Raw genomic sequence first — 115,343 nt, 5'->3', positions numbered from 1 at the left:
GCCATCCCCCTGGGCATCCTCATGGGGTATTACGGCCCGACTTTCCACTTCTTCAATGGCTTCCTGAATCTCTTCCGGCCCATCCCACCCCTGGCATGGGTGCCGCTGGTCATGGCGTGGTTCGGCATCTCCAGTCTGGCAACGCTTTCCGGCGTAGAGATTGGTCAGGCATACGTCTATCTGGATAACGTCAAGTTCGCCATGTTGTTCATCATTTTCATTGGCGCATTCTACCCGATCCTGACCTCCACCATTCAGGGCGTGCGCAGCGTCAACCCAACACTTATCGATTCGGCCCGCGTGCTTGGAGCCGGAGAAGGCCAGATATTTCGTAAGGTGCTGCTTCCCGCCGCCATGCCCTCCATCATTACAGGCATGCGAATCGGGCTGGGAATCGCCTGGATGTGCCTGGTATCCGCAGAGATGCTGCCAGGTTCGCTTTCGGGCATCGGATACATGATCACCCACGCTTTCACTCTCGCCTCCACCGACATCGTCATCGCAGGCATGATTTCCATCGGGCTGGTCGGCGCGTGCATGGATACGGTATTCCGGCACATCGAACACACTCATTTTTCCTGGCGGAGATAACCATGTACTCGGACAATACCAGCACGGCGGCCAACACCCGAATCATTGATATCCAGAACCTGTCCAAGGAATATACGACCCAGCGCGGAGAACCGTTGCTCGCTGTATCCGATGTGACACTTCGGATTGCCGAAAATTCCTTCACCTGCATTGTCGGCCCTTCGGGCTGCGGGAAGTCCACCATTCTGCGGGTCGCCGCCGGGTTGGAATCCGCCACGAGCGGAAGCGTTCACTATCGCTCCAACGCCGTATCAAAGCCGTGCGGCAAGATAGGACTCGTCTTTCAGGAATATTCACTATTCCCCTGGCTCACAGTAATAGACAATGTCGCCATGGGACCGGCCTTTGCCAAAGCGCCGCGCAAGGAACGCGAAGAACGTGCCCGAAACTATTTGCGCATGGTGGACATGATTGATTTCTGCGACGCCTACCCCCATGAATTATCGGGCGGTATGCGCCAGCGTGTGGCCATAGCCCGTGCCCTGTGCAATGATCCTGACGTATTGCTCATGGATGAACCCTTCGGCGCACTGGATGCCCACACCCGCATCCTGCTTCAACGCGAACTGCTCAAGGTTTGGGAGTTGACGCGCAAAACGATCGTTCTGGTGACCCATAGCGTCGATGAAGCTGTCTACCTTGCCGACCAGATCGTGATCATGACCAATCGTCCAGGCCGTATTCGTTCGGTGCTCGACGTGAACATGGAACGACCACGCAGTCGGGCGATGCCGGAATTCGGGAAATTGACAGACCACATCCTGAAAGAGTTGGAATAGACCACACCACATTCTACATATTGATTTTGAACGTGTTTCGGTAGATGATACTTTCAACGCCCTATTTCTTGATAGGGGGCCATTTCACGTTTTACATTTTTCAGCAGTTGTCATCATGCCATTCATACTTTCCTCTCTTTTCATCCAGCAGCCACATAATGAATAATATATCTCCCGATACACTCATCACGTTCGCCATTTTCGGTGTGAGCGCTATCCTCTTCGTCAGCAACAGATTACGTAGCGACCTGATCGGCGTACTGGTCATCCTTGCATTGAGTCTTAGCGGAGTACTCACTCCAGATGAGGCGCTTGCCGGTTTCTCCAACCCTGTCCTCATCATCCTCGTCTGCATGTTCGTCGTGGGTGAGGCCGTATCCAATACAGGCATAGCGCAACGACTGGCGAAAAAAGTGGCGGATGTCGGACATGGGAGCGAAGCCCTGCTCATCACCCTGCTCATGGTCGCTGCCGGATTTCTTGGTGCGTTCATGAACTCCACGGCCACTGTCGCCATTTTCATTCCGCTGGCGGTATCGGTCTGCAATGAGGCGGATTTGAACAGGAAGCGGCTGTTGATCCCCATTTCCATCGCTGCATTGGTCAGCGGCATGATGACGCTGGTCGCATCCACACAGAACCTGATCTCCAATCAATTGGTTATTTCATACAATCTCGAACCGATCGACTTTTTCGAGTTCACGCCCTTTGGTCTCTGCATCTTGTCCGCGGCCATTTTGTACACGCTCTTCTTCGGCCGACGCCTTTTGGGACCGCAGGAATGTTCGGAAACGCCTAACCGGGGCATGCGGACCAGTGATCTCATCAAAAAATACGACCTCCATGACAAAATGCGGCGGTACCAGATTCAGCCTGGATCGTCCTTGATCGGCTTGAACGTGTTTCAGGCCAGGCTCCGTGAAAATTTTGATCTCGATCTACTGGCCGTGGAGAAGACCCGATTGCGTGGCCGCCAGTTCATAAAGCCGTGCGTGGAAACCCCATTTCAGGAGGGGGATATTCTCCTGCTCGTGGGCGAAGTGGAAGACCTCAAAACCGCTGCTGAGAAGAAGAAACTCCAGGCATGCAGCCGCTTACACGGTGAAGTACGGCAGGCGATGCTACAGGAGATTGGTGCGGCCGAAATTCTGATCGGTCCCGACTCCAGCCTCATAGGACAGACCCTCAAGCAGATTCAGTTCCGGCGGCGGTACGATGTCACGGTCATCAGCGTGCGCCGTGGCGGAAAGACCGACCGCGACCTCAAGACCGATCACCGGCTCCGCTTTGGTGACACCCTGCTTGTCTGCGGAGCGTGGACGGACATCCTGAATCTCATGGACGAGAGGGTGAACTTTGTCTTGCTGAACATGCCGCGTGAAAGCTGTGAAGTGTTACCCGCACGGCACAAGGCGCCGCTTGTGGTGGCGATTCTGACGACCATGATCCTGTGCATGGCCTTTGAAGTGCTGCCCACCGTGCTTATCGCCATGCTGGTCGGCTTGTCGCTTATGCTGACCGGGTGCGTGAATCTCAAAAAGATTTACCGGAAGATCAGTTGGCAATCGATCATACTGATTGGTGGCATGCTTCCCATGGCCACCGCGCTGGACAAATCGGGCGCCTCGGATGCCATATCCGCCAACTGGACCGCTCTTGTTCATGCATGGCCGCCCATAGCCATACTCTTTGCCCTGTTCTTCCTTACCGCTGCCGTGGGCCTGTTTTTGCCTGCCAGCGCAACAGCGGTCCTGATCATCCCCATTGCCATCGAAGCGGCACTGGATATCGGCATGCCGCCCCATGCACTGATCATGACGACCACCATTGCCTGCGCGTGCCCGTTCATTTCTCCCTACTCCGCTCCGGCCAACCTGCTGGCAATGGAGACCGGAGGATACGAACTCAAGGACTTCATCCGAATCGGCACGCCGCTTCTATTCATGGCCGCGACCATAACGGTGTTCCTGGTCCAGTATCTCTACCTGTAAGAGGCGAATCGGTTCGGCAGCTTTTCGGCATCAGCAAGACATACGGGGGAAGGCTGTCTCGTTGATAATAATTCCCGAAGTTTGACATATACTTTTACTGTCATGTTATAGTGACCGTAACATAATCGTCACCAAACAAGGAGAATACATATGTCAGCCGCCGCAGCACACGGTCGGATTCGCTTCAGAAACGAGGCTCTCAAGGTCGCCGAATTTGGGTATGGTGTCCGGGACGCCCTCCTGGAAGTCAAAGGAGTGGTTCAGGTTCAGGTCAACAAACGAATCGGCAGCATTCTGATCCTGTTCGACAAGACCAAGGTTTCGGGTGAAAAGATTCTGTCAAAGATTGCTGATTCGCTTGGTGTGGACATGAAAAAGGTCAAAGCAAATATCAGCTCAATGCAGAAGTCGCTCACCGGAAAGAAGGGACGCACCTACGTCAAGCGAGGTCTCATGGCTTCCATCGCAGCGGCTCTGGGAATCGTGTATTTCTCGGAAAAATGGCACGTCGCGGCCGGGGTTGTTTTCGTTCATTTCCTGGCGCTGCATCTCTACCAGAACAAGCGAACTCTCTTGAAATAATTTCAAAGGCCCCGGACATCAGTTCGGGGCCTTTTCATGATAAATAGCAGGGAGAAAGCCTGTCCCACTCTTCACCAGCAGGAACTGGCTGCTTTTATTTTGGCAGCATCACAACCCCTGCCTCCTCCAGAAGAACCACCGCTGTACCGGCATGGTTATCCGGAACAACCAATTCATCCGGGCGCAGGCCCATCAGCCACTGACCTACGAGCAATCCTTTGCGTTTTTCCGCGTCCTTGTGCGGATTCTCATGATAGGTCCGCTCTTCCACTTCACCCGACTTCCCATGGATGACTTCGAGCATGAACCATGGTGCGGAAGCAAGCCCTTCCGCCGCCGCTCCCCCCGGTTCGACAACCGGAGTCAGCCTTCGCCGCTCATCATCATGGCCGAAGTGGGTTCTGACATGGACCATGACAATCCGTGGGAAAGCCACCTTCACTGATTTTTCCAAACGATCCCCAATCCTGTCCGCTGTTTTATGGTCATCTGTTCGCAACAACACATCGAGATTGACGATGAATCGGCCACCGGCCTGCCGACCGATGCACTCAATGACACGAGCGACCTGCGGTTGTTGCTCAACCAACTCCATCACTTCACGGACCAGCTTTTTGGGCATGGCCGCATCAAGCAGGTCACGCACGGCATCCTTGAGGAGCTGGAATCCGGCCCAGAAAACGAAAAGTGAAACCGCACCCGCAGCCCAACGATCCAGAGCATATCCCAAATAGGCACCGATCAGCCCGACTATGACCACGCAGGTCGACGCGCCATCCACAAGATAGTCGCGGGCATCGGCCATGAGAGCGGGCGAGCCAAGTCGCCTCCCTTCACGCATTTGATAGAGGCCGAACGCCGTGGCCACGACAAGCGAACCGACGGCAACAGGCAGTGCCAGAGAGGCATCCGGGATGGATGATCCGCCAAGCAGGGCATCACGGCCAATCTCGTACGCCACGACAATGACAGCTATGGAAATGACCAGCGTGGCAATGTTTTCTGCCTTATACAAACCAAAGGGGAATGAAGGATGCTTTTTACCGGCAATCCACAATCCGGCAAGGGCCACGCCGGATGCAAACACATCGGTCGCCGAGTGGATGGCGTCACCAATCAATGCTGCACTGCCGGAAATCACACCGGCGATCCCTTTGACCACTGCAAGCGTCAGGTTGAGCAACACTGAAAAGGCGGCGCGCTTTCGGGCCACCAGAAGATCATTGTCCACTTCATTTTGCGGATCACTCACACTGCTCCTCCGATCATCAGGATTTCACTTGTCCAGTGGGACTTTCGTTTTCATGGTCATCGTCTTGATTAGTACCGACTTTATCCAACTCTGCTTGTGGCGTCTTGCTTGGCAGCAGCATGTCGGCCACACTCTCGGAAAAGGAATCCAGCAAATTCGACGACTGCCCATCGCCACGATTGCCTCCGCCCCCTCTTCCACCGCGGCCACCACCTTTTCCGCCACCGCCCATGCCACCTGAGCCGCCTCCTCCCCCCAACACCTGGGAGAGCATTCCCGGCAGCATGTTACCGCCTCCCCCACCGGCCCCAAGGCCGATCACGGACATGGTTGCCAGCCCGACTCCACCGCCCCCCTGCCCTCCGGCAAAGGTTGATGCAGCAGCCACGCCGCCAAACATGAGGCTTTGTTTAACAACACCTGCTACAGCCTCCTTTTGTGAGACCTCGCCATTCTTGTAGCTGTTCCACATTTTAAAACCGGCGATTCCAGCACCGACCAATGCGCCGACTCCTGCGGCTACCAGTGGATTTTTAGGTAACATCTTTTTCATTGTCTCTTCCTTATTACGGGATGATTTTTCATATATTCCAGACTGATCACCAGCTCATGCCACTTGGCAAAAGCGGAAAGCACAATCCATTTTCTTCACGTAGTCTGATCCTTTTTTCCTACTCCAACGGTCTACAAACCAAAAAAAAGGGCGCACCCTGTGGTGCGCCCTGATGAATCATCTGAAATAACAATTTCTATTGCTCCGGTAACATGGGCCGCATTGAATACGCACATGTCATGACGGTTCCTGAGTTATGTAGGAAGGCGAGCATGGCCGGGGTAATAATGCCGAAAATGCCCAGTCCGATGAACAAGGTATTGCTGCCGACGATGAAGCGGTAGTTCCGCTTGATTCGGCGCATGACCATTTTGGATAGCGACATGGCATCGATGAGGCTGTCGAGGCGCTCACTGGTCAGCATCACATCACAGGCTTCCTGGGCTATGTCCGCACCGTGTTTCATGGAAACTCCCACGTGTGCATGACTCAGTGCCGCCGAATCATTGATGCCGTCACCGACCATGGCCACGACGTATCCCTCTTCACGAAGGCGATCCACCAACTCGGTCTTTTCGTGCGGCAGAACCTGTGCGTAGTACTCGTCGATATCAAGCTCGGCAGCCACATTTCGTGCTGTGGCCTCACCATCACCGGTGAGCATGATGATGCGCTTCATGCCGATGTTTTCCAAACGCCGGATGAACCGATAGGCGGATTCACGCAAGGGATCTTCCAGAGCGATGACACCGGCCAGTTTGTTGCCCACAGCCATATAAAGCGTGGACAGACCGTTCTCCGTGCACCGCTTGATCTGGTCTTCAGCTCCGGCAAGCTCAACACCTTCATCTTCATGAATGAAGTGTCGGCTCCCAAGAATCATCCTGTTCCCTTCGAGAGTTGTCGAGATACCGTGGGCCAGGATATAGTCGACCTCGGCATGCCGTTCATCGTGTTCAAGCCCTTCCTCGTCCGCCTTGCGAACAATGGCATCGGCAACCGGATGGGGGAAATGTTCTTCCATACAGGCTGCATTTCGAAGGATGAACTCGCGAGTATAGCCATTGACGGGGCAAATATCGACGACCTCGGGTGTGGCGCGGGTCAGCGTACCGGTTTTGTCCAGAACGATGGCATCAACCTGCGAAAGCTGTTCGATATATTTGCCACCCTTGATGAGCGCACCACAGTGGGCGGACTCCAGCATGGCTGAGCGAACGGCCAACGGCGTGGATAGTTTAATGGCGCAGGAATAGTCTGCCATCAGGACAGCGGCCGCCTGCATCCAGTTTCGAGTGATGGCAAAGATGATCCCGGACAGAATGAAGGAGAACGGGACGATCTTGTCGGCCAGTTTCACCGCCTGACCGTGAATGTCCGCTTTCATGGACTCCGAGTCAGCGATAACCTGCGCGATCTTGGCGAAACGGGTTTGATCACCCACGCCTTCTGACAGGATGACGATCTTGCCTTCCTCCACAACGGTACCGGCGTAGACTTCCTTTCCGACGCTGCACTTCACTGACAACGGCTCACCCGTCATGGAAGCCTGATTGACCATGGCGGTGCCATCGGCAACCACCCCATCCACGGGGATTCGGGAGCCGGAGCGGACAACGACCAGATCACCGACGACCAAATCTTCCAGCGCTATCTGGACTTCCTCTCCCTTGCGAAGCACCCACGCAGGCTTGCCGTCACCGGCAAAGAGCGACGCCAAATCCTTGCGGGACTTTTCACGGGTCCAGTCTTCCAGGGTTTCGCTGATATCAAGTAGCAGATGGATCGTTCCGGCCGTGCCGTAATCGCGCATGGCCAGAGCAGAACCGACCGCAGCAGCATCAAGCACGGCGACATTGAGCTTTCGCTGGAACAGTGAGCGCACGCCCTCGAAAATCAGCGGGGCCACGCTGAAAGCGGTCCAGTAGGGGCGCAAAGCCATGGGCATCAAAAGACGGGTCGTATAAAAATTGAATACCTTCTTGGCTACAATCCAGAACGGATTTTCCAACTCATCCTGCTCGTATGCTCCATTGCTAAGAGCGGGCAGACCACAGGCGTTTTCATCACCAAGGGCAGCACTACGACATTCAGGCAAATCCGACACCAATGATGTCTTCAATGCCTTTGCCATGACCCCGATTGCTTTGTCAGTGAGTTGGCGATCCTTCTCGAAGAGGACAAGGCCTCGCCCGGAACGCTCCGAATAGTAAAATTCTGCTTCCTCAAAATCGTCACCGAATTCAGCCAGCAAACTATCCTTGCAATACAGGGCAGCCTGTTCTGAATCGGCTTCAAATCGGATTCTACCGGGTATGCTTCGAACAATGCTCATGCACCAACCATGTCCCCATGCATGTTTGAATTATAACGCCCACGAAAGAGCGTCCCATAACTATTTGGAGTCAGCCTTTTTCGATGGAGCCTTAGCCTTGGTCGTCGGCTTTTTGGCTGCCGGCTTTTTGGCAGCGGTCTTTTTCTTGGCAGCCTGAGTCCCAGCTTTTTTAGGAGCAGTTTTTTTAGCTGCCGTTTTCTTTGCCGGAGCCTTCTTGGCTGTGATCTTCTTCTTGGCGGCAGTCTTTTGGGGAGCAGCTTTTTTAGGAGCCGGTTTGGTCTCTTCTGCTGTAGCGGTGGCCGTAGCGGCGGCAGCAGCGGCAGCGGCCTTCTCCTCATGGGCATACTTGGCTTCCGCCAAATAATCTTCCACGTCTTCCTTGATGGTCTCAACCGTACAGAGGAGTTTTTCCGTCAGTCCGTGTCCACCCTGCACCAGATTCTGCAGGAGGTTCTCACCTTTTCCTTCCTTGACCAGCGCCATTCCAGCGGCACCGAGCGCGGCTCCGGCAATAAGATATGCGATTCTGTTTACAGCCATAACGCCCCCTATGCGTCCTTGGGCGGAGTCATCTGCTCAGCCATCTCGTTCACGGTCTTCTCAAAAAAGTCCTGTCCCAGATCTGCCGCTTTTCCCATGAATTCCTTGAACTCTTCCGGGTGCTTTATGGCCATGTAGCCAGCGGCACCCACAGCAGCTCCGGCAGCAATCAACAACAATTTCTCAGTCAACTCGTTCATTTTCCACAACTCCTTAATGATAGCAGGAAATTATCCCACTACCACAATGTGAAACAATATTACAACTTTGAGAATGATTTTCTTAAACGCGAACGCGCTGGCGAGAAGAAGAACGAAGGGGCGCACCTAGGGCTGCCACAAGCAGTCCATGACAAACAGCTCTGCCAAGACCAAGGCCCAGATAGTTGCACGCCAAAACCCCTGCCAAGGAGAGAACCACCCCTCCAGCCTGAACAACATTGCGCTTCCGAGACCGGGAAGAAGTCTTGCCTTGCTGATCGTGGAGCTGTTCCTTACGGGATTTGGAAGAAGAACGCCGCGCTATGGACTTTGAAGAACTCATTGCTATTCCTTGGTCTGACTTGTTCGTATTCGCAGGGCCAATTCGTTCAAAAATCAACGATAACAGCGAGCTAAAAGCCTTTCATCGTTGACGCCGAACTGAACATATTGAAAACGATTCTCAAAGTCAATCCAAAAATATACGCTTTTTTTCCCGCATCTGCTCTCAAATGAAAGCACACATCAAGCAGGGTTATGCGAATATTGTATCGTGAATGGTTTCGACGATTTCCGCAGCCCGGTGGTCGTCTTCGGTAGTGATGAGTTCTTCCAGCAAATCCGGTGACACCAAATCGGCATCATATTCAAGGAGCAACGTACGCGAAAAGATATTGACCTTGGCCTCTTTCACCGCGTCCGGCATATCTGGCGGCGACTGTGCAAGCTTCAATGCTTCCGGATCTTTCATAATGCCTGCAGAAAACTTGATCCTGATCCTTCCCGGCAGGCTGTGCTTGATGGACAGATATTTTCTAAGTGTTGCGATCGTCGTGAAATCCATAGGCTGTCTCCTCTCCTGTTTTCTACACGAGGGCGCACGGCCCCGCAATTCATTACGTGAAAGCGGCACCCCGGTCAGGGTGCCGCAGCGTCAGACCGCCAGTCCATTGGCGGCTTGTAAGCAAACAGTTCGCCCAATGCGAACAGTTACATCTTCGTCATGATCGACTCTGTCCAGGCCGAAACTTCCTCGGGTTCAGGATCACCGTCGATTTTCAGGGATTCGCCGAGCAAGACGGCCCCCAGTTCTCCGGCCTTCTCTTCAATGACATCCACGGCACCGCAGAAGTATTCGTAGGAGGAATCGCCGCAACCGAATACAGCGACCTTCTTCCCTTTGAGCGCCGCCTGTTCAAGATTTTCAAATAACGGAATAAAATCGTCCTGCAATTCGATTTCATCTTCGCCCCAGGTGGAACAACCGAGAAGCACCGTATCGAACTGATCCGCCAAGCCGTCGACAGAAATATCGGCAGCATCTTGAATTTCCACGCTATGTCCGTTCTTTTCCAAAATCTTGGCGATGTCGTCGCTCACGCTTTCGGTATTGCCGGTAGTGGAACCGTAAACGATCAAAGTCTTGCTCATAAAGACCTCACTGTGTTGAAGTTTCATGCAGGCAGCACACGCCGCTCTCCCACCGTTAGCGATGGGACTGCATACAGTGTCGATCTGTCTGATATCTGATATTCATCGTCGATCCTTTGTTCTGTTTGCAAGGGGGCGGCAAGCTCTCCGGCCTGATGTGGGCTATAAACCGAAGAGCCTGCCTGTACAAAAATACCTGCTAATGATGGTTGGGTAATGCCTGCCTGCGCTCATTGGGAACAAGCACCACGAGGGTGGCCGTTTCCTTGAGTTGAAAATACTCATTCTTCATTTCGTCTGTGGCGTCCGTCTTAATGAAGTATCGGATGAACCACTTGCCGGGATGATCCAGAGAAACCGTGATGGTATCACCGGATACATCCATGCCGGGCTGATAGAGGTCTTCGGACTCCGTAGAGTAGCCGCCGTAGGTCGCATTCCAATGTCCATCCCCATCGTATCGCTTGCCGTCCTTGAACACCTTGAGGGTCAGGGTATCCCCAGGCTTCAACGTGGTCGGATCCTGCATGGGCACCAATTCCAATGCCAACCCAACGCGGCCTGCGAACATGCCGTCAGGCTCCCCGCAGCGGACATATGATTTGGCATACTGTTTGGAATACAGGGATTTGACGATTTCTGAAGCCTCGTCCTTCACAGCGCTCATGGGTTTGATGGAGCTGCGATCTCGCCCTTTCTTGTCCACCCACTTGGTGTAATGGCCGGGATTGGTTTCGGCGGTCAGCACATATACTCCCGGCGTATAGTATTCCACCATCTGCGATTGAAGACACGTTTCCTTGCGAGGGGAAAACTCTGTCACCGCCCCTGCTGGATCATGGACTTTGATAGACGCCAGTTTTTTGGAACGGACACCGTCATCCACCGGAAAATGATGACCGTAGGCAAAAAAGAGCGGCGTTTTTTTGCCTTCCTTCACCACATGTCTACCGGACTGGATGAACAGGGAGTGAGCCATGGCTTCACCAGCCAAGACCACGCACATGGCAAAGCAAAGAACACTGAGTGAGATGGGGGATAGCGATGTATTTCGAATGAATACTCCTATTTGTCGCATGAGCAGTTCTCCCCTTCATTGTCGCAGCATGGGGAAACATTCTTTTTCGATGGTGCGCCGCAATCGCCTCCGCAGCCGCATCCGTCCTTGGCCTGCAACTGCTTCCTGACTTTGTTGAACACGAAAAATGCCGCAACAATAATGATGAGTATGGCTATGATTGTATCCAAGGATATTCCTCCCACTAATTATGCAACGCATTGATCAGACGAGAGAGATTCCCTTCGTACCAACCGATCAATGCATCCACTGGGTTTTCTTCTTCTGCTCGCTTGAAGGCCTGCAGGACCACGGGAACGGCTCCGCCACGTTCAATGACGTGCCTGCCCTTCGCGTCCGGCTCCCATGGGCAGACAACAGCTTTGACCCCTGCCCCCTTTATCTGCGCAATCATGCGCTCCATATCACTGTCCGACCACGCTGATTCGGAGCGAAGGAAATACTCCATCACCTCCAGTCCGAACTCGTTAATCAGATAGGTGTATCCGGTGGTGAACGCGGCAAGCTCCACTGCGGCCAGATCGAGAGAAGCGGCTTCATACTTGCTTCGCAGTCGGAACAGCACGCTCTGCACTTCCTGAAGATTGGCCTTGATACGCGTGGCGTCCCCTGGCGTTAGACGGCACAGGTCATCGGAAGCGATGGACGCCATGCGGGTCAGGTTGGCCGGACTGCGCCATACATAGGGAGAGTACTTGCCCGCCACTTCGAGCAGCGGAACGCCCGCACCATACTCATCCAGCGGCTTGGACACATCGATGTTCACGATACGGATGTTGCCACGCCGCGCCCATTTATAGAGTGGATCAGCAGGCCATGCCGCCCCCACAGTCAGGACGGCGTCGGCTTCTCTCGCCTTCTCGAAAAACGACGCCTGGTGCTTTTTCAGATACGCGTCCTGCCCACGCATGGAGTAGCCATCAGGAATGACATTGATCACCCGGATGGACGTTCCCCGGGTCAGGGCCTCGGCCAAGGCAGTCGTTACTTCAAGGGATGTCAGAACGGTTATCGACTTGTCCTTTGCAATTGCATTGGACGCAAAAACAAGCAGCAGAATGATGGAGAGTGAAACGGAACGCATCATACGGCAGCCCCTTTGAAGGAACCGGAAAAAGCGCGGAGTCCGGCGGTTATGGCAAACAAAAAAGACGCGGCAAGAATAATGGCCCCACCGGATGGCACCGGGATCTCAAACTGCATGGGCACAATGATGCCGAGAAAGCAGGAAACGGAGGCGAAGATCACGCTGTAAAAAAAGAACCCCTTCATCGAACGACTGATATTCCGGGCCGCGGCAGCCGGAATGATAAGCAACGCCTCAACAAGGACCGCGCCGACAATCTTGAGACAGGCCACCGTGATAACCGTGATCATGAGTACGAACACGTAATCGTACAGCCGGGCATTGACGCCGCGCACCTGCGCCAGACTCGGGTTGAAGCTGGCCAGCAGCATGTGGTTGTACGTCGGTATCCCCACTGCGATGCACAGAGCGCCAATAAGGAGCAGCACGTTCATGTCAGTGTCATTCACGGTCAGGATGGAGCCGAACAGGATGTTATCGAGCACATGCATGTTGACCTTGGCGGTGACATAGAGCAGCACGCACGCGCCCACAGCCAGAGAGATGGACAGAAACACGCCGATAACCGTGTCCTGCTTCATGCGGGTGCGGTTGCGGGTATAATTCATGGTCAGGGCGAACAGGATACAAAACCCGAACAACGAGGCATACGGCGCGGTCACCGGCTCGCCCAGCATCACACCGAGCGCCACGCCGGTCAGGGCTGCCTGCCCCACGGCCTGCGAAAAAAAGGCCAGCCGTTTGGAAACGACCATGGTCCCGATGCCGCCAAGCAGTGGTCCGGCCACCAGCGCGCACAAAAGCGCATTGACCACAAAGGCGTACTGGAAAAACTCCGGCAGATACCCTGCTTTTGCCATCTCGATAACCGGCAACCGAATGAGATCGTAGAGGTATTCCATGAATCAGGCCGCCTTTGCCGTTGTCGAAAAAATGTTGAAGATGCGTTCCGGTGTCAGTTCGGTGGCTGGGTCGCCGGAAAAGAGAAGCTCTCGATTGAGGCAGGTGACGCCATGGGCCATGTCACGAACCACACCAAGATCATGATGAATGATGACAACAGTGGTCCCGGCTGCGGATAGCTCTTCGATGATTCCATGCATGATGGCTGCCCCGGCCTTGTCCAGACCCGTGGCAGGCTCATCGAGTATCAGCAGCTTCGGTTCGGGCAGCAGGGCCTGAGCAAGCAACACCCGCTGGCGCTCACCGCCGGACAGCGAGCCGAAAGGCCGGTCCTTGCGTCCGAGCATGCCGACACGGTCCAATGTCTCATATGCCTTTTTGTCTTTGCCTTTCCTGAATCCGAGGAATGCGGGACGACGACTCTGGCCGATCATGGCCATGAAATCGACAACGGTCATGGGCAGTGTGTCGTCAAAGTCCAACGCCTGCGGCACGTACCCCACAGAAGTTTCATTGCCCCAGCAGATACGAATGGTTCCGGTGTGCGGCATCTGCCCAAGCAGGCAGCGGATGAGTGATGTTTTGCCGCCGCCGTTGGGACCGATGACATAATGGATGGTTCCCGCCTCCACGGCAAAGGAGATATCGTGAAGAATGGAGTTCCCGCCAAGCGCCAGGGCAACGGAATCGAAATGAATGGATGGCCCCTGATTGAAGCGTAAAGACATCGCCATGCTAGCCTCCCTGCTCCATGGTTCTGGCATCAATGAGTGCTTCAGTCAGTGCTTCGAGGTTGGCGCGGAGCCCCTTTTCAAATCCATCTTCAGAATAGGTGCCATGCGTCAGATGGGAGAGATGACGGATGCGAATACCTGTTTCCGCCTGGATCGTATCCACGTATTTGTCGGGGAATGCCATCTCGAGACCTCTGCACGGCAAATCCCACACTTTTACTCTTTAACTATTTGATTTATTATGCTATTATTTCTCCATCCAAAGGAGGAAGGCATGGCTATTCGGCAGAAAGGACCTCGGTTGGGTGATTACTTCCTGGGGCACCGCAGAACCAAGACCACATTTCTGGATGAGATCAACGAACTCATCGACTGGCAGCCCATCAACGCCTTTCTGTGCAAGAAGATCAGGCGCAAGGCCAACGCCGTGGGCAATCCCGCCTATCCGCCTCTGGCGATGTTCAAGATTCTGCTCTTGCAGCGTTGGTACAACCTGAGTGATCCGGGCGTGGAGCAGGCGCTGCTCGACCGGCTCTCCTTTGTCAGATTTACCGGTTTTTCCATCGAGGACGACGTGCCGGACGAGACCACCATATGCCGTTTCCGTAACGGTTTGATCCGCCTGAAGGTGCTGGACTCCTTGCTCGACATGCTTAACCGCCAGCTTGAAGGACAAGGGCTTCTTGTCCGTGAGGGAGCCGTGGTGGACGCCTCGGTAGTCGAGTCGCAGCGGCGGCCGCGCAAGGTTATCGACGTGATGCCTGAGGACCGTTCCGAGGACGCCGAAGAACAGGATGGGCCGGTGGACTGCCGGGTCAGCTATTCGGATGACGAGGAGGCGGCCTGGCTCCGCAAGAGAAATCGGGCCTATTACGGCTACAAGCTCCATGCCGCGACGGACAGTCGAGACGGGTTTCTGCTCTGTGGTCACATCACTCCCGCGAACCATTCGGACACGGGCGAATTCGAGCGGCTCGTGAATGGCGTCGGCCTTGATCCCGGCGCACGGGTTTATGCGGACAAGGGCTATTGCAGCGGGAAGAACCGGGACATTCTGTTTGATCGCGATTTGGAGGACGGAACCATGGACAAGACGCCTCGTGGCGGCAGGCTGACAGACTTCGAAAAGACCCGCAACCGTGACATCAGCAGCATTCGGCAAATAGTCGAGCGGGCCTTCGGCACACTCAAACGTGGCTACGCATTCTTTCGGTCCCGATACGTGGGTCGTGAGAAGGTGGAGGGAGAGTTCCACATCCTCGCCATGGCGTTCAATTTGAAAAAAGCTGTTCGACTGGCGCGAGCCTGAAGGGAGAGGTGCGTCCAAAATCCGGCATTTCGGCCAGAAATGGCAGGAAAAGGCCGGGAATGAGCCCAAGCTGGGGTGCGGTCAGAACATCAAATTGGGTGCGGAGCGCAAGGCACGGACGCGAAAAGGGGATGCGCAGAGGTCTCATCTCGGTAAAAATCACATCAACACCCAGTCCCTTGATCTGATCGATGGTCCTGGCGAGTTGACTGGCCGTCGGCTTGAGCCCGTGCCCCGGCTCAATGACCGCTGTCACCTGAAGGCCGAAATCCTGGAAGAGATAATCGTAGCCACCGTGAATGGTTGCACAGCGAAAATCCATGCTCGGCAGCTCGGCAATCCGGGCCATGTATTGCGCTTTCAACCTGCGCAGCTTGTTTGAATAGGCCCGAGCATTGCTCCGAAATATTTTCGCCTGTTCCGGGAACAGTATGCCCAGCTCATTGGCAATGGTGTACACCTGTCGGACCGAAGCCGTAACGGACACAAACGTATGTGGATTGACAACCCTCTTGCCGTCCAGATGCCCGGATACCGGTATGAGCGAGACATCCTTGTTCGCAAAAACGAGCGGTAGTTTTCCTGTCATATTGGCCGCTTCCACAGTATCGAAGGCAAACTCATCATGCCCGATTCCGTTGACCACCAGTGCATCAAGCGTCATGCATTTCTTGATGTCTTCCGGCTGCGGCCGGTAGTTGTGCGGGTTGAACCCTTCGCCGATCAGCGGCACGACCTCGGCTGTTTCACCGACAATAGCCGAGACAAAGCTGTAGTACGGGTGCAAGGTGACACCGATACGCGGCCTCTCCGAGCTGTGGGCCGACCCCACCATGAGACAAACGCCCAACAGGGCCAGGAGTAATCGTTTCATCATTGCATGAACTCCTCTTTGGTTTGTCGGGTTTCATCACTACCCTTCCGCGCCACGACTTCACGCCACCCCGTATTGATAAGGGCCTGATCCGTGACCGCAGAGGGGACCTCTGCAACCGGTGACTGATGTAGCCAGACCTCATATGGCGCATGGGCGGAAGCATTGGCGTTCCCTTCCTTCTTCACGTGATCATGGAGCATGACCAACATGAATGAGCCGGAGACAGACGGAGTCGCAGGATGCCCTACATAAAGGGCTATGTGCTTGTCATGAGTAGAAATAATGGTGCGGCTCCAGCCCATGGCCCCGTTGATCTCCCAGGCGGCGTCCTGCATGAAAGGCGGGATAAAATCCGCGGCCAGTTGATCTACCGATGGCCAGTCCCCCTCGTCCTCATGGAACATTTCGATTTCCGGAGCCGCCGTATACAGGCCGTTGAAAACAGCCAATTCCTCGGCACCGAGGTCCTCGAAAGCATCAATCTGCCAGCCGGGTACCTCTTTGGCTGTGGCAGCGGTATTGCGGAGCATGATGACCGCCCCGCAGATAAGGATCGTCAAAAGGGCTGCAAGCAGAACCAGCCGGGACTCCGTGCCGGAGCCGGACGGCTGGACAACAACCTCGCACCGCATGCGTCCATGTTTGCTCCCCATGATCACGCGGCTCCCTCCCGTTTGTGCAACGACTGGAGGTAATCCCAGATGATATCGTGTACGCCGAAAAAGGCATTCACCACCTGCGGGTCAAACTGTGTGCCGGTGCAATCAACGATTTCATCCATGGCTTCCTTATACGTCATGGCCTTTCGATACGGGCGCTCCTGAAGCATGGCCGACAGGCTGTCTGCCACGGCGATAATACGTGCACCAAGGGGAATTTCCTTTCCCTTCAGCCCGTGCGGATACCCTTTTCCGTCATAGCGCTCATGGTGATGCAGAATCATTTTTACGATGCCGTTTTTACCCGAAAACGGGGTGACAGGTCCCATTATCTGGGCACCTATTTCCGGGTGCCGCTTGATGATGGCGAACTCGGATTTGGTCAGCGGTCCCCTTTTCTTGAGGATCGCGTCCTGAATCCCCACCTTGCCGATGTCGTGAAGATGCCCTGCCACATGAAGGATATCGGCCTGCTTGGCGGAAAGTCCCATCTGCTGACCGATGGTCTGTGCCATGACAGCGACCTCTTCGGAATGGCTATGCGTACAATGATCTTTGGCATCAATGATATAGCTGAGGGATTCCGCGAACTGATGCACGGTCATCTGAACCGCATCGAGAACCTGAAATTCGCAAATGTCCTCGATCTCGATGCCCCGTGCTTCAGGAAGAGTCGTCATGTTACCGCCTTGGAGAAATATGTTCGATGCGGCGGGTCGGGCTACTGACCCGCCGCATCCTTTGTAGAGGTGCTCTTTATTGTTGCAAGGAAAGAGCTTGAATTACTTCATTTCTTCGGCTTTGACCCAGATGACTGCATCCTGGCCGAGTTCCTTACCCTTGTACTCGGTATCAGGACCGACGCCGAGAGCGGCAAAGCCCCACCAGCCAGCCTTGGGGATACCGAAGGTGATGTACCCGTTGGCATCGGAGAAGATGGTCTGAGTGACCAGCGCGCCATTGGGGTAATCCACGGAGGACTCGGCAGGCATGGAGTTGGTCTTCAGGTTGGGCATGTGGCTCATGTATTCGACTTCAACTTCGGCATTGGCAACAGGCTTGCCTTCGGAGAGAACCTGTGCCTTGAACACGTTGCCGGCCCACAGACCATAGGGCTTGATCATGGGGACGATTTCGCACGGCAGGCCAACAGGCTCGTTCCACAGGGTGGGCATTTCACCGACGTTGACGATCAGCTTGGTGATCTGCTGCATGTACACGTCTTCTTCTTTCTCGAAGTAGTAACCGGGCTTCATGACGAAGACATAGTCTCCCATGGAGCGGACGACTTTCTTGGGGACCACGGCAGAGAATGCAGTGGCTTCGGAATGGGGGTTCTTCCAGGTGATCTCCTTGAGGTGCGGTTTCAGGTCGGTCTTGACGATCTTGTCGCCCTTGGCCTTCAGAACGTAGAACTCCTCAACACCGCCCATATCCATCATGTGCCCCGCTTCTGCCGGGTGGGTAAAGGCGATGCGCATGTCCAGATCCTTGCCCTTTTCCATGATCATTTCCGGTGTGTAGAAGACCATGAAGTGGGCAAAGGCGGAACCGGACACAGCCAGGACGCACAAGGCGGTCAGAAGGGGAATAAAACGTTTTCTCATCAGATACTCCTCGTTAATTGAATTTGAATGTTATTCTCAATACGATGTTCAAATAAAAGCGCAGAAAATAAATGCCTCCTGCGCTGGATTTCCTTACTCGACGATGTCAGAACCGTTGACTTCAACAGCATGCCCTTCACCGGCATCGAAGATGACCATGTAAGCGCCTGCAGGCTTGTCAAAGGTCAACTCACTGTCCTCGTTCATCTTGGTGTCCAGAATGGTTTTTCCATTGCCATCCTTGACATACAGCTTGACCCCGGCAGCGGATGAGCCGTCAGAGAAGCCGCCTTCGCAGGTAACGGTGTTGTCGCCATTGTCAAAGCAGCTCATGAGCGGGCTGTGGGCAAATGCCTGTCCGGCGAAGGCCACCATTGCGGCCAGAGTCAGTACGATAGTCAGTTTTTTCATTGTTCACTCCTCCTTAAGAGCAATTTTCTTTACAAGGTGTTGTCGTTGCAATCACGTCGGTTTCCTTCTCGTCCGGGGTCGGAATCAAGCCCATTACGAGGGTGGCGACCACGCACAGACCGTAGAAGGCCCACATTGTCTGGAAGCCCGTCAACCCGAGGACTGTTCCACCGGTGAAGACAAGGCTCGCCACAAAAAGGCCAAGCAGAGTCTGGTAGCCGATGGAGAACAACATCCACTTGGTGGAATTGGACTGGTGACGGACCATGATGGAAGTCGGGACGCACGGCGGATACAGCGCCATGAACAGCATGAGAGCCAAGGCATGAAGCGCGGTGAATCCGGTCTCCCCGGCCTTCATGGACTCCTGCACACTCTGGTCGCCGTCAATGCCATAGATGGAACCGAGGGTGGCCGCAGAGTTTTCCTTTGCCGCAAACGCGGACAGAAGCGCGATATTGATTCGCCAGTTGAATCCGGCCCACTGGGTCACGGGTTCGAGCGCCTTACCCATGGTTCCGAGGAAGCTGTTTTCAAACCGCTCGGAGCGGGATTCGCGGCGCACCTTCTTTCTGACCTTGATGACATTCCTGAGAGACCGATTCAGCTTTTTCCCGTCCTTGCCCACACGTTTGACCACGGCGTAATACACCGGGTTGTCGGCCTGGAACTGATCGTTGATGGCAGCCGCCTTGTCGCTGTCGGTCACGCCCTGCTTGGCGCGCTTGAGGGACTCATCAAAAAGGATGATGGGCAGCACATCGGATTGCAGGATTTGTCCATTGAACTCGGTCTTGTAGACATCCTTCATGAAGCGCTGCACGGCCGTACTTCTCATGTCGTCATAGTACGCTTGCCTATCCTCGGGCAGACCCGGGTAGTTGATGAGCACGAAGACGACCACGGCCACGGCCGCTACCACGGTGACGATCTTTTTCAGGAAGAGCCATATACGCTCACCGGCCCGACGCATGGTGCCTGCCAAAGCAGGGATATGGTACGGCGGCATTTCCATGATGAACGGCGCACTCGGCTGTTTTTTAAGCACTGTCAGGGACAGCAGTTTGGCAACAGGAAGAGCCATGAACAGCGTCACAGTGGCGATAAAGAACATGGCGAGTCCACCCACATCGGCAAAATACGCACCGATGAGAATCAGGTAGAGCGGCACCTTTGCCAGGCAGTTCATCATGGGCACGATCATGATCGTCGCAAGCCTCGCCCGCTCGTCCGGGATGGCCTTGGTAGCCATGACCCCGGGGATGGCGCAGCCTCCCACATAGACACCGCCAAGAATCATCGGCAGCGTTGACTGACCGTGCAAACCGAAACGACGGAACAGGCGATCCAGTATGAACGCCATGCGCGGCATGTATCCGCTGTCTTCCAGTATGGCGATGAGGCTGAACAGCAGAAAGAAAATGGGCAGATAATTCAGGATGGCCGTGGTGGATTTGACAACCCACATGCCAAGTGATCGTAAAAGCGGATCATCAACGAACCCGGCCGCAGGCAAATATTCCGCTGCAAAATTCTCAAGAGCACCCCATGCAGGCCATACCTGCAAGGCAAGCCAGTTACCGAACACGATGGCTACCTGATACAGGACCATCAGAATGGCTATGAGAATAACAGGGCCGAGATACCGATTGCAGACATATTTATCAGCACGATCAGAAAGAGAACGCCGCTTGTCAGCCGGGAAAGTCACGGTCTCACGGGTGATCTTCGCGCACATCCCATGGCGGGTGAAGGCGATGTGTCGTTCAATGCTGTTTCCTGCCTCTTCCTGAAAACGGGTTCGGCAAGACTCCTTGAGCTGCAATACCTGCTGCGCATCGGGATGCGTGCGCTCCAGCAGGGTGATCGCCTCAACATCATTTTCCAGCAGTTTGATGGCCAGCCATCGAACCGGATACTGGATGCTGAGAACCGGATCTTCCCGAAGCTCCTTTTCCAACTCGGCAATATGCGGCTCCATCAATCCGTAATCAATGGAGAACATTGACTCTGTGCGCGAGTCGGCCAACTGTTTGACCGCGACTCTGAGAGCTTCCTTACCCTCCCCTTTCTTGGCCTTGGTGGGGACAACAGGGATGCCCAAAATCTCCTGCAACCTAGCGATATCAATTTTCTGACCACGCCGCTCCACCACATCCATCATGTTCAGATTGAGTACGGTGGGCACTTCCATCTCCAGCAATTGAAGCGTGAGATAGAGATTGCGCTTGAGATTGGATCCGTCGGCAACATTGATAACCACTGCGGGGTTGTCTCCCAGCAAAAAATCACGGGCGACACGCTCTTCCAGGGAATACGAGGTCAGGCTGTAAGTGCCGGGCAAATCGACCAGTTCCACGCAAGTGTCATCCACGGTGTACGAACCGGTTTTCTTCTCAACCGTTACACCGGGATAGTTCGCCACATGCTGGCGGGCGCCCGTCAGCAGATTGAAGACGGTGGACTTGCCGCAGTTGGGTTGTCCTGCCAGGGCAACCAGCAGATTCCGAGTACCCATTACGCCTCCACCACTATCCGTTTGGCTTCCGAGTGGCGGATCGATACATGGTATCCGTCAAGATGCACTTCGACCGGATCAACGAGCGGTGCGTTTCGTACAATTTCTAGGGGCTGTACCAGATAACTCCTTTGGGTTATCGGTATGGCAATGCGAAAAAGTCGTTTGAGCAAGGACAAGCAGCTTCGTTTAATCGAACATTTTGTGGCTGGCACGACAGCTCGTTGCGCTGCCGATCTGGTTGGTGTGAACGTCAAAACAGCCGCCTATTACTTTCACCGGCTCCGGGAAATCATAGCGGTAGAAGAGTCCTGTGAAGGGATGGATTTTGGCGAATTTGAGGTCGATGAGAGCTACTTCGGTGGCAAGCGAAAGGGCAAAAGAGGACGTGGGGCGGCTGGTAAGGTTCCTGTTTTTGGAATCCTTAAAAGGGGCGGGAAGGTCTATACACAGGTGATTCCTGATGCGAAAGGTAAAACCTTGCTTCCCATTATTCAGGAAAGAATCCAGCCAGACAGTGTGGTTTACTCGGACTGCTGGTATGGCTACAATGTCCTTGATGTGTCAGCGTTCAAACACTTCCGAATCAACCACTCGAAGCTGTTTGCAGATAGCCACAACCACATCAATGGAATCGAGAATTTTTGGAACCAGGCCAAACGCCATATGAGGAAATTCAACGGCATTCCAACCAAGCATTTTTCTCTGTTTTTAAAGGAATGCGAGTGGCGTTTTAATAACAGCAATCCGCGAAGCCAGTTTAAACAACTGAAACAGTGGGTTAGAAGACATATGGGCTAGTTATCTGGTACAGCCCCTTCATCTAATGTCATACATTCCCTCTCAAATAGTCTGCCGCGAGCTAGGCCACGATCACTTTTTCGGCCACACCGCGTTCAACCATGACGCGGCTTTCTCCGATGGAAACAAGCATGGGGCCATTGGTATTGCTCACCACATCAACCTCGACACCGGGGATGATACCGAGCGACTCCAGTCGTGTTCTCGCCTTATGTCCTGCGTCGACTGCGATGATGAATGCATTATTACCCGCCATGACGGTTTTCAGTGTCTTTTGCGTTTGCATTTCGTTCCCCTCATTATGCAACCTGTGGTTGCAATTGATAATGAATTTCGATATCACTAATATGCCTTGAGCGCATGATGGTCAACAAAAACAATATGTTGACCATCAATCTCAACACGAAGCCAGAATGCAGGCACAAAGACCCTCTAATTGAGATTGAAAGTCATTACCGCGGATTTAACACGAATCAGGATGAAAAATGAAAGAAGCACTGACCGCTTTCAAAGAGTATCTGTCTCACAACGGCCTCAAGTTGACGAAGCAAAGACTACTTATATTTAAAGTATTTATAAGCAACAGAGGCGAGGTTTGCCCTGAAGATCTTCTCAACAACGTGCAACAGGTGGATGACTCGGTCAGCCGATCGACGGTGTATAGGACGGTCAAACACCTGCACAATGCGGGGATCGCACGTTGTATCCATAAAAATGACGGGATCACCCACTATGAACCCATGGGAGATCACTCCAGTCAGATGATTTGTGAACGATGTGGGAAAACCATACCGATCCGAAATCCATATTTTGAGTGTTTGCAACAGGAGACAGCTCGGCAACAGGGCTTCACCCTCTTTCGTTATCAAAGTGTATTGTACGGACTGTGTAGCAATTGCAGCGGGTTGTGCAGCGATTGCAATGGAACAACGCACCCGGGCCATCCGGGAGTCAACACTGATCCAAGGAGTGTAAAATGACGTTCAAACGAGGCATCAACAGCAAGTACAAATCAAAGGATTTCCTGCAACGCGGCCTTCGATCCATGTTTCCCAACTACAAGGAGGCGTCCAACGAGGACCAGGCACCTCCTGTGGACACGGAAAAGAAACAAAAACAGCGGTAAACCACACATGAGAACGCCCCGCCAATATGACATTGGCGGGGCGTTCTCATTAACAAGCAGGACAAGCATCCTATCCAGAGCAATCAGGACAAATGCCGTACAGGTACATCCGGTGTCGAGTCAGTTTGAAATCATGCTGCTTCGCGACTTCTTCCTGACGCGCCTCAATGGTTTCATCAAATATTTCGATCTTCCTGTTGCAGTGCACGCAGATAAGGTGATCGTGGTGATCGTGCCCATAGGCATGCTCATACAATGCACCGCCATCTCCGGTCTCGATGGTGTCGGCCAGACCGGAATCCAGCAGGAGCTTCAGCGTCCGGTAAATGGTTGCCTGCCCCACGTCCGGCACCTTGCTTCGCACCAGGTCATGCAGATGTTCGGCTGAAAAATGCCCTTCGGTTTCCAGAAAGGTTTCGACAATGATCTTCCGCTGGGGAGTCATGCTCAACCCGTTTTCCTTGATATACGATATGAAATAGTTTTCTGCAGACTGAGTCATGTGACTACTCAAATCCTTCTCTTTACAATTCTTAAAATCCAACGGCTGACAACAGTCTTGCCTTTGCAACACCACTCACGATGTGTTCACGTGTCTGTCTGGTCAGTTCCAGGGTTTCGACAAACTCCAGCGGTGCATAGTCGTACGCCATTCTCAATGCCGCCTCGAAATCGTGACGCAGGCGCTCGAACGCGGCCTGAACATCGACGAACTCATTGTCAGCGCCGCGCCAGGCAAGGGTGAGGGAATCCGACACCTTGCGCTGCTTGTGGGACGGCGTCATCAGTCGATACCACTCCAACGCTGCCCCGCCTCGCTCATCTTCACCGGGATAGCAGTAGGAGCGCCACGCAGACGGTGGCCGGGCAATGGCTGAATCAAGGACAATTTGCGGCACGGCGATGTCAACCTCAAACTGTTCCAGCTCGATTTCATATTTCAAAACCGGCCTGTGGTTGCCGCGTTTCTTGAGTATTTCCCAATGTATTTTCATGGTCTCTCCTTATCGAATCTCTATGACGTCACCAAACGGAACCACTTTGCCACCCTGCCCCACCTGCGCCCAGAGCACCGGATAGTCCGGCTCGCGATCGGGAAAGCTCAGGCATTCAAGGTCGGTCAGGTACACGAGGCATGCCGGATCAAGACCTTCCCTCTCCACCCATGCAAAGGCCGGTCGGAAGTCGGTTCCCCCACCACCTTCAGGCCGGATTTCCAGCGGGAGATCGCACCGCCCGAAGGTGTCCGAATGCTTCACCTCACTGTCGCAGTACACCACATGAATGGTGGTATCGAAGCTCTCCAGTATACCGGAAACCTCTGCGGCAAACTGGTTCATTTCCGCCTCTGTCACGCTGCCGGAGGTGTCTATGGCCAGAACCACCTCCGGCAACTTCTGGTGTGACAAGGACGGAAGAACAACGTCCAAATGCAGAAATCGTTTGCTGGGCGGTGTCCAGCTGTAGTCATCACGGGCGCGGTCGCTGATGTAGCGGGAAAGCAGTTCCTGCCAATCCAGTTTGGGATGGAGCACGTCGTTGATGAGGCGCTCCAGCGCCCCCGGCAGTTCGCCGACTTCGCGTGCACTTTGCGCGGCCTGTGCCAGGGCCAGCTCCCATTCTTCGTCGGACGGACTTTCATCCGCTCCACCGCCGCGCTCACTGTCCGGCGCATCCCTGACTTCACCGCTTCCACCAGGATCGCCGTTTCCGTCTGCGCTCCCATCCTCACCGGCATCGCCGCCCTGACTGCCATCGGCCTCGCCGTCGCCTCCGGCATCACCGCCATTGGAATCCGTTCCCTCGCCGAGGCCGTCGCCATCTTTTCCCTTGCCATCCATATCCTGCATATCAACGGCACCATCTTCCGCTCCTTCCCCTTCACTCAAGGATGGTTTTTCCTCTTCCGGGTGGAAGGAGCGAAGTTCCGAATAGATGTCATCCACTGACATGCCGTGATAGGAGGGATCGTCGAGGTACTTGGGCGGCAAAGTAATCCCTGCGTCGATCAGAATCCCATTGATGGCGTAGTCACACGCCTGATTCCACATGGATGGGTCGCGACCATTGCGGCGTGTGTGATGCTGGCAGGCCGGATGCATGACCGTATGCGCCACCAGCCCTTTGAGCTGGGCGTCGCTCAGTCCGGTCACAAAACCGGGATTGAAGGCAAAGGTCTTGCCATCGGTCCAGGCCGTGTCGCAGGTGGGGTCCGCCTTCGGCTCCATGCGCAGGCAGAGGGAGCCGAAGAAGGGATGCTCAAGCAGCAGGCCGGTGCGGGCCTTGATCAATTTTGCGTGTGCCGTATCCATGATCACCTACAGAAGGACCTCGGCATTGGCGGTTGTCCAATGCGAAAAGGCCGGAGTTTCCACAACGCCGCGATGATGTTTTACGGCATCTCGAACCAACAGCACGCCGAACTCAGAGGGGAGTCTGGATGCATACGTGACAATGTTCTCCGCTGTTTTTTCTCCGGCTCTTTTCGCGATCGCCTCGCACAGGGCATACAAGGTCGCGGGTTCTTCAGGGATGACCGCAGTGTCTGGCTGGTTGATGACAGCATCCGGATCGGGCAATTGCCTGAACATCCGAGAAAAACCCGCGAATTCCGTTGCCGCACCCGGTCCGACCGTTCCTTTCAGCAGACTGAACTCCACATCCGGGTCCGGGGTTGAGGCGATGATTTTGGCGGCAAATTCCCAGGACCGTGGCGATGGGAACGCCTTGTCATTCTTTTTGGGATCAAAGGCATGGAGCAGCTTGGGACGAAAACGGATGAACGCGAGCACTTCTTCATCTATACCAGCGCGTTCAGCCCATTCAAGCCATGTATCCGCGTCAACGGTAAAATCAAGGTGGACGAATCGGTTAGCCAACGCTGACGGCATCCTATGGGTCACGGCACGATCGCTTTCGCGGTTTCCGGCGGCCACCACTGTCCAGCCATCGGGCAAGGTGTATTCACCGATCTTCCGATCCAGAATCAATTGATAGCAGGCGGCCTGCACCAGCGGTGGCGCGGCATTCAATTCATCGAGAAACAGCACCCCTTCCCCTTTTGTCGGCAGGAAGGACGGCGGGCACCAGTGAGCGGTTCCGTCTTTCACGGACGGCAATCCTCGCAGATCGACAGGATCGAGCAGGACGGCGCGAACATCCGTCAGTTCGAGCCCCATTTCACGAGCCACCTGCGCCACCACATGGCTTTTGCCCACTCCGGGTGCGCCCCAGACGAATACGGGTTGTTTGAGAGAAATGAGGGTCCTGAGGGACGATTTGACTTTCTTTGCATTCACGCTTCCTTCTCCTAATCCGTTAATTCCACGAGATTGAAATCAATCCGTTCCACATCTTCCATGAACTCTTCGCCGCACTCCATGGCCGACTCGTTTTCTTCGTGATACCGCCAGTTCACCACGATCTTTTTGCCGCGCTCGGCCTGGTCGTCGAGCATCTCGAACAAGTCCATGAAGGTCTTGGATGACGAGGAGTTGAAGTAGATAATTTCCATGTCGATCTCGACCAGCGCTCCATTGACCGTGTCGAAAAAGTCGCCCAGCCAATCAAATACCGGGCTGTAAAAGGCCCAGCAGTTTTCCGGATAGGATTCGCCCTTAATTTCAAAGATCATGGCGTCCGGATCGAAATTGATCGAGGGCGACGAGGTGGTCGCCTGCACGTTGTATTTATTCATGACCATCTCCTACTGGGTCACCACTTTCATTGAAAAGAAGGAGGTCTCTCCGTCCACGGGGACAATGTCGTAATCCAGGGGACGCGCCGCCTTGCGGGCCATCTCGACAAAACCGAGACCAGCCCCCTTGTTCGAGGTGCAGTCCGGGGATTTGCGGCGCTCCTTGTAATAGGCTTTCAGCTCCGCCTTGTTCATGGACTGGAGCAGCTTCATCTGCTCGGACAGCCCCCCTTCGTCCGCGGACAGGATCTTGTTGCCACAGGCCACAAAAAACCGGCCGTCCTCCTCACGCCCCACAACAACCTGTCCGTGCGCCATCTCGCCGACATGGGCGGGACTATCCACATGACGCTCCGTGGAGTAGCGGACGATGTTCTGCATCTGCTCCACCAGCACGGCGAATACGCGTTGCACCGACCCCATGCCTGCCTCCTCGGCCCGCATCTTGGTCCGCATCAGCTCTGCAATGGACTCCACCACAGGCTGGGACACCGGCCCGTTGAAGTAGAGGATCACCCCTTCTTTCTGCATTTCTTCGTAATATTTGAACAAACTCACGATACTCACTCACAGTTCTTACAGTTCAAACCCAATAACCGTCACATCGTCGCGACGTGTTTCATTCCCTTGATATCCATTGAGCACCTTGACCAATTCGGCTCCCTGCGCATCAAGCGGGACCTTCCTGTGCTGTTCGAGAAACTCCATGAACCGGCGCTTGCCGAACGGGAAATTCCGCTCTCCGCCGACCTGATCCAGCAACCCGTCAGACGCCAGATAGATTCTCTGGGCAGACGCGGTTTCGATGGGTACGTCGGTAAACACAAAATCCGGGTCCGAGCGCACATATCCGAGGCCGCATCGATCTCCTTTGATGCACCGAGCGCCTTCATCGTCCACGATGAACAGCGGGGAATTGGCCCCGGAAAAGACGATCTCGCCCGTTTCCGAATCCACATGGCACAACGAACAATCCATTCCATCGTCAGACTGCGCATCACGGTCGGTCTGCCCAAGGGACTCCTTGATCAACCGATTCATCCGGCCCAGAACGACCGCCGGACTGGTGGTGCCGTCCGAGGCCGCCTTCTCCAGAAGCGCAGCCACGATAAGCGTCATGAACGCGCCGGGAACGCCGTGTCCGGTGCAATCAATGACACCGACGAAAAATCCGTTTTCCGTATGCTTGAGCCAGTAGGCATCGCCACCCACGGTGTCTCGCTGCTCCCAGATCAGAAAATGGTTGGGGATATAATCAGATAGCTCGGCACGGGCAGGCAGAAATGACGTCTGGATAAGGTGGGCATAGTCGAGGCTCTCACCGATCTGACGCTGGGCAGTGGCCAGCTTTGCCATGGCAGCCTGCAAGCGGTGCTCGCGCACGGCAATGGTATGCCCCATCCAGTGCATGTTCCGTTTGAGCGTCTGGAAATCATTGCCCTCGGCTTCGACGGGCGGCAGATCCACCTGGGCGTACTTTCCTTCCTTGAGCAACAGGCACTGGGCATTGATGTCCTTGATGGAACCCAAGGCCAGCACATGGCTCATCCACTTGGCAAAAGGTACCAGCAGGACAATGGAGGCAACGATAATCCCGATGAGGAAATTGGTAGCCTGCTCGGTCCCCCCTGACTGGAGGATCACGAACGTTGCCAGCGGAAAGAGCACGATGATCACCAGAAGCAGGACCGTCATCTTGCGTTCCACGCTCCAGTTGAGTAGCGCCTGCGGCAGAATCGACATCACGCTCATTGCCGTTCCCCGACTGTATGTTCCCTTTTTCGAGATGTCGGGCATGTCACGCAGTCGCCGGTCTCGCGGCGATAGATTTCCGACCTGTCGCGGCCCTTCTTCTTGGCAGCGTATAATGCGATGTCCGCGTATTTGAGCAGGCTGTCGAGATCATCGCCCTGCTCAAAGGAAGTCAGGCCGATGCTCGCCGTGATGGATAGTTTTACGTTGCCGCAATCAAAGACCCGTGAGCGGATATTCCCGGTAATTCGATCCGCTACGGCGGCAGCGGCTCCAACAGCGGCATCCGGCAGCAGGACAACGAATTCCTCGCCGCCGTAGCGCCCGACAATATCCACCTCGCGAACCGAATCGCGTACCGTATTCGCGATACTGATCAACGCCTGATCGCCTACATCGTGACCGTACGTGTCATTGACGGACTTGAAGTAATCCACATCCAGAATGAGCAGGGAGAGATCACTGCCATTACGCAAACTTCTGGTCACTTCCCGCAACGACAGTTCCATAAAGTATCCGCGGTTCCACAACCCGGTCAGGCTGTCGGTGCGGGCCAGACGGCACATGTCCTCAAGCATCTTCTTGCGCTCGGTAACATCGGCCAACACGCCGACGATGGTACCGGGTTCATCGGCTTCGCCCTTGATCAGGCTGGCGCTTATCTCGACCCATATGGTTCGCCCATCCGGACCGCACGCCTGCACTTCCTGACGCTGCACTCCATCGGTCATGAGCAGGGACTCGTACCGTTCATAGTCGTCGAGGGTGCAGAAAAGTTCCTTTATGTTCATCACATCGCCAAGGAAGGATCGGATGCCATCGAATCCGAACATGGCGGCCATGGAAGGATTGATCTCGATCAGTCGCCCATCGGGGGCGCACCGGTAAATGCCCTCGGTCACATTCTCGAATACACCACGGTATTTGGATTCGCTGGCAGCCAATTCGCTATTGAGCTGATTGAGCGAATTCTGCATCCGGTCCCCCATGGTGACCATCCGCCCGCTCTGGCGGACCAGTTTGGCGTACCGGCTGACCAGTGTGCGAAACGCCTGCTCCACCCCTTTTTCAAGCCCATGGGCCTGCTCAAGGGCAGACCGAGCCTGCTCAAGCGCATCCACTTCCTTTTGAAATATCTCTTTTCCCATTCTATCACTCACACCGGATAACCGTTTGATCCCCTGCAATCGGGACTTTGTTGAACTGGTGGCACCGTGCCGCTCCCAAATATAGACAGCCTGACAAGGCTACTGACCATCGCAATGGGGCTTCACCCCGACATTCAAAGGCGTATCGACTATGACAGGCCAGAGTCGCAGCAGCACAACCACTTAGCGCTATGCATCAATCCCCACACCGCTCAGGCTGGACAGGACAGCCGGAGCACCAGTCGAATGGCGCATGCACACAGGGATGTTGTCCGCGGATGCGGTAAACAGCACCCGACGCCGCACGGCATGGGGGACTTGATCAGTCAGTATGACGACTACATCAACGGAAGCCATCTCCTGACTCAGAAACGTTTCTCTTCCGGAAAGACAGGTCAAATCATGTTGTTTAACCGCCTCATTGCTCTCGCACATCCCAACCAACCACTGCCGATTACCCACGATTGCTGCGCACATAGCACCCCTCACTTTTGTGAAATTGAAAATCGTTATCAACGCAATATTGGGGTTACAGTGATTTGTCAACCCAATTTCTGAGAACGATTATTCAATCGATTGAGGTGGGCGAAAAGCCCATATGATGTGGTTATATGGAGGGTTGGCTATAGGAATGGTAGTTCATGGATTTCATCAAAACGAAAGAGTTCGCCCTGATATCCGGCGAATCCAGCCAGGAAAGCCTGTAGAACATCGGATGATCAAAGTGCTGTATGCCCCCTAGCGCTTATGCAACTTGGAAGCAATGGGTGGAGGTGCTGTGTCCAAGACGGCTGGCCGCTTATCTGCAGGAAGGAAGTCAAAGCTCATTCCCTGCTTTTCAAAAAAATTTACGCAGCGCCAGAACCACATGTACTGAGGGTGGTTTGCATTCACTAAGCCCCGCCGTTCGGATTGATTCTTAACAGTTGTAATAATTCCTTTTTGGGATTCAGAATAATCAACGCCTTGAATCAGCATGAAGTACACTAAATCATAAGCCTCTGCTCTAATAGTGTGATGGACAAGCGAAACATCATATTTATCTTTATAATCAAGGTCAGCTCCAGCATTATACAAAAGTGCAAAGCCATCATTGCGATATTTTCTCTGCCAAAGAATGTTTTGGATTGGCCGTTTACCATTTGATGGTCTTTCAACATTGGGGTCTCCGCCCCCAATATCGAGGGCCATTTTGAGATATTCAATGCCAATATCATCTGTTTTAAAAGCTATCCAATGAAGGAGGGCTTTTCCGTTGTCCCAATGAATATTCGGATCTGCGCCAAGTTCCATAAGGTGCTTAAATCCCGATATGTTGGGGTGCTGTATTACCCACGTTGGAAGAGTCACCCCATATGTCCCCCTGGCGTTGACATCCGCCCCACGGGCCACCAGTCTGTCCATGCGCTCAATGTCCCCATCAGCAGCAGCCAAAGCAAGGGCCTGTGTCTTCATGTCCCCTGGAAACATCTCACGGACACTCATGGCATAGAGGGGTAAATTTTCAGGATTGTGGGATGCACAAGAGGTCAGAAAGACAAGGAATAATATCAGCAGGATGCTCTGTGTACGCTTCATGAATAGATGGCCATTGTAGTCTGTTTTTGATTCCATTGAAGCCACTGGATTCGCTTACTTCTCGGCAATACACACGCCGTATTGATTAAGCCCACTCCTGCTGGCGATTGTATCGATCTTCAAAGCAAGAGACAGCAGCGGAGAATCCTCAGGGATATTGGTCAGAATATCGTTTAATCCGACATGGTAGACGACACCACCGGTGGGTATTATCACCGGATCATCGAGTCTTTTCTTCAATGAAGGGATGATTGATTCAGAGTCTGCCGCCTCAGAGGGGTCACGATTGATCATCGTCTTGAGGTCTGGTCGATCTACTCGCCTTTTAACTCTTTTCCCATTTGGCAACGTGAAAACTTCATCCGGCAGGCTGTCTCTGAAACTATTGACGACCTCAAGCTCTGCTTCCGACCATTGAAATCGTGATTGACCGATAAAGTCATTCATAAAAAAAATGCCACCGGGCTTCAGCAGGCTGTATGTTTCCGTGATCGCCTTGTCGGTGTCGAACATGTGATGAAGGGAGTTGTCCCAATGAATGAAATTATAGGCCGATGCATCTTCAAGAGCGAATTCCTGATTGATGATGTTCACATTCTGCTCATAACCATTTTTCCTGAATGCCTCTTTTGCCACTTTGCACCGCTCTGCGCTCAATTCGAACAAATCGAAATGCTCAACGACTCCACGTTTCATCAAATTAAGCTCTTTACCAGCCCCACCACACCCGATTGACAAACCTCTTTTGAATGTTCGCCCTTTTGTCTTTTGGTTCAGCAGCGCAACAGCGCCCTGATTGAATCCAGGGATATCCTCACCACAAACAATCCTGTTTACGTGTCGAGTTATTCTGCCGGAAAGCCACCATCGACTTCTTGGCAGTGCGACAGTGCGAGTGACGTTATCCCAATGCTTTGCGATCAATTGATTAGTGTTGGGCATTCACATCTCTTGGCGTAGTTGGTGTTCATAAGCGCGAGGTGTCCATCATAGGCAGCTCTCACCGGTGCTTGCAGTTATGGACTAATCTGCGCAAGAGTACCTATTTATGGATATTCTCTCAACGTGACAGATACACGCCTCTCAGGCTGTCGACATATATGGCCGATACTAGACATACGGACATCCCTCACTTATGAGTAAAAAACACAAAGGGATACATGGGATTAAGCAAAATTTCTCCTATCCTGACCACGCGTGCGGTATTCGTGGGCTGCTGATGGAGGGCTAGACAACCTTGAACGTCGAGGGTACACAATTCCATAAATCCCGGTTTAGTATCCGGCTCACCCTCTTCTTCAGCGTAGCAATCCGGGTGTGACAAAAAACACCTGCCCACGAAAATCATCAACCCCAATACATACTACCACGATGAAAAAAATATCTGTTGTTATTCCAAGCTATAATCACGCTCAATATATAGAAGCGTGCCTGGATTCCATCTATTTTTCAGATTACCCGGAGATCGAAATCATCATCGTGGATGATCACTCCCAGGACGATTCGGCAGACGTCATTTCTGCCTGGATTGAGAACCTGGATGTTGAAGAGGTCTCTTTCGCCGCTCGCTATAACAGCGAAACAGACGAGATCGAACGAACAATTCATAAACGATACAATAGACCGGGGCGGACGATCTTTTTTGAACCCAGCGACACCAATCTCGGCTCAACAAAAAATTACAACCGTGGTTTCAAGATGGCCACGGGGGATTATTGCACATTCATCGCTTCTGATGACATCGTGCACCCGCAGATGTTTTCCGAGTTAGCCAAGCCGCTGGACGATGACACGGCAGATTTTGCATACTGCGACATGTTCGTCATCGATGATCAACAGCGAATCATGCGTGAATTCAAATTGCCTGATTATGACTTTGAGAAATCATTCGGCGATTGGTACTTGTGTGGAGTGGCGACACTGTACAGGCGCTCATTGCACCTTGAGCATGGATTTTACGACGAATCGGCAATGGCGGACGACCACGAGTGCTATTTGCGATTTGCCATGAATAACGCACGTTTCGTCCACATCCCCAAGACAATGTACAGCATCAGAAGTCACCACAACCGCACGGTTGGACTTCACTCCGAGGAACGCTTCAAGGCCCTTTTGAATTACTCGAAAGAATTGACTCTCAAAGCGCGAAAATGGCTTTCTGACCAGAAAGACAGTTAATGAGAACGCTTTTTGCATTATGACTGCCGGTGGTATTTTTTTGACACGTTTCTAACGGAAACAACACTGCCAGCCGCCACGAAGGTGCAAACAACATGAAGTCCAAAACGAACCACGAAGAAACTCCTCGCTCCAAAATCACTCATACGCTAAGTGATCGATGCATTGGTTTCTTCAGTGACTACCTCCCGAGACCCGACGCCAGTTCGGCAAACTTGAGGGTGTATGAGATGGTATCCAGCCTGATCGAAGCAGGATATACCATCCATTACCACTGGTGGCTTCCTACGTCTGACGACCAGCGCTATCTGGACATGTTTGCTGATGGCATCGAGTTTCACTTCATCGAAAGAAAGAGTGATGCCATAGTCAACTCCACGATTGCACACGGGCTGAGTCAGGTATGGTTTACCAATCTGTGGGGAACCGACTGGATCACCACCGCATATCGGGCAGTTAAGAAAATTCGGAAAATGACCACCGACGTCCCTGTCATCGTCGACACGATGGATTACCATGCCAAGAAATACTATCGAAAGTATGGAATTACCTCCGACGAGGGAGACCTGGCTCTTGCCGATTCGTTTTTTGAAGTGGAGTCAAAACTCTACGACGTTGCTGACAGCATCGTGGCTGTCGGGTCGTCAGAAGGACGGGATATCGCACGCGCTTTCAATGTTGAAAAGCCCATCTATGTTGTCAGCAATATTCACAAACCAACGCCGCCAACTACGTCTTTTGATGAACGAAAAGACTTCGTATTTCTTGGCAACTACCGGGTTCCGCACAACATTGATGCCATTGAATGGTTTTTGAATGAAGCCTATCCACACCTGAAGGAACTTCTCCCTAATGTCCGACTTCATCTGATCGGCAAGCATGCAGAGGAACTCCCTGAAGTAATTGCAAATCACCCTGCGGTCGTGGTTGTGGGATTTGTCGAAGACCTCCCCCCGCATATGGACAACTATCGAGCGATGATTGCACCATTGACCTATGGAGCTGGTATAAAAGGAAAAATTGGAAGCGCAGCCTCCTGCGGCCTGCCCGTAGTCGCCACATCTGTCGGAGCAGAGGGATATTCCTTTAAAGAAGGGCAACACGCTTTCATTGATAACGACCCTTTGGGCTTTGCTGAGAAATGCGCCCGCATACACTCAGAAAAACCACTGTGGGAAACAATGTCAGCGAACATCCTGAACCATTTATCCCGATCGGCTTCAGCAGAGGATGCCATAGGCAATCTACTCAAAATAACGGAAGGTTTCAGCAAAGGCAGCCCAATTCCTTCAGCACCTGCAGCCGGTGTTTACGCCTGCCGCTCGCTGCACGAATTTTCCCGGATCATGAGCAGCACGGACCGAGCAAACCGTGTGGCTATCGTTGAACCAACGCATTCACATCAGGAAACATTTCATTCACTGATTAAACAATTCAGCGCGGTCGGACTCAGCGTCGATTTCATACTGCGCAGTGAGCATCGAAGCAGCAGAGACATACTCGAGACATTGGCGGACGTTGAAGGGGTGGACGTTGCATTTTTCCATGTGTTGACCCCGGACAGCGTTGGCGACTGCGTGTCGGCACTCAATCAATCAAACCACCGCGCCCTGTTTTTCAACACACTCTTTGAATACTGGCTGAATGACGGTCTGATGGATTCACCACACTGGGAGGAACTCAACGCCTCCGAGCTATATGCGTACGTGCACCACAGGAGCAAATTCGATCGCTCCACAGTGAAACAGCCTTCCATTCCAGAGACCAACCTGTTCACTCTCAGTGAAAGGACAAATGAAATCCACGGCACACCCCTGCTTTGTCCTTCATTCTTTTACGGCAGTTCAGCAGGAGAGGAAAATGAGTGCGAAATCACGCGTTTTGTCTGTGTCGGTGGTGTCGGTGACCAGCGACGAGACTACCATCAACTCATTGATGCATGCATCCTGCTGAACGCGGCCGGACTGGGTACTCGCTACCGCGTTGATATCATTGGCGGGGATTATACCCCGGCCGGCGATTGGATGAAAAAATACGAAACCAACCTCCGCCGATACGGACTGGTAGACAACATTCACCTGCACGGAGAACTTGCCTTCAAACCGCTCTTCTCCCTGGTGAGCCAAAGCGACTACCTACTTTTCCTGATGAACATGAAGAATCCGTATACCAAGGAATACCTGCACGATAAAATTACCGGCAGCCTCAATCTCAGCCTCGGCTACAATGTCGTGCCGGTTTTGGATAACCAGCTTGCCGACAACTGGGGACTCCAAGAATGCTCTGTCGCATACGACGGATATGAGGGGTTTCTGCAGGCGATGAAGGCCATTGTTCAGGGGAGCATACCAAAGGGCTGGCTGCTCGACGCACTTCAAGCCAAGAACGACGATTTGATGACCAAAAGCATCAACGATCTCAAAACGACACTCAACCTGGGGTAGCAATATGAATCTTCTGTACTTCAAGGGACATCCCCCGAATTTTGGTGACGAACTCAACTGGTACATCTTTGAAAGCCTGTTCATGAATGACGAGTTCAAGGCCGTGGAACCACAGACCTACTTCATGGGGGTCGGGTCCATTCTGCACCCTGCATATTTTGAACGGTTCAGCAGTGAAAAAGGTGATCCGGTGACTGAAGGCACGGACGGGCCAATCATGAACAAGGCGGTTGTTTTCGGATCAGGTGTCCGTGAGCACAGTCTGGATTACGACCCCGAGACTATGGATTTCCGCTTTGTTCGGGGTCCCATTTCTTCGCAGCAGACCGGAGCCAAGAACATCGCTGACGCCGCCTATCTGCTCCCGCTGATGAAAGAACATGAAAATATCTGTGCGCTTCCCAAAAAGCACAAGGTCTCATTCATGCCGTACTTTCACCATGCTTTCTCCCTGGACTACGACAAAGTGGCCGAGGAAACAGGCGTCAACATCATTCAGCCCTACGCCGAGGTCGACACCATCCTGCAGGAGGTCCAGCAATCCGAATTGGTCATTGCCGGTGCAATGCACGGCTGCATCGCAGCCGACATCTACCGCGTACCGTGGATTCGATTGCGCCTGAAGACCCATGAAGCCAACCCGGTCGTACAGTCCGTCAAGTGGCGGGATTATGCGGAATCCATGGAAATGGACACCCTTTCCACTATTCGCATGGAGAACGAGAACACTCCGGACATACCGGCCAATGCCGCCCTGCAACAGGAATTGATTGATGCGTTGAACGGATTATCCAGCGTCACTCCCTGCCTCTCTTCGGATCGGGTGTTTGATGAGCGGGTGGAGCAACTGGCAGATGAAGTACGTTCTTTCTCAAAAGATTACGGCATCCCCATCAATTCGGTAAGGACAATTCTGGAGTAGTCCGAAATGAGAAGACGTGTTCCCATAGCTTTTTGCCTGAGCAGAAACTTCCTGCTGCTTCTCAAGGTTGCACTGGATTCGCTCCTGCGCACAGCCAGCGCCAAGACGTATTATGAAATATACGTCATCGCCGACGACCTGACCCGGGAGGACATGGAATCCCTTGATGCCGTTGCCGCACCGTATTCGGATGCATGCGACATCATCTACCGCCCGATCGACAACAGCTTGTTTACTGACAATGGATTTGATCCGAAGAACGGCTCATTTTCATATTACTACAGGCTCGCTATCCCGTCCCTTGTGCCGGAACATTCCAAAATTCTGTACAGCGATGCAGACGTACTCTTTTTCGGTGATCTCGGAAAATATTACGAAATGGAACTGGGAGACAAATTCCTCGGGGTGGTCCAGTTTGACCATCCTTCATATTTTACTGCCGACTATGAATTTGACACCAAGTATTTTGCCTCGGGCAATCTCTTGATGAACCTTGATGCATGCCGGGAGTTCGGCCTGCTCAGCCAAATCGCCAAGGTCGCTCAAAAGTATCAGGGCCAGTTGCGCCATCATGATCAGGATTGTCTCAATGTCATGTTCTACGATCAGGTCGAATACCTTCCCCTCAATTTTTGCGTGAATCACAAGCTGCATCAGGACATTGATCGCGGCAGATATTTTGATGTCCACCTGCGCAACTACGATAAAGACGCCATATGGCATGCCATCAACCATCCTGACATCGTCCATTACACGGGCCCCAAGCCAGACAAGGCAAGCCCCAGTTGCACGGTGTGGCAAAAGGCATGCGCCGAGGCCGGGCTGATCGACGAGTATATCGAATCCGTAATCAAAGAGCGTGGCAAATAACCATGTCCAAAGAACATACCACGACAAAAGACTCGCAGCAGTCTTCGATTGACCTTGCCTCCGCTCTCATAAAAAGGGGTGAGCTAGTACAGGCTCGTGACCTTTTGTCCAGGCGCATAATCAATGCACCGGACGACTACAAGGCGCGACTTCTCCTGCGTGAAAGTTTCCTCCAACCGGGAACCGATTCCGACCATGGAACCGGCGAGAAATCCTGCCCGTGTTGCAATAACTCCTTTTCGTTTTTCCTTCCCGGTGGACCGTCTTTTCGACCGGATGCCTGCTGCCCTGCCTGTGAATCATTGGAACGACACCGCTTCCTGTGCCTTATCCTTGAGCGCTTGCTGCCAGCCACCACGGCAGATGCTTCCATGATTCACGTTGCCCCCGAGCAAAGCCTGAGCCCCATTCTTCGGGAAAAGCTCAACAACCGCTACTTCACCATCGATCGATTTGCCGACGCGGATATCCAGTGCGACCTGTGCTTGATGCCGTTTGGCACTGACTCCATTGAGCTTTTCATGGCCAATCATGTTCTGGAACATGTCAAGGATGACCGTCTTGCAATGCGTGAGATTCGCCGGATACTGAAACCTAAAGGAAGAGCACTGTTACAGGTTCCTTTGGACCACACGCTGTCCACGACACAGGAAGCGCCGGAAGGAGCGACTCACGAAGACCTTCTCAGGCTTTTTGGGCAGGACGACCATGTTCGTCAATATGGCACCGACTTCAAGGACCGTCTGGAACAATCGGGATTCACGGTTCGTGAACACACCTGTTTCAATACAGTCACGCCAAAAGACATTAAGACTTACGGCCTCCACAAGGACGAAATCGTATGGGAGGCGATCAAGGCATGAGCACTTCCGTCAATGACACCATCCAGGCAAGCATCATCATCCCACTGTTCAATCGTGCGGACTTAACCAGAAATTGCTGGAATTCGATCATCGAGCGCACTGGAGACATTCGATACGAAGTCATTTTCGTGGACAATGCTTCCACAGACGAAACGCCTTCATTTCTGGAAGCCATCAAAGGGAATGCGAATCCACTTGTTACAGTACTGACCAATGCGAAAAATGAGGGGTTCGCCCGTGCCTGCAATCAGGGGGTCGAAGCTGCCCGAAGTGAAGTGGTTGTGCTGCTCAACAACGATACCGTAGTCCATGAAAACTGGCTGGCCCCGCTTCTGGAAGAGCTTGCAACCCATCCGGAAACAGGCGTGGTCGGTTCCCGCCTGCTGTACCCGGACGGTACTATCCAGCACGCCGGGGTCTGCATAGATCGCAAACATATCCCCTTTCACCCGTTTGTAGGGGCTGCGTTTGACGATCCACGCGTATGCGAACGTCGTTCTTTCCGCATTGTCACCGGCGCCTGCATGGCTCTTCGTAAGGCGGAGTTTACTGATCTCGGAGGGTTTGATGCAGGCTACATCAACGGACATGAAGACGTTGACCTCTGTCTGCGTTACGACGAACTAGGTAAGCACTCGGTCTACCGCCCCGACAGCGTGGTCACTCATTTCGAGAGTCAGTCCGATGGCCGCATGGACCATTGCCAGCCCAATACACACCGAACCCTGCGCCGCTGGCACAACCGACTCATGCAGGACGATTTCAATTATGATTTCATTGAATCCGAAAGGCAACGCGCACAGTCACCGCTCTGCATTGCCATCAAGACTCCCACCATCAACAAGCGGGCAGAACTATCCCCCACCGGCGTAAAGGCAGAGGCAATCGCACGCGGCCTCAGCCGCATGGGGCACAACGTCGAGATTCATGCCAACCCGGACTGGGGACTTGATGACCGCAAGCAGGATATCACCATCGTGCTGCCGGGCATAACCCCCTATCTCCCCAAGCCCTACTCCCGCACGCTCCTGTGGTTGTCCAACCACAAGCAACTCCGTGCCGTTGGCGAAAAAGCCCTGTCCAGCTATCAGCTCGTCATCTGCACACCTGACCTTGTTGACACACTTCCCGACCGGACGCAGGCATTGACGCTGCCCTCCCTCAACAACGACCTGTCGCAAGAGGACCTCGACACCCTTGAGGCAGCTTTGCTCAAGCAGGCAACACAAGAACCACCGGCACAAAACATTTCCGAACCCAGCGGCAAAGTGTCCGTGCTCATGCCGACCTACAACCGAAGAAAGACGTTGGGAGCAGCCATCCGCTCGGTCATTGCCCAGAACTATTCGAACTGGGAGTTGATCGTCGTCAATGACGGCGGTGAAGATGTTTCCGACATCATCGAGGCTTTCAATGACAAGCGGATCACCTATCACGACAATGAGCGTGGCTCCAAAGGCAAGGCTGTGAATACTGCCTTTTCGCTCTCTACCGGAGAGTATATCGCCTATCTTGATGATGACGATGTCTGGTATCCGCATCACCTGGAACGGGCCATGTTCATGCTGTGCAACATGCCCGGCGTCGACATGACGTATTCGGACACCGTGAACACCACGAAAGAAGCATGCGGCGATACCCACAAAATCACATCCAGCCTGCCGGTTCAGAGTCCACAGGTCACCTTTGCCGACCTGCTGGAAACCAACTGCATCCCGGGCATCACGGTCGTCCATAGTCGCACGCTCTTTGAAACCGTGGGCGGAATGGACGAAAAACTCAAGGTGCTTATCGACTTTGACATGTGGCGGAGACTGGCCATGGTAACATCGCCGTACCATGTGTCCGAGGCAACAGCCGAGCACTTCATCAGGCCAGCTAAAACCACGACTGGCGAAGGGCAGATCACGAATCTGCATCTGGCGTCCAGGCGTGAGTACCTTGCCAACGCCTGCAGGGTGCTTCGCAAAAAAATGCCGACCACCCTCTCTGCGAGACTGCAATCCCTGCAACATGACATACGCAAAAAAGTGCAGGCCCTATTTCTTCAGGCGCAAGGAGACTACTTCAGTGAAAAAGGGGAGCACCAGCGTGCAGCAGCGAGCTACAAGCTGGCAGGAACCCTGACGCTTAATCTGAGCAGGAAACTGATCAATCGTTCCTTGTCCCAAACCAACACACTTGAGGAGCAGTAGATGGATATCAACGAATATAAAAGCATGACCGTTGCCTTGAAGAAAACCTTCTGGAAAGAGAATCCGGTACAGGGGACCATCCCCATCGAACTACCGCATACTCCCAGTTTTTCGATGTACTGCGACAATGATGATACGGTCGTCAAAGAACTGTATTGGACCAAGTTCATTGGCTGGGAAATGACTTCACTGAAAATCTGGTGCTCACTGCTGGAGTCCATCCCAAATGGCTCAAGCGTGTACGATATCGGCACGTATACCGGCATATATTCACTCATTGCAGGCGCCAAAAGACCTGATACCCGTATCGTCGCCTTTGACATACAGGACATCTGCCTGGACAGAGTGGCAACCAATGTCGAAATAAATGACTTCAGTAATATTGAGTGGATAAAAGCCGCGTGTACGAATTTTGATGGAGAAGTTGAATTTCACTATTACCAGGAAGAAGGCATCCTTTCTTCAGTAGCCAGCACTGTGCAAAAAGCCATGAACAACCTCTCTGCACAAAGCAAAGCGATCACTCTGGACAGTTTCACCGATGAAGGCACTTGCGTCGGATTAATGAAAGTCGATGTGGAAGACGCAGAAACCAGTACCATGGAAGGGGCAAAACGGTTGCTCGCCACCAGTCAGCCGGACATACTGATGGAGGTCAACAACCCGGATAATATACCAGCGCTTTGCTCGTTGTTTCCCAACGAATACAGCTTTTATATCATTGATGATGCCAATTCGAGAATAGCGCCGATCTCCTTGACCCACGACATTTATCCCGGTGCGAGGAATTATCTGGCAACTGCACGCAGCAAAGAGGACCTGTTGGATAGGCTCGAAGCCGTGGATGTGACAATTGATCACAGCCAGTCATAAAAATTCGTCAATACTAAATGCATCAATCAATTGAGAGCCGTATGTTTTATCCGTCAAAATCCGAACTGAAAGCAGCCCTGCCGGACTGTCTTGCTTCACGTTCCTGCAGCCCGTTCATGAAGCTTTTCTCGCACAAGACCACGCCGCTGGACCTGATCTGTGCATATACATTCTTTTGCAGAGGCAAGAGTGAGGCCGCAACGGACATTTGCGACGCCAAAGGCATCGACAAACATATTTTGCTGGATATCGGTTCCCTTCACCAAATGCTACGGCAGGAATACCACTGGGGAGATTGGTGTCCGTCCTCTCCTGAGCAATCCACCTCGCACAAGATTGCTGCATTGATCCCGGCTCGTGGTGACTCAAAAGGCATCCCGCTGAAGAATCTTGCCAAGCTGAACGGCCAAAGCCTTCTTGAAATAGCCATAGCCAAAGCCCGCGAAAGCCGATTCATCAATCGAATCATCGTGGACACGGATAATGACGCGATCAAAAAAGAAGCTCTCAAGGCTGGCGCCGAAGTTCTGTACAAGCGGCCCAAAATACTGGCCGGGGATTTCAGCGATCTTGCTGATGCCAAGCTACTGACGACCTTCTGGCTTGAACTCATGGAAGGCTACTGGTTCGATTACCTTGCTGTCCTGACAACACCGCATCCGCTGTGGCCCGTAGGTGAACTGGATAAGGCCTTTGAAAAATTCATTGCCTCCGACCACACCTCATTGATCACCGTTGTTCCCACGGACTTCTCATGGGATGCCTACTACTCTCTTGACGGTAATGAGGCAGACTGTATTGCAACACGCAAATCCGGCAGACTGTTCTCGCGAAACGGCGCATTTTCAATCAGTTCCCGTGGCCCGAACAAACATTATGGCTCGCCGCAATACAAAAAGTTATACTCGGCCGAATTTACAACCATGACCTATCCTCTGGAGCAGGAGCATGGATTTGACATCGACACCCAAGAAGATCTGGATAAGTGCGAACGGCTTATTCGTAACAAAGACAAGGTGACAGCCATCACCCCATCCCAGTGCCGTGCGCATCTCGAAAAGAGTGACCTGACGCTACCGAACAATGAGAACGATCTGACCGTCATCATTCATTACCCGCAAGGGAATGACATGCTGGCATTCGATGAATCTCCTGCTTTCATGCGACTTTTAAAGACGTTGTCCGGCAACGGTATCTCAGGAAACTATGTCGTGGCCGGAAAATCAGAACTCGCAAACGTTGTCGCAGCGCATTTCGGGCTTCCCCATATTGCGGCAGAGAACATATTGAAAAGAAACGGTGCGTTATACGGCTCGTTCATCAAGGCCCTCAAGTCAACTTTCGACAGTACAGGGCCGACCGTGTATCTTAATGGATATGCTGGCAGATTAAAGAGCAGGACCATCAATGATCTCATCGATGTGGTATGTCGTTCGGATCGTTCGTTTTGCACTTCCCTGCGCACTCCCGACCGACCGCCGCAGTGGTGTGTCGAGATCAAAGACGATGTAATGTCGCCGCTCACGAGTTGCTACATAGGCTTTCGTCAGAAGATCCAGACAACCTATGTGCAATCATATCTGCTGGCTGGTTATGGCATCAAGGCAGATCACCGTACGCATTTCACCGATTATGTAACCATTGATGACTGTGAAAGCGGTTTGCTTGCCAATGCAGTCAATGTGATTGAAATGGACAAGGCGTAAATCGCGCCGCGTATCTGCATATTAGACCTGAGAAGTCACTGGAAGCATTACTATGGCTATTAAACTTTGCGGAACAGAATACCTTCATGTCGGGCGCAACACGCTTTACAATGAGCCCATCTCCATCGTTTCAAGTGCGGAAGCCGAAGTTCATATCGGATCGTTTGGAGCAATCGGTAAGAATCTCAAGATTCTGACACTCAATCATGACTACAACTACCCCGCTGTACAGGGCTCGCTTTATCGGCACTACTTTGAATCCCCGCATCCAGGAGCCCTAGGAGAAGGCACCCGGGAGCGAACCAAGGGGGACGTGCATATTGGGAGCGATGTCTGGATAGGTGACGATGTAAAGATCATGAGTGGCGTGACCATTGGTCATGGCTGCTGTATCGGAGCAGGCTCAATTGTGACCCGAGACCTGGCGCCATACAGCATAGCCGCAGGCATCCCCTGCAAAGCGATCAAACAACGCTACAATGACGACATGGTGCATTTCTTACTTGAACTGTGCTGGTGGGACTGGAGCGACGAAAAGATCAAGAGCAACAAGGACTTTTTCATGAGCAACCTGTCATCAATGTCCGTGTCGGATATTCAAGCCTTGATAAAGTGAATCGATGCAAGCGACGATGGTCCTACACAGACAAACACCACAGTAGCTCAATCAAGCCCTCCCTTCTGTCACGAATCGACTCCAGATCTCTAATGTCTCCTAATCAGCGATTCACATCTATCAGGTCTGAATACGACCGAAACAAGAGAACTAATCCAACTGGCCCTTTTCTCTTGTCTCATCCCAAGACTCAAGGACAAAACGCGTCAACATGCTCGTAATTATTTGACGAGCGAATACCACCTGATGGTTGTTGCAAAAGCTAACAATCTTCATCATTTTTTACAGCTATCTTTGTTTACCGCCTTCTTTCAAAGGGTTTATAGGCTGAAGTTAGGCCAAGCCTTCTTAATGGCTCATAATGCTTGTAAGCTCCACTCTCATCAGCTTCTCTTATCTATGGAAGTTTGGAAATAATCTCTCCACCCACATACTCATTGCTTGTTTTTTTTCACCCAAATACTTCGTAAAGAATAGCCCGGCCCAAAAAACTCTGTGAACTTCAATGGGAGAACTCGCTCCATAGATTCTGGCTCACTGGGATCACTAAAGGAAACAAGGACAGGGATGTTTTCAGCCTTCAATTCCATTCGCACATCAGTTGGCGGATATGCATTCCGGTCCTCCACGTCGAGGTCTTTGTAGGCTGAGCTGACCAGCTCTCTAAGTTGATGAGTATTATCTCTAGTCGGGAACACAAGTGTAACAACGATGTTGTTGTTATCGCCCAAATCACAGTATACAGCTTCGCCTTTAACTTTGCGCCCATTACCGGTAAACTTCGGGAATCCACCATCAATTAAATAATCATCATCTACCTTAACTTTGACATGTTTTGAGCCCTCTTGGAGTCATTACATCTATGCCAAGGTAATATGTAAACGATGCCGGAATCACGAATGATACCAGTTGAGAAAACGTCATGATTAGCAGAAGGGTCAATGGTGCAGACCAAAAGAAAATGCCGATAAGTTTATACTTGGCGCTACGCAAAGTTAACACCGAGAAAAACAATAAGGCGAAAAATGTCGGAAACGTGATTGGTGCAAGAAGTAAAATTTCCTCATAATAATTAAACCAGACAAATAACCAAAAGAGCACCGACACAAACAATGCTGGTCTCTTCCAAAATGGACGTTTCTTGTCAGTCAGTTCTTCTGTGCTTGCGGCTTTATCTTTAGTCATGATTTGGTACTATTCTCCATTCCAGTTGTCCTCTCACTAAAGCAAGAAAGCTGAGTAAAGGCCCAGGGCATAGGCTAACATTCACCTCAATATCATTCCCAGATAAACGACGACCGTCGCCCTCAGTACGTTTTTACGATTACATAGCAAGTATCGCGCGAACGACAGAATTAGTGGTTTGCGCCTCCCCCCATCCTTTGGACCACTGATCGGCCATTTTAAGGTGGAGTCCTGCGTCCGAGTTTGTGCCTCCGTGGAGGCGGTTCGCCGCAGCCGTTGTGGAGCGTAGCCCGTCCCCGCAGGGGCGGCCCGAAGGGCCGAGGGCGGAGCGGAGCAACGGCTGCGAGCCAAGTCAATGAACATTCAGGTTGCCTCTGTATACGGCAGCGGGAGTTCTTTTGTCCAACGACGAATGTCCGCGCTCTTCGTTGTAATACCGAAAATAGCGCGTAAGCCCATGGTATAGCTCGATTCCATCAGAATACGCCTTGGGGTAAACATCCTCGTATTTCACCGTCCACCACAACCGCTCGATAAATACGTTGTCGATTGCACGGCCTTTGCCGTCCATGCTGATTGCAATGCCCTTGCTCTGCAAAACGCCGGTAAATTCACGGCTCGTGAATTGCGCTCCCTGGTCCGTATTGAACATCTCTGGCGTGGAGATGCGCAATGCCTTGCTCAGTGCGTCCACGCAAAACGAACTGTCCATGGAATTTGACAGTTCCCAAGCCAATACGAATCGGCTCCACCAGTCAATCACTGCCACCAGATACAGAAAGCCGCGCTGCATGGGGATGTAGGTGATGTCAGCACTCCAGACTTGATTCTTTCGCTCAATGGCAACTCCTTTCAGCAGATAAGGAAACACGGGATGCTCCGGGTTGGGGACACTCGTATGCGGCCCTGGAGTAATCGCTTGCAAGCCCATCAGCTGCATCAGTCGCTCAACTCGCTTGTGGTTGATCTGATGGCCTTGTGTCTTCAGCCAATCCGTCATGCGCGGCGAGCCGTAATCCGGCTGACGCAGATACTGCTCGTCGATGAGACGCATCAAGGCCAAGTTCTCATCGGACTCGGCTGCAGGTTTGTAGTAAAACCCCGAGCGGGAAATGCCTGCCAACTTGCATTGCCGCCGGATGGAATACTCCCGATCCGGTTTGATCCACTGGCGGCGTACCTCAAGCGGCAGGCTTACAACTTTTTTTCAAGCCACTTGATATCCATCTTGAGCCGACCGATCTCCTCGAACAAAGGTGCGGTGACCTCCTCCTGGCTCTTGGCTTTCTTGCCACCGGAAAAGATTCCTTCGGCATTTTCAAGGAGCTGCCTTTTCCAGGTGGATATCTGGTTGGGATGCACTTTGTACTCCGCAGCCAACTGCGCCAACGTTTTCACGCCACGGATAGCTTCCAGCGCGACCTTGGCCTTGAACTTATCCGAATGCTTCCGTCTTTTGTTGCTCTTTGTCATACGTCCTTCCTTATCGGTTTAAGGACGCAGATTCCACTTTAACCGGTGGTCCGAATTTCGGGGGAAAGCGCACACCACGACATTAAATTTTGAAATAATATACCGCCCAGCTACATTACCTGGATCAACTCGCAAAAAGCTACCAGGGCATTGGGGACCAATGCAAAGCCAAACAGTGTTGTCTCCTTCCTCCAAAGGCGAAGAGACGCTTGCTTCATGGGAAAAACTCACACCGGCCGGTCGCCAAAGCACTCTCAAGCTTGTTGATTCTGGTGTCTGAATCGTGATTTGTACAAAATATGTCCGACCTGCTTTAAAAGGCATCGGGGCCTTCACCGAAAGACTGGCCATACTCCCAACCGATTCGATCTCGATATACCTTTCGCTTTGAACTACACTTTTGACATCTTGGTTAACGCCAGCAACCTTGCCTAAAGATGTCATATTAACAACAGAGAACCTCTCTGGAAAGTTCCGAACCAGAAAAGACGGCACATGTCTCGTCCGTACTGAACTGACTTTTTGAATACGCCTACTTAACAAATCTATAGTGGCCTTCTGTTGATCAATCTGGCTTTGGAGATTCGAACAAATAGCCCCAAACCCCAACACTACCTTCTCTAATGGCGGCCCATCGTACGCTTCCCAGGCGTCATCAGGACTCGGAAGTGGGTCTAGAAATATTCTACCATCTTTTCTACCCATATAATCTCGAGCAATGAATTGATATAACTCCTCACAGTCTTCTACGACTTTCTTCCGCATTTCCGGAGGGAAGATGGTTGACTTTTTAAAAACAGTTTGTGTCGACATGGTATGCGACATCGACCACAAACTATTGGTAAAGACGTTTTGAATCCTGCCTTTGGGTATTCCAGCAGAGTTCAACATCATCCTCAATTCGAGATAATCCCTATCAAAACCCGGATTGATAATCTTGTTAGGCACATGATATTCATCGGTCAACTCTAATCCTACCGCATCCATAAAATCAGAAAAAATTGTTCCATCAACGAATTGCTGGCGTTCGTAAGGCCTAATTATAACATTCTCTTCCTCGAAATGAGAAAGGAGGGCAACCAACTCTTCAACGCTTTTACGTGCAGCAGTAGTTACCACCTTGCTCTTTGCATTCGCACCATGATTTTTCACAAGTTGCTGAAAGCATGATTCAGTATAAGAATCAGCTCTTCGGAGATAGGCAATAATTTTGAACTTAAATTGGGTAAGCTTGCTTCGAAGTTCCTTGATATCTTCCCCCGTCAACTGAGAAAGGTACTCTGATGAGATCAACACATTGGGCGTAGGTTGTGCAACGATCTCATTTAAAAGGTTATCGTGCTCTCGTTTTGAGTAAGTTGGATGCAACGGAGATAGAGCAAAACCATTGCCGGCATGAGAGTCGAACAGCCCACTCTTCCGAATAGAAGATGTCGGATAAGACAGGCCTACTTGACGAAGTTGTTCGACATTCTCTTTAAAAAAGCACTGCAGAGCGGTGCTACCTGTTTTGGGGAGTCCAATATGCAAGTATAGTGTTCTAGTCTCGGTACTACTCATACTTTATCTCTAAGTTCAAAAAGATCGAATCGGCTTATTTCATAGTTGCCGACTTCTAAACCGGGGTAAATTCTAAGTCTAACCTTTCCAGCCATCTTGCCTATATCTAGTAAGCAATCATTCCACCCTTTCGCTAACAGAGCCTGAAATTTATTTTCTGAAGACGATTGTCTTAAGCTCTCATAAGTAGACAATTGAAAGGTGGTATCTTGTGGTGCATTAATTACAACTCTAAGCAGATATTGTGCATCTTCTTTTGCAATGACCTCATCAGGCACCGTAAAGTAAGCGCCACACTGTTTGGAAGTCACATTTATCGCCCGTTTATCCTGCGTAAGAGCCTCTATGTGAGAACTGTAGTCTTCAATTTTGCCAATCTTAGATAGTCGTAATACGGTATAGTAAAATGATAAAAGCCTCATCCAAAAGGGCAGATGGCGTTGAGTTGTTGACTTTAGTAAAAGATCGACATGCTGCTTCATTTTTTCTACAGATGCTCTTTGTGCCTCCATTTCCCCTTGTTGTAGCGCCAAGATACTTCCTAGCCCTTGAACTACTTTTTCAATAGAAAGTTTAGGTTCACAATAATCTTGGTCTTGGGATGGCAAAGGATCATAAAACAAGCGTCCATCTTCACGATTCAAAAATTCACGTGCTATCTTTTCTGTTTGCTCTTTATTGCGTTCAATTATTTCTAGGCGCTCTTCCGGAGAGAACATTTCGGAGACTTTTCCTTTACCCGGTAGCGTAAGAATCCTGCCTTTCGCTTTTTGAATGAATGAAGGCAACGGTTTAACCGAATTCAACAGTCTGCACATTTCAAGATTATCCAAGTAAGTACTTGAGTTAAGTCTATCTTTGGGGAGAACAAACCCCTCAAGGTTAATGCCGACCACATTGGCTATATCCGTCACTGCATCTCCTTCGTCTAACTGCCCTCTCTCAAAAGGACGGACGATATGCTGAAATCGGTCCAAGCTTTTCAAATGCCCGTAAACATCTGGATAAACGGCACGATAATGGGCTTGTTCTGTTACAATGATCATAGTGTTATTATATGACTGACAGTAGTTGTCTGGCCTCCGCACATAAGTAACTAGAATGACTTCGGAAAACAAATCAAAAAGCTCAGGGTAATGCTCATCAAAATGCTTGTGCACCATGTAGTCCCAAAACATTTCAGAAGAAATGACAACTTTATTCGGCGAGCTTGATTCGATCTCAGACTGTAGATCTAAGAGGTACTCATCAAAACTTTTTTTATGAGAGAAAAGAGGGTGGGGTGGGACACGCAGAGCCGAAAAAAGGCGATGGTGTTGTTTTAGCCCCTCTCGCCCAGCTATCGGATACAAAACCCCTTGCATCAACAACTGTGAGCAATTATCAGCTAATACATTTTGTATCGTTGTCGTACCCGTCTTGGGTGTACCAGTATGAACATACAGAGTTGGCTTCATATTTGACCAATTATATTATAGTGTATAGCGATAAGACTGTTGTCAAAGTCTCTACTTACGCACAAATTGATTTTGTGGATTGTCTATCTCCACCAAACGAACGTATTATTTTTTATTTTGCAATGCAAAAAAAGCCTGGGGCAATTGACGCTTGTCGTCTACAAAGTCAAGTATTTCAAACCAGTTTGCCCATTTAGATTCAACATACTTGGGAGAAAGCACAGTTTCTCCATAAACATCTTCAGTCCTCACCGCACCACCCCCAGTCGCAGCATACAAGAATTCACCATCCTGATACTGCTTTTTGCACTTCTCAGTATCAAGAAAGGCCTTTTGGGCCAGAGCTTGTTGCCAAACGCCTGTAGACAAAGCAGGGTCTGCTCTCAACGATGCACAATAGTCGAAAAAGTCATAGGAATGACTCGTGAACAGCAACAAACCACCGGGCTTGAGTAACCGATGAAACTCTTCGACCCACTCCGTTGCAACCCATTCCGACAGGTGGGAGAAAACGGAGTATGCATAGACAACATCAAATGAGTCATCTTCGATTTCAACTGGAGGACTGATTGGCGAAAGCCTGAAGTCGCCCTCTGGAAAGAGGGATTTGCAAACGCATATAAACTCTTCGTCACAGTCGATCCCGGTAATGGATTCTGCGGGGACATCTTTCAGGAAGAAACGATAATTTCTCGCCCAGCCGCAACCAAAATCAAGAATCCGACAGTTGGACACGTCACCTAAATGCTTGGCGATGTATTTCTTCTTCAATGAATAGAAATGAAAGCCCTCAAGAAGAGCATGCGTACCATGCGACCCCATAATTGATTGAGACAACTCATTCGGAGGGAATCCAGGCAATCGAACCCCATCCACATACTGATTTGTGACGGATTGGTTGAGAACATCCAGCCACTTGGCATCGGAAATGCCATTAAACGCCTCATAAACTGCGTTTCTACCTTCTGCGCTTGGCATCTTGGAAATCCTGACAACATCAAGATACTCACCCTCAACACCCTTTTCCTGATCAACTTCGTCCAAAAACTCAATGTCAACATTGAATCCGGAACACCACTGAACAATCATATCTTTCACATCTTGCCCATAGTCCCATACAACAAGAGAGCCTTCTTCGGAGATTGGATTGCCATGGTACTGCTTTTCATGAATATACTCGACAGTTCCGTCATCCTTCATAGCAGCTCGCTGCACTGACTTTTCCATTTTGCTGATGGGCAATGTGAAGAGAATGCTTCCACCGGGAGAAACCACTCTTAACATTTCCTGAAGAGCTTTTTCAGGACCAAACAAGTGCTCCATTATATCTTCATGGACTATGAGATCGAACGATTCGTCATCAAATGTCAAATTATGAGCATCCTGATTCACAAACTCGCCTACGGTGCTTCCAAGCTCACTGTCAGGGAAATAGTGCGTCCCCGTGTACTTCTCCACTTTACTGGAAAAATAGTCATTGCACGGAGCAAACTCGAGAACTTTTATGGATTTCCAGTGCGGAATATAGTCATGCAAAGCTTTAAACAGAGCTCTATCCCTCGGAAGCGAATTGCATTTTAAGCACTTATAATGGTCCCGCAACCATTCATGCGCTGCGTAAAACTCCGCTTTTTCTTCACAGACAGGGCATAATAATTGATGCGACCTTTCCAATGGAGAAACCGAAAAACCATCATCAGAGAGTACACCGTCTTTGGACGACATTGTCGTAAATCCGGAAAGTCTGGAGACATAACAAAAAATTCTTTCGAGCGCATGGGCAAGAGTCAAATCAACCGCATTTCCTTGGGAATCAAGGAGTGCGTTCACCGTTGGAGTAAACGCGCCCAGTGAATATCTCTTGTTAAACAGTTCTTTCAAGGCTGACGGTCTAAACCAGAAATGGCTACCGGCAGGGAATGTGTAACCTTCTTCTTGTATCTCGCTCACACCCAACTCGGCTAACAGGTCCTCTCCTTCACCAAGTCTCAACCCATGCATTTCAATATTGCGTTTAACCGGAGCAAAAAGCGAAGGATAAACAATACCAAGGTTTGACTTGGCAGCAAAACTGCTTATGACCGACTCAGTGTCATAGAACATTTGTTCCAACAGATCTCTTCCCCAAGGCTCTAGCTCAGGGTCATGGAGACTTTTCTTAGAGTGGATTTTGCAAACCAGATCGTATCCCAGAATCTCAGACTGAAATTCGCAGAACATTGGTGCGATATCAAAACCAACATTCTCGACTTCTTTAACTACGAACGATTCAATGCCGCATTCTGCTAGCCGTTGTTTCGCTTCTGAGCCTTCACCCTGCGGCACAGAAAGCAACACATCAAACGGGGCCTCGATCCGCTTGGCTGAAGCAAGAAGGTCTCCCAAAAGATCCAGATAATAACAATGGATCAACACAGCTATTCGTAACTGCCCACTCTTAGCAGATACCAATTCCAACTCGCGAGCTGTCGCATTCAAATAGGCATAACCATGGGTCTCATCCGGCTCCAGGTAAGCGCCCTCCGCCCATTCGTTCCAGGCATTCACAAAACAAAAGGACGCATCGTCAGGTGTATCGGTTGAAGAATACTTCAAAGCTGATCGCAGCCACTGGCCGTATAATTTTGGAGTGCTGCCATAGAATAAATGAGCAGTCTTTCCTCTGCGTGCGGTATTGTCCCAAGACGGAAATACAGTCTTGAACAGTGTATAATCTTCCTCGGCATTTGGATTTTGCTCAAGGATTGTAGAATAGTCGTATATATTTCCTTGGAAGTCCTCGACTAAACCGGGCACTCCATCTTCAACCTTGGAGGCTTTAGCCGCCACGTGAGGCGGGAACTCAACAGCTGCATCAAATCCATATTTAGAGGGATCCAGTTCACCAAAAGTTTGGGCCATAACGATATAAAGCCCCTCATTTCGGGTTTTCTGCCAGTGCTCTCTCCAGCGAGTGACAGTGGCCTTGGCATCTGGCAGCTGAGAAACCTTATAAACAATGAAAACAGGTTTTCCATCTACTCGAATATACCTTGAATCTTCCAGATAACGACTAAGGTCCTCCAAAAAGGCGATGTCATCTTCGGGAGTATGGTTTTGAGCAATTAGAATGTCATTTTCCAAACCGTCCCATCTTCTGGTCCAGTTTTCATTGGCCCAGCACAACATGAAGGGGAGGTCTATCTCTGGATGTGCCAACAATCCATCAACCGGCTTCTCAAGCAAGCGTTTGCCATCAAAGTAGTAATGGTGAAAACAAAATCCGTAAACTCCAAACTCTTTTGCAAGTGTACTCTGCTTTTGCAGTGTGTCGATAGCCCTTAGGTCATAGAACCCTAATGCACCAGGCCGAGCGGGTTGATTGTGACCATCAAAAAGAGGCTTGGCCTTTGTCACGTTAGTCCATTCGGTGAAGCCTTCCCCCCACCACTCGTCATTCTCTGGAATCGGATGAAACTGCGGCAGATAGAAGGCTATTAGCTTCTTAGAAACCTCACCGCCCATATACGGATGTTTCCCTTGATACCCAGTCTCACTACTGAGAGTGCACTTCTTTGCTCCTTGCACCCCATAGCACAGAGGTTGTCTGCCTTCCTGTTGACCAGATTCAATATAATGCACCAAAGGGTTTATGAACGCCCTTCGAACATCATCATTTTCATTAAGATAATACTCAGAATCAGTGTTGTCCGGTTAAGCGACATAGCTCAGTAGCCTGTAATCGTTGTTGATGTTGTCATGGAAGGCGTCGGGTGGTTTGAAGATGTCCTCCATTTCTCGCCGATCGAAGAGGTTGACCTGGAGCAACTGGAACATCTCCTGGAGGCTGAAGGCAACGCTGGACTTGAACTTAAGCCAAGCCAGCATGAGATAGGCGATCATGGCCACGTAGATCTGGCTTAGAACGGCGTTCTCCGAGGTGCCGACAAAGGATTTGAGGCGAAGATTTTGCTTGATGAGCCGGAAGAATGTCTCGATCTGCCAGCGTTCCTTGTAGATGTCGGCGATGGTCTTGGCCGAGAGGTTTAAGTGATTGGTCAGGAATTCGTAGAACTTGCCGGTTTCTGGATCCCTGTAGCCAACCCGCCGAAGGTGCAGTTCCTTGTCTTGGCTGAAGACGACAATCACATGGTCGGAAGTGACGCCAGTGCTTTTCCGAACCGGGTTTCTTTTGAGAACTTTGTACACGGCGTTGGTCTTGAGCCTGGTGACGAAGAACAGCCCCGAGGCGCTGAGGGTCCGAAACCAGGAATAGTTGATGTATGCTTTGTCGAAGACGGCGATGGACCCCTTGGGGAGCCTGAGCATCTTGACCATCTTGGAGTCATGAAGTCGGGCATTGGTGACACGGACAAAGGCAGGCAGGTATCCGTCGTGATCGAGGACTGTATGGATTTTGAGGCCACCCCTTTTAGCCCGATAGGATGCCCATGGAAAGGCGGACAGGCAGAGCTTGATGACCGAGGAATCGAAGCTGTAGAGTTTGGCTTTGAAGCGGAACTTATGCCCAGGAGCCACGGACGAGCAACGCTGGTAGAGCTTGCCGAAAATCGCCTGAAAGAACTCCGCTGGCCGCTTGGAGTTGGCATCGGCAAAGGTCGAGCGTGCCACGCTGCGCAGCCCCAGATGATACATTTGCCTGATGTTGGCACCCAGGCTGCGGATGCCGTCACGCATGCTTTGGCGACCTGCAAGGTGGATGAAGAGCAGGCATGCGAACTGGTTCCACCGGGAAAAACTCCGGAACGCCCTGCCGGTACTGTACTTTTTGGCCAGGGCTTCGAATTCAGTCCGAGGGATCAGGGATAGCACTTGATGAAAGATTGTGTTAGCATGAGCCATGTCCGAAATCTCCTTTTTGTGCAGTGAGTTAGACATCCTCTGCATATCACAAAAAGAGGAGAATTCGGACATTTTTCTTTTTGAAGGGCTGTCAAACATGTCCATCAAATAACCTTCGCCTAGGAAGTGAATGCTCATGCCGAAATCCTGGGATACCAACGGTTCTTAACCGGACAGCAATGACTCAGAATCAAAGTTGGCGTTAGGACGACGGCCTTCATACCAACCATTTTTCACAAAATGATGCAGAGGATCTTGCTTAGAAGAACGAACATCACTGTTGTTCTGCAGATAATATTCACGATCAAACAGGCCACTCTTTTTAATCAAACGAGCATGCTTACGCCATGGGTATGACTTCATTTTACATATCTTTGCACAAGCCTGCTGCCAGATGGCATACATTCCCAAATCAGCCTCTGCCTTAGCCTGCTCTGACTCTGCCTTGGCCTGCTCTGACTCTGCCTTGGCCTGCTCTAACTCTGCCTTGGCCTGCTCTAACTCTGCCTTGGCCTGCTCTGACTCTGCCTTGGCCTGCTCTAACTCTGCCTTGGCCTGCTCTAACTCTGCCTTGGCCTGCTCTGACTCTGCCTTGGCCTGCTCTGACTCTGCCTTGGCCTGCTCTGACTCTGCCTTGGCCTGCTCTGACTCTGCCTTGGCCTGCTCTGACTCTGCCTTTTTTCGCTTTGCTTGGCCTGCCAAAACTCCAATTAGTATTTGTACACCCCTCGTGCTGACGATCTGAACGTCACACAGCACTTTAACACCAGAAACAGTATAGCGAATATCAAAGATAATTTGTGGATCAAACGTGCTAAAATAATATGTATTCCCCTCAACGAAACAGGCGTTGCTTGAGACTGGAATAACTGGCTGACAGATGCCATCAACCCCACGGACTGCCACCTCTTTTAAAGTAACAACACAAGGACAATCGCATGGGTCAAAACGTAGTTGGCCAACACTTAGTGAATCAAACTGATATTCAGCAACTCCTGATATTATTGGAGTAGTAAATACTTCCCGCGAGGTAAACCCATGCCCGGTATCCAAATATAACTGAGCCATAGCTGGGACACTCGGCTGACACAATTCTCCGGAAACACCCAAGAAGTAATCACGCACAACTTGGGCTTCGTCCGATTGATCTGAATGCTCAAACAGCGGTTGCAATTCTTCAACGATATTTCCAGCAGCCAGAACCCCCAAACCGGAACTGTGCGTGAACGAAAAGTGTTTATACTCCGTGCAGAGCTCTTCCCAAAAACGCTTGACGCCAAACCCCTCTTGAGTTTCGCTTATGTCGTGAAAAAGAACAATCCCCTTCGAAGACATTTTGGTCAGCCATGTATAAAAGTCCTTTCTCACTGAATCATACTTATGACACCCGTCTATGTGCAGCAGGTCGATACTGCCATCCTCGAACTGATCCAATGCCGAGTCAAAACTCATCCTGTGAAGGGAGGAGAACTCATTGAACTCAGCATTGGCACTTTGCACATGGTCGAAGACATGCTCCCCGTACAACCCTGCATGTGAATCCCCCCCCCAATGATCCACAGCGTGGCATTCACAAGACAAATTTCCATCTTTAACAGCAGCGCAAAAAGAGAAGTATGAAGTCCCCCAGTGGGTTCCCAACTCGACAAGCACCGAAGGGCTAAGCGCATGAGTTATCCAATGGGCAAAAAGGCAATGTCCAGACCATGCTGAGTAGGTTGGGTCGTCCGCAGCAAGAAAGCTGAGAACCGCCCGACTCATGGTCTGTTCAGCAGCAACAGGAATGAGTCCTTTTTCACGGAGAGAGGAAAGATGATTTTCCTTATCCTTGGGGGAATGCACTTGATATGGCTTTTCAAAAACGCCTACAGTATCACCCCACTCGGCCCCATCTATTTCAGAATCGAGCTCCCAATCGGTAGACACTTCAAGGAGTTCGAGCTTTGCCCACTCACCGAGAGCCTGATAACCGTCTGGATAGAATCTCCAACAATCCAAGGGATACTTATGTTCTGGGCCGCGTGACGGAGCAATGAGAAAGCACAAACCTTCCGGCTTAAGCACTCGAGCCATTTCTTCAAAAGTCAACCAAAAGAACTTGATATGCTCAAACGCCTGCCCAGAAATTATCAAATCAAAACTATCATCAGAGAGTGGGATATCTGTTGGGTCAGCTGAGACCACATCGACATTTTTACCCTCAACGACATCAAACCCAACATACTCCCAACCAAGGTCTTCAAAAAAGTCGCGGTATGACAATTTCTGACCATCAACTACCTGCGCGCCAACATCCAAAACTTTACCGGCAGGGCGGTCTTTAATGTACTTTTCCACGAGCCGACTCATGTGCTTATATGAAGTCAAATGCATCTTATCCTTCTTTTCCAACGGTACAAATGCCACCAGGCGTCATTAAAAACAATTACTTGAAAGAGAGGGCACCTCTCCCCACACTCCAATCTTTTCCAGACAAAAAACCAGCTCAAAGTCACATTCATTCTGCAATATAATGTCAGCCAACCGACAGCGCTTGCCTGAAGCAGCCTGGTACTCTTTTTTGATGGACACTCGAATGTTTCCGTACTTGGTATTCATGATGGCAGTTCTGGCCCCCACGCTTGAGGTACCCACAAAGGACTCCAATGGGGTCATGGAGGGTTGCTCTGGAACCTCTGTAGGAACTACCGCCTCTTTGGAAACTGCGGAACAGCCTGCGAGGACAAAAAGCATCATTACGAACAACAGGTATCGCATCATTTCACCTTCACCTATGTATATATCTGACTGCCTGGTCCACGGCCTTACACACTCGTCTGCGGAAGGCCCCTTGCTTGGGTTCCAACCTTCGAGCAAGCCTGTCTAACACGACTTCGGGCCCACAAAACAGCTCTGTTTGCCAATCATAATAACTTGGGTACATGATCAGCACCCCTGCAACCAGTTTAAAGATATCTAACTGCCTGTTCCTTCGTGAAAAAGCAAGCCTATCTTTAGTTAACCCCCAACCAGCATAAAAGGGCCCACCATAGGTAACAACAGGGACCCCCCGGAGCAGAGCCTCAAAGCCAGAAAGTGATGTCAAAGTGTGCAGTTCATCAATGACAGAGAATAGAGCTGACAATGAAACTGAGGACTCCATATGGTCATATAATCCTGAATCCTGCTCAGAAAAAGCTCCCCCACTGCGGTTGCCGCTTGTCACATCAGGGTGAGGCTTATAAACGATGTAAGCCTCAGGGCGATTTTTGCGCACTGCAGCTAAAAGCTCCCTGTCAGAATGTATGCCTTGACCACCAAGCTGTACTGACTTGTCGTCCTCAACCTGCCCCACGACCAAAACTACACGCTTCCCGTTCGACTCAAAGGGAGCAAGGGGTTTGTCGCCGCCAACGTTATACTTGGTCACCCCGCTGCCCACGATGCGCTCTACCAAAGCCCGAGCCCTAACAAGTATCCTTTCATCAAAGTCTGTCTCTCGAAGGATTGTCTCAAGATCACTCGGCTCAGAGGGATCGTAGTAGGCGCCCTGCGAGTCCATACAAATGGAGTATGGCCAAAAAAAGTCAGAACCAAGTCCTGACGATCTCAAAAACCCGTCCTCTACTCCGACTGCCGGCACAGATCGCTCCTGACAAGACTCTATGGTTCCTGCCGGGGTCTTGGCCGACCAGAAAACGACCTTTCCTCCAACTTTTTCGGCCAAACGAGCTGCACCATCTCCCCCCCTACGGAAAAGAACGTTGCCGCTGGTCGACTTGAAAAAATGCTTTGCAAACCCTTTGCGCCACCAAGAGAACCCTGCACATACAAGGTCACCGTGATTGCGCTCCTCATGCCGCTTTTGATCACCAAGAATATCAATCGCCCGCATCACATCGCAACACTCACCAAAATATGGGTCTATGTAACGGGCGTACCGGACATAGGCTCCTGCAAATATCTCTTCCAGAGTACGGGAGACATCACGCCTTTCAAGGTGCAACCTGTCGTTCGTCACCCCCCATCCCGCATAAAAAGGCATCCCAAAACAGTACACGTTGCAGCCCATGACCAACGCTTCAAAGCCAAGCTGAGACGTAACGGCGTAAACGTGGTCCATCTTTTCAACCAAGGACAGCGGATTCACGTCAAAGTCGACTACCTCAGTTCCGGCAAGATCCATTTCCGTCAGGTAGCCACGTTTCTTTCCTGAACTGACGTCAGGATGAATCTTGACATACAACTCAGCATCTGGATGAGACTCGCGTGCGACTCGCATCATTTCGACAAAGGACGATTCGTCAGCCAATCCCAGTTCAACGGAGGCGTCAAACCGCGTCTGGTCAACAAGGAGCACCTTTTCTTTTCCGTTGTCCGGGATACACCCTTCGGGCAGCTCTGGTGCATGATTATACTTGCTCAAGCGGGTGTGACGGATTGCCGCCATGGCCTCTTTGGCCAAAGCAACTTCATTGCTTGCTAGCCCCTCGATTAGGATGTTTTCGAGGCGGGAGGGCTGAGTCGCATCATAATATATTCCTACATCATCTACGACGACCGATAAAGGTGGACACCCATGCACCCCCAAACCCACGGATCGCAGAAAGCCGTCCTCCACAGCCAAATAGGGAAGATTCCACTCAGCAGCCTTCTGGCGTGCTTTCCGGGCAGTTTGTTTATGCCCCCACCCCACAATAGCATTGAGAGCTTTACCACCGTTGGGGGAGAAATCTATCTGGTCATCCAAAAAGACATCAAGAAAGGGGATGTCACGCATACCGCGCGAAAAACAGCCGATCATCGCTCAAGCCTTAATACAAATGCCATGCAGCAGTCTCCATACTCTGATTGACGCATAACTCCAAAACGCAGATCTATTTGCACCAGCGAAAGTAAGCATTGGGCGCTGTCCAATGTGAATTACTCTCTGACGGCACAAGAAACTCAGCTAGAATATTGGTTGAAGGATGGCTCTGGTGCCAACGGCAAGCTGAAAGAAAATCTGTGTCAGATCTTTTGCCAACTGAATGCTCTTGGTTTCATAGACAGGAAGCACCATGATGGTGTCCCCTGGCTGCAGTTCTTGCCCTTCAGCACTCAGAGTATGTCCGTTTGCTTTGGCAACGAGTACATTTCCCTTGTCGGCGTTCTGACTAAATCCACCCGCGTGGGCGATGTAATCATCTAGTTCAAAATCAGCATTAAAAACTACTGCTGCAGGAACAACAACCTGGCCTGTCACCAAGACAGTATCTTTCAACGTCGGCACAACGACCACATCATTGGCCTGCAGATAGATATTCGCAATTTCACCATCATGAACGACAGGCACAATCCCCTGCATTTCGACATTTTTTGCCCGCTCAACAAAGCGACCAATCAATTCGGCTTCCTTCACGCGAATACCAGCCTCTTCCACACTATCTGAAGATGACGTCAACGCATTTTGTTCCAGGCGGAAGAGAGAATCCGCTAAGGCCTGGGCTTGCCGTTGAGCCACAGTCACTCTTTTTAGGTGGATTGCATCCAATGCAGCAGTATTTGCGTCCACTTCCAGGTGGTTAAGCAAGTCATGCAACCGAGTTCCCTTTTTCACCAAGTAATGCGACTGCCCCTCAAGCTCACCTTCAGCATATATGGACAGCGTGTCACTGGGTGCGTCAGAAACGAATTCAATGACATCACTATCCCGCACAGCTAATTCCTCAAACTCACTGAGTTCGAGGTAGGCATTCATTGGAGAACCATTTCTATAACCGCGCACGCTGACGTGTGAGACCTCGGGCATAGGCAGTGCGTACTTCATGAGCTCCGAGCCACGAACAACTTGACTTGTGAACTCAAACCATGCCTGCGTCCGTACCTGGCCTATTGCAGCCACACTTATCCCGCGTTCCTTGACCACGATGACATCGCCACGCTGCAAGGAAGAAACACCAAGGCTGCCTTGCATGATAAACTCGTAAAGATCGAGCTTTTCAACAACCCGGCCTTTACGAACAATATCAATATCACGAAATGAACCACGGAAAGGATCAATGCCCCCAGCAAGATCAAGGTAGTACAAAATTGAATCTGTTGTCCCACCCGCATACCGTCCTGGAGAAACAATATTACCAGAAACGAACACCGACATGGGATGAACGGTCATCAAGCTAATATACGCATCATAATACTGGTTTGCGTAGACTCCATTAATAGCGCCACGGACAACGCCTTCCAGGCTCCCGCTGGAAATGCCCATGACCTTCACCGGGCCGACGCTCGGAATAAATATATTGCCCAACCTGTCCACGACCAGTTCTTGCTCGTAGTTAAAAGCACCCCACACCCGAACACTAATCCTGTCACCATACTGGATAACATATGCTGGATTACGCTCATCGTAGTAAGTGCCTGCAAAGTTCCCATTAAACATGTTGGCCCCAAAAACGGGCAACTGATCGAGTGGGCCTGCTTCTTTCATCGATTCAGGACGGAAAGTGTTTACATTGATAGATTGCCCTAAGCTACGATGCTGGGAAGGATCATAAGAATGCGAAGGAGGAATCGTGACGCCCCTGAATGTTTCCGACTGCTGTGCTGGAGATGCACTTTCATCTGGGGCCTCTTCCCCGGCAGTTCTCGAATTCACTTGCTGAGGCGTAATCTGCACTTCTTGTGAATTGGGCAGATAGAGCTGCCGGGTCGCATCAAAAGCCACCGCATTGGTCACCATGACTAATATTGCAAAAATTATGACTATAAAACGATTATAATTCATATACCTACACACCAATATGCTCTTTTACAGCAGCAAAAATAAACAACAGCAACGAGTACATTCCCACCACCACTATGATTGAAAGAAGTGCATTTTTGAACCTTTCTGGATACACGGGCCAATCCGGCACTGCTGGCCGCTGAAATGCCTCCAAATAAACCGTCTGACTCTCGCTTTGTACCCGAGATGTCTCCAAAGAGCTTAGAGCTGAAATATAGTAATTTTGAGCAAACTCATTTTCAAGACTGAGCGTCTCATATTCTTCCAAGAAATTCAATATCTCCGGGCCGGCTTGCCCAGTCATCTTCAATTTCTCTTCATGCAATTGATCCTGAAATTCCAAGATGTTTTTCTCCAGAATCCGAACAGGCAGGCTATTTTCTGTCATTATCTGCTTTTTGGTATCATACTCAACCTGTAAGGCAGATATCTTAGCTTCGAGGCCTGCGACTATTCCGACCCGAGCAGCAGCAGTTGCCTTGGGGTCCAGCTCGGAGGTGACTACCCGAAAAGCATTAAGAGCCTGACGCGCTTTGGCATAACGAATTTCAGCATTCTCCAGCTCTTTTTGAGCCTGCAGCAAAGTATCTCGCTGCAACCGATCATTCATCCTGTTCAGAAACGCTTCGCTGACATCCAATACCGCTTCAGCCACTCTCTGCGCCATTTCTGGCGTATAAGCACGCGCCTCCACAGTCACGATGCTCGCCTGGCTGTCATAACTGACTCGGACTATGGAAAGCCAGTATTCCAAAAAATCTTCCATTGGTGCATCCGTCATCAAGCGAGACACGATATCCCTGCTCATATCGGAATAATGCTCACGAATGTTCAGGTTGCCATCGACCTGCTTCAACATCGCTTCGGATTCAATGAACTCAACCAACAAGTATGCGTTTTCTTTTCCTCCAGACCCCACCCCTGTAACCAGAGAAAGCAAACTGCTGCTTGAGCCTAAGTCACTGCTGCGAACTGAAAATTTCGCCGTAGATGCGTACATATCAGTGGCGACAACCAAATAATAGCATACTGGCAGGCATAACAGTATCAAAAGGGCAATTAATTGTATTTTCTTCATAGTGGTTCCACCTTACGAGACTACAGCGCGCTGTAATACTTGATCCCTTCTCCCACGGAATCAAACTCAATCAACTTGCCCTGATCCAAGACAATAACCTTGTCGCACATTCTCTTAATGGTTTGAGCATTATGCGATACAACGACGAGGGTTGAGTGTTCTTTGCGTTTATTAAACTCTGCCGTACTCTTTTTTTTAAAAGACGCATCGCCCACTGCCGTGACTTCATCAATCAGATAATAATTAAAGTCGATCGCCATACTCAACCCAAAGGCCAATTTCGCCCGCATGCCGGATGAATAAGAGGCAATCGGCATATATAAATATTCCCCAAGCTCACTGAAGGACAAAATAAAATCGATCACATCCTCAAAGACTGCCCCGTAAATGCGACACACAAAGCGGACATTATCGTACCCGCTCATGCTTCCCTGGAAGCCTCCGCTAAAGCCTATCGGCCATGAAATGGTTCCCTCTTTCCTAACAACACCCCGTGTCGGCTTTTCAACCCCACTAAGCAGTCGCAGCAACGTCGACTTACCAGCACCGTTCCTCCCTAGAAAACCGACATTTGTCCCCATTGGTAAAGAAAACGAAACGTCATCAATAACGACGTTGTCTTGCCCCTTGGTTTTATACTTCTTGGTGAGCCGGATTGCTTCAATCATACAAGATCCACTTTCTTTCGCGTTCCAGTTTCGACCAAAAAACCAGCTAGGAGGCACATCAAGGCAACCATGCTTACCATTCGGAGATCCACAAAACTGACAGTGTAGGAATAAGAAAACGATTCCCTAGAGTACTCTATCAAATGAAAGATGGGATTCATTTCTGCAAGAAACTGGTAGTCTGCTGGAATTGCAGAGTAGGGGAAAATAACACCAGAGATAAATAATGCAATCCGCAGAATCATAGAAACCAAAATGCCCACACTGGGTAAGTAACGCTGGAGCCCGCAGCACATCATTCCTAAACCTGATCCAATTGCCATGAGCAGCATCCAAGCGACAATAAATGGGTACAAATTGGATACTCTAATATCAATGTTTGCAAAATCTGCAGCGGTCAACATCAAGACAAGCACAACAAGATTCGTTGCCCCGCAAAGAAGGACCCTAGAAAGAAACAAATCAAAATGACGCACTTTTGAATAGTATAATAAAGCGGTGTTTGCGTTGACGGCAGCCATAAGCTTATTAAGTGAATCGCTAAACAGATTCCAGGCAGTAAAACCGGTAATCAAAAAAACAGGAATCGGAATACCTTCCGTTTTCGCCCCCATGACCTCACGAATCCCCCAAAAAACGACAATGCCAAAGGCTGTCTGCACAATGACCCAAAGATAGCCGAACGAGCTACGCCCGTACATCGTCTTTGTTTCACGAAGCATGAGTGCGTAAATCACCCGAATCTGCAATTGCAAGGCTTCCCAAAAATTATTGGCTATCCTTATGTCATTAAACATTTTTTTACATTCGCCCTTTCGACAGAAGTAATTCTCCCATCTCTTCACACTTTATCTTTTGTCGAGATCCCTCTGCAAGACCTGAGCCCCAAACTATATAGTCAGTATCAACCCTGCCGCATTTGCCGTTCGGGATAGAGCCGATATGATCACCGTAAAAACCAATGCGGCACACGGTCAGCTTACTCAGATGCCGACCCATCATTTCCAACATTTCATCTGCGCTGGACAAGTGTCTCAAGTACATCGACAACGGCCCTTCACCCTCTTCGGCCAGCCTGCCTTTTCCGGGCACTTCGCAAATCCCATCAAACCGTCCATCCTCCCATGGTCCATGCGCCTCCACCGTAATGGCGAAGATGAACAATGGTTCAATGGCGTTATCCAAAAGCGAGATCACGTGTTCTGCCACGGCTTCGTCACTGACATAAGGGCCGTATCGCTTTGCTCTTTCGAGTACTCCCTCTCCGTGCAGTTCGTCAAACCCCAAATTGGGCATTACTTTATCACGCCTAAAAAACTTCAAGTCATACGGATGCACGCAAATACAACGATATCCTTGACTCTTATAGTGGTGAGCCAAGCTCCACACAGGACGTTGTGCTGCCATGAGATAGGGATTCATGCAGTCGGTCCCAAGTTTGTTGTTGGGAATGCCGGTAAGCACGGAAAACTCGGTGCGCATGGTATACGCCCCGTGGGCAGCGACTTCCATTTGGCCGGAAAGTCCTTGTTTGCTCAACCGATCGTAATTGGCGAAGATGGACTTGTCGATAGTGTCATCAATACGGCGGATATCGAAAAAAGACTCAGCCTGAACCAACACCACGTGCGGCTTGGGTTCAGAGATAGGAGCCAGCGCGTCTTCACTCCATACACAGTGCGGAGAAGGCCCGTCAGAGAGCATGGGGCCACTCTTGCCATCCTTCCCTTCCCGATGAATGTGAGCCAAAGAGTGGACCAGTAAAGAACCGGTCAAACCCAAATTCTCAAAATCGGTGTTGGGATCAAATGTCGGCTTTCTCCTGGCAAGCATTCTGTGGACGAGTTCTTTTCCACCGCCAGAATAACAGCACAGAGCAAAGACGACCGGGAGCAACACGAAGGCAAACATGATTCGTGGCAACCACTGAAATTCTGGAGTAAGTGGAGGTTGCAGCCAGTACAGAAGAGCCATTACTGCAATCAGGAAAGCTACAGTTCCAACCACGGGCAGAGGGAATATGTAAGGGAAGTAAAAGCGTGGATGCCGAATCATTTGGGCAAAAAGTCCAAAATCGACAAATACGAGCGGCTCTTTGAACTGGGAAAGCTTGAGTCGATTAACGGCAAACAACAGCAGCGCCCCACCGAGAACAAGCACACCGGAAAACAATGGGCGCCCCGTTGAAACGACCATAACCGAGTACAAAACGGAAACAAGCATGAGAGGGGTGCCGTCCACTATAAGGTCGAAGCGAGCTCGGCACTGCTTGACGTCCAGACGATTAAGCCAAAGCGATACGCCCACAACGACTATATATGGGAAAAGGACAGCCAGCATGAGTTATTTGTTCCCCAAGGACGAGTCGTTGTCAGGGAGTACGCTGCAACCAAAGAATTTATTGAGTACCCAGTTTGCCACAGGTTCAATCAACAACCCCAGACTCCAAATACCCACTGCGAGTATGAAGGGGAAAATAACTTCAGCACGATCGCGCTCAATACCTTTACGAATCTTCCTGGCAGCCTCGCCAGCGCTGCAGCTAAAGGGTTTGGCCCCCACATAGCGCTCACTCATGGGCGACTCCACAAACCCCATTGTGACGACGTTGACCTTGACTCCGTACTTAACCAGCCAGCCACGGAGACCTTTGCCGTATGTGCGGACTGCAGCCTTGCTGGCACTATAGGCCGGAGTACTTGGAAAGCCGCGCAAGCCGCTCAATGAGCTTATAAGAACAATCTGTCCATGACCACGCTCACGCATCCGGTCCGCCAAAGGGTGAACCGTCGCCACAGATCCGATCGTATTCACTTCGAAAAGCCGCATGGTATCATCAAAGAGTTCACCAGAGCCATCAGATTGAATAGCCGAGGAAACTCCTGCATTAGCAAACACAAGATCAACGGGTTGGTCATCGTCCGCTGCAATCACCCACTGCCGAACAGCTTCGCTGTCCCGGATGTCGAGCACGGTAGCCCGCACTTCGGCACCAGCCTCTATGCACAGGGCAGACAAAAGCTCAAGTTGTTCTTGTGATCGACCCGTCAAGCTCAAAACCACTCCAGGCTTGGCATATTCCAAAGCAAGTGCGCGGCCAACGCCGCCCGTGGCACCGGTTATAAGAATATGCCGCGGGCTCATGCCAACTCCTTGCACATTTGAAGCTTTTCCGTCTTATGGTGGAGCAGTTTATGATCCGGAAAAGAAAAAGAGCGCGTCTGAGAAAAACCATGGCGCCTATAGAATTTGACTGCCCGCTCATTGGCTTTCCAGACATGCAGACTGAGGCGACTCAACTTCTCTATCTCTGCCCAATCAGCAGCAATATCCATAAGAACATCGGCCAGCCCTGTGCCGCGATATTTTTCAGCCACCCAAAAGGTATTGATAAAAAGAGAGTTATCTTCAGCTGAATTCAAAAGTTCTTCGACAACGGCATACCTCTCTTTGGAAAGATATCTCTTCGTCATACCCGAAGCCTTGTGGGCATCCCAGGGGTACGCATAAAGTAGCCCCAGGATTTCGCCTTCATCTTCACACACAAGCATGTGCCGATAGCTGTAAAGAGAATCTTCGCTTATAACCTGCGACTGAAGGATTTGATGCGGTTTGGTAAAAGGAATTATGCCCGTGAGTATGTAGTCAACCAACCCTCCGGACGTATCCTGAATGATGGTGCTCAATACTGAAGCGTTTTCCCGCTCTGCCGGTCTAAAATCCAATCTCGCCTCCACACTTTAGCCTTTCAGGTTTGCACCAAGTCGGGACATGACGCCTTCGATTGCAACCGAAATCCCTTCATCTGTATAAAAATTGCCTCTCACCAAAGCTCCATGGGATAAAACCTTGAGGAAGGTATTAACAAGTCCTTCGTCAGCATGAATCGGACTCTTCCAAAAATCATCTAGCAGACAATCCTGAGTTGTTACGGCAAGTCCCGGCATAGCATACACAGCCTGGCCCAAACAATACACCGGACGACCAGCTATCATGGCCTCCAACCCCATTGTACTGTTGACGACGACAACCCCTTCACACGAATCCATGAGCAGCTTCCCGTCCCCACCATCTAGATAAACCACCCTGTCCTCCAACCCCAACAGCCCGATCCAGCTTTCAATATGCTTTTCATATGGGATCATGCCATTATCCAGCGGATGGTTTTTTATAACCAATTTGGCCTCTGAAGGAGCACCTGCTGCAAACGATGCCATGACGTTTCGGATGGCATCCGGTACGTCTGTGAAAGATGAGTTCAAACGCATCTGGAAATCTGAATCCAGTTGCAACGGATAAAGGAAAAAAGGCGTTCCGTCAGACAGCAAAGCCTCTTGTTTGGCTACGGCTTTGGTTGCTCGTTCAACACGACGATAGTATCTGGGAATCCACCCCATCAACTCCCGCCCGATGATGTAGGGCCGATGCGTCCGATAAAAAGGGAACACACACCACAGAACCGTATTGCCAACATGATGCAGCACCGTGTCAAGCACCCGCCTTTTCAGGGAATTGCCGACCACTGGCAAACGCGGAAGAGGAGGCAGCTTTTCACCCAATTCCCGGATGCCTTCAGCTGTTCGCGGAATCCTCGAAGCCGCATTAACTCCGTTCTCTTCAAAAGTAATACAGTCTGGCTGCAAATACCCCTCTTCGAAGACATAAACTCGGACGCCAGCTCCCCGGGCCACCGATATGGCTTCTGCATGAAACTGCCTGCGATCACCGAAAAGCAGCAAATCAGTCACACCCAGCTCGTCGATAAGAGATCGTACATGGGCAGCCCACTTGCTTTTGGGCTTATTGAAAATCCGAGTATGAGACCATGGCCAGGAGAAAACATCCCCACCGCAAAAATTGACCTTCGCAACCCTATGCCCTGCAGCTACCAAAGCTTCACCCAACCATTTGAAAAAACGACTCTGAGGGCCTTGAAGCAAAAGAAAAGAACGTTGCGTATCCATTTTCATTCCACAGTGTTAAGCAGTCTCACCTGAAAATGTTGTGGCAAGGTTGCGCACCTTGGGCAATTCTTCCGCTACCACTTCCAACGCCTCCGTAATCTGCTCCTTGGAATGGGAATAAGACAGGAAGAAACGAAGGCGGGCAGCACTGTCTTCAACTGCAGGGTAAATAATCGGCAACACGTTGATTTTTCGCCGAAACATCGCCGTAGACAAAAGTCCTGCCACCAGAGAATTACCAACGACTATCGGCATGACGGCAAAGCCTTCACCAAGACCGGTATCAAGCCCAAGTCTCTCGGCTTCAGCCTTGAAAAACGCCCCTAACTCCTGAATCCTGGCAGGCCTTTCCGGCTCTTCCACCAACACTTGCAAAGCCTCTGCAGCAGTTGCCGCTAACGCAGGAGACATGCCCACGCTATAAACAAAGCCCGGCGCTGAATACTTCAGATAATCAATCAACGCTTTTTGGCCGGCAATATATCCACCGCACCCACACAAGCTTTTACTCAGGGTCCCCATCCAAATGTCGACATCGTTGAAATCAATACCAAAATGTTCGGCGACACCACGACCACTCTTTCCGAGAACGCCCAATGAGTGAGCTTCATCAATCATGAGGAAACATTTGAATCGCTTCTTGAGTTCGACAAGGCGTGGCAGGTCAGGCAAATCGCCATCCATACTGAACACCCCTTCCGAAACTATGATCACCCGTTTGTGGGCAGCGCGATGCTTCTTCAATTCTTTCTCAAGGGCATCGTAGTCATTATGCGGGAAAGAGCGCCTGGTTGCACCGGATATCTTGGCGCCATGTATGATCGAATTGTGACTGAGGGCGTCGTAAACGACCATGTCATTTCGATTGAGCAGCTGAGCAAGAGTCCAGATGTTAGTGGCATGACCACTGACAAAGGCAAGGGCATCTTCCACCTGATAGAACTCGGCCAACCCCTTTTCCAGTCTCCTGTGGGGCGGACGTTCCCCGGAAACCAATCGGCTTGCTGAAGCGGACGTTCCATATTTGTTCACGGCATCGCATGCAACCTTGTTCAGCCGCTCACATCCATTGAGCCCAAGATAGTCATACGTCGAAAAATTGAGATACTCCTCTCCATCAATCTTCGTAAAATCTTTGGCAAGGCCATCGTGGCATTGGAAGTATGGTTCCATTATGCCTGCCTGGTTGGCGATCGTCTGGTGAATCATCAATTCCTTGTAACCAGGCAACTGACGAAAATCACACAACGAATCCGGAATATCCAACGCCTCGGATTTAATAGTCCGGGCAGGAGAAGTACTATCGCCGCCCTTCCTCTGCGCCATCTGGGCAATGAGGCTATTCTTGGCTTTACTGGAAAGCCGCGAAAACTGTTTCTTATCAGTCATAATCAATTTGCTCCGCCAGAAACTGCTACGTCAACTTCATCCATAATCTTGGCAACCTTATCTGAATTGGCTACGATTCCATGCTTTTCCTTCATGATTTTAGCAACCTCTGCAGCCTCATCCTCATCTCCTCCGGACAACAAGGCTTCGTATATCCGCTCGGAAAGAGCCACCAAATCCGAGTTTACATTCATGGAGAAAGAGGAAACTCGGACGCCATAACGCTCTTCAATCAAAAGGCCCAATTCCACCGCCATAAGAGAGTCCAATCCCAATTCTACGATAGAGGCTTTGGTGTCCATTTTTTCAAAAGGCATTTTAAGCATGGCGGCCACTTCGATACCAATAGCTTTCACAAGCGTATTGATCGCCTCGTCGCGCTCCATGGCAAGAATCGCTTTTGCGGAGTCGGCGCTGACTGTACTGGCTGCCTTGCTGCCGGACAACTCATCGATCCAATTGAACATCGTTGTGTCCAGATATTTGAGATCTCGCGCCCTATTCCAATCAAGATTGAAGTAGAAAAGAGTGGAGTATTGATCATCGGGCGCAAACTCCATGTAATCCAAAGCCTTGTCGGATTTCAATTCAACCACAGCCATGACTTTTTTAAGGATATTCATCACGTCAGGATTATCCGTAAGCATGCCTGTATCCGAAATAGCACCCCATCCATACGTCGTGGCAGGAAGCCCGTTTGCCCTGCGGTGCTGACACAATGCTTCGAGCGCCATATTGGCGGCCACATAGTTGGATTGGCCAGGATTGCCAAGCACTGTGGTTGCGGAGGAATACATGATGAAAAAGTCGAGATCCATCTCTCGCGTAAAGGCATGGAGGTTCCAAGCCCCTACAGCCTTTGCACGCAAAGCTATATAGATCATCTCCGGCGTCATGCTTGAAATCATGCAGTCATTCAAAACGGCAGCCGAATGAATGACTCCCTTCAAGGGCGGCATTGTTTCCAAAGCCTGGGAAAGTGCGGCTGCCATCTGGGCTTCGTCACCGACATCGGCATTGGCAAGGGCAACCGATGCCCCCGCAGCCTCCAGTTCCGCAAGCCCGGCTTTGGCCGAATCGGAAGAAGCGCCGCTGCGGCTCATGATAACGATATTCTTGGCACCGTTTCGAACAAGGCGCTTGGTTGTGGCAAGCCCCAGACCGCTCAGGCCACCCGTGACGAGGTATGTCCCTTCCATATCCACGCTACCTTTATAACGATATTTGGGCAGAGTCCGTACACCGTTATGCAATTCGTCGAAATTGACCACGAGCTTGCCTATATGTTTCCCCCTCTGCATCGCTTTGAAGGCGTTAACAGCATTGGATCGGTTGAAAACACTATGCACCAACGGCCTGAAATCGCCGCTCTCAAACAGCTCAATCAGATCCTGGAATATTTGTCTGGCCTGCTTCGGCTTGCATGCCATGAATTCATCTAAGTCAATTCCGAAGAAGGTCACATTCTTGCGCAACATGCGCATGCGGAGCGGGGAGTTGCTATAGAAGTCCCTTTTACCCAGTTCAAGGAAACGACCAAAGGGCTTCACCAGCTTGAGACTCTTGAACAACGCTTCGCCTGCCAGGGAGTTGAGTACAACATCAACACCCTCGCCATCGGTCAATTCCAACACACGGTCATAAAAACTCAGCGAGCGGGAATCCATGACATGCTTAACACCCAGCAATTTCAAGAAATCACGTTTTTCCTCGGTTCCAGACGTGGCATATATTTCAGCTCCAAGATATTTCGCAACCTGGATGGCTGCCAGCCCAACGCCACCAGCGGCACTATGAATAAGAACTTTATCTCCAGGCTGAACATTACCCAGGATTTTCAAAGAGTAATACGCTGTGGAGAAGGCCGCAGGGATTGTCGCAGCCTCTTCAAAGGTCAAAGATTCCGGCTTGGAAAACACATAGTCCGTTTTAACGCAGAGTTGAGAATCAAAACACGGGCCAGCCATGCACATGACTTCATCCCCGACCTGAAAATCCGTCACGTCATTACCGATGGCTGCTACTTCACCGGAGCATTCCAAGCCCAACACAGGGCCAGAAAGGCCATCTTCCAATGCCTCGGGCGGCAACATACCCATGGAGAACATGACGTCACGGAAGTTGAGGCCAGTAGATCGTACGCGGATCAAGACTTCATCGCTCTCCGGCATACGCTCCATTTCCTGCTTCCAGTAAAGATTATCCAGCTTCCCAGGCGTATCGAAGGTCAGGCTTATCCGCGCCAATTGCTCGGTATGCGGGTCATTTTCGAAGAGTAACCGATCCAAGGGGACCAAGCGGGGAATGAGTCTTTGCTCGCCGTTCAAAATTATTTCCGTCGCCAGGGCAGGAGACATGATCTCACCTACCAAATCGTCCAACAACTCTTCACTCGGCATATCGCAATGCAGGTCGATCATGCGCGGGGTGAGCGTCCTCACTTCATTGAGCATGACACGCGCCGCCCCCCAGGCTCCAGCCTGTGAAGGGACTGCATCCAAATTGAGGCTACCACCACCGAGAGCTCCACCACTTACAAGCCAGAAATCGGCTTCAAACTGCAACGCATCGCACGCCTTGGCGAACATCAGGAGACTGGTTGTTCTAGTTGTAAGCAAAGCCGCATAGTCTTTACCTTCGGGAGCAGTATCAAAACCCGCCAAATGAACTATCTTCAATGGCTTGCATGCTTTCTTCAGCTGCTTTAGTGCAAGCTTCCAAGCTTCGCCGTCAGCATAATCAATGCCTTCCGGGCAAGAATCCTCCGCACCTCCTGTGGCAACAGGCAGGCTGAACACCTCTTCGCCTGCATCTTCAAGGCGCCCAACAATCCCTTTCCGGGTCATTTCGGCAGGTTGAGTGGGTGCAACATCTTCCACGATCACCCACAAGGGGCGGTCTTCGGGGTCGACTTCCACGGCTTCACAGACATTGGAAGACAAAGGATTCCTCGCGAGCACAATGTAACTTTCAGGATGCTCAACACCTTTCTCAGTGAAGGTGCAGACATCATCAAAACCAGCTTCCTCAAACAGATCTTCCCATACGTTCTCCGGGACGAGGCGGGACACAGGCTCTGTGACTGACGGCGAATGCTTCCACCAATCACTATCAATGCCCAAGAATATATCAATGAGCGGATCCGGATTCCTCTCGACTGTGAGAAAAATACCGTTTTCAGCCAGGAGCTGTTTGCAGTTCTGAAGGGCGCTCCCAACATGGTCCAGCTCATGAAGCACATGACTGGCTATAATAACATCGTAACAACCGAGTTCCATTTCGTCAGGCAGCTCTTCCTCAATGTCTAGGCATTGGTAAGTTACATGACGTAAATCAGGATTGGAGGCCTTAATCTGCTCCAACACATCATTATCTTTATCGGTACAGCAATACTTCAATTGCTCGCTCGATATGGCCTCAAGCAATGCTTTGAACGCCCCACCGTCACCAGTTCCCACCTCAAGTATGCGTAGAGGTCTACCCTTGGGCAGTTGGGACCGGAGTTGTTCGACGATTATGGCGATATGAGAATTCTGAAACCGCGCCGATGGGCTCTGTGTATAAAAAGCTTCCAACAATCCACCAGGCTCATTCGATAAAATATCCTCCACAGAGCGTTTGCCACGCAAAACATTGACAAGGTGCATGCCTAGACGTCCCAGAACAACCAGCTCAGGCAAATAGGCAGGATTATCACCAGCAATGGAACGCCATACAGACTCAGCGGAAGGCAAGTCTGTCGTAAGATCCAGGGACCAGCGCCCGTCCTGGTAAGTCGCTAAATCATAGCTTTCCATAAACTTCAACAGATAAACGACATAGGGCAGCATGTCCTCGCCAACTGCCCCGAGAGCCTGCACGTCATCAATGGAAAAGCACACTCCCGATGGCACTGCCCCTTTCAAAAGGGAGTGGAGATGCGACAAGATCGCCGCCATGCACAACGGCCGAAGCTCACCGTAATAAATATCACGCTGAAATTCCTGAGCCAGATCATCCAAGTCCCTCGAAACCTGAGACGCCAATTCCTTGCAAGAAGCAAAGGGAGGACTACCAACCTTTTTAGGGTGATCAATAGGCAAGTAATCCACAAAAAAGGCCCTTTGACTTTTCGTGGCAGCATCCCTTCCCCGCATCCTGATGAAACGACACTCCTGCAAACAACCAAGAACCTCTCCTACGTCGTTCAAAAGCTCAAAAGAGGCTATGGCGGAGTGACTTGTTAAGCGCTCCAGGTTCGCCACAGCGTATTTTATTATACCGGGCCTGATCAAAGAAACTCGCCCAAACCAACCAGGCAAAAATGCGTCACTGAGCACTTCTCCGGCTGCGACGGGAATCAACGCCAGCAAGGAATGGAATGCGCCATCCAAAAGGCATGGGTCGAACACGATGGATTCAGACTCCATCCGCGTTTCACCATCCAGTTCCACCACAGCTTTAGTGTCACTGATCCAGGCACCAACGACGGGACGGAACTGCGGCCCAAATCTCAAACCTGTGGTGACGGCCTCAGAATAAATCATTCCCATGTCCACCGGCTCTCCAAAAGAGTCGATATTGCTCAGGTCCAAAACAGCGTTTGAGACACCAGAATCTACCTTCAGCGCCAAACGTCCCATTGCATTGAGAGTCCATTGTTCCGAACTCAACAAAGGCTTGCTTTCAAGACGAAATGAGCCGTCTCCAGGAGACATGGAAAACCTCACGTCCATGGCAGGAGATGTAGCTAACGGCAGTGGGCGCACTAGCGCCATGTCAACGACTTCCTGTTCAACCTGATCGAAAACCTCTGTCCCTGCTGCAAGCGCCATCTCGATCATGGCTGCTCCAGGAAGGATGACATCCCCAAATATTTCATGATCAGCCAAATAGGGATGCATCACAGTGTCCAGGGAGTTTTCCCACACGTGCAAATCACCGTCCTTCCTGAATCCCAACAGAGGGTGGCTGGATGTCTTTTTCAAAAGTCCCAAAGACTTCGCAGAGCTCTTCATGCTGACATCGACTTTGTCCCATCGATAGCCGGGCAAGGAGGTTGTCACTGAATCCAGGGAAAAGTGTTTTGTGAAATCCACCGAAGCGCCATTGACAAATGCCGACTTCCAGGCTTTCGAGAATTCGTCTGCGCCATCCTTATTTCGACGCATCGTAGGCAGGACGCTCCCAGTTTTCCCGGCATCCTTCAGAGTTCCAGTTATGAAGCGCCCAAGCACGCTATTGGGGCCGATCTCCAAAAAGACATTCGCTCCCATCTCCAAAGCGCACACGGTCGCTTCATGAAACCGCACTTGATCCCTGATGTTATGCCACCAGTAATCCACGCCGAGAGTTGTCCCTTTGGCTTCCTTACCAGACACCGTAGAAATGAAGGGGATGGTCGTGTCTGATGGCTTCAATCCGGCAAGCCGCTGTTTCAACTCATCTTCAACAGGGTCCATGAAATGGCTGTGGAAGGGGTAATCAAGTTGGAGCATACGGAATACCCCACCCTGCTTTTTAACGCTCTCCATCACTTCCAACAAAGAGTCTTCATCACCAGACAGTGTTAGGAACAGGGGGCTGTTGTGTGCGGCAATCTCAACATCACCACGCGCCACTGGGGGGAGTGGCATGGCGTCTTCCAAGGAAAACTTTGCAACAGCCATCCGGCCATAGCCCTTGATTTGAGCCTGCATGAGGCTCCTGTGGTATATGACGTCGCAAACCTGTTTCAAGTCCAGAGCGCCAGCAACATAAGCAGCGGTGACTTCACCGACACTATGTCCGTAGACCATGTCTGGAACAATGCCGACAGACTCCAAGACGTTAACCAAACCGATCTGGTAAGCCAGCAGCATCGGCTGAGACACTTCCGTCAAATGGACGTCCTGATCTTTTTCCATTTGAAAGCGCTCGGACAGGGACCAACCAAGCATCGGAGAAAGGACTTTGTCCATCTCATCAACAGTCTCTCGGAACACACTGTTTTCCTGGTAAAAAGCGTACCCCATGCCGTCCCATTGCGCACCGTTGCCTGAAAACGCAAAAGCGACCTTGTTCATTCCTTCGCCACTCTGACCAGAAATAAGAGACGCATGTTTTTCACCCGACGCATACGATTCCAAAGCTTCGGCCACCTCTTGGACACTTGCCCCGGTAATGACAAGCTTCTGCTCCATCAGCTCCCGGTGAGAAACAATCCCTGCGGCCAAACTCGCATAAGAAAAATCATCACCTTCAGCAATTTGCCTTCCCAACTCTCCAGCCATCTCCTGCAAGCTTGCTGCGCTGCGAGCAGACAGAAACAAGGGCGGTAATTCATTGACCGCAGTTGTCACTGCTGGCTCAAAGGACTTTACTTCAGGAATGTATTCTTCCAAGAGAGCGTGGGCGTTGGTTCCTCCAAACCCAAATGAGTTGACGCCAATGCGGGCCGGGCCATCCACCTCCGGAAGCGGGACAGCATCTTTTACAGGTTCAATATTCAGGCCTTCAAAATCAATCGTATCAAGCGGCTGCTTCAAATGAATATTCGGCGGAATTACCTTATTCTTCAAAATAAGGATGCTTTTGAGCATACCAGCAACACCGGAAGCTGGCTCCAAATGGCCTATGGAACTCTTGATGGAACCGACAAGCAGCGGGGTATCTTTTGGCCTCTTGGCACCTAGTACAGCACCGACCGACCCGACTTCAGCGGGGTCGCCAGCCGCAGTCCCGGTACCATGCGCCTCGAAGTAGGAGAGAGAATTGGGGTCAAAACCCTCTTCCCCGTAGACTTCGACAAGCAACCTCTTTTGCCCCTCCATATTGGGAAATGACATGCCAGGCCAAGTCATGCCGTCAGAGTTACTTCCTGCGGCAATGATCACAGCATGGATAACGTTTCCATCTCGCTCAGCGTCTTCCAGGCGTTTGAGGAGATAAATTACACCGCCTTCAGAACGAACGTATCCATTCCCTTCTTGGTCAAAAACCTTACAGCGGCCATGCTCGGCCAGCATCTGAGCCTTTGAAAAACCTACGTACGGGAACGGACTGTAGAGGCTGTTCACCCCGCCAGCGACGGCATACTCTCCACCATCTTGAGCCAAAAATTTGCATGCCTCATGAACTGCGACCAAAGACGAAGAGCAGGCAGTGTCCAGTGTCAGACTCGGGCCTTGCAGATCATAGTAGAAGGACAGTCTGTTTGACACGATGCTCAAAGAGTTCCCCGTCATGGAAAACGGCCCCATAACCCATGGGTCATCGGAACACGACAAAGCCGCATCCATTGAACTGGCCCCCATGTAAACACTAGTATTGGTGCCCGATATGGCCGAGGGCTTAAGGTTGGCATTTTCAAACATCTCCCATGTCAACTCAAGAGACAAGCGCTGCTGCGGGTCCATTGACTGTGCTTCACGCTCCGAGATTCCAAAGAAATTACAATCGAAGTAATCAATGTCGTCTATAACACCTGCAGAAAAGGTTATACTTTTCCCTGGCGCAGATCGGAGACCGTGGAGAAAACGATTTTGATCCCAGCGATGGGCAGGGATCTCCGTTACTGCGTCAACTCCATTGATAAGCACATCCCACAAGTCTTCGCTCGAACGCACTCCACCGGGAAGCCTTACCCCAACGCCTATGATTGCAATTTTCTGTTTTATCGATGCCATTTTATTTGAATATTTATTAATATATTAAGTTAAACAACCCGGGCCATATCTGCGCCCAAGGCCTTCTTGTTTTCTTTCTCAAGCTCATCTGAAGCAATTTTGGATTTAATAAATGCAACTACGCACTGTACGGAATCCTCTACTGAATGCCCTGCGGTTTCCACGGTTAAATCAGGGTTGTCGGGAGCTTCGTAGGGAGCTGAAACACCCGTATAATTCTTAATCTTCCCTTGCCGGGCCATTTTGTAATACCCCTTGACATCGCGCTGTTCACACTCGTCAACCGGACATGAAATAAACACTTCATAATAATCGCCAGGCCCGATAATAGCCTGAACACGCTCCCGATCAGCTTTAAGTGGAGAAATAAAGGCGCATAAGCAAATTGTTCCATTTTCTACGAACAACTTGGCGACCTCAGCTATGCGGCGAGTATTCTCGGCCCTTGCCTCGTCAGAAAAGCTTAAATCACCGCACAAACCATGCCGGACATTGTCTCCATCGAAGACCTTTGCACGCATGCCAAGATTAAACAACTCTTTCTCAACGCCATGCGCAATCGTGGACTTTCCCGCACCAGAGAGTCCTGTAAGCCAGAACACGGCAGATTTATGGCTGTTTAAGCACTCCCAGTCAGTCCTTGAAATCACTCCCGAGTGCCGACAAATATTCTTACTTTTCACTTTTTTCCTCCGTCGGGCAGCGACAGTCTATCTTTTCTCCTATACTGTCAAGCAGTTAAAAAAATCGACATCACAAATCACCCCTGACACCACCCTGTGCAACTCTTCTTTACAATCCCTGTTCATACTCTGTCCACACACCCCTAACATTGGGGGTGGCCCAATTTTTCACGGGCAGGTCGACACAAACGAGGTTAACTGGCCGTTGAAAAAAACCGATTTCAGCCAGCGACCCTGCTGACGACGGCAAAAGGCAGCCACTCCTCTGACCGGTCTTCATAAGCGGCGAAAACCAGCCATATCCAGCAATTTTCTGCTCCAAATCCGACGAATACGAAGTTCCAGGCGTCGGCAGCACCCTTCAGGGTGCCATATCCAGTCAATTCCCGCATGAGCAGGCCGAGGTTGAAGCCTGCGATATGCATCAGATAGTGCTTCTGCACATTCTCCTGACCTCGTAGCCAAGTCTTGCGCATGCCGCCCCGATCTAGGGTGTGCTGAAAACTCCGTTCGGCGAGTTCCGTCCGAAGCTTCGCAGCCTCTGTCCCCTTGCTGGAGCCCAGCCGTATCCGGTTGTTGTACACCGCCCGCCGGGCCTCGTGGTCTCCATGCCACCAGTTCAGTCCCTTGCGTTTCGGCTCGGCGATCCGCGACTTCCACGGGCTGCCGTCCAGCTCCTTGAGCACCGCTCAGGAGTGATATCCCTTGTCCGCGACAAGCTCGGCCGGATCGTCCGGACATGCCCCATGCCGACCCGCGAGAGGTTTGCCCCGGCCGCCTTCAGCGTCTTGCCCAGGGTATTGGTGTCGCCCTCGTCAGCGGGATGAATCTCCGCAGCCACGACAGCGCCGGAGTCCAGGTCCACAGCATGCTCCGGCTTGTACGCCAGGCGGGTGCGGCCGTCCTTCATGCGGGCGATCTTGGCATCTGGATCGGAGGACGACTCCCAGTCCTTGTTGGACAGTTTCTTGCCCTTGCGCTTGCGGTCCATGCGCGACAGATCTTCATTCGTGGGCGTTTCCATGCCGCTGTCCTTGGCCAGGCCGTGGAGCATCTGTCGGTATCCCTCACCCGTGCCCTTGCGCACGATGGTCTTCATCGCGGCGTTCGCCTCCATGGTCGAGGCGTCCACTCCGATTCGGTCGCCCCGCACAAGCCCGGCCTCGGCAAGGACCCCCAGCACCCAGACGAAAACATCTTGGTGCAACTCAAGAGAAAGGCGGGAACGAATGTGGCTTAAGCTGGAATGGTCGGGAACGGCCTCCTCGATGTCCAATTGCAGAAACTCCCGCAGGGAAAGCGAGTCGGCGCACCGCCATTCGATGCCGCGCTCGGAGTCGATGCCCTCGAAATAGCCGACCATGTGCATCCTGAAATACCGGCCCGGAGGGATCGACGGCCCCCCTTGCGGGAAGCGTAGAAGGGAGCGCACAGCTCTTCAACATGCCGGTCGAAACCGACCTTCGACAGCTCGGGCTGAAGCCGGTCATAAAAAGCGTGACCAGGCGAGCGGGGAACCTTGTCCCACGACACGAACATCTTTCCCAGCCGATTCCCCTGCTTGCCGAGCGCCATCCAGTCCTCCTGTGCTTCAGGGGATTGTCATGAATTTGCGAGAGTTTTTCAACAGTCAGTTAACTCATCACCCAGAAGCAAGAATAAGTCCCTTTTGCAAAATATCCATTTCGAACCACGCGCAGTGAATAATTTTGATCTTTTGAAGGGCCCCTCCCTCCTCAGGTAAAGAGTGACTTATCTTATTCTTTACCCTACCACACCTTACACACGTATCTCGCAACCTATTGAATCAACTGAAAAGAGTTTATCTCTTTTTAATCGTGAACTTTTTCCATTGACGTCCCGACGTTTCGCGCTATGCTTTTGGGTTACGGACCAATTTTGGTCCAGCGCAACCACAGCACCATGGGGGCTGGCAATGACTTCGAAATGCACACTGTTACGCCGAGCGGATGTTCGGCTTGATCCAGACAAACTGCAACGGTTCGTAACGTCCTGTGTCACGCAGGGGGACTGTCTTGCTGACGTATTCTTAACCACGCGCATCTACCTCGAAATGGATGGGCAAATCACGCTCGAGTTCCTGCCTGACGGCGGCGGATTTCACTTCGTTACATTTGAACATGATGAATGGTCTCCAGCCGAAACCGCCTCCAGGGATGCCCTTCGTCTGTTCAGGCAATTCCGCCCCGCTCCTACGAAGGCCGAAGTGTACGACCTGTTCACAGGCCAGCGGATAGACCCCAACAAAAAGGAAGAACGATTTGGCGAAAAGCTCCGACAAAAAATCGAAGAACTCGAGCAGAACGCCTTTTGACAGCGGTCGGCTCCATCCGGTGACACGGCACATCGTGCTGCTGCTCGACGATCTCGGCATCCGCAACTTTGTGACGATCAAAGACGACACGACGACCGTCACCTTCCAGCTAGATGAAGACGTGGACTTAGACAGCTTCGTTGAGGTCCAGCCACCCAGCAAAGCGATACAATAAGAAAAAAGGGAGAAGAACATGCGAACAGGGAAATCTAAACGCCAAGGCGCACTGGAAAACGGCGAAATCAACACGGATGATGCTTTCCAAATGGAAATCTATTGCTCGTTCCCGGAGCTGTTTGACGCGTCGGAGAAACTGGCCGAACAGATAAACGGGGACATGGGGTTTCTCAAGATAGCAACGCCGGGGATGCCTATGTACCAATGGGCAATGCGGGTCAACGCTCTCAAAGACAAGTACATGATCCCCGGACAGATTCGGCAACGGCATTTGTACTGGGATGGATTGGACATCAGAGACTTGATGCGAAACATCCGGGTGCTGGAAGCATACGGAACGATCGACACCCACAATCTGCCAGGATACGAGGTCGACCACCCTGCCGTGTTGACTGCCGATGCCTCCGGCCAGTGCCTTCTCAATGACACGGTGCATGGAATGCAGATCGCAAAATACACCGGTCGCATCGCATCCATTATCGACATCGAGCACCACGAGGTACTGGCCCAAAGACGGCGGACCTACCGCATGCTGACCCCGGCCACGATTGCAAGGTCCGGCTACGAGCTGCATGGAATCGAAAATATGCCGGAAAGGACAGAGGTGATGAGGCGTATCCCAAACGATGGCCCTGCGGTTCTTCGAGCGCGATGCATTTACTGCGGGACAGCCGTCAAAGTCCGTGGGGAGACGTGTGACGGAAGACCTCGGTATGAAATTGACACATCACCGACATGCCCTCATCTCAAACTGTGCATCAAAGAGTACCCTGACGGCAACGGGGGCCGTTTCCACTGCCTCCATGTCCGGCACCATCAGACCCCTCCGGCGTTTCGTTTTCTTCGCAAAGCCGAAGCCGCAAAACGTGGCAGAAATAATAAATGAATAAGCCTTCGCACAAGCTCACTGAGCGAAATGACCTCGTCGCCTTGATCCCGGACAATGAAATCCTAAACATTGATGTCAACTGCCCTCATTGCGGTTGGCGGACGATCATTCACTGCGCCAGGACTAAGGATAACCAGGTAGCTGTGGTCGGTGAGGGGCTCTGCGGACATGCCCGTGAATGGCTTGTGACGGCAGGTGGGCAGCATTCGCTTCACCTCGAATTCATCGAGGATTGCGGATACGCTAACATCCACACTCTACCACCCGTGGACCAAGATTGATCCACCCTATGAACGGCCCCTCGCGGGCCGTTCTTTATACGATCTCAACCCGTTCCCTTTGCCCATCGAAAAAGATCGATAATTTGCGGAAGGCACTTGCGCGTGAAAATGCCCACGCGATATCTTGGGAAGAAAAAGGAGAATATCCATGAAGTTGACACAATTTCTTTCCGAACCGAAAAACAATGGCCCGATGCAACGGGTTAAAGCCTGCCTTTCGCTCACATCAGGACATGACACCCAACCCCAATCATGGCCTGGTCAGGTCAAGAAGACCAAAATGTGGACCGGAAAAATGGACGGCATACTTCGGGTGGGATCGCATGGGATGGTGTTCAGCAGCCGATACGAAAAACTGGATCTTGATGAAGCCCCGCCTTTCACGGTTCCCAGGACAGCTGAAAACGAGTTACCCGTGAACACCATGGTCTGTGCAGGTATGAAGGTGACCTTTTCAAACAAGATGACCTTCTGCATCCAGGCTGCAGGCATCGTATGGCCGACCACCGCCCCCGTGGCCGTCACTGATGACCGTTTTGGCGTTCGGGCGATGATCGAATTGCACGGCATCCAACTTCTGCCCAGCCGCGACATGGTCGAGGTGTCGATCTTACGGTTTTACCAAGACCAATTCGGTCGGGATGAATTGCCTGGTCTCATTTCCAGGATGAAGTGCTGCCAGCAAGATTTCAAGGACCATGGCGAAGGTCACATCAGGGAAAGAGTGGACTTGGTGGCAACCGAATAGCCCAGAAAAAGACTCCCCCCCTTCAACAAGCAATGGCCCCCTAATGCAGGGGGCCAATTTTTTGTGTGACATGATCCACGTCGGGTGGTGTTCCAGCTATCGTGGATGTCTGCTTGAATGGCCTTCGTAGACTGTAAGAACCTTAACACCTTTGCCTGCCTGTTGTGTGACAACAGTAAACCCCAGAAGATGATGCCGTTCGGCATCATTGTATCCTGGGGTTTTCTCCCCGCTGACAATGCAAGCGAGGGTGGTCGTGGGCGTAATGCCCCGCTGGTGCATGCGCATCCTTGCATGCTTCGTCATTTCAACACGAATAAGTACCTCCCATGGTTACCGACTGGTTTCAGTCCATTTCTTCAACCATACCACCCGGCGAAATCGAATCGCCACTTTTTGAGGCAAAAAAGAGCACGAAATGAAAAAAGAAAACAGCGGCCTTGAAGCCGCTGTTTCTCGTCACCGATTCAAACGTCATTTAACAGGAATCTCATCCCATCCCTGGATATGGAAAAGCACCCGGATCTTCCCCGGCCAGAAGCTTTCCATTCCGCCCGCATCCACCAATTCCATCAGCATTTCGCAGAATTCCGCCACAGTCATGTAGATGTCCTCGACGTACTCCGAGGTGATTTCCATGTCCGTTCCGCCCGCCGCCGCATAGTATCTGGCGTGATCTTCGATCTGGATTCCATCCTCAATGAGGCTCACCGGCCCACCCGGAATCGAGGCTGCAAAAAAAACCCGTGCCAGCTCATGTTGAGTAGGGTTTTCGACCAGCCTGCCGATTCTTTCGTACTTCTCGATAGTCGTCATTTTCTTCCTAATTTCTTGCGTTTATAAGCTTTTTTAATTATCCTTTTATTTCCTTTAATTTCCTTTTACTTCTTCTTCGCCCGCAAGGGCGGATCCTTTGCCGCCCCGCTAGGGGCGGCTGATCCTTTCTGGCCGGACTCAATCATCCCACATCGAAGTGGACGACATACTGTCCATGGATGAGGAATCGTCCCAGTCGAAAGAGTTGTCTTCCATGTCGGAATTGTCATGGTGGATATTTTGAATCAAGTATGACTTGGCGGGATCGGTGATGTCGTTGAAAAGCTCGGCAGACCCTTCCTCTTTCCGGCGACCATTCGTGATGGTCCGGCAGCTTTCCCCACCACCGAAGAACACGGCAATGCCAATCAGAAAAGCGAAGTAGGCCGCCGGGAAAATCATCAAAATCGTTTCCATTTTTTGCTCCTTGGTTTTCCCTTTAATCCGAATTGCATTATCGCGCGGTTCCGCGAGAGAGCCCAGCATTCTCTTCAGTTTTTTGGACTCCTTATCTTTTTTCTCCTTTTTCATCTTTTGGGGATGGGAAGGAGCAAGCCGGATCGTCCGACTGCGGGGCAGCAATGGTTGGGAGCGGTATTTTCGGCGTAGGGAAAGATTGTCGTGCGTTGTGCGCCAACGACTTTCGGTTTATCGGATTCGACTTGTTCGAAGGTTGTTCAGACAGTTCCTGACAATCTTTTGGATCCTTTACTTATAGATCCTGCCATTGCCTTAAAAGATCCCTGAATCTTCCGATTTGAAAATAGCGTTTTTTCGCAAAAAACGACCATTTCCCTGAAACAGATGTCGTTTTCAAAGGCGACACCGATTCCGTCTTTTCGATTGATTCTCGTCAAAAAACGGTGTTTCCCCACCGGATTCGGCCTTCCTGGGTACCCTTTGGGACGTTCCCTACCCGGGTCTTGAGGCGGAGTGGACAAACCCGTCCTGTCAGAGCACGATCCTTTGCATGAGAAGAAAAACACACACGCACATCCGCGACATCGTCCCAGATGTGCTCGGCAAGTTCTACAATGGCGAACCGGTCACCGATGCGGCCGATTGGGTCATGACAGGTATTCCGGCCCTTGACCGCAAGATTGGCGGGTTCCGTAAAGGGGACTTGATCACGATCGCCGGTCGACCGAGCACAGGTAAAACGACGGTAGCAGCCAACATCATTGCTGGAACATCTGCGCTAGCAGCCAACCCGGTGGCTTCGGCAACCTTCTCTATGGAAGAAAGCGCCGACTATTTCACCGTGAGAATTCTGTCAGCAATATCCGGTACGGACCTGAAGAATGTTGCTGAAGATGAGTTGACCGATGCTGATCGCAGTTACCTGCGCCAAGCGGGCGACCGGCTATCTCGTACTCCGACCATCATCGATGACACCCCGGGATTATCCCTGCTGGAGTTGGCGGAACGCTGCAGCCAGATCGTAGCCGGTATGCCGACGCTCGGCATTATCCTCGTCGATTACGTCCAGCTTCTGCGTTCAGGCGAAGAACAGAAGGCCCCTGCCGACGAGGTCAGCAAGGCGGCCACCGGCCTGAAAAGGCTGGCCGAGAATCTGGATGTTCCGGTCGTCGCCTTGTCTCAACTGTCTAGGAAGGTCGAGGAGCGTGCGGACCGCCGCCCAATCCTGTCAGATTTGAATCCCACCCTTGCTGAAGAAAGTGACATGGTTTTGTTCCTGTCCCGCAACGCAACCTCCAGCAGATATACCTGCGCCCCGCTACTGAGCGGATTGGTAATCACGGCAGCCAAACATCCGAGCGACTGGTCCGGTCGCATCAAGTTGTGATTCGACAATAAATGCACAGAAATCGGCACACGCGTCCCAAAGCCCTACCCCTTTTGCCCCGCCTCCTGGGTGGCTTCTTCTTCCCCCTCTGTCTTGAAATCACTCCAACAGACCTTGATTATTCATCTTTCTCTAAGTCCACAGAAGGCCCTTGACACAGGCAATGTCGTTGTGATTAGATCACAATACCGAAAGCAACGAAGAAGAACGTCGCGACCCCCCAATATGCAGGAGAATGAAAAATGGAAAACAACAACGAGAACATCAACAACATGTCGCGTGATTTTGAGCCGGAGTCGGCGACAGACTTTTTCGTCCACGACAGGCTAGAGAATCGCGCCGAGCCTGAATCTGTCCGACTCCAGATCGATTGGCGTGACGGCAGCATTGACGTCGTCACTATCGCTCAGCACCAGATGAATTCCTGGTCGTCAGAAGAGTGGCATGGGCTCGTTGGCGTGTACCAAGTCAACTACGATGCAGATGCATTCGCCCTGGCCGAATGGGTTGATGAGAACATGGGGATGTTGAGCCGCATCCACGCCTGTTTTGACGAGCACTGGGACGGCAGCAACTTCGTCGGTGAATTTGATTTTGACAACGACGAGGAGGCTGGCGATTTTCTCGAGCACGAGCTGCAACTCTACGGCATCATGGTGGAATCGCACGGGGTGGCGATGGTCGATGCTGGCGACTATTTTTGCGAGAGTTTCTGGATTCAGGACGGCATGCTGCACACTGACCTACGCGACACCCCATACAGTTTGTCCGAGTTGGGCGACGAAGGTGAGTACATTCTGGAAGCGCTGATGGATAACGACAAATCTGATGAAAGCCAGATGGCTGTTTGTACCCTCGATTACGCCAAGGAACTTATGTACGACCTGCGTAACGCTTGCGCCGAATAACTCCCCACTGATGAGCGGCCAGTCTGCCGCCAAAGGAAAGATAAATGGAAGAAGTCAGACATAACTGCGGGCACATCATGAAGTACAGGTTGTACGGTCCCACTCACAGCGTACAGCGCCAGATCAAGCACCGGGAAGGCTTCCCGTGCAAGAAGTGCCAGAAGGCCAAGGATGATGCCTTGTTCGCCGAGCAATGCAAAGCTGCCGCTATACAAAACGGCTGAATGGAGGCTGCCGACACTGGCCGGTACGTCCGCTCAGGTGGCCTATGCGGAGGCTATCCGGCATCGCGCCGCACTGGAGACCACCCGCTGCGTCCCGCAGGGCAGAGAACAGGCAGTTCTGGATGTCCTGTCCCTGGCCACGGAAGCCAAGTGGTGGATCGACAACAAGGAAACCAACTACTCCGAGTGGGTCAACATCATCCGGGCCAAGTTCGGCGCATAAAGCGACCAGCCGTTGGACGGCCCTGTCCACAACATGTAAAGAGACCGGCATGCCAGACACAATCGTATCACTTAAAAAGAAGACCATTAAGGTGGGCTTGGCTCTGTGCGAACGCTCGCGTAACACCCTGAACCGCTGGGCTGAGAACGGGATCCAGAAGCCCACCGCCCTCTATTCGAGCATCCGGTTAACGTACCACAATCCCAATCACTGTACACTGGACATTCCTCGAGACAAATGCGTCTCGGTCCAGTTTGTTATGCCAGTCAAAATTCGGAAATATCTCAACAAACTGGCGAAAGACTGGGGCCGAAGCCGATCCGAAGCCGCAGACATTTGCATTTTCAACGCCGAAAATATGGTCCGGTACGGAACCGAAGTCCCTCTGTCCACTATCATGCCGCTCACCCCCCCGGAGGACTAACATGGGTATCACACGGATCAACATCGCATCTTGGTTCGCCCTTTTTGTAAGCCTACTTTCGGTTTTCGCCATCCGACTCGGCGTCGGCCATGGCAGCTCCATCTGGTACGCCGTCAGCCCGACCCTGCTAACCCTGCCGATGTTCGCCTGGTCGCTGGCAGGGCACTGGGACTGCCCCAGGCGGATGCCCATGTTTCTTGCTCTTGTCAGCATCTGCGGAACATTCATGGCCGCCTTGACCACCATGATCTCCCTCAATGCCGGAGATGCCGCCCCTGTCATGTTTGGCGTTTGCATGTGCATCGGGTCCAGGGTGCTGACCGGCTACATGGTCGATTCCCCCATGTTGACCCATAATTTCGATCAACTCGACTAGTCCCACCGGAATGCCTTTCCTCGTTGCGGGATGAGCCCTTACCTTGCAATTTGCCGTTGCACCGTCGTCGTCTGGGAAACTCCATATCGATTCAGTAAAACTTGACATACTGACTTGCCAATCAAATTCTGCTTGACAAAAAAGTCAAAACAGACTAAGGGTTATAAAAATTCGCATTGACTACCCATTGAACCACCGCACCATTGTGGTGCACTTCCATTAACCGTCTACACAGTCAATGTCGTTGGGCTACGACATTAAACCAGCCCCACGGTAGGCACTGACTTCCGCAAGGAGGACAGCATGTCGACTAATGTCTCGCTCACCAAAGAGCATCCCATCGAAAAATCGGCCAAAGAATTCACCTACACCCATCCCAAGCTGGGCGTAACGTGCAGATTCATCAATGGCGATTCGTTCGAATTCCTGAGAAACTGCCCGCCGGGCAGCTACGATGTCGTCTTCACTGACATCCCTTACAACGTGCTCATCGGATATAAAGGTGCCGAGTTCGACGAAGATCCCTTCGACGTTGAAGAGCTCGTCAAACTGGCGGCAAAAGCCCTGAAGCACAACGGTATCTTCATCACGTTTTGCGCATCGACCCAACTTGAGCGCCTGGAAACTATCCTGGCGCAATACTTCGACGGCGGTGTCCGTGATGGAGTTTGGATCAAGACCAACCCCGACCCGAAAAGGATCGGATTGACCAATGCCAAGGAAAACATCGTTATTGCCTGGCGCAAGGGATCGACGCTCCATGTTCGAGCCAACCACTGGAATGCGGTCATCTCCCCTATCTGCTCAGGCAACGAACCCCTCAAGGAATTCGATCCGGTGGAAGGGAAGATGGTGAAAGTTCATGGCACTCAGAAACCGATCGAGATGCTTGTCCGATGGATCAATCGACTTGTTTCCGAAGAAGCTCATGTCCTTGATCTCTGCGCCGGAACCGGTGCCATCGGTCGCGCATGCTATCATTCCGGCCGCCACTACACCGGCATCGAACTGAACCGGCACTTCTTCGAGCAGAGCGTTGAAGCCTTTGGGGACAAGAAGTACATGGAACTTTGTCGGAAAAGGGCAAAAAAGGCTGAAATGAAGCATGGCGACATCATGCTCAAGGCCATCCGTCGTATCCTGATCAACAACAAGGACATCTCGGAAAAGGCTGCCACCGATGAGGGCTGGGAAGAAGCTCAGGGCCTGTTCAAGAAATTGTCTGGATACAAGTTCCTCATGCATTCCGGGAAAACCGACATCGCAAACCTGTGGGCGCTCATCGCCATGGCACTCGTGTTCGGTATCATCGCTATCCTCATGCTCAAGCCCTAGCCCAACGCCCTGCGTTACCAATTGGCCCCTGTCAGCCTATGCTGGCAGGGGCCTTCTTCCATCTTTCGGTCCCTTTTCTTCACTTTCGCTCTTTTTTCCTATGGTCTCGCTCTTGACTCGGAAAACCCTCATGGTGTCAGACTTAAGGGTTGGCAGAGTTTTTCCAATAACCATCTCAACCCAAGGGGAACCAGACGGGTACGCGCAAGCGGTAGGAGGCTTTACGTACGGTCCTATGGAGCCCTTAACAATGACAAATGAACCGAAGTTGTTAACAATCAACGAAGTCGCCCGTATCCTGCGGGTTCACCGTGCAACGATTTCCCGCCTGATCAATTCTGGCGCGTTTCCTTGTATCGCGGTAGGGTCAAGACGGTTGGTCCTTGAAAAGGATCTGCTGTCGTTCATTGAAAATCGAAGAAGAAGCTTGGCGGCGAACAGTCCGAAGGGGGCATAGCGACATGGCTACAGTCACTATCGCGACACGTTCGCTGAAAAAAGGAAAAGCGTACGTCATTCACTACAAAGACCCGGAAACGGGCAAGAAGGAATACCACAAGACGTACCGACGGAAAGACCTGGCCCAGGAAGAAGTCAACAGGGTGCGAACCCTGATTGATAGCGGCAAATTGCCGACCAAGGAAGCAAAGCAACCCAAACAGCAGTCCCTGCCCACCTTCGGGCAGGGGGCCCTGCTGTGTCAGGCGGAATGGGACCGGAAACTGGGGGAAGGGAAGATTGGTACAGAAAGTCATTCTGGATATGGCTACCTGCTTGCCCCTGTCCTGAAGAAATGGAAGCACACTCTGCTCCACGACATTGATGAGGACACCATCCGGGATTACCGCATCGGTATAGCCGAAGCGACCAAGGCAAAGCTGATCGCCAAGGGCGAAGAAGGCAAGAACTGCAACGTGCTTGCGAATCGCCGACTGTTTGTCATCAAACAAGTATTCGCACAAGCAGAACGGCACGGCTTGATAGATAAGGATGTGGCAAAATCCATCCCATATCTGTCGGAAAAGGACAGCGAAAGAAAAAACGCCCAGAAGCCCATTGAAGTCGACGCGCTGCTTAAAGCGGCAGCCCAACGCAGGGCAAAGCATTACATGGTACTGGCAATCCTGCTGGCCGTGGAACATGGATGCAGCACACAGGAAATACTGGCATTGAAATGCTCAGATATCGATCTTGATGAAAACCGCATCACATTCCACCGCACTAAAAACGGTGTCACCCGATCACACCAAATCATGCCCCGGACCCGGAATGCGCTCATCGCTCGATTCGAGCATGTCGCAAAATATCGGAAAAAGCGCGGAGTGAAGGCCAAAGGCGATTTCGTGATCGGCCACATGGACGGCACCCCGTTCAAGTCAATCGACACCGCATGGTCAAACCTGTGCAAAGATCATGACTTCAACGATCTGCACTTCCATGACCATCGCCACACATACTGCACCAACGTGTTGTTGTCCGGCAGCACGCTCAAGGAGACCAACGTCATGATCGGCCACAAGACCCTGCGCATGACAGACAGGTACAGCCACCTTGAAGGGGTGATGGATAACACCCCGCAAAACCGCTTGGCACAGCGTTATGCCATGACCGGCACCGAAAACGGCCCGTCGGAACCTGCGGACACATAGCGGACATATTCCTGAAATCCGCCATAAGACACGGAAAAAGGGTTCCAAGTATTCACTTGAAACCCTTAACTTTCTTGTGGTGGAGCTGGAGGGAATCGAACCCACGACCTCTTGAATGCCATTCAAGCGCTCTCCCAACTGAGCTACAGCCCCACGTCGTTGGGTGGAGTGTGTTTATTCCAAGTTTGTGTCAGATGTCAACAGCAAAACACCATTTTTTTTCTGCATTCTTTCTGTTGCCAGTTCTGCAACGCTATACTTCGGCGCGACGGATGGTTCCGCCCGGGCGTTGGACTGTTCGGTGATACTTTACATCCGGCAGGCCGAACGACATAGCACAGACGATCTGATGATCCTCGGGGATGCCGAGTTTGGCGCCGATTTCCGGCACCAGACCGGTGGCGACTACTCGAAAAATGCCATTCCACACGGTACCAATGCCGTGGCTATTGGCAAGAAGTTCAAAGTAACTCATTGCGATATGGCAATCCGCCTGCGGAGAATACGTGTCCGGTGGAGCCGACGCAACCAACAGGTGCGGGGCATTGCGGAAAATGATGTCATACCCTTTTGCACACCCTTCCAGATACTTTTCCATCCGCTTGAGTTCAGGCGGAATCTTGCCTTCACGGGCCACCTGCAACGCAGCTTCAGTCACTTCCTTGCGAAAACGATCCATGGCCACGGGATCATCAATCAGGGTGAGCACCGTGTTTCGCTGATTGACCGCAGTGGGAGCGTGGGAGGTAATCTCAAGCAGATGGTGAATGAGCTTCGGGTCCACGCCCTCTTTCTTGTAACGGCGCGTAGACCGACGTCCCATAATGAGTCGTTCCATGGATTCGGGTGTCGGGAATGCATCCTTGAGGGGCAGGCTCTGTTCCGGGTCCTTACCCAAAATGGACAGAGCTGCTGTGGGACATACCGCCAGACAGTGCTGACACTCTATGCACGACGACTCCCGCTCGGCAGGGATGACCGGGTATTCATCCATCTCGATGACTCCCCACAAACAGTCCTTCGCACACTGCTCACATTTTATACACTTTTCCGTGTCTACCTTGAATTGCAACATGATATACTACCTCGCTATGGCGTGAAATCGATTATTGATGCACCTACCCTACCACATCATGAAATATGGGTAAGAGGGCACTTTTTGGGAACCAGGACACGTGGAGGAGACCACCCGCCACTTTATTGATTAGCCGCATTGATTCGCCCCGCTCCTTGCTGTAAGAAATACGGACGGTTGGCACAACACGGAGAGTATATGGCCCAAGTTATCAAACGAATATTACTGAAACTTCTATGGGTGGGAGTGGTTTTCCTCGGGATCACTGTCATCAGTTTCTGGGTCATCCACCTTGCTCCGGGATCGCCGACCGATCTCCAGACAACGCTCAACCCCGAAGCGGGCATGGAGGCGCGTGCGCAACTGGAAAAGCTGTACGGCCTCGATAACCCCCTGCACATCCAATACATCAACTGGCTCGACCGGCTCGTGCACCTCGATTTCGGCCAATCCATGTCCGGCGACCACCGCCCCGTATGGGACAAGATCAAGGAACGGCTACCGCTGACCTTCGGCATGAACGTCGCATCACTGGTCCTGACACTGCTCATAGCCGTTCCGGTGGGTGTAGCTGCTGCCTGGTGGCGAGGTGGTGCCTTTGACAAAATTTCCACCGTGGTCGTCTTTATCGGCTTTGCCATGCCGGGATTCTGGCTGGCCCTGCTGCTGATGCTCTGGCTGGGCATCAACTGGCCCATCCTGCCCATTTCCGGCCTGACATCCCTGGGCTACGAGTCCATGTCACCCGTTGAAAAAGTCTGGGACATGGCAAAACACCTCATCCTGCCGGTGTTCATCTACACTTCCGGCTCCTGGGCGGGCATGTCGCGTTTCATGCGCTCGTCCATGCTCGAAGTCCTGCGACAGGACTACATCATGACAGCACGGGCCAAGGGCTTGCCCAGCCATGTGGTTCTCTTCAAGCACGCACTGCGCAATGCCCTCATGCCGGTCATCACCATCCTCGGGCTGTCCGTGCCTTCGCTCATCGGCGGATCGGTCATCATCGAGTCAATTTTCGCGCTGCCGGGACTGGGGCAACTTTTCTATCAGGCGGTCATGTCCCGCGACTACCCGCTCATCATGGGCAGCCTTGTTCTGGGCGCCGTGCTCACGCTCATCGGCAACCTGCTGGCTGATGTGGGTTACGGTCTTGCCGATCCGCGCATCCGCATAGGCCAGGGGAGGAAAGGATGAAGCGTCGCCCCATAAAGCGCACACCGGCCTGGCTGCGTCACGCATTGCTCTTCCTCGGTGCATTCATCGTCGGCACCATGTCGCTGGCTGCGGTATTCGCGCCATTGCTGGCACCGTTCGATCCCAATTTCATCAACGTGGACGCCCTGCTCCAGCCGCCATCCCTGACCCACCTGATGGGCACGGATGCACTGGGGCGCGATGTGTTTTCCCGCATCCTCTATGGCGGACGAGTCTCGCTCTGGGTGGGCTTTGTGGCAGTGGGTATCGCCACCTCCATCGGACTGGTCCTCGGCCTGATATCCGGCTATTTCGGACGAATTGTCGATGAGATCATCATGCGCGGGGTTGACGTCATGCTCTGCTTCCCGTCGTTCTTCCTGATCCTCGCGGTCATCGCCTTCCTTGAGCCGAGCCTGACCAACATCATGATCGTCATCGGACTGACCGGCTGGATGGGCGTGGCCCGCCTTGTCCGCGCCGAGACCCTGTCCATTCGCGAGCGCGATTATGTGCTCGCAGCACGGGCTGCCGGAGCCGGTTCGACGCGCATCATATTTCGCCATATCCTGCCCAATGCCATGGCGCCGGTACTGGTATCGGCCACCCTTGGCGTGGCAGGAGCCATCCTGACCGAATCGTCATTGTCTTTTCTGGGGCTTGGCGTACAACCGCCTGACGCCTCATGGGGCAACATGTTGCTTGAGGGCAAAGAGGTCCTCGGCATAGCGTGGTGGCTGTCGGTATTCCCGGGCCTGGCCATCCTTTTCACCGTACTGGGGTACAACTTACTGGGCGAGTCCCTTCGTGACTGGCTCGATCCGAGGTTAAAACAATGAGTTCATTACATACACGACCGGCAACTGAAGACGATGTATTCATCATGGAACAGATCATGCGCGACGCCTTTGCCGCCAATCATGCGCACTTTCTCCCCGAAGCACACGTACGGGAGTGGTTCGATTCCAACAAACCGGAACAGGCCATCAGAAAAGGTCTTGAACGCGCCGGAATCGTTGAGATCATGGGCCGAATCGTGGGATTCGTCACGTATGAAGACAATTTCATCGAGGAACTGTGGGTTGATCCGAACTACGAAGAACAGGGAGCCGGTCGCGCTCTGATCGAATGGGTCGAGGAAGAGTACCGCTCCTGGGGATATCCGACCATGACCATCTACTGCTATGAAAGCAACACCAACGCACTGGAATTTCTCAAAAAGATGCGCTTCAGACGCGCGTCCCAGTTCCTTTCCGACGATGTCGCCGGGGGGCCGGTCGTTGTCTACAACATGCTGAAAATGGTAAAAAATCTGAAGCGGTAGCCATGCGCAAACGTCTTTCGGCCCTGACACTGTCACTGTTCGTCCTTCTGACGACGACAGTGGCTGTGGCGGCCAGGACGCCAAAGACGATTGTTCTGTCGCCACAGATATTGCAGACTGCCAAAGAGCGCACTTTGCAACGTGACCCCGAAATCATGGAGGCGTACCAGCAACTGCTGATTGATGCTGACAATGCGCTTGATGCACCGGTGGAGTCCGTGGTTCTCAAGCCGACACCACCGCCCAAAGGGGATCTGCATGACTATTGGTCCCTGGCACCGGACTGGTGGCCGAACGACAAGGCCTTCCATAGCATCCCCTACGTCCATCGTCCTGGCGAGCGGAACCCGGAAGCCGATAGCGACCGGTTTGATTACGCACGGATGGAACGGGGGACACGGCACGCCATAACGCTCGCACAGGCGTGGTACATGACTGGCAACGAAGAGTATGCTGGCAAAGGAACTGCGCTCATATGGGCCTGGCTCTGCGATTCTGCCACCCGCATGGAACCGAACCTCCAATTTGCGCATATGCGTCCGGGTAAGCGAGCAGGAAGGTGGATAGCCTCCCCGACCGGAATCACCGAGACAAGATTGCTGATCACCATTGCGGATGCGGCCCGTCTGCTGGAGCCCTCGCGAGCATGGAGTGCTGCTGTTTCCAACAAGTTCGAGGCGTGGTTTGAAGACTACGTCGACTGGCTGCAACGCTCGCCACAGGGCCGACAGGTATCTGCCATGGAGGACGCCAACGGCACATGGTTTGATGCCCAACTGACGGTATTCGCCATGCTCATAGGCAAAGAGAACCTTGCACGGTCCATTGTCGGAACCGTCACCCCCAGACGCATCGAGTGGCTCATACAACCGGATGGGAGCATGCCGCACGTCATGTCGCAGGCTGACCCGCTGGAAGCCACGTTGCTCAATCTGGAGGCCTTTCATACGCTGGCCACTGCTGGCGAGTCCCTTGGAATCGATCTCTGGCACTGGCGATCCGGGGCGGGTGTGCCGTTGAAAGATGCACTCGATCATGCGATGACGCGCCTGGAGCAGAACACGGAATTGACCGAGGATGAGAAAAATTTCCACCTGTTGCGGCTTTCGCCCCTTTTACACCGCGCCGCCGTGGTGTATAAGGATGACCGCTACCTTGATTTCCTTCACGCGCTGCCGCAGGAACTACGCACTCGGGACCGCGCGCAACTATTTCATTAGGCTGGTATGACATGCTGGAAGTGCTTCGTATTCGCAATCTTGCTTTGATAGACGACGTTGAGCTGGAATTCTCTCCCGGCTTGAACACGCTCACGGGTGAAACCGGTGCGGGTAAGTCATTTATCATGCGCGCCGTCGACTTCCTCATGGGCGAACGCATGGAAGCCAAGCTGGTCCGCCCCGGCACCGAAAAAGCCTCGGTCGAGGCCCTGTTTGTCCTGCCCGAAGGAGAAACGGTCATCCGCCGCGAACTGTCCGCTCTTACGGGACGAAGCCGTGTCTACATCAACGACACCCTTTCTTCGCAGCCCACCATTCGTGACATGCGATCCAAGCTCGTTATCCACACCAGCCAGCACGGACAGCAAAAACTTCTTTCACCTTCGTTTCAGGCAGAAATCCTTGATTCGTTTCTGCCCGATCCCGGCTTGGTGATCGAGCGAAACGAAAAACTGGCCACCTTGCAGGATGTGCTGGAACGCAAAAGGCAACTCCTCGAAAAATATGACGAGGTGCAAAAACAGCGGGACTTCCTCGAATACCAGAAAAAGGAAATCGAGAAGGTCGACCCCATGCCCGGCGAAGAAGACGACCTTGAAGAGCGCAAAAAGGCGTTGAAGGCTCAGGAACGGGCTGGTGAATGTCTGCAAAATGCGCTGGATGTCCTGCACGGAGAAGTCGGACTGCTCGATGCCATGACCCTCCTGACCCGTGAGATGGAGATCATTGCACGCATGTTTCCCGGCTTTGAGGATGATCGGGACGCCATCGAAGAACTTCGGATGATGCTCCACGACCTCGATTCCCGCCTGCGCAGAGGGCCGAAAGGATTGGGCGATGAAGATGAAACCATGAGCCTTGATGATATCGAGGAACGTCTTTTCGAGTTGGCGAAACTGAAACGCAAACTGCGCAAGGGGCTGGATGAGATCGTCAACCTGAAGGAAGAGATCGAAACCAATCTCTCGTTTCTGGATGCCTGCGCGTTGGACCTCAAGAATCTTTCCACCGAAGAAAGTAAGGCTGCCAAAGAACTGTCTGCCGTGCTGGAGACACTGAACAAGGCACGCAAAAAGGCGGCGAAAACCCTGTCGATCCGGATCGTTGATGAACTGACCGATCTGGGTTTTTCCGAACACGTCAAAGTACATTTTGATTTTGAAACCCGTGAGCTTTATCCGGGCTGCGAAGATTTGCGCGGGCGATTGATGTGGGTTCCCAACCCGGGACAGACCGCCCAGCCATTGGACAAGATTGCTTCGGGCGGTGAATTGTCCCGCTTCCTGCTGGCCCTCGTGACCATGCGCCGCGAAGAGGACAACGACCACGACGCACTGCCGTCACTTATCTTTGATGAAGTGGACGCCGGGATTGGCGGAATGACGCTCAACTCTGTGGGCGCAAAGCTCCGAACACTGGCTGACCGGCAGCAGATGTTGCTCATCACCCACTGGCCGCAACTGGCAGGTAAAGCGGACCGTCACTTCCTCATCCAGAAGGAAGTGATCAATGACGAGACCTTCACTCGCTGCAAACGACTGGATGGGGATGAGATAAAACAGGAACTGTCCCGAATGTCCGGCGGCGGCGAACAAGGCGATGCACTGGCCGAGCAGCTATTGAAACAATAATCGTCCACAACGAATTTCTTCTGTCCGAGGCGCAGCCTCCTTTCTCAATAAACGAAAACCGGCATGGCAATCCGGAGTAATTACCTATGATCAATCTCTATATATCCCTGTACATCAAACTGTTCTTTCTGCTGACGCCCTTTTTTGTGCTTTCGGTTTTCCTTTCTTTCATCGAAGGGATGGACGTCCACGAGCAGCGAAAACTGGCCATCCGCACTATGTTCTCGGTTCTGGTCATCGCATTGATTCTCTATTTTGCCGGGAACCCCATTTTTGCCACACTGGGCATTACCCTTGACGGTTTCCGCATCGGCGCTGGAGGATTGCTTTTCCTTTCGGCTGTGTCGCTGGTCTCGGGCAAGCGCACCAAGCCGGAACCCGATGACGATGCCGACGTTGCCGTGGTCCCCCTTGCCATTCCCATCACCGTAGGACCGGCCACCATCGGTACCCTGCTCATTCTTGGTGCGGAACTGGGCGGTACCACACAGAAACTGATCGGCGCCGCGTCGTTGGTCACAGCATGTCTGACCGTCGGCGTCATGCTCTTCATCGCTCCGGCCATCAAACGACTCATCGGCACCATGGGCTTGTCCGTCCTGACCAAAATCACCGGTCTGGTACTTTCAGCCATGGCTGCGCAGATTGTCTTCACGGGAATCAAGAACTTCCTCGGCTAATTCCATTTCAGCTCGATAAATCCACTTCCTCAGACCAGGGAAAGTACCATCATGGAAAAACTCACATTCGAACAGCAATACACCATCCGCTCCTATGAACCCCGACCTGATGGGCACGTTGCCATCACATCACCGTGCAACCACCTTCAGGACATTGCCTCCCGCCACGCCGAGACCCTCGGATTCGGATTCCACGATCTGGAAGCCACCGGCCACGTGTGGGTTCTGGCCCGACTCCACCTGCGCATGCAGCGCCTGCCCGTGTACGGGGAATCAATCAAGATCACGACATGGCCGTCGGCCAACGAGCGGCTTGTGGCACTCCGCGATTTCATTCTTGAAGACGACAACGGCATCATCGGACGTGGCACCACATCCTGGGTCGTACTGAACCTCGAAACCCGCCGCGCAGACAAGCCCGAAACCGTCCTTGATGACCGGTTCATCCCGGAACGGGAACGCGCCCTGACCTTCCCCACCAAGGCGATCACCCGGCTCAAGGACGGTACGCATAGCACCACCCTGACGGCTCGGCGTTCAGACATGGACATCAACCGCCACGTCAACAATGTCCGCTATGTGGAATTCTGCCTCGAATCCATCCCCCAGGAATGGATCGAATCCAATCGCTGCATGGGTGTCGACGTTCAGTTCCGGGCAGAGTCCCATCCGGGCGATGAGTACACCTCCTCCTGCTCGAAGGAGACAGCCGAAGGTGACGAGTCCACCTATCTGCATTCTCTGATCCGCACTTCCGACAACAAGGAAATAATCCGGATGCGTTCCTGGTGGGAAGCGGTATAGGCTTGGAGTACCAACTGACCTTTTCCACCACAGGCGTTGACTGGCAAACGGCTGCAAGCATCTTTGAAAAGACAGAGCTTGGAGTCCGTGAAGCAGCCCGACTTGAGCAAGCTTTCGAAAGCTCGACTCTCGTCTGCTTCGCATGGAATGGAGAGAAACTGATAGGCATGGGGCGAGCGCTTTCGGACGGCGTGTACCAATCCGTGATTTATGATCTCTGCATCCTTCCTGAATATCAAGACAATGGACTGGGGCGCACCGTGATGCAGGAAATACTGGCGCGACTCAAAACACCAAGCGTCATCCTGTGGTCAGTTCCAGGCAAGGAAGGATTCTACACCAAACTCGGATTCCACACCATGCGTACAGCCATGGCCCGCTTTGAACATCCTGAAGTCTCGGCGCAAAAAGGGTACATAAAATTATAAAGAATACTACACCAATCGGGATTTATTGTGTACATATAAGCATGATCAAGTACTTTATACCACTTATTGTATGCATCATGATTTTCGCTCTCCCCCTGACGGTAAAAGCGGAGTCTGTGCAAAAGAATGGATTGATCATTGCCCAAAGCGAAGCGAACCCGCCGTTTTCCTATCTGGACGAAAGCGGAGAACCGCAAGGATATATTATTGATCTGTGGCGTGCATACAGCAACATCACAGGCACACCGGTCACGTTCAAGCTCACCACGTTGCCCCAATCAATCACACTGGTCAAAACCGGTGAAGCCGATGTGCACGGAGGGCTTTTCCCTACCCCGGACCAGGATCGTTTCCTTGAGTATGGCCAAGTCGTCACGACCATCGCATCCGCCATTTTCATTCATGGCGATCTCGAAAATTCCGCAATCGAGGACTTCCCGGTGGCAGTGGTCACGGGGTCACATGCTGAGACAGTGATGAGAGAGAGCAGCCCAGACAGGTACCTCCTCCACTTTGAAAACATGCAGAACATTCTGGAAGCCGCGAGCAAAGGATTGGTAAAAGTCATTGCTGGCAGCACGCCGAATGTTTTGTACTACCTGCGCGAGAGAGGGCTGGATACGCAGTTCATCAAGCAGGAGACACTGAGCGTCGACGAGCTGCATATAGCCGTTGCCAAAGGGAATGCCCAACAACTGGCTGAGATAGCCAAGGGGTGGTCTCAAATCGACAAGTCCCTTAGAAAGCATATCCATGATGTCTGGTTCATCAAGGACACGCCAATGCCCTCATGGGTTCCCCCTGTCACGGTAACAACATTTTTCATTTTGATTCTGGGGCTTTTACTCAGACGCTTTCTCCGCTGATTTCCCTTGCCGACACAATGGTGCAACGGCTCCGCATGTCAACACCTGGGGCCAACACTTGCCCGACAAAGCGGTCTAGGGTACACAATAGCCTGAAACCAAGGAGAAAAATTCTCAATGCAAGATGGAAACAGCATACTCAACGCACTACATGAACGCCGATCCATTCGGAAGTACACCGATGAGCCGGTTTCGACCGAATCGATCAAGACCATCCTCGATGCTGGCCGTTGGGCGCCCAGTGGACTCAACAACCAGCCCTGGCGCTTTCTTGTCGTTCAAAAAGGCGACCCGAGAATGGAAAAACTGGCTGACTGCACCAAATATGAACACATCGTACGCCGGAGCGCTGCCTGCATCTGCGTGCTTTTGGAAAAGGAAGCCATGTACAGCGAGATGAAAGACCATCAGGGCGCAGGTGCCTGTATTCAGAATATGCTGCTGGCAACCCATGCCCTCGGCCTTGGGGCCGTATGGCTCGGCCAGATAGTCAACGATCAGTCCGCATCCCTTGCGGCCATCGACATCGACGAAAATAAATACGAGCTACAAGCTGTCATTGCACTGGGGCATCCGGACCAGAAAGGCAGCTCCGAACGCAAACCGTTATCCGATCTTCTTTTGGAGGAATTATAATGGAAATCAAGGTGTTTCCCCTCGGTCCGCTGCAGACCAACTGTTATGTCCTGGCGGGCGATAAAGAGGCTGTTGCCATCGATCCCGGCGGTGACCCGACCCCGGTGCTGGACTACCTGAAAAGCAATGGGCTGACACTGACACATGTGCTGAACACCCATCTGCACTTTGACCACACCGCAGGCAACCGCCGCCTCTCGGATGAGACCGGTGCTCCAGTCATCTGTAGCAAGAAAGACCTGTATCTCCTCGAAAGTGAACTGGGTCAGGGCGGCACATTCGGCCTGCCCCCCATCGAAGAGTACAACACGACACAGATTGAACCGGGTGAGCATGAGTTCGCCGGCTTCAAGTGTACGGTCTTCCACACCCCCGGCCATTCCTCCGGCAGCCTGACGTTCTACTTCCCCGAAGCCGAAGCAGCCTTTGTGGGGGATCTGATATTCTACCGCTCCATTGGTCGCACTGACTTCCCTGGCGGTGATCTGGACATTCTCAAGAAGGCGGTCAAAGACAACATTTTCACCCTGCCGGACAATACGACCCTCTATCCGGGACATGGGCCGGAGACCACTTCCGACGATGAAAAGAACCACAACCCGTTCTTCAGTGAATTCTAATGGCCGATCCGATCACCATAGATATTCGCGACAAGTGTTGAGGTGTCGGCATGGAGGTAGGTTGGTACCTCCGTTTGGGCAAGACCGACAGGGTCGAGGCGCTGGTCTCCCCCCAGGGAGCTGATCAGGTGCGCCATCAGAGGCATATCTCAACGGATTGGGATTTCCGATTTGAGGAGTGCGGCGATCATGTGCGTGCCATCATGACGCGCAAGAAACCGCTGTTCAATACCGAATAGGAACAGGACGACCATGGACGCAGTCATCTACGCAGGCAGCCATCGAAAAGGCGGCAACTCCGATCACGCGGCAGAGCTTCTACAGGAAGGAATCCGACGGGCCGGGGGCAATGCGGCAATTCACTTCGTGCGCGATGCCCATATCCTGCCCTGCATTGCCTGCGGGTTCTGCGACAAGACAAAGAGCGTTACGCACAAAAAACGGTGCGCCATCGCCCATAAGGATCAGGCCTGGGAGCTCTTCGAGCCGATATTCACGGCCAGAACCATCCTGTTCGCGTCCCCGATCTATTTCTACCACCTTCCGTCGCGGCTCAAGACCTGGATAGACCGCGGGCAGCAGTTCTGGCAGGCCCACATGGACAAGGAACCCTGGATTGCCGAACTGCCGCAACGCAAAGCACACGCTGTTTTGGTCGCCGGTCAGCCATCCGGGGAAAAGCTCTTTGAGGGAGCACGGCTCACGCTCAAGTATTTTGTCCAGAATTTCAACATGGCACTGGATGAACCTTTGGCCCTTCGAGGTATCGACAGTGTCGGGGACCTGATAAAACGGCAGGATTTCGAATCACGGATTATCCAGTATGCCGAACGGGTCTGGAACGAATCACATTGATACTACCTTCTTTTTTTCACCGGATGGCAAGCTGGGCCGGATTGACCATGAGCCGATGCCCTGTCTGCTCGCGACTGACAGACGTTTGCGAGCAAGGCGCCTGCCGTGAGTGTGCACAGCAACTCACCGTGAGAAAAGGCGGGTACTGCACGCGGTGTGGCGAACTCTTTGCCGATGACGATTCCCCGCCCATGCTCTGCGGCGAATGCCGCACCACTCCCACGCCGTGGGAAGCGCTCCATTTCCATTCCATATACACAGGCCCCCTCCGTCACCTTATTCTAAAATACAAGTTCAGCGGAGCGCTGGGACATGCCACCCTGCTGGGCAATTTGGCTGTTCAAGCCTATACCCGCAGGGACGGACAGAAACCGGACATCATTGTTCCAGTGCCGTTGCACAAACGCAGGCTCCTGTGGCGAGGATTCAATCAAAGCGCCGAACTGAGCAAGGCATTGGGCAAACACACCGGTGCACCGGTCATCCACGCCGCACTCCAACGCGTCCGATACACTAGGCCGCAGACACAACTCGACCTGGCGCAACGACAGTCCAACATCAAGTCAGCCTTTACCGCGACACGGGAACTGGTGGAGGGCAAGCACATTCTATTGGTTGATGATGTGTACACGACAGGCGCTACACTGCGTGAATGCGCCCGGACACTCATGCAGGCTGGAACCGCGAGCATCAATGTTTTCGTGCTGGCCCGGGCACTGCGATAAAATGTCATCTATAGCTTGACCGACGGCTCCGGTACGGGCAATGTATCGCGTTGTGGAGAAAAATCGCAAAAAATTATTGCGGGGGGCTTGACTTCTCAGCCGAGTTGCGGCTAGGTTGCCTCCTCTTACGAACTGGAGGTTTTAACTATGTTTGCTATTATCGAGACCGGCGGTAAGCAGTACCGCGTTGAAGAAGGTCTTGAACTCAAAGTAGATTTGCTCAAAGTCGAAGCTGGCGAAAAGCTCAGCATCGATTCCGTTCTCCTGGTAGACAAGGACGGCGACACCAAGATTGGCGCTCCGTATGTTGACGGTGCAAAGGTCGAGTGCGAAGTTCTCGGTCACGCTCGCGGCAAAAAGGTTGTGGTTTTCCACAAGCTGCCCAAAAAAGATGCTCGCAAAAAGCAGGGCCATCGCCAGGACTATACATCCATCAAAGTCAAATCCATCACGGCGTAACTGCCTGAAGGGAGGATAACATGGCTCATAAAAAAGCTGGCGGTAGTTCCAGAAACGGTCGCGACAGTATAGGTCAAAGACGTGGCGTGAAGCGCTACGGTGGTCAGGAAGTTCTGGCTGGCAACATTCTTGTTCGCCAGGTTGGCTCCACATTCCACGCTGGAGAAGGCGTCGGTACCGGCAGGGATTACACCTTGTTCGCTCTGCGTGACGGCGTCGTCAAATTTGAGAAGTACAGCCGCAACAAGGTCGTCAAGACCCGTGTGCACGTACTTCCCGCCGAAGCCTAGGCTTCGAACGCAAGCATTTTCTCCGGGCAGGGGGCGCTAGACCGCTAGCGGCTCCTGCCCTATTTGTGTTCGAATATGGTTTCGGAAAACGTGTTATATAACACCACTATTAGCGGAAAGAGGACATCATGCGATTCGTTGATGAAGCGATAATCACTGTACGTTCAGGCAAAGGCGGCAACGGCTGCGCAAGTCTGCGACGCGAGGCCAACGTCCCCAAAGGCGGCCCTGATGGCGGCGACGGGGGTAAAGGCGGCGATGTGATTTTTCGTGGCACAAACCGTCTGATGACCCTGTACGATTTCCGCCTGCATCGCCACTACTTCGCCAGAAACGGTGAAGGAGGCATGGGACGCGACCGCTACGGCAAGGCTGCTGATCCTTTGTATGTCGACCTCCCCGTCGGCACCCTCGTTTATGAGGTGACAGAGCATAAGGACGGCACAACCAGCGAAGAACTCATTGCCGATCTGGTTTCGGACGGCGAAGAGATCGTCATTTGTGAAGGTGGACGCGGCGGACGCGGCAACCTGCACTTCAAGTCGTCCACCAACCGGACTCCCCGCTATGCCGAACAAGGCTTTCCGGGTGAGGAACGTCGCATTCGACTGGAGCTGAAGATCCTGGCCGATGTCGGTCTGCTTGGTTTACCCAGCGCTGGCAAGTCGACCTTCATATCCAAGGTATCCGCGGCTCGTCCCAAGATCGCGGCATATCACTTCACCACGCTGGTACCGAATCTCGGAGTCATCGAAAACGAGGAATTCAACCGCATGGTCATTGCGGATATTCCCGGCCTCATCGAAGGTGCGCACGAAGGCCGCGGTCTCGGCATCACCTTCCTCAAACATGTTGAACGGACCCGTTTTCTCGTCCACATTCTCGCTGTTGAAGACCTCAACCGTGAAGATCCGTTGGACGGCTACGAGATGTTGACCCAGGAACTGTGCCAGTACAGCCCGGAACTGGGTGACAAGACGCAGATCAAGGTCATCAACAAGATCGACACGCTGAGTGAAGACGAACTGGCCGAGCTCAAAGCTACGGTCGAAGCCACAGGTGAAACCGTCTTTTTCATCTCCGCGCTGAACGGCGACGGTATTGAAGCATTGATGGACGAAATGTGGCGCCAGCTTGACCGGCTGAACAAAAAGGAAGAGGCAGAGACCTCTGACTAGCACTCGTTAGCAGTCACCGGCCTCCGATTTTCAATGGGGTTTTGACCCCAAGTCATTTCTTGCCACCCCGCACGGGGATGCTGTACGGTGCCCTCCATGACGAGAACCGACATCAATCGCGAAAATCTGCTGGAAAACGTTCGGCGTGTGGTCATCAAAGTCGGCAGTGCCGTCCTGACCACTCCTGAAGGTATAGATCCCCATGCCATTGAACGGCTTGCCGCCCAGATCGCCATCTTGAGCAATCGGAACATGGAAGTCGTGCTGGTTTCATCCGGTGCCGTTGCTGCAGGTCGGCAGCGTATCTGCGAACGCATGAAAAACTGCAGTCGTGAATACAACGACATGGCATCACGCCAGGCCGCCTCTGCCATAGGTCAGGGACGCCTCATGCATGACTACGACGAAGCATTCGCCCGGTACGACAAGGCAACTGCACAGGTTCTGCTCACCCGAAGCGGGCTCAAGCGCAGGAGCCGGTTTCTCAACGCTCGCAACACCATGGAGCGCCTTCTTGAGTGGGGAGCCATTCCCATCGTCAATGAAAACGACACTGTCTCGACCCGCGAGCTGGAGTTCGGCGATAACGATACCCTCGGTGCCATGTGCCTCGGGCTGGTCGGTGCAGACCTGTTCGTGAACCTGACCAGTGCCGATGGCGTTTATGACCGCAATCCCGATACCAATCCCGACGCAAAGCCCATCCCCGTCATCGAAAACATCGCCTGCATGGACATTGAAGCCATGTGCGACGGCAAGACCAACGTGGGAACCGGCGGCATGTATTCCAAGCTCCGCGCCGCTCGACGAGCAGCCCAGTTGGGTGTGCCCACCCTGATTGTTTCCGGCAAAGGGCCATTTGATCTTGTTGCTGCGCTGGAAGGCACCTGCGGTGGCGGGACCCTGGTTCTGCCCGAGTGCAAGACGGTTTCGAGCAAGAAGTTCTGGCTGGCCTATCACGACGACCCTTGCGGTTCGATACTCATCGACAAAGGGGCTGCCAGAGCACTGCTGACCAATGGTAAATCACTGCTGCCCATCGGCATCAGCGACATTCGAGGCTGCTTTGACCGCGAAGCTTTGGTTTTCATCAAGACGCTGGACGGCGATGAACTGGGCGTTGGCATGTCCAACTTCTCTTCGAGCGAATTGGAACAGATGAAAGGCAAACGGACCGATGAAATTGAACTGATCTTCGGCGCCGACATTCCGGACGAAGCTGTTCACCGCGACAACATGCTTCTTGACGCTGCCATCTAACGGATACAATTTGCGACGCGTCTATCTCGATACGAATCTCCAACTGATCTTCGGCGTCACGCTGATGGCAATCCTCGGGGTTTCGTCCATCATCCCGGCCCTGCCCGACATCATGCAGGAGCTGGACATAACGCCTGTACAGATCGGACTGGTCATCTCCATTTTCACCCTGCCAGGCGTCCTCTTGTCGCCGCTGGTCGGGGTACTGGCTGACCGCATCGGCCGCAAGGTCATCCTCGTACCTTCCCTGTTCGTCTTCGGCGGGTTCGGCTTTGCCTGTTTTTTTGCCCAGTCATTCGAGCAACTTCTGGTTCTGCGATTTTTGCAAGGCGTGGGCGCAGGACCACTGGGCGTCATCTACGCAACCATCATCGGCGATCTGTACGAGGGCAAAGAGCGCGGGCAGGCCATGGGCTACAACGCCAGCGTTCTGTCCATCGGTACGGCAGCGTTTCCTGCCGTCGGTGGCGTACTTGCCTTGATCGGCTGGAAGTGGCCATTTCTCCTACCATTGCTGGCAATCCCCCTCGGGCTGGCCATTTCCACGCGGCTCGACAGCCCGGAACCAAGCAATAACAGTAGTCTCAAAGAATATTTCAGCGAAGCCTTGACCCGGATGAAGACGAAACAGGCACTCAGCCTGTTCGCCACGACACTGGTGACCTTCATCATCCTGTATGGTCCCATTGTCACCTATCTGCCTATCCTGCTCGATACGCGCTTCGATGCGAACCCGGCTTCCATCGGTCTGGTTTTCCTCATTTCCTCGGGCTTCTCCGGGCTTGCCTCCTTTCAGTTGGGCCGCCTTTCAAGCTCCTTCGGCCAGCGACCACTGCTGATTGCGGCCGCCATCCTGTACGGATTTTCCATGGTGCTCATGCCCATGGCCCCCGGCATCTGGCATGTGATTCCACCTGTCATCTGCTTTGGTCTGGCTCAGGGGCTGAACATCCCGACGGTCATGACAATGATATCCTCCCTCGCCCCCATGGAACAACGCGGGGCGTTCATGGCAGCCAACGGTTTCCTGCTGCGACTGGCGCAGACACTGGCCCCGATTTTCATGGGCGGCATCTATGGTCTTTTCGGCATGCAGGCGATCTTCATCACCGGCCTGCTCTGTGCCGTTGCCATTCTGCTGCTGGCTCTTCTGGTCATCCGTAATACGGATACGCCCTAACGCTCAGGACAACATCTGACGATAAGAAAGGTAACCAGGGAAGGTTGTCATGAGTTTACGATCCCATCTTCAACACACCTTAAATCCGTTGCATGTCTATTGCCGGTTGCGCTCCATGGGTATGGCCCACAAGCCCGCCCACGCAGTAACGCACTGCTATGAACGTGTGCTGTACCGCTTGGTACTGGCATAAGCACTGCCACGGCAGGTGCGGTTTCATCAGCAAGTGACGGGCAATTGCCTTTCATGCAGTAAGCGCGGATTGTGCAGGAAATAATCAGCACAGGAGATTCGCGTGCGCACATATATCGGATTTGACGACACCGACGACAAAGACGCTCCCATGGGCACAGGCAGACTGGTACGGGAGTTCATGTACGGCCTGCCGCAAACATGCACCCCCATCGGTGTGGTGCGTCATCAGTTGCCGCGTTTCTCGGATATCCCGTTCACATCCAACAATAGTTCGGCATGTGCCATTGTTGAGATTGCCGACGACTCCACTCTTGCATGGCTGAAAGATCATGCACGGGAACACATCCTTGCTCACTGTGCTCTAGGCAGCGATCCGGGCCTCTGCGTTGCAGAAGAATCACAAATCACCAGTGGCATGATTGAATACGGCCAGGCCGTGACCGGCATGACCAAGACACAGCAGGACGCCATCACAGCGACCAGTTCCATTTTTCTTGAAGGATTGGGCGGCACCAATGACGGAATCATCGGTGCTGCAGCGGCTGTGGGGCTGACCAAGTATGGATGGTGCGGCCGGTTCATCGAGTTCAAACGCCTTCGGAGCCTTGGCCGTGATCTGCGCGTTGCCGACCTGGAAGAAACCGGCATCCGTGTCGTTTCCGTTGACAGAGACCCGCTGGTTCCGCTTCCGTCCGACCGCATCGTCAAAGGTGACTGGATCAGACCGTCCTTATGGGGTGGGCAGCCAGTACTGCAGGTCAAGATGCTCGAACAATCCGTATGGGAACCGGCTCATACCAAGCGCAAAAAAGACAAGAAGCTGCAGCCCGGCATGAAGGTCGACGCCACAACTACGCGCCCTTATACTTCCTGATAAAATCGTCCAGCACATCGCGTTGCCGCTCCATGTGGAGCACCCAGGCTTCCAGTACTTCCGCGCCCTCTGGAGTGATGGCATAGACGCGCTTGGCCGGTCCATCGCCTTCAGAATCCCACTTCGATTCCACCAGCCCCTCTTCATCCATTTGACGGAGGTGCCTGTAGATCATCCCGGGAGGGGCATCGCCCCGCAAAAAACCGTATTCACCAATGGTCTGAATGAGCTGGTATCCATAGGAAGGACCGGCAGTTAGCGCCATCAAAAGCGATGGCTGTATGTATCGTTGCGGCTTACCGCCGCCCACTTTTTTGGACATTATAACTAGTTCCTTGTTGACTATATGTTCTTTGAGGATATATGTTTTTATCAGATCAAACAAGGCCCATGCGCACCCCTACAAGGAGGAAGACATGAAAATATTTGTCAGAGAAAGAACCCGTGCTTCTGAAGGCCAGAAGCTGCCTCGTTTCCGCGTTGTCGGCGTTTATGGCGGCGACCTCAAGCTGTACGCCAAGCGTATTCGCAAGTGCGAACTCGATCAGATCGCTTCCGAACTGGGAGCCGAAGTGGTGTATCTCGAGCGAGACAAGGAAGGAAAGCACAAGTAACCGTGCACGAAAAAAGGCCGGAGCATCGATGTTCCGGCCTTTTTATTTGTATCGTCAATTCAAAATGGGAAGAGGTTTACGCAGCCTGTTCCTCCATGCCCCACAGTTCCCGCTAATCCTTGTATACAATGGTACCCACATGTTCACCGGCCAATGCCGCGTGGATATGCTCGGGGTGACGCAGCACATCAATGATCTGGAATGACTTGAGGGTCTTGGCGTTCTTCAGGAAGGTCAAAACCGGACGCTCGACAATGAGATCTTCCAGGTCCATTTCAATCAATTCATCAACGTGAATCTTGTCGTAGAACTTGAGCGCATCCCTGTTCTTGGCCTTCTTGGGGTCATTCTCGTACATGCCCTTTTCATCTTTGAGGTAGATGAGGGATTTGGCACCGATATTCTCTGCCAGGAGACAGGCGCCTGAATCCGTACGGTGCGGAGGAATAGACCCGAGCTCAGCCGGATGCTCGAAGAATCCGTACGGGGGAATACCGGTGGTGATGGGCAGGTAGCCTTGCTGGCAGTACATATGAAGCTGTTCAAGATGCGCACCGTGACCGATCATGGCACCGCCATGCTTGGCGAGCAGCACGGAGAGCATTTCCGCATTCTGAGCCGAAACCTTGTCGCCCAGCTTGGACAGCACACCTGTCGGCATACCCAGATCAATGCCGATGTTATAGACATGACGGGCACGGGTTCCACCGCCGCACATCAGAAGGATTTTGTGTTCTTCCTTGGCTTTGACCAGTTCATCAAGGATCGGGAACAATGCCTTGGCGCCTCGGTCCATGATGGACTGCCCGCCGATTTTCAGAATATTGACATCCGGCTGCATCCGAAAATACTCACCGGCTTCGGTCCGTTTCAGCAGGCTCTTGCCCACCAGTGACTCGCCAAGCAGCGGCGTATCAATATGCAGACGTCCTTTATCATCGTCTTCCTTGATCAACTTACCCATGTGTCTCTCCTTCATATGTATAATTTGGATCGGGGTGAACGCCAATTGTACCTGTGCACCCGAAAAAAACAAGATCAGCCGACAGTTTTGCCTTTGGCACTCCTAGATGGACAATCGTCCCATTCGAAACGCGTAATGAAGACAGATTCCAACCCCGAAGGCCCAGGCAAGATTGGAAGCCAGTGCAATACCGAGCATGACCACGATGATGAACAGGTCCGTTCGGTTATCCACATCCATGATCGTCAATGCCAATTGTGAACCGGAAAAAAAGAGGAGCACGCCGAGAACGCCCATGGGCAACAGATGCAGCACGTTGACGGAACCCGCTCCCAGCAGGACAGCCAGCAGGATGAATGCGCCACCAATGATCATGTTCGAGCCGCTGGTTCTGGCGCCAAACCGGTAATGCGCCGCCAGCCCGCCTGCGCCGTGGCACAGGGGCATGCCGCCTGTCAAAAAAGACGCGATATTCCCAAGCCCCATGGACATGCATAACGCCCTGTCGGTCACCCGACGACTTTCATCACCGAAATATTCAAAGCTGAGATCGCGATTGGCGATTACGGCATTCCCCATGGTCATGGGCACTTGTGGCAACACCAGCACCAAGAGCGCATAGGAGAAATCGGTCCACGTCGGTAAGCCGAACGGCAGAATCTCCGGCAGGTGGAATCCGAGAGTGACCTGCTTCAACTCATTCCCGGCCCCCAGAAGTGCGCCGACCACGCCGCCCAGCACCACGACAACCAGTCCGGCAGGATACCGTTTATTGTTGAGCAAAAGAAAGGTCACGAGGGCAAAGGCGACGCCAATGAGCAGACTCATGGGAACAGGGCCAATGCTTTGCGAGGAAAGAAATGGCTCCACGCTCCCCTGCAGTTTCTGGAAATCCCCATTACCGATGACCATCTGAACACCTTTGGAGAGCAGTAGCACGCCGGTGGTCATCTGGACACCGCGGACAACAGCCCGCGGAACGATTCGGGCCACGAAATCCGTCAGTCCGGTGCTGCCCAGCAAAAGCAGGAACGCAGCCATAAGCATGCCGGAAGCAGTAATGACTTCAGCAGAAAGGGACAGCGCGACAGCATAAGCCGCCACCACTTTCATTGGCTGGACCGCTATGGGGACGCGATAATACAGGCCGCCAAAGATGTAGAGCAGCCCGATGGACAGGAACAATCCGCCCGGAGCCAGGCCATTGATCATGATCAGGGCGAACGCCAGCGGCAGCAGCGTACCGAGATCGCCGACTGATCCGGCCCATTCCATTCTGTTGAATCGCATCTGCATCGACAGGCTCCGAACAAGAGGTTGAAAAGGCAAACTGCGGGGAATGTTACCGATTCGGAACACGTAAGACAACACCCAATATTGACACCGCCCATGCTTTTGCAGATTATGCCACATCGATAACGCGCCAAGCGCCACCAGGAGTGCGACCAAAATGAAGAAAGAGTCCATCAGCCAACGAGATATGAAACGGTACCAACTGCAGGCCAAATCCATCATGGAAACCCTGCCGTTCATCACTGAATTCTATGGAGAAACCATCGTCATCAAATACGGCGGCAACGCCATGATCGACGAGGAACTAAAGCGTGCCTTTGCACTCAATGTCGTTCTCCTCAAATACATTGGACTCAACCCGGTCATCATCCATGGCGGCGGCCCCCAGATCGGGCAGATGCTCAAGGCGCTCAACATCGAATCCCATTTTCGTCAGGGGTACCGCGTGACCGACGAAGCCACCATGGATGTGGTGGAGATGGTTCTGGTCGGCAAGGTAAACAAGGAAATCGTCAACCTGATCAACCTCAATGGTGGTAATGCCGTAGGGCTTTCGGGCAAAGACGGCATGTTGATCAAGGCCGAACCCAAGGAATTGACCATTGAGAAGAAAAACGCACCGCCTGAGATCATCGACCTCGGCAAGGTGGGGGAAGTACGCTCCGTCAATACCGGCCTGATCCGCTCCCTTGCAGCCGAAGGGGTCATTCCCGTCATTGCGCCGGTGGGCGTGGACGATCAGGGAGTTACGTACAACATCAATGCAGACTCTGTCGCCGGTGCAGTGGCGCAGGCACTGGGCGCCAAGCGTCTTTACCTGCTCACCGACGTGGCCGGCCTGCTGGATGCCGACGACGAACTGATCACGCATCTGCACCACAAGGAAGCCTTTGAATGCATAGATAACGGCGTGATCACCGGCGGCATGATTCCCAAGATCAAATGCTGCATCGAAGCCGTAGCTGAAGGGGAAGTGGAAAAAGCCGCCATCATCGACGGACGGGTCGAGAACTGCATCCTACTCGAATTATTTACCAAATCAGGCATTGGCACCGAGGTTGTACAAGCGGACAAAAGCGAGTAAGTCTCACTCCCACGAGTGATATCGATTGACGGGCCACAGCCCGAGTGAAGTAAACCTCATAAGCTGGTGTAAAAATATGCCTCCAATGAAATGGACCGACGACGTTTGTATCGGTTTGACAATAATAGACGAGCAGCACAAAACCCTTTTCGCCATCGCCGCAGAACTGGTCGAAGCCATTGAGCAGGATAAGGGCGAAGAGGCATTGCAGCATACCTTTGACAGGCTCAAGGCGTATACGCATTACCACTTCAAAGAGGAAGAAGCGTATATGAGTGAGGTCAATTATCCTCAACTCAAAGAACACGCAGCTCAACATGCCGTACTGCTGGTCCGCGTCAACATGTTGTGGCAAATGCTTCGCAAAGGCGAAAAAGTATCCCCGGAAGGAGCTTCCACGTTTCTCCAGGAGTGGATATCGACGCACATCATGCAGGACGATGCGAAAATCGGGCGGTTCGTGCAGCAGAACGCCTGATTTCGGTGTCAAACCCGCCCCAATACACCCTCTCTTGCCCGGTTTGAGCGCCTAAAGTAGCGTAACTCCGCATACCAAAAGGATACCGCCATGAACCACGGATTTTTCACCATCATCAGCCGGGCTGAATTCGAAGCGCTGCTCAAGGGCTTCGGGCCTCTGGATACCAAGCGCATCCCTCTGTCCCAGGCATCCGGTCGGGTGCTTGCCGAAGATATCGTCGCCGCCCACGACTGGCCGCTCATGAACCGCTCCTGTATGGACGGTTACGCGATCAATGCCCGCGACATCTTCGGAGCCACGGAAACCAACCCCGGTTACCTCGAATGCACGGCTTCCCTTTCCATTGAAAAGGCGCCAGACATTTCACTGTTTCCCGGTGAATGCGCCCGTATAGCCACCGGGGGGATTCTCCCGGAAGGCGCAGATGCCGTGGTCATGATCGAGCACACCCAGTCGATGAATGATGAAGAGATGGGCACGGTTGAATTTCGCAAAAGTGCTGCCCCGGGCGAGAACGTCATGATGCGGGGAGAAGACGCCCAGACTGACAAGACGGCCCTTGCAGCCGGGACCGTGATCAGGCCCCAGGAAGTAGGCTTATCCGCCGCTCTCGGGTTTGAGGAACTAACCATCTACGACCAGCCACGCGTAGGTATTCTTTCCACCGGCGATGAACTGATTGAGCTTTCCGAAACACCCCGGCCCGGACAGGTTCGTGACGTCAACTCACTGACCATTTCAGCCCTTGCAGAGTTGGCCGGAGCCGTTCCCACCCGCTACGGGATCATCAAGGACGACCTTGATTCGCTGAAGGCTGCGCTGGCAAAAGCACTGGCCGAAAACGATGTCGTGCTTCTTTCCGGCGGCAGTTCCATTGGCGTGCGCGACCTCACGGTGCAAACCATCGAATCCATGGATGACGCCGAGCTGCTCGCCCATGGCGTGGCATTGAGTCCGGGAAAACCGACCATACTCGGTCGCGTCGGGACCAAGCCCGTTCTGGGGTTACCGGGTCAGGTGACCTCGGCACTGGTGGTAATGCATGTGCTCATTCTGCCGCTCCTTCGCCACATTCAGGGAGATGCCGGAGCCTTCGACGAGGTGCGCCGTCCCATGCGACAGGCTGTTCTTGCACGCAACATTCACTCCAAGCCAGGCCGTGAAGATTACATTCGGATTCGTTTGGAAGAAAGGGACAACGACCTGCCCCTGGCTCATCCGGTTCTGGGAAAGTCAGGATTGTTGCGAACCATGATTCAGGCGAACGGCCTTGCGCCGATTCCGGCGGATTCCGAGGGATTATACGAAGGCCAGACTATCGGCGTGTGGATGGTGTAAAAGGGCCTCCGACCTGTTGGGTTTGCAATCGCCCTAATAAAAGGACTCTTCCCCTTCCAGTTCCAGGATGCGCCATCCTTCCGACTCCTTGGAAAGGACGAAAATCGAATCTTCTTCAAGATAGGCATGTTTGCCTGGCAGATTCACCTTGTATGCGCCAAACACCCTGACACGGGCATAAATTCCCTGTAGATCGACCAGTTCAAACCCCAGACCATCAGTTTCGACTTCGGCGCTGCGAAGGATTTTGTATGTCCCCCGCTGCATCTGAACGGACTTGAAGACTTCCTGCCGGAAATCGTTCTTGTCACGAACATCCTCTGCAAAGAGTTCTGCGAAGTCGTCAGCCATCGTGGTCTGCCGCACATAAAAGGAGCGCAGCAGCTCAATCATCTCATCAGGAACCCTGGCGGAAGGAGATTGCGGGGCTGGCGTGGGTATATTGACCGTTGCCGGGTGCTCGGAGGGGTTCATCTCAGCCGGATCTGCCATCAACGCCACATAGAGTTTGATTTCGGCCACGGCCAGCTTCTTCTTGGCCGCCCACTCGCCCTCGGGAAACACCCCGTCCACAACAATTCGGATTGATTTGGCGGGACGACCATCACATTCAATTATCTGCTCCCCTTTCTCGTCGTGCAACCAGAACCGCGAGGACGTTCCATCAGGATAGACCAGGCGCCCTGAACGGATACGCCGGAACTCCTCGAACTTTCCTTCCCCATGGTGTCCGTTGAAGATACCCAGTTTGTCCAGACGTACGGGATAATCGAATTGCAATTCAATCCACTGCCCTTCGCCTGCCCCCAGTCCGCCACCTGCCCATGCAGTGTTTAAGTCACCATCCAAAAGATGCTCCGGTGCATATGGCAGGAAAACATCCATTTTCATGCTGGACACCTTAACAGTCACATCCAGTGCCAACGCGGGGATAGATGAAAGAAGGATCAGGAGGACGATTGCAGGGACAGTCAAACGCATGGGAATGAGGTACCACAAGATTTCACGGGACGCTTCTATAAAATACGACTTGTAACTCCCAGGAAAACTGATAAAAGATATCCTTGCTGATCAGCAGATTATTTTTGTATACGATACGTAACGAATCTCAAGGGAGCACAACATGCCGATTCTGAGTTGGCAAGATTCATATTCCGTAGGTGTGGCGTGTATTGATGCAGAGCATAAGCAACTCATATCAATGATCAACCGCGCATTCGACGATTCCAAAAAGGAAACCGACCTCGTCATCCTCGAGCGTCTGGCTGCTGATATGCGCATGTACGCCATGGTCCACTTCGCCACCGAAGAGGAACTGATGAAAGAACACGACTTTCCTCATTCGGAAAACCACATCAAGAATCACAAAATGTTCCTGAACAAGGCACTTGAAGCCGAGCAGGCTGTGGAGAAAGGTGAGGACACCAATCCGATTGAATTTGTCAATTTCCTTGCCGACTGGCTCAGCGGACACATCCTCGAAGTCGACAAAGCCCTGGGCACTCACCTCAATGCAAAAGGGGTATTCTAACCCCTGAGATGCTCTGCTTTCATCCGAAAGCGCCTTCAACAGTCTCATTCCGACGACATGAATATTTACTGAATGAGCCGTCCTGAAATAGGTTGACGGTTTTTGAAGGTTTCAATCAGGCTGTGGGGCTAGCCCCACAGCCTGATTCGTGTACATCGTTTGGCGTTCTCATTCCTAGGCTGAGATGTGGCCGTTGTGAATTGTATATCTCAACGGATTCCCTCACCAGGGTATTGAGCTCTGCAAAGTCGTTGCATTTGGTGACCATGAACTCTTGCTTCAGAATTCCATTCATCCGTTCCGCCAAGGCATTTTGATAGCAGTCATAGCCATCTGTCATGGAAGGAACCATGCCGGATTCCTGGAGTTTTCTCTGGTAGACCGAAGAAGCGTATTGGAGTCCTCGATCTGAATGGTGAATTGTATTCACCCTCCTTCGCTTGTTTTCAACTG

Annotated in this window: 119 protein-coding genes, 1 tRNA gene and 1 pseudogene (2 of these 121 cut by a window edge); 57 read left to right on the top strand and 64 right to left on the bottom strand. The window is 52.2% G+C overall.

Features of this window, described 5'->3' with window-relative positions; translation table 11 throughout:
* The 4 genes from DPRO_RS15605 to DPRO_RS15590 all read left to right on the top strand — a co-directional run.
* Positions 1-591, top strand: partial view of an ABC transporter permease gene (locus DPRO_RS15605; RefSeq protein ID WP_097012894.1) — the 3' portion only. The gene continues 237 nt to the left of window position 1, outside the view; the window shows 591 of its 828 coding nt (coding positions 238-828); the start codon falls outside the window, past its left edge; its stop codon occupies positions 589-591.
* A 2-nt stretch (positions 592-593) separates the two neighbouring features.
* Positions 594-1,370 carry an ABC transporter ATP-binding protein gene (locus DPRO_RS15600; protein WP_097012893.1) on the top strand — a complete coding sequence of 259 codons (777 nt, stop codon included), beginning with the start codon at positions 594-596 and terminating at the stop codon, positions 1,368-1,370.
* 158 nt (positions 1,371-1,528) lie between these two features.
* Entirely contained in the window at positions 1,529-3,361 is a 1,833-nt protein-coding gene (locus tag DPRO_RS15595) for an SLC13 family permease (protein ID WP_157917524.1), read from the top strand.
* A 150-nt stretch (positions 3,362-3,511) separates the two neighbouring features.
* The gene (locus DPRO_RS15590) at positions 3,512-3,943 is read left to right on the top strand and encodes an HMA2 domain-containing protein (RefSeq protein WP_097012891.1); all 432 of its coding nucleotides are present in this window, start codon (positions 3,512-3,514) and stop codon (positions 3,941-3,943) included.
* A gap of 94 nt (positions 3,944-4,037) precedes the next feature.
* On the opposite strand, the gene DPRO_RS15585 is transcribed toward DPRO_RS15590, so the two are convergent.
* The 14 genes from DPRO_RS15585 to DPRO_RS15520 form a co-directional block, all read right to left on the bottom strand.
* Positions 4,038-5,195 (bottom strand): cation diffusion facilitator family transporter, encoded by a 1,158-nt coding sequence (locus DPRO_RS15585; RefSeq protein WP_097012890.1) that lies wholly within the window; start codon positions 5,193-5,195, stop codon positions 4,038-4,040.
* Positions 5,196-5,211: 16 nt separating this feature from the next.
* On the bottom strand, positions 5,212-5,748 hold the full coding sequence (locus DPRO_RS20415; protein WP_197706477.1) for a hypothetical protein: 537 nt from the start codon (positions 5,746-5,748) through the stop codon (positions 5,212-5,214).
* 196 nt (positions 5,749-5,944) lie between these two features.
* A complete protein-coding gene (locus DPRO_RS15575) occupies positions 5,945-8,083 on the bottom strand; it encodes a heavy metal translocating P-type ATPase (RefSeq protein WP_097012889.1) in 2,139 nt (712 codons plus the stop codon).
* A 60-nt stretch (positions 8,084-8,143) separates the two neighbouring features.
* Positions 8,144-8,623, bottom strand: coding sequence for a hypothetical protein (locus DPRO_RS15570; protein WP_097012888.1), 480 nt, complete (start codon positions 8,621-8,623; stop codon positions 8,144-8,146).
* 8 nt (positions 8,624-8,631) lie between these two features.
* Positions 8,632-8,823 carry a hypothetical protein gene (locus DPRO_RS15565; RefSeq protein WP_097012887.1) on the bottom strand — a complete coding sequence of 64 codons (192 nt, stop codon included), beginning with the start codon at positions 8,821-8,823 and terminating at the stop codon, positions 8,632-8,634.
* A gap of 82 nt (positions 8,824-8,905) precedes the next feature.
* The gene (locus DPRO_RS20135; RefSeq protein WP_157917523.1) at positions 8,906-9,166 is read right to left on the bottom strand and encodes a hypothetical protein; all 261 of its coding nucleotides are present in this window, start codon (positions 9,164-9,166) and stop codon (positions 8,906-8,908) included.
* Between the two features lie 192 nt (positions 9,167-9,358).
* Positions 9,359-9,667 carry an HMA2 domain-containing protein gene (locus DPRO_RS15555; protein WP_097012885.1) on the bottom strand — a complete coding sequence of 103 codons (309 nt, stop codon included), beginning with the start codon at positions 9,665-9,667 and terminating at the stop codon, positions 9,359-9,361.
* 146 nt (positions 9,668-9,813) lie between these two features.
* A complete protein-coding gene (locus tag DPRO_RS15550; protein WP_097012884.1) occupies positions 9,814-10,254 on the bottom strand; it encodes a flavodoxin in 441 nt (146 codons plus the stop codon).
* A 199-nt stretch (positions 10,255-10,453) separates the two neighbouring features.
* Entirely contained in the window at positions 10,454-11,332 is an 879-nt protein-coding gene (locus DPRO_RS15545; protein ID WP_232005624.1) for a DUF4198 domain-containing protein, read from the bottom strand.
* A complete protein-coding gene (locus DPRO_RS15540; protein ID WP_097012883.1) occupies positions 11,320-11,502 on the bottom strand; it encodes a FeoB-associated Cys-rich membrane protein in 183 nt (60 codons plus the stop codon). The genes DPRO_RS15545 and DPRO_RS15540 overlap by 13 nt, the downstream gene beginning before the upstream one ends.
* A 14-nt stretch (positions 11,503-11,516) precedes the next feature.
* The gene (locus DPRO_RS15535) at positions 11,517-12,419 is read right to left on the bottom strand and encodes a metal ABC transporter substrate-binding protein (protein ID WP_097012882.1); all 903 of its coding nucleotides are present in this window, start codon (positions 12,417-12,419) and stop codon (positions 11,517-11,519) included.
* Positions 12,416-13,321, bottom strand: coding sequence for a metal ABC transporter permease (locus DPRO_RS15530; protein ID WP_097012881.1), 906 nt, complete (start codon positions 13,319-13,321; stop codon positions 12,416-12,418). The genes DPRO_RS15535 and DPRO_RS15530 overlap by 4 nt, the downstream gene beginning before the upstream one ends.
* 3 nt (positions 13,322-13,324) lie before the next feature.
* The gene (locus tag DPRO_RS15525) at positions 13,325-14,056 is read right to left on the bottom strand and encodes a metal ABC transporter ATP-binding protein (RefSeq protein WP_097012880.1); all 732 of its coding nucleotides are present in this window, start codon (positions 14,054-14,056) and stop codon (positions 13,325-13,327) included.
* 1 nt (position 14,057) lies between these two features.
* On the bottom strand, positions 14,058-14,240 hold the full coding sequence (locus DPRO_RS15520) for a hypothetical protein (RefSeq protein WP_197706476.1): 183 nt from the start codon (positions 14,238-14,240) through the stop codon (positions 14,058-14,060).
* 57 nt (positions 14,241-14,297) lie between these two features.
* On the opposite strand from DPRO_RS15520, the gene DPRO_RS15515 reads away from it, so the two are divergent.
* Positions 14,298-15,365, top strand: coding sequence for an IS5 family transposase (locus DPRO_RS15515; RefSeq protein WP_097010253.1), 1,068 nt, complete (start codon positions 14,298-14,300; stop codon positions 15,363-15,365).
* On the opposite strand, the gene DPRO_RS15510 is transcribed toward DPRO_RS15515, so the two are convergent.
* The 7 genes from DPRO_RS15510 to DPRO_RS20640 form a co-directional block, all read right to left on the bottom strand.
* The gene (locus DPRO_RS15510; RefSeq protein ID WP_232005623.1) at positions 15,328-16,242 is read right to left on the bottom strand and encodes a metal ABC transporter solute-binding protein, Zn/Mn family; all 915 of its coding nucleotides are present in this window, start codon (positions 16,240-16,242) and stop codon (positions 15,328-15,330) included. The genes DPRO_RS15515 and DPRO_RS15510 overlap by 38 nt on opposite strands.
* Complete coding sequence (locus DPRO_RS15505) at positions 16,239-16,895, bottom strand: DUF6162 family protein (RefSeq protein ID WP_157917522.1); 657 nt, start codon at positions 16,893-16,895, stop codon at positions 16,239-16,241. Before DPRO_RS15505 ends, DPRO_RS15510 begins: the two co-directional genes overlap by 4 nt.
* Before the next feature lie 2 nt (positions 16,896-16,897).
* Complete coding sequence (locus tag DPRO_RS15500) at positions 16,898-17,581, bottom strand: HD-GYP domain-containing protein (protein ID WP_097012878.1); 684 nt, start codon at positions 17,579-17,581, stop codon at positions 16,898-16,900.
* Between the two features lie 102 nt (positions 17,582-17,683).
* Positions 17,684-18,508: a DUF4198 domain-containing protein gene (locus DPRO_RS15495; RefSeq protein WP_097012877.1), complete on the bottom strand. Its 825-nt coding sequence runs from the start codon at positions 18,506-18,508 to the stop codon at positions 17,684-17,686.
* A 93-nt stretch (positions 18,509-18,601) separates the two neighbouring features.
* Positions 18,602-18,919 (bottom strand): hypothetical protein, encoded by a 318-nt coding sequence (locus DPRO_RS15490; protein ID WP_097012876.1) that lies wholly within the window; start codon positions 18,917-18,919, stop codon positions 18,602-18,604.
* A 13-nt stretch (positions 18,920-18,932) separates the two neighbouring features.
* Positions 18,933-21,437, bottom strand: a complete 2,505-nt coding sequence (gene feoB / locus DPRO_RS15485; protein ID WP_097012875.1) for a ferrous iron transport protein B — start codon at positions 21,435-21,437, stop codon at positions 18,933-18,935.
* On the bottom strand, positions 21,437-21,652 hold the full coding sequence (locus DPRO_RS20640) for a FeoA family protein (RefSeq protein WP_157917521.1): 216 nt from the start codon (positions 21,650-21,652) through the stop codon (positions 21,437-21,439). The genes feoB and DPRO_RS20640 overlap by 1 nt, the downstream gene beginning before the upstream one ends.
* Between DPRO_RS20640 and DPRO_RS15475 the strand changes: the two genes are divergently transcribed.
* Positions 21,588-22,238, top strand: coding sequence for an IS1595 family transposase (locus DPRO_RS15475; RefSeq protein ID WP_097012874.1), 651 nt, complete (start codon positions 21,588-21,590; stop codon positions 22,236-22,238). The two genes, DPRO_RS20640 and DPRO_RS15475, sit on opposite strands and share 65 nt — an antisense overlap.
* Before the next feature lie 61 nt (positions 22,239-22,299).
* Here the strand turns inward: DPRO_RS15475 and DPRO_RS15470 are convergent, their stop codons facing one another.
* The gene (locus DPRO_RS15470; RefSeq protein ID WP_097012873.1) at positions 22,300-22,524 is read right to left on the bottom strand and encodes a FeoA family protein; all 225 of its coding nucleotides are present in this window, start codon (positions 22,522-22,524) and stop codon (positions 22,300-22,302) included.
* 199 nt (positions 22,525-22,723) lie between these two features.
* On the opposite strand from DPRO_RS15470, the gene DPRO_RS15465 reads away from it, so the two are divergent.
* Both DPRO_RS15465 and DPRO_RS20125 read left to right on the top strand, forming a co-directional pair.
* Positions 22,724-23,218 carry a Fur family transcriptional regulator gene (locus tag DPRO_RS15465; protein WP_097012872.1) on the top strand — a complete coding sequence of 165 codons (495 nt, stop codon included), beginning with the start codon at positions 22,724-22,726 and terminating at the stop codon, positions 23,216-23,218.
* Complete coding sequence (locus tag DPRO_RS20125) at positions 23,215-23,364, top strand: hypothetical protein (RefSeq protein ID WP_157917520.1); 150 nt, start codon at positions 23,215-23,217, stop codon at positions 23,362-23,364. Before DPRO_RS15465 ends, DPRO_RS20125 begins: the two co-directional genes overlap by 4 nt.
* Before the next feature lie 70 nt (positions 23,365-23,434).
* Here the strand turns inward: DPRO_RS20125 and DPRO_RS15460 are convergent, their stop codons facing one another.
* The 11 genes from DPRO_RS15460 to DPRO_RS15410 all read right to left on the bottom strand — a co-directional run bounded on the left by DPRO_RS15460 (position 23,435) and on the right by DPRO_RS15410 (position 32,481).
* On the bottom strand, positions 23,435-23,866 hold the full coding sequence (locus tag DPRO_RS15460) for a Fur family transcriptional regulator (protein ID WP_097012871.1): 432 nt from the start codon (positions 23,864-23,866) through the stop codon (positions 23,435-23,437).
* 31 nt (positions 23,867-23,897) lie between these two features.
* Positions 23,898-24,359, bottom strand: a complete 462-nt coding sequence (locus tag DPRO_RS15455) for a hypothetical protein (RefSeq protein WP_097012870.1) — start codon at positions 24,357-24,359, stop codon at positions 23,898-23,900.
* Positions 24,360-24,368: 9 nt separating this feature from the next.
* Positions 24,369-25,676 carry a vWA domain-containing protein gene (locus DPRO_RS15450; RefSeq protein ID WP_097013776.1) on the bottom strand — a complete coding sequence of 436 codons (1,308 nt, stop codon included), beginning with the start codon at positions 25,674-25,676 and terminating at the stop codon, positions 24,369-24,371.
* A gap of 6 nt (positions 25,677-25,682) precedes the next feature.
* Positions 25,683-26,663, bottom strand: a complete 981-nt coding sequence (locus tag DPRO_RS15445; protein ID WP_097012869.1) for an AAA family ATPase — start codon at positions 26,661-26,663, stop codon at positions 25,683-25,685.
* 11 nt (positions 26,664-26,674) lie between these two features.
* Positions 26,675-27,061 (bottom strand): DUF1987 domain-containing protein, encoded by a 387-nt coding sequence (locus DPRO_RS15440; protein WP_097012868.1) that lies wholly within the window; start codon positions 27,059-27,061, stop codon positions 26,675-26,677.
* A 9-nt stretch (positions 27,062-27,070) separates the two neighbouring features.
* Positions 27,071-27,619: a SiaB family protein kinase gene (locus tag DPRO_RS15435; RefSeq protein ID WP_232005622.1), complete on the bottom strand. Its 549-nt coding sequence runs from the start codon at positions 27,617-27,619 to the stop codon at positions 27,071-27,073.
* Between the two features lie 18 nt (positions 27,620-27,637).
* Positions 27,638-28,813 (bottom strand): PP2C family protein-serine/threonine phosphatase, encoded by a 1,176-nt coding sequence (locus tag DPRO_RS15430; protein ID WP_097012867.1) that lies wholly within the window; start codon positions 28,811-28,813, stop codon positions 27,638-27,640.
* A complete protein-coding gene (locus tag DPRO_RS15425) occupies positions 28,810-29,961 on the bottom strand; it encodes a sensor domain-containing diguanylate cyclase (RefSeq protein WP_097012866.1) in 1,152 nt (383 codons plus the stop codon). Before DPRO_RS15425 ends, DPRO_RS15430 begins: the two co-directional genes overlap by 4 nt.
* Positions 29,962-30,150: 189 nt before the next feature.
* On the bottom strand, positions 30,151-30,438 hold the full coding sequence (locus DPRO_RS15420) for a DUF2325 domain-containing protein (RefSeq protein ID WP_097012865.1): 288 nt from the start codon (positions 30,436-30,438) through the stop codon (positions 30,151-30,153).
* Between the two features lie 261 nt (positions 30,439-30,699).
* Positions 30,700-31,539, bottom strand: coding sequence for an ankyrin repeat domain-containing protein (locus DPRO_RS15415; protein ID WP_157917518.1), 840 nt, complete (start codon positions 31,537-31,539; stop codon positions 30,700-30,702).
* Positions 31,540-31,593: 54 nt separating this feature from the next.
* Positions 31,594-32,481, bottom strand: a complete 888-nt coding sequence (locus tag DPRO_RS15410; RefSeq protein ID WP_097012863.1) for a class I SAM-dependent methyltransferase — start codon at positions 32,479-32,481, stop codon at positions 31,594-31,596.
* 429 nt (positions 32,482-32,910) lie between these two features.
* Here DPRO_RS15410 and DPRO_RS15405 point away from each other — a divergent pair, with 429 nt between their 5' ends.
* The 9 genes from DPRO_RS15405 to DPRO_RS15365 all read left to right on the top strand — a co-directional run bounded on the left by DPRO_RS15405 (position 32,911) and on the right by DPRO_RS15365 (position 44,206).
* Complete coding sequence (locus tag DPRO_RS15405) at positions 32,911-33,717, top strand: glycosyltransferase family 2 protein (RefSeq protein ID WP_097012862.1); 807 nt, start codon at positions 32,911-32,913, stop codon at positions 33,715-33,717.
* Between the two features lie 230 nt (positions 33,718-33,947).
* A complete protein-coding gene (locus DPRO_RS15400) occupies positions 33,948-36,161 on the top strand; it encodes a glycosyltransferase (RefSeq protein WP_157917517.1) in 2,214 nt (737 codons plus the stop codon).
* A gap of 4 nt (positions 36,162-36,165) precedes the next feature.
* Positions 36,166-37,083, top strand: a complete 918-nt coding sequence (locus DPRO_RS15395; protein ID WP_097012860.1) for a polysaccharide pyruvyl transferase family protein — start codon at positions 36,166-36,168, stop codon at positions 37,081-37,083.
* A 6-nt stretch (positions 37,084-37,089) separates the two neighbouring features.
* The gene (locus tag DPRO_RS15390) at positions 37,090-37,953 is read left to right on the top strand and encodes a glycosyltransferase family 8 protein (protein ID WP_097012859.1); all 864 of its coding nucleotides are present in this window, start codon (positions 37,090-37,092) and stop codon (positions 37,951-37,953) included.
* A 2-nt stretch (positions 37,954-37,955) separates the two neighbouring features.
* Positions 37,956-38,816 (top strand): methyltransferase domain-containing protein, encoded by an 861-nt coding sequence (locus DPRO_RS15385; protein ID WP_157917516.1) that lies wholly within the window; start codon positions 37,956-37,958, stop codon positions 38,814-38,816.
* Complete coding sequence (locus tag DPRO_RS15380; RefSeq protein ID WP_162291185.1) at positions 38,813-41,011, top strand: glycosyltransferase; 2,199 nt, start codon at positions 38,813-38,815, stop codon at positions 41,009-41,011. Before DPRO_RS15385 ends, DPRO_RS15380 begins: the two co-directional genes overlap by 4 nt.
* Positions 41,012-41,884 carry an FkbM family methyltransferase gene (locus DPRO_RS15375; protein WP_097012856.1) on the top strand — a complete coding sequence of 291 codons (873 nt, stop codon included), beginning with the start codon at positions 41,012-41,014 and terminating at the stop codon, positions 41,882-41,884.
* 41 nt (positions 41,885-41,925) lie between these two features.
* Positions 41,926-43,590, top strand: coding sequence for a cytidylyltransferase domain-containing protein (locus DPRO_RS15370; RefSeq protein WP_157917515.1), 1,665 nt, complete (start codon positions 41,926-41,928; stop codon positions 43,588-43,590).
* 52 nt (positions 43,591-43,642) lie between these two features.
* Positions 43,643-44,206, top strand: coding sequence for a CatB-related O-acetyltransferase (locus DPRO_RS15365; RefSeq protein ID WP_097012854.1), 564 nt, complete (start codon positions 43,643-43,645; stop codon positions 44,204-44,206).
* A gap of 819 nt (positions 44,207-45,025) precedes the next feature.
* Here DPRO_RS15365 and DPRO_RS15355 read toward each other — a convergent pair.
* The 21 genes and pseudogenes from DPRO_RS15355 to DPRO_RS20805 all read right to left on the bottom strand — a co-directional run bounded on the left by DPRO_RS15355 (position 45,026) and on the right by DPRO_RS20805 (position 79,471).
* Positions 45,026-45,391 (bottom strand): hypothetical protein, encoded by a 366-nt coding sequence (locus DPRO_RS15355; RefSeq protein WP_097012852.1) that lies wholly within the window; start codon positions 45,389-45,391, stop codon positions 45,026-45,028.
* Positions 45,392-45,743: 352 nt separating this feature from the next.
* Positions 45,744-46,864 (bottom strand): IS3 family transposase gene (locus DPRO_RS15350; protein WP_097010299.1). Its coding sequence is split into 2 segments (ribosomal slippage): positions 45,744-46,588 and positions 46,588-46,864, totalling 1,122 coding nucleotides; the frame shifts between segments, so codons are not numbered across the junction.
* Positions 46,865-46,882: 18 nt separating this feature from the next.
* Positions 46,883-48,424 (bottom strand): hypothetical protein, encoded by a 1,542-nt coding sequence (locus DPRO_RS15345; RefSeq protein WP_097012851.1) that lies wholly within the window; start codon positions 48,422-48,424, stop codon positions 46,883-46,885.
* A complete protein-coding gene (locus DPRO_RS15340) occupies positions 48,421-49,881 on the bottom strand; it encodes a hypothetical protein (RefSeq protein ID WP_157917513.1) in 1,461 nt (486 codons plus the stop codon). Before DPRO_RS15340 ends, DPRO_RS15345 begins: the two co-directional genes overlap by 4 nt.
* Positions 49,882-49,986: 105 nt before the next feature.
* Positions 49,987-53,385, bottom strand: a complete 3,399-nt coding sequence (locus tag DPRO_RS15335) for a glycoside hydrolase family 99-like domain-containing protein (protein WP_157917512.1) — start codon at positions 53,383-53,385, stop codon at positions 49,987-49,989.
* 189 nt (positions 53,386-53,574) lie between these two features.
* Positions 53,575-54,723 (bottom strand): IS4 family transposase, encoded by a 1,149-nt coding sequence (locus DPRO_RS15330; protein WP_157917345.1) that lies wholly within the window; start codon positions 54,721-54,723, stop codon positions 53,575-53,577.
* 165 nt (positions 54,724-54,888) lie between these two features.
* The gene (locus tag DPRO_RS20810) at positions 54,889-57,060 is read right to left on the bottom strand and encodes a class I SAM-dependent methyltransferase (RefSeq protein WP_197706475.1); all 2,172 of its coding nucleotides are present in this window, start codon (positions 57,058-57,060) and stop codon (positions 54,889-54,891) included.
* A 78-nt stretch (positions 57,061-57,138) separates the two neighbouring features.
* Complete coding sequence (locus DPRO_RS15320; RefSeq protein ID WP_097012847.1) at positions 57,139-57,483, bottom strand: DVU3141 family protein; 345 nt, start codon at positions 57,481-57,483, stop codon at positions 57,139-57,141.
* 7 nt (positions 57,484-57,490) lie between these two features.
* Positions 57,491-59,506: a capsular polysaccharide biosynthesis protein gene (locus DPRO_RS15315; protein ID WP_097012846.1), complete on the bottom strand. Its 2,016-nt coding sequence runs from the start codon at positions 59,504-59,506 to the stop codon at positions 57,491-57,493.
* A gap of 147 nt (positions 59,507-59,653) precedes the next feature.
* Positions 59,654-61,468 carry a polysaccharide biosynthesis/export family protein gene (locus tag DPRO_RS15310; protein WP_157917511.1) on the bottom strand — a complete coding sequence of 605 codons (1,815 nt, stop codon included), beginning with the start codon at positions 61,466-61,468 and terminating at the stop codon, positions 59,654-59,656.
* Between the two features lie 4 nt (positions 61,469-61,472).
* Positions 61,473-62,546 carry a hypothetical protein gene (locus DPRO_RS15305; RefSeq protein WP_097012844.1) on the bottom strand — a complete coding sequence of 358 codons (1,074 nt, stop codon included), beginning with the start codon at positions 62,544-62,546 and terminating at the stop codon, positions 61,473-61,475.
* A gap of 20 nt (positions 62,547-62,566) precedes the next feature.
* Positions 62,567-63,214 (bottom strand): ABC transporter ATP-binding protein, encoded by a 648-nt coding sequence (locus DPRO_RS15300; RefSeq protein WP_097012843.1) that lies wholly within the window; start codon positions 63,212-63,214, stop codon positions 62,567-62,569.
* Positions 63,211-64,011: an ABC transporter permease gene (locus tag DPRO_RS15295; RefSeq protein ID WP_097012842.1), complete on the bottom strand. Its 801-nt coding sequence runs from the start codon at positions 64,009-64,011 to the stop codon at positions 63,211-63,213. Before DPRO_RS15295 ends, DPRO_RS15300 begins: the two co-directional genes overlap by 4 nt.
* A gap of 4 nt (positions 64,012-64,015) precedes the next feature.
* Positions 64,016-65,554: an LTA synthase family protein gene (locus DPRO_RS15290; RefSeq protein ID WP_097012841.1), complete on the bottom strand. Its 1,539-nt coding sequence runs from the start codon at positions 65,552-65,554 to the stop codon at positions 64,016-64,018.
* 3 nt (positions 65,555-65,557) lie between these two features.
* Positions 65,558-66,358, bottom strand: coding sequence for an SDR family NAD(P)-dependent oxidoreductase (locus tag DPRO_RS15285; RefSeq protein ID WP_097012840.1), 801 nt, complete (start codon positions 66,356-66,358; stop codon positions 65,558-65,560).
* A complete protein-coding gene (locus tag DPRO_RS15280; RefSeq protein WP_097012839.1) occupies positions 66,355-66,939 on the bottom strand; it encodes a GNAT family N-acetyltransferase in 585 nt (194 codons plus the stop codon). The genes DPRO_RS15285 and DPRO_RS15280 overlap by 4 nt, the downstream gene beginning before the upstream one ends.
* A gap of 15 nt (positions 66,940-66,954) precedes the next feature.
* Complete coding sequence (locus DPRO_RS15275) at positions 66,955-68,178, bottom strand: capsule biosynthesis protein (protein WP_157917510.1); 1,224 nt, start codon at positions 68,176-68,178, stop codon at positions 66,955-66,957.
* 15 nt (positions 68,179-68,193) lie between these two features.
* Complete coding sequence (locus DPRO_RS15270; RefSeq protein WP_097012837.1) at positions 68,194-69,567, bottom strand: aminotransferase class I/II-fold pyridoxal phosphate-dependent enzyme; 1,374 nt, start codon at positions 69,565-69,567, stop codon at positions 68,194-68,196.
* Between the two features lie 2 nt (positions 69,568-69,569).
* Positions 69,570-77,213 (bottom strand): type I polyketide synthase, encoded by a 7,644-nt coding sequence (locus tag DPRO_RS15265; protein WP_097012836.1) that lies wholly within the window; start codon positions 77,211-77,213, stop codon positions 69,570-69,572.
* Between the two features lie 29 nt (positions 77,214-77,242).
* Positions 77,243-77,896, bottom strand: coding sequence for an adenylyl-sulfate kinase (cysC, locus tag DPRO_RS15260; protein WP_097012835.1), 654 nt, complete (start codon positions 77,894-77,896; stop codon positions 77,243-77,245).
* A gap of 221 nt (positions 77,897-78,117) precedes the next feature.
* Positions 78,118-79,471 (bottom strand): annotated as a pseudogene (locus tag DPRO_RS20805) (transposase).
* Between the two features lie 361 nt (positions 79,472-79,832).
* Here DPRO_RS20805 and DPRO_RS15250 point away from each other — a divergent pair.
* The 5 genes from DPRO_RS15250 to DPRO_RS15235 all read left to right on the top strand — a co-directional run bounded on the left by DPRO_RS15250 (position 79,833) and on the right by DPRO_RS15235 (position 82,326).
* Positions 79,833-80,231: a hypothetical protein gene (locus tag DPRO_RS15250; protein ID WP_097012834.1), complete on the top strand. Its 399-nt coding sequence runs from the start codon at positions 79,833-79,835 to the stop codon at positions 80,229-80,231.
* Between the two features lie 34 nt (positions 80,232-80,265).
* On the top strand, positions 80,266-80,406 hold the full coding sequence (locus DPRO_RS20260; RefSeq protein ID WP_162291184.1) for a hypothetical protein: 141 nt from the start codon (positions 80,266-80,268) through the stop codon (positions 80,404-80,406).
* A gap of 18 nt (positions 80,407-80,424) precedes the next feature.
* Positions 80,425-81,294 carry a hypothetical protein gene (locus tag DPRO_RS15245; protein ID WP_097012833.1) on the top strand — a complete coding sequence of 290 codons (870 nt, stop codon included), beginning with the start codon at positions 80,425-80,427 and terminating at the stop codon, positions 81,292-81,294.
* A complete protein-coding gene (locus DPRO_RS15240) occupies positions 81,291-81,578 on the top strand; it encodes a hypothetical protein (RefSeq protein WP_097012832.1) in 288 nt (95 codons plus the stop codon). The genes DPRO_RS15245 and DPRO_RS15240 overlap by 4 nt, the downstream gene beginning before the upstream one ends.
* A 148-nt stretch (positions 81,579-81,726) precedes the next feature.
* Complete coding sequence (locus tag DPRO_RS15235) at positions 81,727-82,326, top strand: hypothetical protein (protein ID WP_097012831.1); 600 nt, start codon at positions 81,727-81,729, stop codon at positions 82,324-82,326.
* Between the two features lie 96 nt (positions 82,327-82,422).
* Here the strand turns inward: DPRO_RS15235 and DPRO_RS20760 are convergent, their stop codons facing one another.
* From DPRO_RS20760 to DPRO_RS15220, 3 genes are all read right to left on the bottom strand, one after another.
* The gene (locus DPRO_RS20760; RefSeq protein ID WP_097012830.1) at positions 82,423-82,632 is read right to left on the bottom strand and encodes a DUF4258 domain-containing protein; all 210 of its coding nucleotides are present in this window, start codon (positions 82,630-82,632) and stop codon (positions 82,423-82,425) included.
* A gap of 168 nt (positions 82,633-82,800) precedes the next feature.
* The gene (locus DPRO_RS15225) at positions 82,801-83,142 is read right to left on the bottom strand and encodes a hypothetical protein (protein WP_097012829.1); all 342 of its coding nucleotides are present in this window, start codon (positions 83,140-83,142) and stop codon (positions 82,801-82,803) included.
* A 138-nt stretch (positions 83,143-83,280) separates the two neighbouring features.
* Positions 83,281-83,673 carry a hypothetical protein gene (locus DPRO_RS15220; RefSeq protein ID WP_097012828.1) on the bottom strand — a complete coding sequence of 131 codons (393 nt, stop codon included), beginning with the start codon at positions 83,671-83,673 and terminating at the stop codon, positions 83,281-83,283.
* A 439-nt stretch (positions 83,674-84,112) separates the two neighbouring features.
* Between DPRO_RS15220 and DPRO_RS15215 the strand changes: the two genes are divergently transcribed.
* From DPRO_RS15215 to DPRO_RS15175, 9 genes are all read left to right on the top strand, one after another.
* Positions 84,113-84,949 carry a DnaB-like helicase C-terminal domain-containing protein gene (locus DPRO_RS15215; protein WP_097012827.1) on the top strand — a complete coding sequence of 279 codons (837 nt, stop codon included), beginning with the start codon at positions 84,113-84,115 and terminating at the stop codon, positions 84,947-84,949.
* Positions 84,950-85,191: 242 nt separating this feature from the next.
* Positions 85,192-85,857 carry a hypothetical protein gene (locus DPRO_RS15210; protein ID WP_097012826.1) on the top strand — a complete coding sequence of 222 codons (666 nt, stop codon included), beginning with the start codon at positions 85,192-85,194 and terminating at the stop codon, positions 85,855-85,857.
* Positions 85,858-85,901: 44 nt separating this feature from the next.
* Positions 85,902-86,081: a hypothetical protein gene (locus tag DPRO_RS20255; RefSeq protein ID WP_097012825.1), complete on the top strand. Its 180-nt coding sequence runs from the start codon at positions 85,902-85,904 to the stop codon at positions 86,079-86,081.
* Positions 86,029-86,304 (top strand): hypothetical protein, encoded by a 276-nt coding sequence (locus DPRO_RS15200; protein WP_157917508.1) that lies wholly within the window; start codon positions 86,029-86,031, stop codon positions 86,302-86,304. Before DPRO_RS20255 ends, DPRO_RS15200 begins: the two co-directional genes overlap by 53 nt.
* A 49-nt stretch (positions 86,305-86,353) precedes the next feature.
* Positions 86,354-86,728 (top strand): hypothetical protein, encoded by a 375-nt coding sequence (locus DPRO_RS15195; protein WP_097012823.1) that lies wholly within the window; start codon positions 86,354-86,356, stop codon positions 86,726-86,728.
* A gap of 1 nt (position 86,729) precedes the next feature.
* Positions 86,730-87,104: a hypothetical protein gene (locus tag DPRO_RS15190; protein ID WP_097012822.1), complete on the top strand. Its 375-nt coding sequence runs from the start codon at positions 86,730-86,732 to the stop codon at positions 87,102-87,104.
* Between the two features lie 303 nt (positions 87,105-87,407).
* Positions 87,408-88,439 (top strand): DNA methyltransferase, encoded by a 1,032-nt coding sequence (locus tag DPRO_RS15185; RefSeq protein ID WP_097012821.1) that lies wholly within the window; start codon positions 87,408-87,410, stop codon positions 88,437-88,439.
* 250 nt (positions 88,440-88,689) lie between these two features.
* The gene (locus DPRO_RS20100; protein WP_157917507.1) at positions 88,690-88,896 is read left to right on the top strand and encodes a helix-turn-helix domain-containing protein; all 207 of its coding nucleotides are present in this window, start codon (positions 88,690-88,692) and stop codon (positions 88,894-88,896) included.
* Positions 88,897-88,900: 4 nt separating this feature from the next.
* Positions 88,901-90,088, top strand: a complete 1,188-nt coding sequence (locus DPRO_RS15175) for a site-specific integrase (RefSeq protein ID WP_097012819.1) — start codon at positions 88,901-88,903, stop codon at positions 90,086-90,088.
* Positions 90,089-90,165: 77 nt separating this feature from the next.
* Here the strand turns inward: DPRO_RS15175 and DPRO_RS15170 are convergent.
* Positions 90,166-90,241 (bottom strand) — tRNA-Ala (locus DPRO_RS15170).
* A 100-nt stretch (positions 90,242-90,341) separates the two neighbouring features.
* A complete protein-coding gene (locus tag DPRO_RS15165; protein ID WP_097012818.1) occupies positions 90,342-91,163 on the bottom strand; it encodes a nitroreductase family protein in 822 nt (273 codons plus the stop codon).
* A 198-nt stretch (positions 91,164-91,361) separates the two neighbouring features.
* Here DPRO_RS15165 and DPRO_RS15160 point away from each other — a divergent pair, with 198 nt between their 5' ends.
* The 21 genes from DPRO_RS15160 (at position 91,362) to DPRO_RS15065 (ending at position 107,585) form a co-directional block, all read left to right on the top strand.
* A complete protein-coding gene (locus tag DPRO_RS15160) occupies positions 91,362-92,360 on the top strand; it encodes an ABC transporter permease (RefSeq protein ID WP_097012817.1) in 999 nt (332 codons plus the stop codon).
* The gene (locus DPRO_RS15155; protein ID WP_097012816.1) at positions 92,357-93,199 is read left to right on the top strand and encodes an ABC transporter permease; all 843 of its coding nucleotides are present in this window, start codon (positions 92,357-92,359) and stop codon (positions 93,197-93,199) included. The genes DPRO_RS15160 and DPRO_RS15155 overlap by 4 nt, the downstream gene beginning before the upstream one ends.
* The gene (locus DPRO_RS15150; RefSeq protein ID WP_097012815.1) at positions 93,196-93,684 is read left to right on the top strand and encodes a GNAT family N-acetyltransferase; all 489 of its coding nucleotides are present in this window, start codon (positions 93,196-93,198) and stop codon (positions 93,682-93,684) included. Before DPRO_RS15155 ends, DPRO_RS15150 begins: the two co-directional genes overlap by 4 nt.
* 2 nt (positions 93,685-93,686) lie before the next feature.
* Positions 93,687-94,904, top strand: coding sequence for an alginate lyase family protein (locus tag DPRO_RS15145; protein WP_097012814.1), 1,218 nt, complete (start codon positions 93,687-93,689; stop codon positions 94,902-94,904).
* 11 nt (positions 94,905-94,915) lie between these two features.
* Entirely contained in the window at positions 94,916-96,535 is a 1,620-nt protein-coding gene (locus DPRO_RS15140) for a DNA repair protein RecN (RefSeq protein ID WP_097012813.1), read from the top strand.
* Positions 96,536-96,621: 86 nt separating this feature from the next.
* Positions 96,622-97,215, top strand: coding sequence for a MarC family protein (locus DPRO_RS15135; protein ID WP_097012812.1), 594 nt, complete (start codon positions 96,622-96,624; stop codon positions 97,213-97,215).
* Positions 97,216-97,266: 51 nt separating this feature from the next.
* The gene (locus DPRO_RS15130) at positions 97,267-98,019 is read left to right on the top strand and encodes an acyl-[acyl-carrier-protein] thioesterase (protein WP_097012811.1); all 753 of its coding nucleotides are present in this window, start codon (positions 97,267-97,269) and stop codon (positions 98,017-98,019) included.
* Positions 98,004-98,447, top strand: a complete 444-nt coding sequence (locus DPRO_RS15125) for a GNAT family N-acetyltransferase (RefSeq protein WP_232005618.1) — start codon at positions 98,004-98,006, stop codon at positions 98,445-98,447. Before DPRO_RS15130 ends, DPRO_RS15125 begins: the two co-directional genes overlap by 16 nt.
* A gap of 77 nt (positions 98,448-98,524) precedes the next feature.
* Entirely contained in the window at positions 98,525-99,313 is a 789-nt protein-coding gene (locus DPRO_RS15120) for a transporter substrate-binding domain-containing protein (protein ID WP_157917506.1), read from the top strand.
* A 117-nt stretch (positions 99,314-99,430) separates the two neighbouring features.
* Positions 99,431-99,949, top strand: a complete 519-nt coding sequence (locus DPRO_RS15115) for a nitroreductase family protein (RefSeq protein ID WP_097012808.1) — start codon at positions 99,431-99,433, stop codon at positions 99,947-99,949.
* Positions 99,949-100,569 (top strand): MBL fold metallo-hydrolase, encoded by a 621-nt coding sequence (locus DPRO_RS15110; RefSeq protein ID WP_097012807.1) that lies wholly within the window; start codon positions 99,949-99,951, stop codon positions 100,567-100,569. The genes DPRO_RS15115 and DPRO_RS15110 overlap by 1 nt, the downstream gene beginning before the upstream one ends.
* A gap of 50 nt (positions 100,570-100,619) precedes the next feature.
* The gene (locus DPRO_RS15105; protein WP_097012806.1) at positions 100,620-100,808 is read left to right on the top strand and encodes a hypothetical protein; all 189 of its coding nucleotides are present in this window, start codon (positions 100,620-100,622) and stop codon (positions 100,806-100,808) included.
* A 13-nt stretch (positions 100,809-100,821) separates the two neighbouring features.
* A complete protein-coding gene (locus DPRO_RS15100) occupies positions 100,822-101,424 on the top strand; it encodes a flavodoxin family protein (protein ID WP_097012805.1) in 603 nt (200 codons plus the stop codon).
* Between the two features lie 47 nt (positions 101,425-101,471).
* Positions 101,472-102,149 carry a ComF family protein gene (locus tag DPRO_RS15095; protein WP_232005617.1) on the top strand — a complete coding sequence of 226 codons (678 nt, stop codon included), beginning with the start codon at positions 101,472-101,474 and terminating at the stop codon, positions 102,147-102,149.
* Positions 102,150-102,296: 147 nt separating this feature from the next.
* Positions 102,297-102,608, top strand: coding sequence for a 50S ribosomal protein L21 (rplU, locus tag DPRO_RS15090; RefSeq protein WP_097012803.1), 312 nt, complete (start codon positions 102,297-102,299; stop codon positions 102,606-102,608).
* Between the two features lie 20 nt (positions 102,609-102,628).
* Positions 102,629-102,898 carry a 50S ribosomal protein L27 gene (gene rpmA, locus DPRO_RS15085; RefSeq protein WP_097012802.1) on the top strand — a complete coding sequence of 90 codons (270 nt, stop codon included), beginning with the start codon at positions 102,629-102,631 and terminating at the stop codon, positions 102,896-102,898.
* Positions 102,899-103,026: 128 nt separating this feature from the next.
* On the top strand, positions 103,027-104,076 hold the full coding sequence (gene obgE, locus DPRO_RS15080; protein WP_097012801.1) for a GTPase ObgE: 1,050 nt from the start codon (positions 103,027-103,029) through the stop codon (positions 104,074-104,076).
* Positions 104,077-104,172: 96 nt separating this feature from the next.
* Positions 104,173-105,336, top strand: coding sequence for a glutamate 5-kinase (proB, locus tag DPRO_RS15075; protein ID WP_097012800.1), 1,164 nt, complete (start codon positions 104,173-104,175; stop codon positions 105,334-105,336).
* Positions 105,337-105,346: 10 nt separating this feature from the next.
* Entirely contained in the window at positions 105,347-106,516 is a 1,170-nt protein-coding gene (locus DPRO_RS15070) for an MFS transporter (RefSeq protein ID WP_097012799.1), read from the top strand.
* A 49-nt stretch (positions 106,517-106,565) separates the two neighbouring features.
* Complete coding sequence (locus DPRO_RS20350) at positions 106,566-106,709, top strand: hypothetical protein (protein ID WP_173806803.1); 144 nt, start codon at positions 106,566-106,568, stop codon at positions 106,707-106,709.
* 102 nt (positions 106,710-106,811) lie between these two features.
* Positions 106,812-107,585 (top strand): hypothetical protein, encoded by a 774-nt coding sequence (locus DPRO_RS15065; RefSeq protein ID WP_097012798.1) that lies wholly within the window; start codon positions 106,812-106,814, stop codon positions 107,583-107,585.
* Here the strand turns inward: DPRO_RS15065 and DPRO_RS15060 are convergent.
* The gene (locus DPRO_RS15060) at positions 107,563-107,907 is read right to left on the bottom strand and encodes a PadR family transcriptional regulator (RefSeq protein WP_097012797.1); all 345 of its coding nucleotides are present in this window, start codon (positions 107,905-107,907) and stop codon (positions 107,563-107,565) included. The two genes, DPRO_RS15065 and DPRO_RS15060, sit on opposite strands and share 23 nt — an antisense overlap.
* A gap of 94 nt (positions 107,908-108,001) precedes the next feature.
* Here DPRO_RS15060 and DPRO_RS15055 point away from each other — a divergent pair, with 94 nt between their 5' ends.
* The gene (locus tag DPRO_RS15055) at positions 108,002-108,199 is read left to right on the top strand and encodes a hypothetical protein (protein WP_097012796.1); all 198 of its coding nucleotides are present in this window, start codon (positions 108,002-108,004) and stop codon (positions 108,197-108,199) included.
* A 112-nt stretch (positions 108,200-108,311) separates the two neighbouring features.
* Here DPRO_RS15055 and DPRO_RS15050 read toward each other — a convergent pair whose 3' ends face one another.
* Together DPRO_RS15050 and DPRO_RS15045 are read right to left on the bottom strand one after the other, a co-directional pair.
* Positions 108,312-109,163: an amino acid kinase family protein gene (locus DPRO_RS15050; RefSeq protein ID WP_097012795.1), complete on the bottom strand. Its 852-nt coding sequence runs from the start codon at positions 109,161-109,163 to the stop codon at positions 108,312-108,314.
* Positions 109,164-109,265: 102 nt separating this feature from the next.
* Positions 109,266-110,459, bottom strand: coding sequence for a putative sulfate/molybdate transporter (locus DPRO_RS15045; protein WP_097012794.1), 1,194 nt, complete (start codon positions 110,457-110,459; stop codon positions 109,266-109,268).
* Between the two features lie 184 nt (positions 110,460-110,643).
* On the opposite strand from DPRO_RS15045, the gene argB reads away from it, so the two are divergent.
* The 3 genes from argB (at position 110,644) to DPRO_RS15030 (ending at position 113,359) form a co-directional block, all read left to right on the top strand.
* The gene (argB, locus tag DPRO_RS15040; RefSeq protein WP_407681413.1) at positions 110,644-111,540 is read left to right on the top strand and encodes an acetylglutamate kinase; all 897 of its coding nucleotides are present in this window, start codon (positions 110,644-110,646) and stop codon (positions 111,538-111,540) included.
* Between the two features lie 76 nt (positions 111,541-111,616).
* Complete coding sequence (locus tag DPRO_RS15035) at positions 111,617-112,018, top strand: bacteriohemerythrin (RefSeq protein WP_097012792.1); 402 nt, start codon at positions 111,617-111,619, stop codon at positions 112,016-112,018.
* Between the two features lie 90 nt (positions 112,019-112,108).
* Positions 112,109-113,359, top strand: a complete 1,251-nt coding sequence (locus DPRO_RS15030) for a molybdopterin molybdotransferase MoeA (protein ID WP_097012791.1) — start codon at positions 112,109-112,111, stop codon at positions 113,357-113,359.
* A 33-nt stretch (positions 113,360-113,392) separates the two neighbouring features.
* Here DPRO_RS15030 and DPRO_RS15025 read toward each other — a convergent pair whose 3' ends face one another.
* Positions 113,393-114,340 carry an NADase-type glycan-binding domain-containing protein gene (locus DPRO_RS15025; RefSeq protein ID WP_097012790.1) on the bottom strand — a complete coding sequence of 316 codons (948 nt, stop codon included), beginning with the start codon at positions 114,338-114,340 and terminating at the stop codon, positions 113,393-113,395.
* Positions 114,341-114,482: 142 nt separating this feature from the next.
* On the opposite strand from DPRO_RS15025, the gene DPRO_RS15020 reads away from it, so the two are divergent.
* Entirely contained in the window at positions 114,483-114,890 is a 408-nt protein-coding gene (locus DPRO_RS15020) for a bacteriohemerythrin (RefSeq protein WP_097012789.1), read from the top strand.
* A 115-nt stretch (positions 114,891-115,005) separates the two neighbouring features.
* Here DPRO_RS15020 and DPRO_RS15015 read toward each other — a convergent pair.
* Positions 115,006-115,343, bottom strand: a protein-coding gene (locus DPRO_RS15015; protein WP_097010824.1) for an IS3 family transposase (it continues 894 nt past the right edge of the window). Within the gene, positions 115,006-115,343 belong to an annotated coding region that runs on past the window's edge; the region does not span the whole gene.

It is taken from the genome of Pseudodesulfovibrio profundus (assembly GCF_900217235.1).
In the GTDB taxonomy this organism is placed as follows: Bacteria; Desulfobacterota; Desulfovibrionia; order Desulfovibrionales; family Desulfovibrionaceae; genus Pseudodesulfovibrio; species Pseudodesulfovibrio profundus.
The sequence above is the reverse complement of the archived record's forward strand: the minus strand, read 5'-3'. Positions and strand labels throughout refer to the sequence as shown.

Coding starts and splice junctions, on each gene's coding strand:
- DPRO_RS20415 (WP_197706477.1), bottom strand. CDS start 5,748: ATGAAAAAGATGTTACCTAAAAATCCACTGGTAGCCGCAGGAGTCGGC.
- DPRO_RS15275 (WP_157917510.1), bottom strand. CDS start 68,178: ATGGATACGCAACGTTCTTTTCTTTTGCTTCAAGGCCCTCAGAGTCGT.
- DPRO_RS15565 (WP_097012887.1), bottom strand. CDS start 8,823: ATGAACGAGTTGACTGAGAAATTGTTGTTGATTGCTGCCGGAGCTGCT.
- DPRO_RS15025 (WP_097012790.1), bottom strand. CDS start 114,340: ATGCGTTTGACTGTCCCTGCAATCGTCCTCCTGATCCTTCTTTCATCT.
- DPRO_RS15510 (WP_232005623.1), bottom strand. CDS start 16,242: ATGATGAAACGATTACTCCTGGCCCTGTTGGGCGTTTGTCTCATGGTG.
- DPRO_RS20760 (WP_097012830.1), bottom strand. CDS start 82,632: ATGACGAAGCATGCAAGGATGCGCATGCACCAGCGGGGCATTACGCCC.
- DPRO_RS15430 (WP_097012867.1), bottom strand. CDS start 28,813: ATGAGCGTGATGTCGATTCTGCCGCAGGCGCTACTCAACTGGAGCGTG.
- DPRO_RS15330 (WP_157917345.1), bottom strand. CDS start 54,723: ATGGCTCATGCTAACACAATCTTTCATCAAGTGCTATCCCTGATCCCT.
- DPRO_RS15110 (WP_097012807.1), top strand. CDS start 99,949: ATGGAAATCAAGGTGTTTCCCCTCGGTCCGCTGCAGACCAACTGTTAT.
- proB (WP_097012800.1), top strand. CDS start 104,173: ATGACGAGAACCGACATCAATCGCGAAAATCTGCTGGAAAACGTTCGG.
- DPRO_RS20100 (WP_157917507.1), top strand. CDS start 88,690: ATGACAAATGAACCGAAGTTGTTAACAATCAACGAAGTCGCCCGTATC.
- DPRO_RS15045 (WP_097012794.1), bottom strand. CDS start 110,459: ATGCAGATGCGATTCAACAGAATGGAATGGGCCGGATCAGTCGGCGAT.
- DPRO_RS15175 (WP_097012819.1), top strand. CDS start 88,901: ATGGCTACAGTCACTATCGCGACACGTTCGCTGAAAAAAGGAAAAGCG.
- DPRO_RS15300 (WP_097012843.1), bottom strand. CDS start 63,214: ATGATTGAAGCAATCCGGCTCACCAAGAAGTATAAAACCAAGGGGCAA.
- DPRO_RS15120 (WP_157917506.1), top strand. CDS start 98,525: ATGATTTTCGCTCTCCCCCTGACGGTAAAAGCGGAGTCTGTGCAAAAG.
- DPRO_RS15440 (WP_097012868.1), bottom strand. CDS start 27,061: ATGAATAAATACAACGTGCAGGCGACCACCTCGTCGCCCTCGATCAAT.
- DPRO_RS15115 (WP_097012808.1), top strand. CDS start 99,431: ATGCAAGATGGAAACAGCATACTCAACGCACTACATGAACGCCGATCC.
- DPRO_RS15220 (WP_097012828.1), bottom strand. CDS start 83,673: ATGAAAAAGGAGAAAAAAGATAAGGAGTCCAAAAAACTGAAGAGAATG.
- DPRO_RS15215 (WP_097012827.1), top strand. CDS start 84,113: ATGAGAAGAAAAACACACACGCACATCCGCGACATCGTCCCAGATGTG.
- rpmA (WP_097012802.1), top strand. CDS start 102,629: ATGGCTCATAAAAAAGCTGGCGGTAGTTCCAGAAACGGTCGCGACAGT.
- DPRO_RS15030 (WP_097012791.1), top strand. CDS start 112,109: ATGAACCACGGATTTTTCACCATCATCAGCCGGGCTGAATTCGAAGCG.
- DPRO_RS15320 (WP_097012847.1), bottom strand. CDS start 57,483: ATGATGCGATACCTGTTGTTCGTAATGATGCTTTTTGTCCTCGCAGGC.
- DPRO_RS15095 (WP_232005617.1), top strand. CDS start 101,472: ATGAGCCGATGCCCTGTCTGCTCGCGACTGACAGACGTTTGCGAGCAA.
- DPRO_RS15570 (WP_097012888.1), bottom strand. CDS start 8,623: ATGGCTGTAAACAGAATCGCATATCTTATTGCCGGAGCCGCGCTCGGT.
- DPRO_RS15395 (WP_097012860.1), top strand. CDS start 36,166: ATGAATCTTCTGTACTTCAAGGGACATCCCCCGAATTTTGGTGACGAA.
- DPRO_RS15160 (WP_097012817.1), top strand. CDS start 91,362: ATGGCCCAAGTTATCAAACGAATATTACTGAAACTTCTATGGGTGGGA.
- DPRO_RS15405 (WP_097012862.1), top strand. CDS start 32,911: ATGAAAAAAATATCTGTTGTTATTCCAAGCTATAATCACGCTCAATAT.
- DPRO_RS15035 (WP_097012792.1), top strand. CDS start 111,617: ATGCCTCCAATGAAATGGACCGACGACGTTTGTATCGGTTTGACAATA.
- DPRO_RS15385 (WP_157917516.1), top strand. CDS start 37,956: ATGTCCAAAGAACATACCACGACAAAAGACTCGCAGCAGTCTTCGATT.
- DPRO_RS15515 (WP_097010253.1), top strand. CDS start 14,298: ATGCTATTATTTCTCCATCCAAAGGAGGAAGGCATGGCTATTCGGCAG.
- DPRO_RS15525 (WP_097012880.1), bottom strand. CDS start 14,056: ATGGCGATGTCTTTACGCTTCAATCAGGGGCCATCCATTCATTTCGAT.
- DPRO_RS20350 (WP_173806803.1), top strand. CDS start 106,566: ATGAGTTTACGATCCCATCTTCAACACACCTTAAATCCGTTGCATGTC.
- DPRO_RS15575 (WP_097012889.1), bottom strand. CDS start 8,083: ATGAGCATTGTTCGAAGCATACCCGGTAGAATCCGATTTGAAGCCGAT.
- DPRO_RS15020 (WP_097012789.1), top strand. CDS start 114,483: ATGCCGATTCTGAGTTGGCAAGATTCATATTCCGTAGGTGTGGCGTGT.
- DPRO_RS15195 (WP_097012823.1), top strand. CDS start 86,354: ATGCCAGACACAATCGTATCACTTAAAAAGAAGACCATTAAGGTGGGC.
- DPRO_RS15135 (WP_097012812.1), top strand. CDS start 96,622: ATGATCAATCTCTATATATCCCTGTACATCAAACTGTTCTTTCTGCTG.
- DPRO_RS15425 (WP_097012866.1), bottom strand. CDS start 29,961: ATGGGAAAAGAGATATTTCAAAAGGAAGTGGATGCGCTTGAGCAGGCT.
- DPRO_RS15185 (WP_097012821.1), top strand. CDS start 87,408: ATGTCGACTAATGTCTCGCTCACCAAAGAGCATCCCATCGAAAAATCG.
- DPRO_RS15475 (WP_097012874.1), top strand. CDS start 21,588: ATGCGAAAAAGTCGTTTGAGCAAGGACAAGCAGCTTCGTTTAATCGAA.
- DPRO_RS15600 (WP_097012893.1), top strand. CDS start 594: ATGTACTCGGACAATACCAGCACGGCGGCCAACACCCGAATCATTGAT.
- DPRO_RS15295 (WP_097012842.1), bottom strand. CDS start 64,011: ATGTTTAATGACATAAGGATAGCCAATAATTTTTGGGAAGCCTTGCAA.
- DPRO_RS20125 (WP_157917520.1), top strand. CDS start 23,215: ATGACGTTCAAACGAGGCATCAACAGCAAGTACAAATCAAAGGATTTC.
- DPRO_RS15200 (WP_157917508.1), top strand. CDS start 86,029: ATGATGCCTTGTTCGCCGAGCAATGCAAAGCTGCCGCTATACAAAACG.
- DPRO_RS15210 (WP_097012826.1), top strand. CDS start 85,192: ATGGAAAACAACAACGAGAACATCAACAACATGTCGCGTGATTTTGAG.
- DPRO_RS15545 (WP_232005624.1), bottom strand. CDS start 11,332: ATGCGACAAATAGGAGTATTCATTCGAAATACATCGCTATCCCCCATC.
- DPRO_RS15315 (WP_097012846.1), bottom strand. CDS start 59,506: ATGATCGGCTGTTTTTCGCGCGGTATGCGTGACATCCCCTTTCTTGAT.
- DPRO_RS15290 (WP_097012841.1), bottom strand. CDS start 65,554: ATGCTGGCTGTCCTTTTCCCATATATAGTCGTTGTGGGCGTATCGCTT.
- DPRO_RS15165 (WP_097012818.1), bottom strand. CDS start 91,163: ATGTTGCAATTCAAGGTAGACACGGAAAAGTGTATAAAATGTGAGCAG.
- DPRO_RS15190 (WP_097012822.1), top strand. CDS start 86,730: ATGGGTATCACACGGATCAACATCGCATCTTGGTTCGCCCTTTTTGTA.
- DPRO_RS20255 (WP_097012825.1), top strand. CDS start 85,902: ATGGAAGAAGTCAGACATAACTGCGGGCACATCATGAAGTACAGGTTG.
- DPRO_RS15155 (WP_097012816.1), top strand. CDS start 92,357: ATGAAGCGTCGCCCCATAAAGCGCACACCGGCCTGGCTGCGTCACGCA.
- DPRO_RS15500 (WP_097012878.1), bottom strand. CDS start 17,581: ATGACGACTCTTCCTGAAGCACGGGGCATCGAGATCGAGGACATTTGC.
- DPRO_RS15140 (WP_097012813.1), top strand. CDS start 94,916: ATGCTGGAAGTGCTTCGTATTCGCAATCTTGCTTTGATAGACGACGTT.
- DPRO_RS15465 (WP_097012872.1), top strand. CDS start 22,724: ATGAAAGAAGCACTGACCGCTTTCAAAGAGTATCTGTCTCACAACGGC.
- DPRO_RS15100 (WP_097012805.1), top strand. CDS start 100,822: ATGGACGCAGTCATCTACGCAGGCAGCCATCGAAAAGGCGGCAACTCC.
- DPRO_RS15355 (WP_097012852.1), bottom strand. CDS start 45,391: ATGACTAAAGATAAAGCCGCAAGCACAGAAGAACTGACTGACAAGAAA.
- DPRO_RS15535 (WP_097012882.1), bottom strand. CDS start 12,419: ATGATGCGTTCCGTTTCACTCTCCATCATTCTGCTGCTTGTTTTTGCG.
- DPRO_RS15240 (WP_097012832.1), top strand. CDS start 81,291: ATGAATAAGCCTTCGCACAAGCTCACTGAGCGAAATGACCTCGTCGCC.
- DPRO_RS15415 (WP_157917518.1), bottom strand. CDS start 31,539: ATGAAGCGTACACAGAGCATCCTGCTGATATTATTCCTTGTCTTTCTG.
- DPRO_RS15130 (WP_097012811.1), top strand. CDS start 97,267: ATGGAAAAACTCACATTCGAACAGCAATACACCATCCGCTCCTATGAA.
- DPRO_RS15285 (WP_097012840.1), bottom strand. CDS start 66,358: ATGAGCCCGCGGCATATTCTTATAACCGGTGCCACGGGCGGCGTTGGC.
- DPRO_RS15050 (WP_097012795.1), bottom strand. CDS start 109,163: ATGGGTAAGTTGATCAAGGAAGACGATGATAAAGGACGTCTGCATATT.
- DPRO_RS15250 (WP_097012834.1), top strand. CDS start 79,833: ATGACTTCGAAATGCACACTGTTACGCCGAGCGGATGTTCGGCTTGAT.
- DPRO_RS15530 (WP_097012881.1), bottom strand. CDS start 13,321: ATGGAATACCTCTACGATCTCATTCGGTTGCCGGTTATCGAGATGGCA.
- DPRO_RS15450 (WP_097013776.1), bottom strand. CDS start 25,676: ATGGATACGGCACACGCAAAATTGATCAAGGCCCGCACCGGCCTGCTG.
- DPRO_RS20135 (WP_157917523.1), bottom strand. CDS start 9,166: ATGAGTTCTTCAAAGTCCATAGCGCGGCGTTCTTCTTCCAAATCCCGT.
- DPRO_RS15145 (WP_097012814.1), top strand. CDS start 93,687: ATGCGCAAACGTCTTTCGGCCCTGACACTGTCACTGTTCGTCCTTCTG.
- DPRO_RS15245 (WP_097012833.1), top strand. CDS start 80,425: ATGCGAACAGGGAAATCTAAACGCCAAGGCGCACTGGAAAACGGCGAA.
- DPRO_RS15370 (WP_157917515.1), top strand. CDS start 41,926: ATGTTTTATCCGTCAAAATCCGAACTGAAAGCAGCCCTGCCGGACTGT.
- DPRO_RS15505 (WP_157917522.1), bottom strand. CDS start 16,895: ATGGGGAGCAAACATGGACGCATGCGGTGCGAGGTTGTTGTCCAGCCG.
- argB (WP_407681413.1), top strand. CDS start 110,644: ATGAAACGGTACCAACTGCAGGCCAAATCCATCATGGAAACCCTGCCG.
- DPRO_RS15340 (WP_157917513.1), bottom strand. CDS start 49,881: ATGAAGCCAACTCTGTATGTTCATACTGGTACACCCAAGACGGGTACG.
- DPRO_RS15305 (WP_097012844.1), bottom strand. CDS start 62,546: ATGAAGAAAATACAATTAATTGCCCTTTTGATACTGTTATGCCTGCCA.
- DPRO_RS15310 (WP_157917511.1), bottom strand. CDS start 61,468: ATGAATTATAATCGTTTTATAGTCATAATTTTTGCAATATTAGTCATG.
- DPRO_RS15470 (WP_097012873.1), bottom strand. CDS start 22,524: ATGCAAACGCAAAAGACACTGAAAACCGTCATGGCGGGTAATAATGCA.
- DPRO_RS15495 (WP_097012877.1), bottom strand. CDS start 18,508: ATGAGAAAACGTTTTATTCCCCTTCTGACCGCCTTGTGCGTCCTGGCT.
- DPRO_RS15455 (WP_097012870.1), bottom strand. CDS start 24,359: ATGAAAATACATTGGGAAATACTCAAGAAACGCGGCAACCACAGGCCG.
- DPRO_RS15235 (WP_097012831.1), top strand. CDS start 81,727: ATGAAGTTGACACAATTTCTTTCCGAACCGAAAAACAATGGCCCGATG.
- DPRO_RS15365 (WP_097012854.1), top strand. CDS start 43,643: ATGGCTATTAAACTTTGCGGAACAGAATACCTTCATGTCGGGCGCAAC.
- obgE (WP_097012801.1), top strand. CDS start 103,027: ATGCGATTCGTTGATGAAGCGATAATCACTGTACGTTCAGGCAAAGGC.
- DPRO_RS15555 (WP_097012885.1), bottom strand. CDS start 9,667: ATGGATTTCACGACGATCGCAACACTTAGAAAATATCTGTCCATCAAG.
- DPRO_RS15225 (WP_097012829.1), bottom strand. CDS start 83,142: ATGACGACTATCGAGAAGTACGAAAGAATCGGCAGGCTGGTCGAAAAC.
- DPRO_RS15590 (WP_097012891.1), top strand. CDS start 3,512: ATGTCAGCCGCCGCAGCACACGGTCGGATTCGCTTCAGAAACGAGGCT.
- DPRO_RS15265 (WP_097012836.1), bottom strand. CDS start 77,213: ATGGCATCGATAAAACAGAAAATTGCAATCATAGGCGTTGGGGTAAGG.
- DPRO_RS15520 (WP_197706476.1), bottom strand. CDS start 14,240: ATGGCATTCCCCGACAAATACGTGGATACGATCCAGGCGGAAACAGGT.
- DPRO_RS15390 (WP_097012859.1), top strand. CDS start 37,090: ATGAGAAGACGTGTTCCCATAGCTTTTTGCCTGAGCAGAAACTTCCTG.
- DPRO_RS15060 (WP_097012797.1), bottom strand. CDS start 107,907: ATGTCCAAAAAAGTGGGCGGCGGTAAGCCGCAACGATACATACAGCCA.
- DPRO_RS15105 (WP_097012806.1), top strand. CDS start 100,620: ATGGAGGTAGGTTGGTACCTCCGTTTGGGCAAGACCGACAGGGTCGAG.
- DPRO_RS15595 (WP_157917524.1), top strand. CDS start 1,529: ATGAATAATATATCTCCCGATACACTCATCACGTTCGCCATTTTCGGT.
- DPRO_RS15335 (WP_157917512.1), bottom strand. CDS start 53,385: ATGGGCGGTGAGGTTTCTAAGAAGCTAATAGCCTTCTATCTGCCGCAG.
- DPRO_RS15410 (WP_097012863.1), bottom strand. CDS start 32,481: ATGCCCAACACTAATCAATTGATCGCAAAGCATTGGGATAACGTCACT.
- DPRO_RS15400 (WP_157917517.1), top strand. CDS start 33,948: ATGGTATCCAGCCTGATCGAAGCAGGATATACCATCCATTACCACTGG.
- feoB (WP_097012875.1), bottom strand. CDS start 21,437: ATGGGTACTCGGAATCTGCTGGTTGCCCTGGCAGGACAACCCAACTGC.
- DPRO_RS15380 (WP_162291185.1), top strand. CDS start 38,813: ATGAGCACTTCCGTCAATGACACCATCCAGGCAAGCATCATCATCCCA.
- DPRO_RS15460 (WP_097012871.1), bottom strand. CDS start 23,866: ATGACTCAGTCTGCAGAAAACTATTTCATATCGTATATCAAGGAAAAC.
- DPRO_RS15490 (WP_097012876.1), bottom strand. CDS start 18,919: ATGAAAAAACTGACTATCGTACTGACTCTGGCCGCAATGGTGGCCTTC.
- DPRO_RS15375 (WP_097012856.1), top strand. CDS start 41,012: ATGGATATCAACGAATATAAAAGCATGACCGTTGCCTTGAAGAAAACC.
- rplU (WP_097012803.1), top strand. CDS start 102,297: ATGTTTGCTATTATCGAGACCGGCGGTAAGCAGTACCGCGTTGAAGAA.
- DPRO_RS15345 (WP_097012851.1), bottom strand. CDS start 48,424: ATGAGTAGTACCGAGACTAGAACACTATACTTGCATATTGGACTCCCC.
- DPRO_RS15420 (WP_097012865.1), bottom strand. CDS start 30,438: ATGTGCGCAGCAATCGTGGGTAATCGGCAGTGGTTGGTTGGGATGTGC.
- DPRO_RS15270 (WP_097012837.1), bottom strand. CDS start 69,567: ATGACTGATAAGAAACAGTTTTCGCGGCTTTCCAGTAAAGCCAAGAAT.
- DPRO_RS15150 (WP_097012815.1), top strand. CDS start 93,196: ATGAGTTCATTACATACACGACCGGCAACTGAAGACGATGTATTCATC.
- DPRO_RS15055 (WP_097012796.1), top strand. CDS start 108,002: ATGAAAATATTTGTCAGAGAAAGAACCCGTGCTTCTGAAGGCCAGAAG.
- DPRO_RS15550 (WP_097012884.1), bottom strand. CDS start 10,254: ATGAGCAAGACTTTGATCGTTTACGGTTCCACTACCGGCAATACCGAA.